Source organism: Microlunatus speluncae (genome assembly GCF_009299835.1).
Classification (GTDB): Bacteria; Actinomycetota; Actinomycetes; order Propionibacteriales; family Propionibacteriaceae; genus Microlunatus; species Microlunatus speluncae.
In genome coordinates, this window is the sequence record NZ_VKCZ01000005.1 from 1 (window position 1) to 112671 (window position 112671).

Genomic DNA, 112671 nt, shown 5'->3' on the forward strand with positions numbered 1-112671 from the left:
AATGAACCGATCCCGCGTCCCCACCGGAAACAACTTCACCATCGCCAACAACTCCGCTCTCGACACGAATGTTGTCTCGACCGTATGAATTTGCCCGACGATCGAGGTCGAAAAGGTCACACTCGATGAACCCGAAGCACCCCAGCGGCCGAAACAGCTCCGGCCGCCCGACCGACACCCGGCCGCGATCCGCCACTGACCGCTAACCCTGCCCGTCCTTGCTGCGTTTTTTCCTGCCGTCAGACCGAAACCCGGGAGAATGGCGCGGTCTGGTCTGCCCTTCGACAGGCTCAGGGAACGAACACGTACAGGATCGGGGAACGATCGGAAAGGTCAGCGGGCTTCGCGGAGGAGTTTCAGTTGGTCCTCGATCTCGGGGGACCGACCCTGGTCGGCGCTCGCGCTGACCACGAACCGGCCGACCTGGCTGAAGCATTCGGAGGGCTCGCGCGGGCGGTAGCCCTCGGCGCAGACGGTACGGTCCGCGGCGGTGCCCGGGCGCTCGACGACCTGGCGGTCATGCCGGTCGGGTTCGGTCAGGATCCGGTCCAGCAGGGCGGTGGCGGCCGCGACGTCACGGAAGGCGGCGACCTCGTCCCGGCCCTCGACGTACACCTGGATCCCGGGGCTCCGCAGCGCTTCGGGCACGACGGCGAGCGCGCGCGGGCCGGCGGTCGGGTCGACCACGACCTGTCGGTCGGACCAGGAGCCGTCGCTGATCACCGGGACCTCGCCGGTGCGGTCGAAGAGGGTGGCTGGGATGGCCTCGTCCTCGATCCCGGCCAGGCCGGCGACCGCCTCCGTCAACCGGGCCGCGGCGGGGTCGATCAGGCCGGCGGCCTGCTCCGCGGTGGCGCAGGACAGGGAGATCGTGATGCTGGACCGGTCGCCGAGGGCGGCGACTCCGTGCAGTGAGGTGGAGCGGCCCCGGCCGGAGGAGCAGGCGCCCTCGCGCTGGATCACCCGGACGGCCGACGCGCCGGCGAGGCTCGGCTCGGCAACCACCTGGGACCGATATTCGGGGTTCTCCGCGACGGCGCGCAGGGCGGCGTCGCGGGCGGCGGTGTCGGCGTACAGCGCGACCCGTGAGTCCGCGCGGATGGAGTTGTCGGTGGGCAGCACGACCTCGCTCTGGTACGCCGACACGGCGGCGATCAGTCCCGGTGGTCGAGGCTTCTCCTGCTCGAACAGGGTCGCGTCGTCGTCGAAGGAGTACGTGCTGTCGAAGGAGGCGTCCTCGACGCTCAACGTGGTAGCCATCCGGTCCCGGATCAGCTCGGCGGTGGCGTAGCTGATCAAGGTCGGGTCGTCGCCGACCGGCACCGGTGCGAACGGCTTGCCGGACTGCCAGGGGGTCGGGTGGATCGCCGGCCACGACCAGCGGGCCAGATCGAGGGCGACCGCGACGATCCCGATCAGGCAGAGCGCGATCACGGCGACGCCGCCGCCGATGATCAGCCGGCGCTTCACCGGCTCGGCTCCGGCGGGTCGGGAGCGAGGGTGCCGTCCGGCGCGATGTGTTCGAAGATCTGCTGCACCATGGTCAGCACGTGCGGGTCGTCGACGGTGTAGATCTGTCGCCGGCCCTGCCGCTGGGCATGGATGATCCCGGCCAGTCGCAGCTTGGTCAGGTGCTGGCTCGCGGTGGCGATCGTCACCCCCACGCGCTCGGACAGGGTGCCGACGTCGTACTCTCCCTCGGCGGCCAGGGCGACCAGATGCAGCCGGACCGGGGCCGACAGCAGGGCGAAGGTCCGGGCCGCGACCTCGAGCTGGGCATGGGTCGGGTCGGGGATCATTGCTGCATTCTGCCCCGCGATGGTCTCGAGCCGTGATGGACCTCACGCCAGTGTCGTCACAATTTGATACTTCCTCATTTGCGTAACTATCAAAGTGTTGCCAGGATGGGTGGGTGCTCAGAACCCTGCGCCCCGTGCTGATCTGCCTGGCCATCGTCGTGCCGGCACTGGTGGTACGGATCGCCGGCCTGCACCTGCCGTCCGCGCTGGGTCTGGTCGTCTTCGGCGCCGGCGTGGTGGCCGCGGCCTTCGTCCTCGCCTGGGCCGCGGAGGCGGCGCAGGTCGACATCGCCGGCGGTCTCGCGATCGCGGTGCTGGCGGTGATCGCCGTGCTGCCCGAGTACGCCGTCGACCTCTACTTCGCTTACACCGCGGGCAGCAGACCCGAGTACGTGCAGTACGCGGCCGCCAACATGACCGGGTCCAACCGACTGCTGCTCGGCCTCGGTTGGAGCGTGGTCGTGCTGGTCTCGGTGATCGTGGCGTCACGGCGCAGCGGGACCTCGGTCAAGGCCGTGCTGCTGGAGTCGCGGTATCGGCTGGAGCTCGGCTTCCTGATGATCGCGTCACTGATCGCGTTGATCATCCCGGGCACCGGACAGATCCACCTGTTCGTCGGCATCGGCCTGCTGGCCTTCTTCAGCTACTACCTGATCCGGGTGTCCCGGACCGGCGATGAGGGCGAGCCCGACCTGGTCGGCCCGGCGGCCCGGATCGGGGCGCTGCCGGCGCGGCTGCGACGGCCGCTGGTGGTGATCATGTTCCTTGGTGCCGCGGTCGCGATCATCACCTGCGCGGAGCCGTTCGCCGAGTCGCTGGTCTCCGGTGGTCGTGCGCTGGGGATGGACGAGTTCCTGCTGGTGCAGTGGCTGGCGCCGCTGTCGTCGGAGGCGCCGGAGTTCATCGTTGCGATCATGTTCGCGCTGCGCGGCAAGGCGTCGATGGCCCTCGGCACCTTGATCAGTGCCAAGGTCAACCAGTGGACGCTGCTGATCGGCAGCCTGCCGATCGCCTATCTGGTCGGCGGCGGGGGAGTGTCGTTGCAGCTGGACCAGCGGCAGGTTGAGGAGTTCCTGCTCACCGTCGCCCAGACCGTGCTCGGCATCGCCATCCTGCTCACGCTGCGCTTCCACCGCTGGGCGGCCCTGGTGCTGCTCGGACTGTTCGCGGTCCAGTTCGCCGTGCCCGGCACCGAGGGGCGGTACGCGATCGCGGCCTGCTATGCGGTGATCGCGCTGGTATTGATGATCATCCATCGCCGGCAGCTGGTGCCGACCCTGACCGCGCCGTTCCGGCGGCTGGAGTCGATCACGGGAGCGGAGCGACCAGCCGGGCCATCAGTTCGGTCAGGGTCCGCTCCGGATCATCGGTGATCCCGGCATGCACCGGTGACGGCTGCACCACGGTGCTGCGCGGCGCGGTGAGGATGCCGAATCGGTAGAGCAGCCCGTCGTTCTCCCGGGCACTGCCGACCGGCTCGACACAACGCCGGCTGATCGACTCCGCGGCCAGCCGGACGGTGTCCAGGTCGAGCTGGTGGTCCAGCGCCCGCAGCCGTACCTCATCGATCGCGACCGCCGCCGCCAGGTAGTCCCGGTCCTGGCAGTAGATGATCACGCCGATGTTGACGAACTCGCCGCGTTCGACCCGTGGCACCGCCCTGATCACGGCATAGCTGAACCCGACGATGCGCGGCCCGCCGCCGGCTTCAGCCTCGTCGGCGCTCACCGCAGCCACCGATCGGCGGCCGCGAGCCGGGCCAGCAGGTAGTCGCGGTAGGCGATCCGGGCCGCCGCCGGGTCCGGCGGTGCCGCGGGATCGGGTCGTTCCGGCTCCGGCAGCAGCCAGGCGTCCGGCACGTCGGCCAGGATCGCGTCGAGGACGGCCTCGTCGAAGCGCGCCGCGAGTTGATCATGAACCCCGCGCGGGTCGGCCCGGCCGGAGAGCACGTGATCGCCGTAGTTGTACGGCGCCTCGGCGAACGACTCGGGCCGGCCCCAGGCGTGATGGAACCGCAGGCAGGCACCATGATCGATCGCCCACAACTCGCGGTGCCAGATCAGCAGATTGGTGTTGCGCAGGCTGCGGTCGACGTTCGCGGTCCAGGCGTCCAGCCAGACCAGGGTGGAAGCGATCGCGCGGTCGACCGGGAAGCCGCGATCGAAGCCGATCGAGCCGGGCAGGAAGTCGACCGCCAGATTGGTGCCGACGCTGGCGGTGATCAACCGCTGCACCTCGTCGTCCGGCTCGGTCCGGGCGATCTCGGCCGCGACGTCGATCAGCGCCAGTTCCGGGGTCCGCAGGCCGGCCCGCCGGGCCAACCCGGCGACGATGATCTCGGCGACCAGGGCCTTGGTGCCCTGGCCGGCACCGGAGAACTTCACCACATAGGTGCCCAGGTCGTCGGCTTCCATGATCGCCGGCAACGACCCGCCCTCCCGGAGCGGAGTCAGGTACGCGGTCGCAGTGATCCGTGGCAACACCCGGCCAGAGTAGTGCCGCCACACCGCGACCGCCGATCATTTACTGAGCCACGGGCTTACCGTCTTCCCTGTGCGGCATTAGCGTGGGTGCGGTGCCTTCACTGACGCTCGGCGACGATGCCTTCCAGGTCATGATCGAGTTCGACGAGGACGGACCGCCGGCGCTGGTCGCGGTCGAACGGGCCGGGCACCGGCTGGAGCTGGCCCGGCCGCAGCGGCTGGTCGAGGTGCTGACTCTCGCCGACGGCCGACACAATCCGTCCCCCCGGCTGGTCCGGTCCACGATCGGCGCCGCCCTGCGCTGCCGCGGCCATGATCGCTCCGCCGACGGATCCGTGTTGCGGCTGGAGCTCGCCGAACCGGACGGGCTGACCGCGGAGGTCGAGCTCCGGGTCCGCCCGGGAATCGCTGCGTTGACCAGCGTGATCACCGTCCGCAACGGCCGCGCCGAGCCGGTCTGGCTGACCTCGGTGCCGTCGCTCTGCGCCGCCCTCACCGGTCGGCTGGACGGCGACGACCTGTCGGCCGACGGGCTGGAGATCCTCGCCGGCGCGTCCGACTGGCTCGGCGAGTTCCGCTGGAGCCGGGTGCCGGTGCGGCGGCTGCTGGTCGGGCTCGACTCGCCGAAGCACCAGGTCTCGGGCAAGGGGTCGTACGTCCGGCGTTCGGTCGGCAGCTGGTCGACCGGAGCCGAGCTGCCGACCGGAGGACTGGTCGACCAGGACGACCGTTGGGCCTGGCTGTGGCAGCTGGAGCACAACGGCGGCTGGCGCTGGGAGCTCGGCGATGATCAAGGCGGCATCTCGCTCGCCGCCGGCGGCCCGACCGAGATCGATCACCAGTGGGGTCAGCGATTGGCGCCGGGCGAGGAGTTCCGGACCATCCCGGTCTCAGTCGCCGTCGGCGCCGGCTTCGACGACGCGGTCGCCCAGCTGACCGGACACCGGCGGGCGGCGCGCCGTGATCATCCGGACAACCGCAACCTGACCTTGATCTTCAACGACTACATGAACACGCTGTCCGGCGATCCGACCACCGAAAAGCTGCTGCCCTTGATCGACAGCGCCGCGGCGGCCGGCGCCGAGGCCTTCTGCATCGATGCCGGTTGGTACGCCGACGACGGCAACTGGTGGGACACGGTCGGGGAGTGGCAACCTTCGACCGGGCGCTTCCCGGGCGGCTTCGCCGAGGTGATCGACCGGATCCGGGTCCGCGGCCTGATCCCCGGCCTGTGGCTCGAACCGGAGGTGATCGGGGTCAACAGCCCGATGGCCGACCGGCTGCCGGAGGCCGCATTCTTCAGCCGCCACGGGGTTCGGGTCCGCGAGGCGGGCCGCTACCACCTCGATCTGCGGCACCCGGCGGCCCGTGATCATCTCGATCGCACGGTGGACCGACTGGTCGACGGGCTCGGCATCGGCATGTTCAAGTTCGACTACAACATCGACCCCGGTCCCGGCACCGATCGCGCCGCGGACAGCGCCGGCGCAGGCCTGCTCGGCCACAACCGGGCCCACCTTTCCTGGCTGGACGGGCTGCTGCACCGACACCCCGACCTGATCATCGAGAACTGCGGCTCGGGCGCGATGCGCTGCGACTTCGCCATGCTCTCCCGGCTGCAACTCCAGTCGACCAGTGATCAACAAGACGTCGCCCGCTACGTGCCGATCGCCGCCTCGGCGCCGCTGCAGGTGCTGCCGGAACAGGCCGGCTCCTGGGCCTACCCGGCCGATTGGATGTCGCTGGAGGAGACCGCGGCCGGCCTACAGGCCGGGTTGCTCGGCCGGCTCTACCTGTCCGGCTACCTGCACCGGCTCGGCGCCGAACAGCAGGCGCTGGTGCACCGGGCCGTGGCCGTGCACAAGGAGCTTCGCGGCATGATCAACACGGCGGCGCCGAGTTGGCCGCTCGGCCTGCCCGGCTGGGACGACCCGCAGGTAGCGCTGCGGCTGACCACCCCGGACGCCTCACTGCTCACCGTCTGGCAGCGCGGCGCAGAGCCGGCCGAGTTGACGCTGCCGCTGGCCGGCCCGGCCGCGACCGCCTGCGAGTTGATCTTCCCGGCCGACCTGGAACCCTGGGCCGCCGACCTGATCGACGACGGCCGCGCCCTGCGCCTGACCACCGGCCCGGGCCCGATCGCTGCCCGCACGTTCCGGCTGACACACTGACAACCGATCCGTACCCTCGGCAGGGCTCGGAGAACCGCGATCACCGAGATCGTCCGCCGGCGTGCGTCGAGTGGACTGGTTGGTCAGCTCCCAAGCACAGATCCGCGCCCAAAGTGACCACTCGCTGAGTGGCTCGGATCCCGGCGCCGGACCGGTGGCCGGCCGCGATTCCGGTCCGACCTTGGTGCGTCTTTCCGGCCGCTAGGCGGAAACCCCAGGTGAGGCGCACCGGCCGGGCTTGCCCCCTTCGACAGGCTCAGGACATGCTTCGACGGGCTCAGGGAACGATCATGGCTGCCGGTTGAGTCTTCGGGGACTTTCTTGGCGCCAAGAGGGGTGGGTTCGGGTGCTGGTCGGCCGGGTCCGCCCGCTCGCGTTCCGCTGCGGGCGTTGAGTCGGCACGGTACGTGGCCGACCTTTGCGTCGAGTGGACTGTTTGGGCAGGTTCAGGCGAGGATCTGCGCCCAAAGTGACCACTCGCGGAGTGCATCCGATCCCAGCGCCGGACCGGTGGCCGGCCGCGATCCCGGACGACCGCTCTAACCCGGCCGTCCTTGGCGCGTCTTTCCGGCCGACAGGCCGAAACCCCCAGGAGAGGCGCACGGTCCTGGCTTGCCCCCTTCGACAGGCTCAGGACATGCTTCGACGGGCTCAGGGAACGATCATGGCTGCCGGTTGAGTCTTCGGGGACTTTCTTGGCGCCAAGAGGGGTGGGTTCGGGTGCTGGTCGGCCGGGTCCGCCCGCTCGCGTTCCGCTGCGGGCGTTGAGTCGGCACGGTACGTGGCCGACCTTTGCGTCGAGTGGACTGTTTGGGCAGGTTCAGGCGAGGATCTGCGCCCAAAGTGACCACTCGCGGAGTGCATCCGATCCCAGCGCCGGACCGGTGGCCGGCCGCGATCCCGGACGACCGCTCTAACCCGGCCGTCCTTGGCGCGTCTTTCCGGCCGACAGGCCGAAACCCCCAGGAGAGGCGCACGGTCCTGGCTTGCCCCTTCGACAGGCTCAGGACATGCTTCGACAGGCTCAGGGAACGAACAAGCGGCAGCTCCGCCCGAACAGAGAGGATCCAACACGACAGTTCCAAGATCATCGATGGATCCGGGCTGAGCCTGTCGAAGCATGTCCTGAGCCTGTCGAAGGGGGCAGACCAGTTGGTACGCCCCCGGCCCAGCCTGGCGGTCGGTGGGCCGATCATTGGTCAGTCCGCGATCGGGCCGAACAGGTCGGCGCGACCGCCGCCGTCCGTGGGGAGTGATCCCAGGGCGTCACGGAGCTGCCGCTCCTCGTAGCCGAAATGGGTCTCCATGATCGCCTCGATGCCGTCCAGGTGCCGGTGCAGCGAGGCGGCGTCGGCGTCTTCGTTCAGTTCGGCGGTCAGTGCCTTGATCAGGTGGCTGAGCATGCTGTGGTCCTGCTTCAGCTTGCTCACCACGTCGGCCAGTTCCGGCCGGTCCTTCAGCAGCAACGGGAACAGCGCCCGGTCCTCGCTGGTGTGGTGCCCGTCCAGCGCCGTACAGAATCCCCAGCAGTAGATCAGCAGGTCGCGCCCGAGCCGCTCGGCCTCGACCCCGCTGTCGATCGCCTCCCGCGCGACCTGTAGCCCGTCCCGCAGTCGCCGGTGCACCGCTTGGAGCTCGTCGTACCAGGCGGTCACTCGTTGATCATTCATGTCGCACTCCTTTGACCGAGGTCCTTGGTGACTGGCCGAAGATGATCAACGAGTCGATCCAGGAAACGAGCGCGGAGCTGATCACGCTGGGCCGACGGAGATAGCGCCGCCAACACGGAAGCAATCGCGTCGGGGAGTGCTGCAGCGAGCTGGCCTACCCGGTGCAGAAAGGGGGCGACCTCGGCCCCGGTGCGCCGCGCGAACCGCTCCCAATGATGCCGGGTGACCTGGCCGTACCTGCGTGCACCACCGATCGCCATCGCGGTCTTGCGCAGGTCCGAATCGTCGTCGATCGGGTCGTAGGGCAGCGAGCTGGCCAGGTCGTACAGCGGCGCCAGCCTGACTTGGCTGCCGGAGAGTAGCACCGCATAGTTCTTGGCGTGTCCGTCCGATGCGCCGAGCAGGTAGTTGAGCGCAACCGCTTCGACGAATCGACGATGGCTGTCGGGATCGGCGCGGCCGAGCAGCAGGTCGCTGATGGCAGAGGCCGATGGTCCACCGTCGGTTTCGTACTTCTTGGCCGCCGGCACGGAGAGCGCCTGGCACAGATCCTCCTGATGGACCCGGATGATCTTGCCGCCGCGGCTGATCCGGTCGTACCGGGTGATGATCACCGCGCCCTGGCCGTCGAATTCGAGGTAGCGGGTTGGCGCGGCAGTCACGCCGAGTGATCGGGCTGCGGACATGCAGACGTGCTCGACCAGACCCTGAGCCGCGAACCCGACGACCCCAGGCTTGATGATGTGCGTCGTCGGTACGCTGCCATGCGCCTCGTACCAGCGTCCATTCTCTTCGACGACCGCGATCTTGGCCTGGGCACCACCGAGGCTCCAACGCTCCCCGGCGACGGTCCACGAGTCGCCGTCGGTGCGAAGAGCCTGGATCCGGCGACCGAGTTGATCTTCGCTCAACGGCATCAGCTCGCCGCGGTCGGCACTGACGTCCTCCAATTCCGACTCGGGGCAGAGTTGGACCGCGCCAGGGCAGTCGCGACCCATGTGGGTCATCAGTGCAACCGGGTTTCTGTCCGAGACGCCGAATTGCTGGGCCCATCGCCGCCGCACCTCGATCCGGTCGGGGAGCAGCCCGTCCAGCCAGGGAAGGGTGCGGTCCCGCAGGTACGGTTCCGCCTGGACCGGCATCGCCAGCGACAGCGGCGTCGGATGACTAAGACTCAAATACTCGTCGTGATAGCGGAACTCGATCCGGTGGGTCTGAGTCAGGGTGCCGATCCGTTGGCCGGACAGCAGGACCGCGAGCCGGGTTGTCATGTCAACTCGTCCAGCACCTGGTCGAGATCGACTTCTCCGGGGACTTGCTCCGGGAGCGGTCGGAACTCGATCGCCACGCCGAGCGCTCGCGCGACATCGAGCACGAGGCCGAGTTCGGCGCTGTGGTGTCCATGTTCGAGCCGGACCAGCCATTGTCGGGTGACGCGGGCCTGCTGGGCCACCTCGTGCTGAGTCAGCCCGAGTCCGCGTCGGCGCGCACGCAGGGAGGTGCCGAGTTCTCGCACTGTCGTGATTGGGCCAGTCATGGATGTCATCGTACGCGGACATTCTCAAAAGTCAACGAACGCTGACTTTTTGGAATGTCAGCGATCGCGGACATGCGCCGTTACCGGTCGGGCCTGACCTCGTAGGCGAGCCGGACGGCGCCGGCCACCGGGGGTTCGCGGACCACGATCAACTCCAGCCCGAGGGCGGCCTGCAGCCGGCGGGCCAGGGCTCGTTCGAAGTCGGGCTGGCGGGCGATCACCCCGCCGCCGGCGACGACCTGATCGATCACTGCTCCCCGGGCGGTGAGCTCGCCGACCTGGCGGACGAGCTGATCGACCGCGGCCTCGATGGCAGTCCGGGCGGCGGTCGAGCCTCGCTCGGCGGCGGTGAACACGACCGGAGCCCAGGTCGCCCACTCCGCCGGCGGCAGTCGCAACAGCAGGTCCTGGACGATCTCGCGCAGTGCCGGCTGGCCGGTGTGCTTGATCAACAACTCGACCAGCACGTCGTCGGGATCGCCGGCGTCCTCGGCCGCTGCGGCCGCCCGGACCGCCTCCCGGACCAGGCCCCAGGCCGAACCATGATCACCGAACAGCCAGCCCCAGCCGCTGGCGTAGAGGGTGCGGCCGGCCCGGTCCCGGGCGAGCAGGATCGAGCCGGTGCCGAGGACCAGGTTGGCGCTGTTCGGCCGGCCTACCGCGTGTTGCAGCAACAGCGCGTCGTTGACCACGACGACCGGGATGTTGATCAAGGTCGCGACGGCGAGCTGCAGCTCGGCGCACTGATCATCGGTGTCGCAGCCGTGGGCCCCGATCCCGACGGCGGCCGGCCGCGGCCAGGCCGAGGCGCCGATCTCTTCGGCGATCAACCGGGCCTTGGCGGCGGTCGGCAGGGCGGTCCAGGTCCGGTGCGACCGGACGACGTCGCCGAGGACGCGGCCCTCCAGATCGGCGGCGCGCAGCTGGAGCTTGCTGCCGCCGGCATCGATCCCGATCAGGACGCGGGGGTCCGTCATCGACCCTCGGCCGCGGCATAGAAGTCCAGGGCGGTGGCCAGCACCGCCCGGGCCGTCCGGGCATCCGCCTCGGGCCGGATCCCGTCGCGCAGCGAACTGATCACCAGCTCCACGGTGTCGGAGCTGTCCTCGGGCAGCCGCCGGTACGACCAGGGCTCGCCGGCACCGGCCGACCCGAGCAGTCCGAGGGTGCTGTCGTAACAGAGGGACCCGTTGCTGCCGACCAGCTGGGCCCGGTTGCTGAACGCGCCCGGCGCGGCCAGCCAGGTGTCCTCGACGGTCACCACGGCACCGCTCTCCAGCGTGATCACGGCGTGGCCGTAATCCTCGACCGCCAGGTCGGGGTGGGCGATCCGGCCGGTGACACCGGTGATCGCCGCCACCGGGGAGCCGAACAGCCAGTGCATCCGGTCCAGCTGATAGACCGCGTGATCAAGCCAGCCGCCGCCGGGCACCCGGCTCGGATCGACCCACCAACCGCCGTCGGCCGGAGCATCGGTCCAGGACTTGGGCAGCGAGGAGTGCATCTCGAACGAGGCGCTGCGCAACTCGCCCAGCCGGCCGGAGCTCACCGCGTCGGACAGCTCCCGGGCCAGCGGGGAGCTGCGCCGGGCTTCGCTCGGCCAGAACAGCACCCCGGCCGCGTCCACCGCGTCGATGATCAGGTCGGCCTCGGCCAGCGTCATCGCCATGGGCTTGACGGACACGATGTGCTTCCCGGCGTCGGCCGCGGCCCGGCACAGCTCGAGGTTGCGGTCGACGCTGGCGAAGATCGCCACCACCTCGACCGCGGGATCGCCCAGCACCCGGTCCGGATCGGTGTCCACGGCGGCGCCGAGCGCGGCCTCGCGAGCATGATCGAGATCGGGATCGACCACCGCCACCAGCCGGGTGGCCGGATCGGTCGCGACCCGCCGGGCGAACGGCAGCGCCGCGTACCAGTGATCAAGTCCGATGATGCCGAAGCCGATGGTCATGGCAACTCCTGCCTGGTCGACGAGCCGTGGTCGAAGGTGGTGCCGAGCTCGACGATCCGGTTGTCCCGGGCCGAGATCTCGACGGCGAGCATGATCTCCAGGGCGTGCCGGGCATGATCGGCACCGAGCTCGTTGCGAGCCCCGCCCAGCACCACGTCGGCCAGGTGCCCGACGATGATCGCGCGGCCGACCGCGGCCCGGGTCGAGTCGGCGGCGATCGGCCGCGGCGGGTCGACCCAGCCGTCCACGCCGGGCACCAGATCGGTCTTGAACACCTCCAGCTCCGGCCCGTCGGGCACGCCGATGTTGATCACGCCGCGGCGGCCGAAGATCTCCACCCGAGGGCTGCGGCTGGCATGCAGGTTGTAGCCGCCGTCGACCACCGCATAGGCCGAGTCGCCGAAGTCCAAGAGAAACAAGGTGTTGTCGTCGGCGGTGACCTCGATCTGCAGCCCGGCGAACGGCCCGTCGCCGCGCACCGTCCGGACCGGATCGGTGATCCCGGAGAACGCGGCCACCCGGCGGGCCGGGCCGAGCACTCCGGTGATCTGGTGGATGCCGTAGACGCCCATGTCCAGCAGTGGCCCGGAGCCGCGCTGATAGAACCAGGTCGGGTCGGACGGCCAGCCGGACGGCCCGCCCCCAGGACCCTGATGCGAGCTGTGCACCCGGGCGAACGCGACCCGGCCGATCTCACCGCCGGCGACCAGCTCCCGCGCCTTGCGGAACGGCTCCCGCAGCAGGTCCGGGGGAGCGCAGACGATCTCGACCCCGTGCTGCTCGGCGAGCATGATCAACTCGTCGGCCTCGGCCAGGGTCGAGGCGATCGGCTTCTCGGTGACCAGGTGCAGGCCGTGCTCCAGCACCACCTTCGAGGTCCGGTGGTGCAGCGGGATCGGGGTCAGATTGGCCACGGCGTCGAGCCCGCCGCCGGCCACCATGTCCTCGATCGAGCGGTGCACCCGCGGGATCCCGTACTCCGCCGCGACGGCAGCCGCGCGCAGATGGTCGACGTCGGCGAGGGCGACGACCTCGACCGTGTCGGAGTAGTGATGCAGGTTCGGCAGCACCCCGTACGAGGCGACGGCGATGCCGCCCGCCCCGAGGATGCCGACCCGCAGTGGTGGACCGGAATGAACCATGGCTGCCTCCCAACAGACTCAGTCATTATTGGTCAGGGATGGCGACAGTTCCAGTCCTTCATCGAAGAATCTTGCCGCAACGCGACTCTTGCTAATAGACAAGAACCTTTGCAATACTGCTGCGAAATCGGAGGGAGAGCGGACATGGCCGTCGGTGGCACCCCCACGTGGCTCGGTGATCAGAACGCCGCGTTGGCGCTGGAGATCTTGCTCGATCACGGGCCGCAGAGCCGGTCCGGTCTGGCCAAGCTGTCCGGGCTGAGCAAGCAGACCGCGGCGCAGTTGATCACCCGGCTGGAGGAGCGCGGACTGGTCGGGCCGGTGGGGGAGAGTTCGGCGAGCCGTGGCCCGACTGCCACCGTGTACGGGGCCCGGACCGACCTCGCCTACGGCGTCGCGGTCAACATCGACCAGGTCAACGTCGAGTCGACCGTGATCGACGTGACCGGTGCCGATCATCCGGTCGCCCGGGAGCCGGCCGACCCGATGGACGGCACCCGGACCGCCGGCCGGGACGTGGCCGCCGCGGTGCTCCGGGCCTGCGAAGCGGCCAAGATCGATCTCGACAAGGTCCGTCAGGTCTGCGTCGGCCTGCCCTGCAGCGTTGACGCCCGGTCGGACGAGCTCAGCTCGGTCGAGGCGCTGCCCGGCTGGTCCCGCCGGCTGGTCCGACAGCAGGTCGGCGCCGCCCTCGGCTGCGACGTGGTGATCGACAACGATGTCAACCTGGCCGCGGTCGCCGAACGCCGGACCGGGCGGTTTGCGCCCGAGGCGATCGTCGCGGTGATCTGGATCGGGCACGGCATCGGCCTGGCGGTCGACGTCGCGGGCACCGTGATGCAGGGCGCCACCGGCGGGGCCGGCGAGATCGGCCACCTGCCCGTGCCGCGGGGCACCGCCGGCGCCACCGCGGACGACACCGACCTGGAGGACCTGATCGGCTCGTCCGCCCTGGAGCGGATGGCCCGCGAGCTCGGCGAACCGGACTACACCTTCGAGCGGGTGCTGGCCGGAGTGCCGTTGCCGTCCCGGCTGGCCGAGGGCCTCGCGCCGCGGATCGCGCTGGCGGTGCTGCCGGTGCTCGGCGTGATCGACCCCGACGAGGTCGTGCTCAGTGGTCCGGTCGCGACCGCCGGCGGCCCGCGGCTGGCCGAGCTGGTCCGCGGCAACATCCGCAATCACACCCGCTGGGATCCCAGCATCGGCATCACCCGGCTGGCCGCCGAGGTGGTGCTGGCCGGCGCCCGCGCGGTCTGCGGCCGGGAGCTCCGCCGCGACGTCCTGGCCGCGGTGCAGTCCACCGCGACCGCGGAGGACAGCTCCCGCGTGATCGCCGGGCGGCTGCGCACGATCAAGTGAATTCCCTTTGGAGGAAGGCAACCGATGAAGCTCCGGATCACCGGCATCATGATCATGATCGCCGCCCTGCTCGCCGTCACCGCCTGCTCTCCGGCGGGCGGGCCGAAACCGGCCGACCAGGCTCCCGGCCAGCTGACCGGAGAGATCTCGCTCTGGCACCACTACACCGACCGTGAGGCCGGCATCTACCAGAAGCTGGTGGACGACTTCGTCGCCGCGAACCCCGGCGTCAAGGTGACGGTCAACTCCGGTCAGGAGGATCCGAAGATCGTCCAGGTGGTCTCCACCGGCAGCGACGCCGACGTGGTGATCGTCAACCTCAACGACACGTTGGGCACCCTGTGCAAGTCGCTGACCGATCTGGATCCGTTCCTGCAACGTGATCAGATCGACCCGGCGACGGCGTACACCCCGATCTTCGGTGCCGCCACCGCGTTCGAGGGCCGGCGCTGCTCATTACCGATGACCTCCGACGTGTACGGCCTCTACTACAACCAGGAGCTCTGGTCCGCCGCCGGGCTGGCCGAGGGTGATCTGCCCAAGACGCTGACGGAGCTGGAGGTGGTCGCGCTGAAGCTGACCACCTACAACGCCGACGGTTCGATCAAGACCCTCGGCTTCAATCCGCTGTTCGGCTTCTACGAGAACGCCAGCGGATCGCTCAGCCAGGCCGCGAAGGCGAGCTGGGTCGGCCCGGACGAGCGCTCCGTGGTCGGCTCGGACCCGCAGTGGCAGAAGATCATCTCCTGGCAGAAGGCGTTCGTGGACAAGATCGGCTACGAGAAGTTGCGCACCTTCACCGCCGCCCTCGGTGACGAGTGGAGCGCCGACAACGCCTTCCACCAGGGCAAGGTGGCGCTGAACCTGGACGGGGAGTGGCGGGTCGCCTTCATCGAAGATCAGGCGCCCAAGCTCAAGTACGGCACCGCACCGTTCCCGGTGCTGGCCGACGGCGGCCCCGAGTACGGCGGCGGCTACACCTCCGGCGCGGTGATCGGGATCAATAGCAAGTCGAAGAACACCGAGGCGGCCTGGGCGCTGGTCAAGTATCTGAGCGCGACCACCGAGCCCGTCGTCGAACTGTGCAACGGTTTCAAGAACGTGCCCACCCTGCGCTCGGCGCTGGAGTCGCCGGACCTGGAGGTGCCGGAGCAATACCGGACCTTCATCGACGCCGCCTCTCATCCGGCCACCCAGACGACCCCGGTGACCACCCTCGGCGCGGCGTTCTCGCAGCCGCTGGACGACTTCTGGGACCGCTATCAACAGGGTGACGGCTCCGGCCTGCAGCCCGGGTTGCAGAAGGTGCAGGAGGACGTGAACAACGCCCTCGACCTCAAGGGTCCGTGAGGATGCTCCGGTTGATCAAGGACCGGGGCGCGATCTGGATCATGCTGCTGCCGGGACTGCTCGGCTTGATCATCTTCTTCGGCTACCCGCTCATCGCCAACGTCTACTACTCCTTCACCAGCTTCGATCTGGCCACCCCGCCGCGCTGGACCGGGCTTCGGAACTACGAGTTCCTGTTCGGCAAGGATCCCCGGATCGGCACCGCGGCGCTGAACACGCTCTGGTTCGTGCTGATCCTGGTCCCCGTCAAGATCGTTTCGGCGCTCGGAATCGGCCTGTTGCTGGTCCGGCGGCGTCGGTTCGCGGGGTTCTGGCGGACCCTGTTCTATGTGCCGTCGCTGATCCCGCCGGTGGCCGCCGTGGTCGCGTTCGTGTTCCTGTTCAATCCCGGCTCAGGGCCGATCAACACCGTGCTCCGGGTCTTCGGGATCGAGGGCCCGCTGTGGTTCTCCGACCCGGCCCTGGCCAAGCCTTCCCTGCTGCTGCTCGGCGTCTGGATGATGGGCGACCTGATGGTGATCTTCCTCGCCGCCCTGCTCGACGTACCGAAGGAGCAGTACGAGGCGGCCGCTCTGGACGGGGCCAACAGCCCGCGCCAGTTCCGGCACGTGACACTGCCGACGATCGCGCCGGTGGTGCTGTTCTCCACCGTGACCGGGATCATCTCGGCGCTGCAGTACTTCACCGAGGCCGCGGTCGCGTCCCAGGTGGCCAGCGGCAAGACCGGCATCGGTGCCACCGCCGGCGCGCTGCTCGGCTACCCGAACAACTCACTGCCCACCTACACCCAGTGGATGTACGTGCAGGGCTTCGGCTCGTTCAATCTCGGCTACGCCGCCGCGATGGCGGTGATCCTGTTCCTGGTCGCCGCACTGGCGATCGCCCTGCTGCTGCGGGGATCCGGCTCGTTCCGGCTGAGCGCGGGTGAGCACCATGCCAGCTAGCCGGATCCTGATCAAGATCGCCGAGAACGCGCTGATCATCGCGCTGGCTGTGCTGTTCGTGGTGCCGATCGGGTTCGTCGTGCTGACCTCGTTCATGGGCTCGCACCAGACCTTGACCGGTGCTCTGTGGCCCGATCCGTGGCAGGCCGAGAACTACCTCCGCGCGTTCACCGCGGCCCCGTTGGCGCAGTGGTTCGGCAACTCGTTCCTGTATGCGTTGGCGGCCACCGCGTTCATGCTGATCTCCTCGGTGCCGATGGCGTACGTGCTGGCCAAGGTGCGGTTCCGGTTCGACAACCTGATCTTCTTCGCGGTGATCATTGCCATGTTGCTGCCGCCGCAGGTGACCCAGGTGCCGATGTACGTCCTCTGGGCCGGCCTCGGCCTGACCGGCACGCTGTGGCCGCTGATCCTGCCCAACCTGTTCGGCAACGCGTTCTCGATCTTCCTGCTCCGGCAGTTCTTCCTGACCGTGCCGAACGACTATCTGGAGGCGTCCAAGATCGACGGCAACGGCGAGTGGGGGACCTTGATCAGGATCCTGGTGCCGATGGCCCGGCCCGGCATCGCCGCCGCAGCGATCTTCAGCTTCCTCTGGGCCTGGAACGACTACTACGGCCCGCTGCTCTACGCCTCGGAAAACACCGACGCCTGGCCGATCGCCTTCGGCCTGGCCACCTTCCGTGGCTCGCACTCCACCGACTGGGGCGTGATCATGGCCGTCACCACGCTGGCCGCGATCCCGGTCGTGCTGGTCTTCTTCTTCGCCCAGAGAGCCTTTGTCGAAGGCATCACGCTGACCGGAGTCAAGGGATGATGATCACCACAACCCACCGCCCTGCAAGGAGAAACCCATGACCCGTCCGTTCGGGGTCGGCCTGATCGGTGCCGGCTTCATCGCCCGCTTCCACGCCAAGTCGTTCCGGCAGGTGCGCGGCGCCGACATCGTCGCGGTCGGCTCGCGATCCCTGGACAGCGCCCGGGCCGTCGCCGACGAGGTGCACCAGCTCGGCGTCGGCAGCGATGTGCAGGCCTATGACGACATCGCGGCGCTGGTCCGCGACCCGCGGGTGGACGCGGTCTGGGTGCTCACCCCGAACGACACCCGGATCGAGGTGATCACCGCGATCTGCGCCGAGGTGACGTCGGGCCGGGCCGAGTTGCGCGGGATCGCGGTGGAGAAGCCGCTCGGCCGCAACCTGGCCGAGGCCCGCGCGGTCGCCGATGCGGTGACCGAGGCCGGGCTGCTGCACGCCTACCTGGAGAACCAGGTCTACGCACCGCGGCTGGTCCGGACCCGGGAACTGGTCTGGGCCCGCGGCGCCAAGGGATCCGGCTCGCCGTATCTGGCCCGCTGCGCGGAGGAGCACTCCGGGCCGCACTCGGCCTGGTTCTGGGATTCGGAGGCGCAGGGCGGCGGCGCGCTGAACGACATGATGTGCCACTCACTGGAGGCCGGCCGGTTTCTGCTCACCCCGCCGGGCACCGACCCGGACGAGTGGCTGACGCCGGTGTCGGTGACCGCGACCATCGCGTCGCTGCGCTGGGGTCGCGATCACTACGCGTCGATCCTGGAGCAGCGCTTCCCGGGGGTGCAGGACTATCGGGTCACTCCGTCGGAGGACTACGCCAGCGCGACGTACACCTTCCGTAACGGCGACGGTGAACCGGTGATCGTCGAGGCGACCACGTCCTGGAGTTACACCGGGGCCGGGATGCGGCTCTCGTACGAGCTGCTCGGCCCGGAGTATTCGATGAACACCCACTCGCTGAACGGCGATGCCGAACTGTTCTTCTCCCGTGACCTGCCGCAGCAGGCGGGGGAGGACCTGCTGGAGAAGCAGCTGGCCGAGCAGGGCGTGATGCCGGTGATCGCCGACGAGCCGCACGCCTACGGGTACGTCGCCGAGAACACCGAGGTGACTGCCGCCTTCGCCGCCGGCCGGCAACCGCTGGAATCGCTGCGCAGCGGGGTCAGCGTGACCGAACTGTTGATGGCCGCCTACTACGCCGCCGAGCACGCTGTGGTGGTCAAGTTCCCGATCGACCTGTCCGACTACGTGCCCGCGGTGGCGCGCCGCGAGTGGCGGCCGCGGGCGGAGGGCAACCGGTGACCTGCTACGGCTTCGACGCCGGTCGGCAAGATCAACTTCTCGCGTTGGCCGCACTGACCGACACACTGCCGGCCCGGCTCGCCGAGTTGGACCCGGGCGGCTGGCGGAGCATCGTGCTGGCCGGGATCGGCGCCAGCCATGCCGCCCTGGCCTCGCCGCTCCATCAGTTGCGAGCTGCCGGTCGGGCCGCCTGGCGGACCGACTGCGCCGACCTGCCGGCGGTCGGCCGGCCGGCGCCGGACGTGCTGATCGCGATCTCGCAGAGCGGCCGCAGCACCGAGACGGTCGACGTGGTCGGCCGTTACGCCGCCGCGGGCGTGCCGACGGTGGCGATCACCAACGCCGACGACAGTCCGCTGGGCCGGGTGGCCGGCCGGGCGGTCACCCTCGGCGACCGGCCGGACAGCCGGGTCTCGACCGTCGGCTTCATGATCACCTGCGCCGCGTTGGGGCAGCTCACGGACCTGATCGCGGTGGGCGAGGTCTCGCCGACTTGGGCCGAGTTGCCCGAACTGATCTCGGCCACGACCCAGACCGCGGGTCCGGTCCTGGACGCCTTCGCCGAGGCATTGGCCGATGGTGCCCTGGATGTGGTGGCGGAGGCGGCCCAGGGGACCACCGCCGAGGCGGTCACGCTGCTGTTCCGGGAGGGTCCGCTGATCCCGGCCAGCGCGTACGGCACTCGGAGCTACTTGCACGGACCGATGGACGTCGCCGGAGACCGTACCGGCTCGGGCACCCGGCACGTGCTGATCGGCGGCGTCCGGGAGGCCGGCCTGGCCGCCGAGCTGGCGGCCGGGCGCAGCGGCGAGGTGCCGGTGCTGCTGCTGGCCGAAGCGGGGATCGAGGCCCCGGCCGGAGTGGCCGTGATCCGGCTGCCGGGCGGACTGACGCCGACCCAGCGAGCACTGGTCGAGGTGGGTGTTCTGCAGGGTCTGGTGGCCCGCGCGGCCACCGTCCGCGGCAACCCCGTTGACGACTCCGTCTTCGTCCGGCAGGACACCAAGCTGTCCCCGGTTTGACCCCCCTTCGGCCAGCCGAGTATCTTTGACCCTCGGTGCGTTCCCGCCATCCGTTGGCTCGCGCACGTTCGGCATCGGCGGACCCGGCGCCATCCCCATCAAGGCTTCAACGAGAGTAGGTCAGGCGTGTACGCGATCGTGCGCAGCGGCGGCCGCCAGCACAAGGTTGCTGTTGGCGACGTCCTCGAAATCGACCGGATCAGCGACGAGGCCGGCGCCAGCGTGCAGCTGCAGCCCGTGCTGCTGGTCGACGGCGAGGCCGTCACGTCGGACAAGTCGGCTCTCGAGTCCGCCTCGGTCACCGCCGAGGTGCTGGCCGAGACCAAGGGCCCGAAGATCCGCATCCTGAAGTTCAAAAACAAGACCGGTTACCGCAAGCGCCAGGGACATCGGCAGCGGTACACCCAGGTCAAGGTCACGGGCATCGAGAGCTGAGGTAGCAGATATGGCACACAAGAAGGGCGCATCCTCGACCCGCAACGGTCGCGACTCCAACGCCCAGCGCCTCGGCGTGAAGCGGTTCGGCGGCCAGCTGGTCGGTGCCGGCGAGATCATCGTCCGGCAGCGCGGCACCCACTTCCACCCGGGCGACGGCGTCGGTCGCGGCAGCGACGACACCCTGTTCGCGCTGGTCCCGGGGACGGTCGAGTTCGGCACCCGCCGCGGCCGTCGCGTGATCAACATCGCTCCGGCCGAGAAGATCTCGGCCTGACACTGGCGCAGCACGCGCCAACCCAGGGTGGCCGGGGACACACTCCCCGCGCCACCCTTTCTTTTTTCGCCGAGACGGCACGAATGCACCGGTTTTTGCGGTGGGTCGGTGCACAAGTGACGTCTCGACCCAACGGCCCGGGCCGGCTCCCGGCGTGATGGAGGAGGCCCGAGATGGCGATTCCGAGCTTCGTCGACCGGGTCACCCTGCACGTGTACGGCGGCAAGGGCGGCAATGGCTGCGCCTCGGTGCACCGGGAGAAGTTCAAGCCGCTCGGCGGGCCGGACGGCGGCAACGGCGGGGGCGGCGGCTCGGTCATCCTGCGCGTCGACACCAACCTGACCACCCTGGTCGACTACTACCGCGAATCCCACCGCAAGGCCGACAACGGCGTGCCCGGGCGCGGTGACCACGCCAACGGCGCCACCGGCGCCGACGTGGTGCTCCCGGTCCCGGCCGGCACCCTGGTCACCGACGCCGACTCCGGTGAGGTGCTGGCCGACCTGACCGGCGAGGGTACCGAGATCGTCGTTGCCACCGGCGGTCGCGGCGGGCTCGGCAACGCCGCCCTGGCCTCGGCCGCCCGCAAGGCCCCCGGCTTCGCCCTGCTCGGCGAGGACGGCGAGACCCGGACGATCACGCTCGAGCTCAAGCTGGTCGCCGACATCGGCCTGGTCGGCTTCCCCAGTGCGGGCAAGTCGTCCCTGATCGCGGCGATCTCCCGGGCCCGGCCCAAGATCGCCGACTACCCGTTCACCACCCTGGTGCCGAATCTCGGCGTCATCGTCGCCGGCGACATCACCTACACCGTGGCCGATGTGCCCGGCCTGATCGAGGGTGCCAGCGAGGGCCGCGGCCTCGGACTGGAGTTCCTGCGGCACATCGAGCGGTGCGCGGCGCTGGTGCACGTGATCGACTGCGCCACCTTCGAGCCCGGCCGGGATCCGCTGACCGACCTGGACGTGATCGAAGGCGAGCTGAGCGCGCACGGCGGTCTGGCCGACCGGCCCCGGATGGTGGCCCTGAACAAGATCGACATCCCCGACGCGGCCGAGCTGGCCGATCTGGTCACGGCCGACCTGGAGGCCCGCGGCTTGCGGGTGTTCCGGGTGTCGACGAAGAGTGGCGCCGGGTTGCGGGAGCTGACGTACGCGATGGCGGAGCTGGCCAAGCAGCGGGCGGCCGCACCGGAACCGGCGCCGGCCCGGCCGGTGCTTCGGCCGAAGCCGGTCGGCGGCGGCGACTTCACCATCAAGCGCGAAAGTGAGCTGTGGCGGGTCCGCGGCGAGAAGCCCGAGCGCTGGATCCGGCAGACCGACTTCGGCAACGCCGAGGCCGTGGGCTATCTGGCCGACCGGCTCAACCGGCTCGGCATCGAGACCAAGCTGCTCGAGCTCGGCGCCGTGCCGGGCGAGGGTGTAGCGATCGGCGGGGACAACGCGGTCGTGTTCGACTTCGCCCCCGGCATCGACGCGGGCGCGGAGATCCTCAGCCGTCGTGGTGAGGATCACCGGCTGGAAGAAGAGCGGCCGGCCGCACGCCGTCGCCGGGCCAAGGATGAGGAATACCACCGGACCAAGTCCGAGGAGGAGGAAGTCCGGTGACCGGCTCGCCGGCCGACCGATCGGAGTCCGCCAGCGCCGCCGAGACGTCAGAAGTGCACCGACACGCCGACGAAACGCGTGCATTGGTGACGGGTCGGCGGGTTGAGGTGGCGGAGGCTCGGCGGGTTGTGGTGAAGGTGGGGTCGTCGTCGCTGACCACGGCGATCGGTGGGATCGATCCGGAGCGGGTCCGGGCGCTGGTCGACCGGCTGGCCGCCGTGCGGCTCGGTGGGCGCGAGGTCGTGCTGGTCTCCTCCGGCGCGATCGCCGCCGGCCTGGCGCCGCTGGCACTGAAGACCCGGCCGCGGGACCTGGCCACTCAGCAGGCGGCGGCCTCGGTCGGCCAGGGGCTGCTGATGGGGCACTACACGACGATGTTCGCCGATCATGATCTTGGGGTCGGGCAGGTGTTGCTCACCGTCGGCGACGTGACCCGGCGCGGCAACTATCACAATGCCTATCGCACTCTGGGGCGGCTGCTCGAGCTCGGCATCGTGCCGATCGTCAACGAGAACGACACCGTCGCCACTCATGAGATCAGATTCGGCGACAACGACCGGCTGGCCGCCCTGGTCGCGCACCTGGTGCATGCCGACGCGCTGATCCTGCTCAGTGACATCGACGCGCTCTACACGTCCAACCCGCACCGGCCGGGGGCGCAGCGGATCGATCAGGTCCGCTCCGACGATGATCTTGCCGGCGTCGACATCTCGGCCCGCGGCAGCCGGATCGGCACCGGCGGCATGATCACCAAGGTCGAGGCGGCCCGGATCGCCACCTCGGCAGGGATTCCGACGGTTTTGACCAGCGCCGACCGGGCCGCCGAGGCGATGGCCGGGGACAGCGTCGGCACCCTGTTCCACGCCACCGGGAAGCGTCGGCCGACCCGGCTGCTCTGGCTGAAGCACGCCAGCGCCGCCCGCGGCGAGTTGATCTTGGACGCCGGCGCGGTGCGGGCCGTCACCGAACGCAAGGCGTCGCTGCTACCGGCCGGGGTGACCGGGATCAACGGCGCCTTCAGCGTCGGCGAACCGGTCGACCTGGTCGCACCGGACGGTTCGGTGATCGGCCGCGGCCTGGTCAACTACGACTCCGAGGAGTTGCCCGCCCTGCTCGGCCGCAACACCGCCGACCTGGCCGCCGAACGCGGTCCCGGCTACGACCGCACCGTCGTCCACCGCGACGCCCTCGTCCTCCTCTGAATCCACCGCTCGCGTTGCCTGAGTCTGTCGAACGGCAGGCGATCCCGAGCCCGTACGTCCGGTTGCGGCCTGACGCCGGGAAAGACGCGGCAAAGTGCGGGCGGGGTCGCGGTCGGACGGTTTCGTGGCCGGGCGCCGGATCCGCCGCTGGGTGTTGCTCCGGGTTCATCGAGTGTGACCCTTCCCGGCCGTCAGGCCGAAACCCCAGGGGAGAGAACCGGGCGCGGTCCGGCCTGCCCTTCGACAGGCTCAGGGAACGAAATCCCCCCGCTCACCTGCGTCCCAAGACGAACCCCACGCCAGCGCTTGCCGACCCAAGAGACCGACGCGGGTGTCAGTCGCTCCAGGTGGGGAGGCGGAGGGTGGCGCGGGTGGCGCCGGCCATGATCAATTTGGTGTTGGACTCGTCCACCCGGGCCACCCATTCGGCCGCCGCCTCTGGGGTCCGGCCATGATCGACATGACGCCGGGTGAGTCGGTCCAGCCGCAGGGTGTCGTCCGGTTCGAGGAACCAGCACTCGTCCAGCTGGCCGGCGACCTCGTGCCAGGCCGGATCGTCCAGTAGCAGGTAGTTGCCCTCGGTGATCACGATCGGGACGCCGGCCCGGACGCAGGCGTTGGCGGCGATCGGCTCTTCCAGCTGGCGGTCGAAGACCGGCACGAAATGATCAACGTCGGTACGGCCGCGGACCCGCTGCAGCAGGGCCAGATAGCCGCCCGCGTCGAACGTGTCCGGGGCTCCCTTCCGGTCGGCCCGGCCGAGTCGCTCCAACTCGCGTTGCCCCAGGTGGAAGCCGTCCATGCCGAGCAGTGCGGCCCGGTCGCCGAGCCGGTTGTTCAGCGCGGCCGACAGGGTCGACTTGCCCGACCCGGGCGGCCCGGCCAGCCCGATCAGCACCCGCTCCCGGCCGGCGGCCAGCCGGTCGATCCGCTGCACCAGCTCGGTCAGCGTCAACGGCTCCATGGCTTCAGGCCTCCTTCGGTCGCGCCGCCGCGCGCAGCCGGGCCACCAGGCTCGGCCCGATCGGCAGCTCGGTCAGCAGGCTCGCCTGCAGTGCGTGGTAGAGATCCGGCTTGCCGTCCCACATGATCGTCGACGGCCGGTTGTCCCGGTCCAGCTCGTGGTGCCAGCTGCCTTGATCATGATCGATCAGGTGCCGTTCCGTGTAGTCGATCACCAGGGTCAGCCGCTCGTCGAAGATCGGCTCCGGGGCGACCGCGCGCCAGGTCGCCGTCGCGGCGATGGCCTCGGCGACGACCCAATGCGGCCGGGTGTGCACCACCGGTTCGCCGTCCCAGTCGATCGTGTAGACGAAGCCGGGAGCGCCGTCGACCTGCCAGCCCCGGTCGAAGGCGGTGTCGTACAACTGCCGGGATGCCTCGGCCAGCCAACCCGGCGGGTCGGGGAAGCTGCTGCCGAGTTCCAACAACAGCCGGCTCCACTCCAACAGGTGCCCGACGGTCACCCCGTACGGCCGGAACTCGTCCGCCGGCCGATCGGCGTGATAGTCGCGGTCCACCCGCCAGTCGGGCCCGTAGTGCTCCGGCAGCAGCCAGCCGGCGGCCCGCGCCTGCCGGTTGACGAACGTGTCGGCGACGGCCAGCGCCCGGTCCCGCCAGAGCGGATCCCCGGTCTGCACCGATGCGGCGATCATGGCCTCGACGCCGTGCATGTTCGCGTTGGCGCCCCAGTACGGCTCGGCCGTGCAAAACGGGCGGTCCCAGCCCTCGATCAAGGCCCGGTCCCGTTCGGACCAGAACCGCCGCTCCATGATCATCAGGGCCTGGTCCAGCAGCGGTCCGGCGCCGGGAATCCCGGCTGCGGCCGCCGTCGCCGCGGCCAGCACCACGAAGCCGTGTTGATAGGCCTCCTTGCGTTCTCCCGGACCCGTCGGCGGCACGGTGCGGAAGAAACCGCCGTACTCGTGATCATGGAACGGCCCGGCCAGCGCGGCCACGCCGTGGGCGGCCGGGCCGGCGCAGTCGGGCCAGTCGAGCAGGGCCCCGACGCTGAAGCAGTACGTCATCCGCGCGGTGATCACCAGATCCGAGCCCGGCTCGGGTCCCAGCCGGCCGGCACGGTCCAGCCGGCCGAAACCGACGTCGGCGAGGGCCGCGCGGCCGAAGTCGATCAGCCGACGTGCCTCCCGCCACCCGTCGAAGGCGTCGACCGCTGATCCGTTCATCGGAGGAAGCCTAAGCGGGTCGGGCCCGGCTCGGCCCCGGGGTCCTACGCTGAGTTCTCGTGACCACTGAGCTACCGACGACGATGACCGGCATCACCCTCCCCGGCGGCAGCCGGATCGACCGGGCCGAGGTGCCAGTGCCGCGACCCGGCCCGGGCCAGGTGCTGATCGAGGTGCACGCCTCGTCGATCTGCGGCAGCGACATCCGGGCCATCTACCGGGAGCATCTCGGCCACGGCGCCGAGGCCTACCAGGGCGTGATCGCCGGCCACGAGCCCGCCGGCCGGGTGGTCGCGGTCGGCGAGGGCGTCACCGAGCGGTCGGTGGGCGATCGGGTGGCCTGCTACCACATCTCCGGCTGCGGCCAGTGCGCCGAGTGCCGGCACGGCTACTACATCGGCTGCACCTCGACCGCCCGTGCCGCGTACGGCTGGCAGCGCGACGGTGGCCACGCGCCGTACCTGCTGGCCGAGGCCGACACCTGCATCCCGCTGCCGGACGAGCTCAGCTATGCCGACGGCGCGCTCGCGTCCTGCGGCTTCGGCACCGCCTACGAGGGGCTGCTCCGGCTCGATCTGTCCGGCCTCGACCGGCTGCTGATCACCGGCCTCGGGCCGGTCGGACTGGCCGCCGGGATGCTGGCCAAGGCGATCGGCGCCGGGCCGGTGGTCGGCGTCGACGTCACCGCCGAGCGCGTCGCACTGGCCCGCGACCTGGGCGTCGTCGACGAGGCGCTGACCGTGGACCAGACCGCCGAGCTCGACGCGCTGACCGGCGCCGGGTTCAGCGCCGCGATCGACTGCTCCGGCAGCCCCGCGGGCCGGCACACCGCGATCGAGCGGCTCGGCACCTGGGGCCGCTGCGCGTTCGTCGGCGAGGGATCGAGCCTGAGCCTGGAGGTCTCGCCGCTGCTGATCCACAAGCAGATCACCCTGTACGGCTCCTGGGTGACTTCGCTGCGGCACCTCCAGGACCTGCTGGAGCACCTGGTCAGGTGGGGAATCCGGCCGGAGAAGACGATCACCCACCGGTTCGGCCTGGCCGACGCCGAGACCGCGTACCAACTGGCCGACCAGGGCCAGGCCGGCAAGATCTGCCTCTTCCCGCACGGCGACAAATAGCCCCCTCTCCCGCCGACTTGTCAGAACTGAGTTGTGTCATAGGGCAACTCAGTTCTGACAAGTCGGCGGAATGCGGGGGTCGAGGTTGCACTCCGGCAACGGACCGTTCGGTATCTCGGCGCCGGTAGCTACTCTCCGGTAATGTTCCGCCCGATCGAGACCCCTCACACCGAAATCGAGGTACTCACTATGCGGTTCACGAGATCGCTCCGGCGCGGAGTTGCGGTCATCGCCGCGCTCGCCCTCGCCGGCTCCCTCGCGGCGTGCGCCCCGAGCCAGCGCGACCCGGGCACCGTCGCACCTTCGCAAGGCGGCGCGGAGACCAAGGACACCTTCGTCTTCGCCGCCTCGTCCGACCCGATCATGCTGGACGTGGCGATGGCCAGTGACGGCGAGACGTTCCGCGTGGCCCGGCAGATGTTCGAGGGGCTCGTCGCGACCAAGCCCGGCACGGTCGAGCTGCAGCCGTCGCTGGCCGACAGCTGGGAGCCGTCGGCCGACGGCAAGACCTACACCTTCAAACTGCGCACCGGGGTCAAGTTCCACGACGGGACCGACTTCAACGCCGAGGCGGTCTGCGCCAACTTCGATCGTTGGTACAACTGGACCGGGCTGAATCAGAACGAGAACATCACGTACTACTACAACAAGCTGTTCAAGGGCTTCAAGACCGGCAAGACCGGCAGCATCTACGAGAGCTGCGAGGCGCCCGACCCGGCGACCGCGACGATCAAGCTGAACGCCCCGTTCGCCGGCTTCGTCCAGGCGATGACGCTGTCCGCCTTCGCGATGCAGAGCCCGACCGCGATGAAAGACCACGACGCGGACAACACCACCGGCACCGCGGACGACCCGCGCTTCTCCGAGTACGCCACGGCGCACCCGGTCGGCACCGGCCCGTTCGTGTTCGACACCTGGGAGCGCGGCCAGCAGGTCACGTTCAAGCGGTTCGACGACTACTGGGGCGAGAAGGCCAAGGTCTCCCGGGTCGTGATCCGGACGATCAGTGACCCGAAGGCCCGGTCGCAGGAGCTGGAGGCCGGCAGCATCGACGGCTACGACCTCGTATCGCCGGCGGACCTGAAGCCGCTGGAGGAGAAGGGCATGCAGCTGCTCAAGCGGCCGCCGTTCAACATCCTCTACCTGGCGTTCAACCAGAAGAACGAGGCGCTACAGGATCCCAAGGTGCGGCAGGCGCTGACGCACGCGATCGACCGGCAGGCCGTGGTGAACAACTCGCTGCCCGAGGGCTCGAAGCCGGCCAAGGAATTCATTCCGGACATGGTCAACGGCTACAACGACAGCGTCACGGAGTATCCGTACGACCCGGAGAAGGCCAAGGCGCTGCTGAAGGAGGCCGGGCAGGAGAACCTGACGCTCAAGTTCGCCTACCCGACCGGGGTCTCGCGGCCGTACATGCCGACGCCGGAGGACACCTATCAGGTGATCAAGACCCAGCTCGAGGCCGTCGGGATCAAGATCACGCCGGTGGCGGCCAAGTGGACCCCGGACTACCTCGACATGGCCCAGGGGGAGAGCGGCACCGACAAGCGCGACATCCATCTGCTCGGCTGGAACGGCGACTACGACGACCCGGACAACTTCCTCGGCGTCTTCTTCGCGGCCAAGTCCAACGAGTGGGGCTTCGACAACCCGGAGCTGTTCGCGGCGCTGAAGGCGGCGCGCGAGCTGCCGACGGTGGAGGAGCAGAAGCCGGCCTACGAGAAGATCAACGCGATGATCGCCGACTACGCACCGGGCGTGCCGATCGCCCACCCGGCTCCCACGCTGGCGTTCGGACCGGGGGTCGAGGGCTACGTGCCCAGCCCGGTGCAGGACGAGGTCTGGAACACGGTCACGGTCAAGCCCTGACCGCGGGCTGACCCATGGTGAGGTTCGCGGTTCGCCGGCTGATGTTGCTGGTGCCGGTGTTGTTCGGGCTGAGCGTGCTGCTGTTCATCTGGCTGCGCGCTCTGCCCGGCGACCCGGCCCGGGCACTGCTCGGCGACAAGGCGACGCCGGAGTCGATCGCCCGGCTGAACGAGGTGTACGGCTTCAACAAGCCGCCGCTGGAGCAGTACGTGACGTACGTCGGCCGGCTGCTGCAGGGCGACTTCGGGTCGTCGTCCCGGACCGGTCAGCCGGTGCTGGCCACGTTCCTGGAACGGTTCCCGGCGACGATCGAGCTGGCCGTGATGGCGTTGATCTTCGCGCTGGTGATCGGGATCCCGCTCGGCTACTTCGCGGCCAAGCGGGCCGGCGGCTTCCTCGATCTGATCACCGTCGGCGGCTCGCTGCTGGGCGTGGTGATCCCGGTGTTCGTGCTGGCCTATCTGCTCAAGATCGTCTTCGCGGTCGGGCTGCCCGGCCCGCTGGGCGAGCTGGCGTTCCTGCCGGCATCGGGGCGGCAGGATGCGCGGATCGACGCCACCCACGTCACCAACTTCTATGTGCTGGACGGCTTGCTGACGCGGGAGTTCGACGCCTCGCTGGACGCGCTGGTGCACCTGATCCTGCCCGGCCTGGCGCTGAGCTCGATCCCGCTCGCGATCATCGTCCGGATGACCCGGGCGTCGGTGCTGGAGGTGCTCGGCGAGGACTACGTCCGGACCGCGACCGCCAAGGGCCTGGCCGCCGCGATGATCACCCGGCGGCACGTGTTGCGCAACGCGATGCTGCCCGTGGTGACCACGATCGGGTTGCAGACCGGAGCCTTGCTCGCCGGGGCGGTGCTGACCGAGTCGGTGTTCGCGTTCAACGGCATCGGGTCCTATCTGTTCGATGCGATCAGCGGGCTGGACTATGCCGTGTTGCAGGGGTTCATCCTGTTCATCGCGATCACGTACGCCCTGGTCAATCTGGTCGTCGATCTGCTCTACGGCGTCATCGATCCCCGGCTGCGCACCTCATGATCACCGATGCCACGAGCCCCCGTGCGAAGGGAGGAGTGAGATGACGACCGTCGACCCGCTGGCCGATCGGCCGACCGCTCTGACCGACCTGATCGGGGTGGACGACAGCGACCGCGGCACCAGCCTGTGGCGCGGGGCGTTCCAGCGGATGATCCGCAATCCGGGCGCCATCGTCGGGACGATCATCGTCGCCGCGTTCGTGCTGGTGGCGATCCTGGCGCCGGTGATCGCGCCGTACCGGGTGTCGTCCAGCGAATGGATCTCGCAGGTCACTCCGTCGGACGTGCCGGGGCCGTCGCCGGGCCATCTGCTCGGCCTCGACCCGTTCGGCTCCGACCTGCTCACCCAGCTGTTGTACGGCGCCCGGCAGTCGTTGATCATCGGCGTCGTGTCGACCACGCTCGGCCTGATCGGCGGCGTGCTGCTCGGCGGCGTCGCCGGCGCCTTCGGCGGCTGGGTCGACACGGTGCTGATGCGGGTGGTCGACATCCTGCTCTCGGTCCCGTCGCTGCTGCTGGCGGTCAGCGTCGCCGCGGCGATCGGCCAGTCACCGACCGCGATCATGATCGCCATCGGGGCGGCGCAGGTGCCGATCTTCGCCCGGCTGCTGCGCGGCTCGATGCTGACCCAGCGGCACTCCGACTATGTGCTGGCCTCGGAGTCGCTCGGCCTGCGCCGGAGCACGATCGTCGTCGGGCACGTGCTGCCGAACTCGATCGGGCCGGTGATCGTGCAGGCCACCCTGACGCTGGCCACCGCGATCATCGAGGTCGCCGGCCTGTCCTATCTCGGGCTCGGCTCACCCGACCCGGCCATCGCCGAGTGGGGCCGGATGCTGGTCAAGGCACAGGACCGGTTGCAGAGCGATCCGCACCTGACCCTGCTGCCCGGCGCCTGCATCGCGGTCACCGCCCTGGGCTTCACGCTGTTCGGTGAGGCCATGCGCGAAGCCCTCGATCCGAAGTCGCGGAGGTGATCATGACCGGCGAACTCGATCAACCCCTGCTGCTGGTGGACGCGGACCGACCGCTGCCCGCCGACGAGAACCCTTCGGCGGGCTCAGGAGACACCCTGCTCGAGGTGGACAACCTGAGTGTCCGGTTCAAGCGCCGCGGCCGGGACCCGTTCGTGGCGGTGGACGGAGTCTCGTTCGCGGTCCGGCCGGGCGAGATCGTCGGCATCGTGGGGGAGTCCGGCAGCGGCAAGTCGGTCACCTCGATGGCGATCATGGGCCTGCTGCCGCGCCGCTCCGCACTGATCACCGGCGCGGCCCGCTATCGCGGTCGGGACCTGATCGGCCGGTCCGACGGTGAGCTGTCGTCGTTGCGGGGCCGCGAGCTGGCGATGGTCTTCCAGGATCCGATGAGCTCGCTCAACCCGGTGCTGCCGATCGGCCTGCAGGTGACAGAGGTGCTGCGCCGGCACCAGGACATCACCAAGGCCGCGGCCCGGGACGAGGCCGAGGACCTGCTCCGCCGCTGCGGCATCCCCGACCCCGGCCGCCGGCTGCGGGAATATCCGCACCAGCTGTCCGGCGGGATGCGGCAACGCGCCCTGATCGCGATCGCCCTGGCCTGCAAGCCGAAACTGCTGATCTGCGACGAGCCGACCACGGCGCTGGACGTGACGATCCAGGCCCAGGTGCTGGAGCTACTGGGCGAGCTGGTGCACGATCTCGGCACCGCGATGATCATGATCACCCACGACCTCGGGGTGGTCGCCGGGCTGTGCGACTCGGTCAACGTGATGTATTCCGGCAAGGTGGTGGAGACCGCCGGCCGGCGGGAGCTGTTCGCTCATCCCCAGCACCGCTACACCGAGGGGCTGCTGTCCTCGATTCCCCGGCTGGACGCGCCGCGTGGGGAACCGCTGCGTCCGATCCCGGGGACACCGCGGGACGTCGTCGCCTGGTCGAAGGCCTGCGCCTTCGCTCCGCGCTGCCGCTACGCCGACGAGGAGTGCGTCCGGCCCGACCTGCAGCTGATCGACTCGGTGCGTCCCGATCATCCGGTGCGCTGCGTCCATCCGGTCGACAGCGCCGACCCGGGACGCGAGGGGGATGATCATGACTGACCAACAGCCGTTGTTGCAGGTCAACGATCTCAAGGTGCACTTCCCGATCAAGCAGGGCATCGTGCTGGACCGCACCGTCGGCCACGTCCGCGCGGTCGACGGCGTCGACCTGACGTTGCAACGCGGCGAGACCTACGGTCTGGTGGGGGAGTCCGGCTGCGGCAAGTCCACCCTGGGCCGGGCCCTGCTCCGGCTGGAACGGGCCACCGCGGGCCAGGTGATCTTCGACGGGATCGACCTCGGCTCGCTCAAGGCCGAGCAGCTGCGCCGGACCCGGCGGCGGATGCAGATGGTGTTCCAGGATCCGTTGGGCAGCCTCGATCCGCGGCAGTCGGTGCGCAGCCTGCTGCTGGAGCCGTTGCGGACCCACGGCCTGGCCGAGGGCGACCGGGCGGAGTTCGGGCCGGACCGGCCGGCCGGTCACTTGGCCAAGGCCGAGTCGATGCTGGAAGTCGTGGGCCTGCCCGGCTCGGCGCTGGCCAAGTATCCGTACGAGTTCTCGGGTGGGCAGCGGCAGCGGATCGGCATCGCCCGGGCGATGATCTTGAACCCCGACCTGGTGATCGCCGACGAGCCGGTCAGTGCCCTGGACGTGTCGGTCCAGGCGCAGGTGATCAACCTGCTGGAGCGGCTGCAGGATCTGCTCGGGCTCAGCTACGTCGTGGTCGCTCATGATCTTGCCGTGGTGCGGCACATCGCCGACGTGATCGGCGTGATGTACCTCGGCCGGCTGGTCGAGGAGGCCGACAGCGACGATCTCTACGCGACTCCGTTGCATCCGTACACGATCGCGTTGATGTCGGCGATCCCGATCCCGGACCCGGAGGTCGAGGACCGCCGGGAACGGATCCTGCTCCGCGGCGACCTGCCCAGCCCGGCCAACCCGCCGGCCGGCTGCCGGTTCCACACCCGCTGCCCGTTCCGACAGCCGGAGCGCTGCGACACCGAGGTGCCCGAACTGCGCCGCCTCGACTCCCATCCCGGCCGCCGCGTCGCCTGCCACTACGCCGAAGAGATCCTCTCCGGCCAGGTCACCGTCTCCGACCCCGGCCTCCTCGTCTAACCCGCCGACCCGTCACTCATGCACGCGTTTCTGCGGCGTGTCGGTGCAGAAGTGACGTCTCGATGCGCGGCGACACGGTCCTGCCCGTTCCGGCTCCAGCCGTACCTCTGCGCGGGCGCGCCCGACGACCTGGTTGACGATCCACCTTGTTCCGAACTCTTGCCGACCCGTCACTTCTGCACCGACACGCCGCAAAAGTGCGTGCACAAGTGACGGGTCGGCGGAATTGGGGAGGGTTTTTAGGTTAGGCTTAGCAAAGGTGGGTTGGAGGGGGTTGGGGTGGCCGGACAGGATGCCGAACCGTTTTCGATCATGCTCCGGCGGGCGACCGCGGAGCAGCACGATCGGGCCGAGGGGGCGCCGTTTGTCGCGGCACTGCTCGGTGGCCGGCTCACGGTGGACGCGCTGACTGCGCTGGCCGGCCAGAATCTGTTCATCTACACCGCGCTGGAGCGCGCCGCGGACCGGTGGCGGGACGACCCGGTTGCCGGGGCCTTCGTGATCGACGGCCTGGAGCGGTTGCCCGCGCTGCGGGCGGACCTCGACCTGCTGATCGGGCCGGGTTGGCCCGACGCGGTCCGGGCGCTCCCGCCTACGCTGGCGTACGCCGAACGGATCGGCAGCGCCGATTCGGCGGCGCGGTTCGTGGCGCACCACTACACCCGCTATCTGGGTGACGTCTCAGGCGGTCAGGTGATCGCCTCGGTGATGCGCCGGCTGCACGGCGATCGGGCCGGGCTCGCCTTCTACGACTTCGGCGGCCTCTATGCCGGGCCGCTGCGCAACCCGGCCGAATTCCGCCGGCACTACCGGTCGCTGCTCGATCAAGCGGCCTGGGACGCGGCCGATCGGGCGATCATGATCGACGAGGCCCGGGCCGCCTTCGGCTTCAATCGGTTGATCTTCGAGGAGTTGGCCGTCGACTTCGGTCTGTACGCCGCCTGACCCAACCTTCACCTGAGGCCAGAGTGACCAGTGGGGTCAGGCGAGGAGGGCGGTGAGGGTGGCGATGGTGGTGGGTACGCAGCAGGAGATGGCGCCGGAGATGCCGCTGCCCTTGGGGCGGCTCAGGGCCAGCCGGTCGGCGATGAAGAGGACGATGCCGCAGCCGAGCATGAACAGGCAGCTGTAGATCACCAGGGTGCGGCCTTCCGGTTCCCGGCCGGCGGCCCACAAGATCACGCCGAGGATGGCGCCGAGGCCGATGAACAGGTTGTAGAAGCCGACGCAGAACGACCACAGCCGGACCGGTTCGACGTCGCCGGCCGGCACGGCGAAGACACCTTGGTGCACGCCGGGTCGGCGGAACAGGATGGTCTCCCAGACGAACGCGACCAGGTAGATCGCGGCGCTGATCAACGCGAAGACCCAGGCGATGATGGTCAGCACGGTGATCCGCCTCCGCCGGACTCCGGGGTCGGAGCCAGCCGGACCCGGTGCCGGGCCAGGACCGCGGCGAGCTCCGGCCCGAGGTCGGTGACCGGTACGTCGCCCGGCACCGCGGCGGCGAGGTCGGTGTGGAAGCGGCTCATCGCAGCGGTCTGGCTGATCACCAGGAAGCCGGCCGACGGGCTGAGCACGGTGAACGTGTGCCAGGCGTCCGGCGGGATGGTGATCGCGGAACCGGGCGCCAGGTCGACCGCCTGATCGTCGACCTGGACGATCATCCGGCCGTGCAGCAGGTAGTAGGCCTTGGCCCAGCCGGTCTGGTGCGGCGGGGTGGCCGGGCCGCGTGGGGCGTCCACCTCGAACACCTCGTAGCCGCCGTCCGTGTCGGCGGAGTCGATCTTGATCGTGAGCACCGCGTCCGGGGCCTTCAGCTCCGTGCCCTCGCCGGCGCCGCGGTGTCGTACTCGATGGGTCATGGCAGCGACGTTAGGCCGCCGGGAATCGGCCGGGAATCCCAGAAATCGGGGGGTTCGGAACGTCTCCGCCGCGCGCATACTGAAGGCGTGTGGGAGGACCGGGCCGACCGAGCTCGGCGAGAGATCACGGCGCTGGCCGTCGACGGGGCCGGGGTCGGGGAACTTCACGCCGCCGCGATCGCGCTGGTCGAGCGGTCCGTTCCGACCGAGTTGAGTTGCTGGGCCACCCTCGATCCGGAGTCGTTGATGATCACCGCGATGATCAGCGGGGCGGCGCGGATCGATCCGGCCTACGAGCCGCGGCTGGCCGAAGCGGAGTATGCGCCGGCCGAGCCGCACGCGTTCGCCGCGCTGGCCCGGCGGAGCCAGTCGATCGCCCGGCTGTCCGACCTGCCGGAGCGAGAGCTCGCCCGCAGCCGCCGGCTGCACGACATCTGGCGCCCGCTCGGTCTGGATCGGGAGCTCCGGGTGCTGTTCCCCGACGCCGGCGCCTGGTGGGGCGCCGCCGGGCTGGTCCGGGCCGGGCCGGACTTCGGCCTCCGCGAGACCGAGTTCCTGGCCGCGGTCGCGCCCGCCGTCGGCGCCGCGACCCGGCTGGCGGTGCGCGCGGAGGCGGCCCGGTCCGGCACCGGACGGCCCGCCATCGTGGTGATCGACGACGGCGGCGAGCTCCGCGGCATGACCGCGGCGGCGCGCGACTGGCGGGACGGGGTCGAGGAGTTCACCCCGGGCCGGTTCCTGGTGATGATGCGGGTCCTCGCCGCCGGCGCCCGCTCCTCGGCCTCGGGCAGCTGCCGCGGCCGGCTGCGGGATGCGCGTGGCCGCTGGGCGCAGCTCGAGGCGAGCCCGTTGATCGGTGGCACCGGGGGACAGATCGCGATCACCATCGAGCCCACCGCCGGCGACCGGCTCGTCGTCCTGCTGTTGGCCGCGTACGGACTCTCGGCGCGCGAGCGCCAGATCTGCCGGGAGGTGCTGGCCGGCCACTCGACCGCCGAGATCGCCGACCGGCTCTTCATCTCCACCCACACGGTCCAAGATCATCTCAAGTCCGTCTTCGGCAAGACCGGAGTCCGCAGCCGGGGCGAACTGATCGCCCGACTCCGCCCCGTCGACGCCTGATCCCGCGCCACCTCAACCCTGGAATTCGACCACCAGCGACCGGCCGGCGGCTCAGCTGCCGGCGTGTCGCCGCCCCGCGGGCGACTGCTGGTCGAATTTCAGGGCGGCCCCCCGCAGCCATCGCGGCCAAGTTGATCACCACGGCAAACCTGGTCGAGGTCAAGGTGTTGTCCAGGGGCCCGCAGGGTTCCTTGACCCTGGCGGCCCGGCGACCTAGGTTTCGGCGGAACCGGACAACGGAGGCAGCGGCATCATGGTCGATCCCGTCAGCACGAATCCACCTCGAATCCCACGCCGACAGGCGCTCGGTGCGCTCTCCGCGGCGGCCGTGGCGGCCTCGGCGGTCGGCGCCCAGTGGCCCGTCCCGGCGGCGGCCGAGTCGCCGAGATCCCCGTACCCGAAGGGAATCCGGCCGACCGAACTGTTCGTCGTCGACCGGGCCGGGCTCAGCGACGACGAGGCGATCATGATCGCCACCCTGCAGGGGCTGTTGGCCCGCCCGGACGGCGGCCGGCGGCAGGGGCCGGCGATCTATCTCGACCTGCCGAACGGCTACCGGTTCTGGCTGGACGACCTGACCGAGCGCTACGACCTGCCGGCGACCCGGGCCGACGATCCGTGGGCTCTGGTCGACCGGTTCGCCGATCGGATCGCCGGCTACGTCCTCTACCGCGCGGCCGATCCGACGATCAACGTCGCGACGACCGTGGCCGGCGTGCTCGGCGGGATCGCGGTGGCCGAGGCCGCCGAGGAGACCGCCGTTGACCATGGGCTGCGCCGGCTGGCCGACGTCCGCGACCGGGACGACGCGTGGGCCTGGCGGACGTACCGGACGAAACTCCGGAACGATCTGGTGATCGAACAGAAGGCCGATCCCGAGGTCGGGATGTTCACCCATCAGCTCCGCGACTACGCGACGATGGCGGGCGCGTTCACGTTCTACGACGGCAATTCCGACTTCCGCCGGTCGGTGGTCGAGGACCTCGATCCGGACGCGGCGGTGCTCGGCTGGGGTGATGCGCGGGAGGGGGAGGACGCCTTCGTTGGCGTCTCGTCCGCCGCCGGGGTCGCCTCCATCCCGGGTGACTGGGCCGCGAACCTGGCCTGTCTCTCCGGCCTGCCCGCGCCCCGGTTGCGGCAGCGGGCCCCGATCCGGCCGCGACCGCCGGGCCGGGCCCAGCACCAGGTCGCGTTCGTCGTCACCGACGGCGACAACGTGCAGTGGATGCTGAACGACCTGCCGACCGGGCCGAACTGGTTCGCCAGCCCGCGCCGCGGCACCTTCGACGTCGGCTGGGGCGTGCCGCCGTCGGCGATCGACCTCGCACCGTCCGTGCTCGACTGGTACTACCGCAACGCCTCCGCCGGGCCGCATCACGACCGGTTCGTCGTGGGTCCGTCCGGCGGCGGCTATCTGTATCCGAGCCGCTATCCGCGCGACGAGCTGGACCGGCACACCGCCCGGCTGGCGCGAGCGATGAAGCGCGCCGATCTCGGGGTGGTCCAGATCCTCGACTTCGAGTCGTTCGACGACCCCGACCTGTGGTCGGCCTACCTGCGCCATGATCAGATCACCGGCTTGATCTATCTGGAGTACAGCCGGTACGACGGCCTGCGCGGCCGGGTCCGCTGGGTCGAGGACAAGCCGGTGATCTCGGCCCGGACCATGCTCTGGGACGGGCTCAGCTCACCGGACCAGGTGATCGAGACCCTCAACGCCGCGGCCGCCGATCCGTCCTCCGCCGACGGCTACTCCGTGGTGATGCTGCACTGCTGGAGCATGTCGCTGGACGACCTCGGCCACGTCGTCGACAACCTGGCGCCGCACGTCTCCGTGGTCACCCCGGACGCTCTGATCCGGATGATGACCCGCTACGTCGACCGCTGACTCACGACCCTAGGGTGCGGGCGAAGAGGTCCTGGAGTTCGCGGAAGTGGCGCTCGGCGCCCGCCTCGTCGTAGCTTGACGTGTCGGCCATGGTGTAGCCGTGCTGGGCGCCGGGGTAGACGGCAGTGGTGAAGGTGATCCCGGCCGACCTCATCGCCTCGTCGAGGGCGGCGATCGCCTCCGGCGGGTTGGACCGGTCGTTGTCGGCGTGGCCGGCCAGCACCTCGGCGGTCGCGGTGGTGATCACCCGGTGCACGCTGTCCGGCTCGTCGGTGACCAGGTTGCCGGCGTGGAAGGCGCCGGCGGCCCGGATCCGGTCCGGGTGCGCGGCCGCGGCCCGCAGCGCCAGCATCCCGCCCATGCAGTAGCCGGTGGCCCCGATCCGGGCGCCGTCGACGCCGGGCTGGGCGGCGAGCTGGTCCAGGCAACCGGCCAGGTCGCGGAGCAGATTCGGGGTCTCCATCCCGGTGCGCCGGCTGCCCATGGTGCCGAAGAACGCCTCCCGGGCGCCGGGTTCGCGCAGGTCGGCCTGCGGGGCCAGCTCGGCGGCGGTGCCGGCCCGGTAGAACACGTTCGGGGCGAACACGGTGTAGCCCCAGGCAGCGATCCGGTCGGCCATCAGCTCGATCTGCGGCCGGAGCCCGATGGCGTCGATCAGCAGCAGCACCCCGGCATGCGGCCCGTCGGGCCCGGGCACCAGATAGGCCTCGGCCGTTCCGTCGGGTGCTTCGAAGTTGATCGTCTGCCCTGCCATCGCAGATGTTCCTTCCGCTCGTCCTGATCGTCCAGGATCGAGGGTACGGCGACGCCGCCGCGAGCCAGCGTGGGGTCGGCGCTAACCTCGCAGTCATGAGCGATCGCGACGACGAGGGCACGGCGGGCACGTATGTCGAGGCCGGCGAGTTCAAGCGGGACACGAACTACATCACCACCCGGATCACGGCCGACGGCCGCGACGGCTATCCGGTGGAAGCCGGCCGCTACCGGCTGATCGCGGCTCGGGCCTGCCCCTGGGCCAACCGGACCTTGATCGTCCGGCGGCTGCTCGGGCTGGAGGACGCGATCTCGCTCGGGCTCTGCGGGCCGACCCATGATCAACGCAGCTGGACGTTTGATCTTGATCCCGGCGGGGTCGATCCGGTGCTCGGCTACGAGCGGCTGCAGCAGGCCTACTTCGCCCGGGTCCCGGACTATCCCCGCGGCATCACGGTGCCGGCGATCGTCGACGTGCCGACCAAGGCCGTGGTGACCAACGACTACCGGCAGATCACGATCGACTTCGAGACCGAGTGGACCGCCTACCATCGCGACGGCGCCCCCGACCTCTATCCCGATGATCACCGCGACGAGATCGACGAGGTGTCGGAGTTGATCTTCAAGGACGTCAACAACGGCGTCTACCGGTGCGGGTTCGCCGGCTCCCAGCAGGCGTACGAGGATGCCTACGACCGGCTGTTCTCCCGGCTGGACTGGCTGACCGAGCGGCTCCGCGGGCAGCGCTATCTGGTCGGCGACACGATCACCGAGGCCGACGTACGGCTGTTCACCACCCTGGCCCGCTTCGACCCGGTGTATCACGGTCACTTCAAGTGCAACCGGCACAAGCTGTCCGAGCTGGACGTGCTGTGGGCCTACGCCCGGGACCTGTTCAGCACCCCCGGATTCGGTGACACGACCGACTTCGTCCAGATCAAGCAGCACTACTACATCGTGCACACCGACATCAATCCGACCAAGATCGTTCCGGCCGGCCCCGACCTGGCCAACTGGCGTGAGCCGCATCACCGGGAGCAGCTCGGCGGCCGCCCGTTCGGTGACGGCACTCCGCCGGCGCCGCCGCGGCCGGGCGAGCTGGTGCCGGTCGAGGCCGGAGTCCCGACAGCCTGATCCGGGAATGCGGCCGGCGCCGGGCCGGTTGTCGTGATCATGGTGACAACGAAGAACGGCGTAGGCGTCTGGCAGCGATCCGATCTGGTCGAGCCCGAACTGGCCCGATCCCTGGAGGAGCTCGGCTATCGGTCGATCTGGCTCGGGCTGTCTCCCGGAGATCTGATCAAGGTCGAGGAGCTACTGGCCGCGACCGAACGGATCGTCGTCGGCACCGGGATCGTGAACATGTGGGCCGACGAGGCGGAGCCGGTCGCCGCGGCCTATCACCGGGTCGTCGGTCGCTACCCGGGACGGTTCGTGCTCGGGGTGGGGATCGGTCATCCGGAGGCGACCAAGGAGTACCGGAGCCCGTACGCGACGATCGTCGACTATCTGGACCGGCTGGACGCCGCCGGGGTGCCGCGCGAGGACGTCGTCCTGGCGGCGCTCGGCCCCAAGGTGTTGCGACTGGCCGCGGAGCGGACCGCCGGCCCGCACCCGTATCTGGTGACGCCGGAACACACCCGCCGGTCCCGGGAGCTGATCGGCGCCGGCCCGTTCATCGCCACCGAACAGAAGGTCGTGCTGGATCCCGATCCGGTCACCGCCCGGCAGCTCGGCCGGGACCGGGTGGGGTTCTACCTGGAGCTGCGCAACTACCTCAGCAACCTGCGCACGCTCGGCTTCACCGACGACGACTTCGCCGCCGGCGGCAGCGACCGGCTGATCGACGCCCTGGCGCCGCACGGCGACGCGGCGACCGTCGCGGCGGCGCTGACGGCCCACCTGGACGCGGGGGCGGACCAGGTGGTGCTGCAGTTGCTCAGCCGCGACGGTGACGATCCGGTCCCCGGCTACAAGGCGATCGCGGTGGCGCTCGGCCTCGACGGCTGAGCCGGTCGGGTCACTCGCAGCTGACGCCGGACGACACCGCTCCGGTACGCCAGCCGGCGACCACCCGGCCGTCCTGGCGCACGGTGACCGTGGTGATCGTGGTCGAGCCGGAGGTGCTGACCTTGGCCTCGATCTCGAGGCCGCGCTCGGCCGCGGCGGCCCTCGCCGCGTCCAGATCCCAGCCGTCGCCGGCGGCGTCGTAGACCTGCTCGACCTGCTCGCAGACGTCGTCGGCGGCGATCCAGCTGTGCACGTGGAACGCGAACACGGCCAACAGGACCGCGACGCCGAGATAGATCACCCGGACCAGGCCGGACGGCAGGTCGCCGAGGCGGACCCGGCGGTCGTCGGAGGATCGGCGATCGCCGTCGGACAGCCGCATGGTCCAGCTCCGGAACAGGTCGGGCTTCGCGACGATCACCAGGCAGAACAACGCCAGCGCACCGAGCAGCCACGGCAGCAGTTGCAGCACGCTTCGACCCTACCGGCGGCATCGCCCCGGGAATGCGGAACGCCACCCCTGCCGAGTCGGCGGAGGTGGCGTTCCGAACGGATTCAGTGCGTGGTCGACTCGGTCTTCTTGGCCTCGTCGCCGGCCTCGAGCTCCGGGTGATCCGCGCCCTCGACCTCGTGATCACCGTGGCCGTTGCCGTGCCCGTTGCCATGGCCGTTGCCGTGCGCCTGATGCTCGGCGGCGGCCTCGAGCTCGGCCCGGGTCGGCTTGCGCAGGGCGTCGCGGTAGAAGAACCGGGTGGCCAGCCGGCGCAGGTTCTCCGCCTTGACCTCGGCATCACGCATCCCGTCGCCCTCGCCGTCCTTGATCGGCTCCAGCGGCAGATACTCCCGATGCTGGGTGAGGGTGTAGGCCTCGTCCCGGCTGACCGGGACATGGACCTCGGCGTACTCACCGGACGGCGAGCGGACGATGACCCCGGTCTCCGCGCCGTGCAGCAGCCGGGCTTCGTCCCGCCGCTGCAGGCCGATGCAGACCCGCTTGGTGATCAGGAAGGCCAGCACCGGGCCGACGAACACGGCAACCCGGAGGACGTCGGTCACCGAGTTCAGCGACACGTCGAACAGCACGGCCAGCAGGTCGTTGCCACCACCGGCCCAGAAGAGGCCGTAGCAGGTGATCCCGGCGACACCGAACGCGGTCCGGGTCGGGTTGTTCCGCGGCCGCTCCAGGATGTGGTGCTCGGAGTTGTCGCCGGTCACCCATCGTTCCAGGAACGGGTAGGCCACCAGGATCCCCGGGAACAGCATCATCAGCCCGACGCCGGGGATGAAGACGTTCCAGGACCAGGTGGTGCCGCCAATGTGCGACTCCAGGCCCGGCATGATCCGGACCGCGCCCTCGACGAAGCCCAGATACCAGTCCGGCTGCGAGCCGGCGGTCACCTCGGCCGGGTTGTACGGTCCGTACTCCCACACCGGGTTGATCTGCATCAGCGCACCCATCAGGGCGATCACGCCGAACACGATGAAGAAGAAGCCGCCGGCCTTGGCCATGTAGACCGGGAACAGGGGATAGCCGACGACGTTCTTCTCGGTCCGGCCCGGGCCCGGGTACTGGGTGTGCTTCTGGAAGAACACCAGCCCGACGTGGGCCGCGATCATGCCGAGCAGGATCGCCGGCACCAGCAGGATGTGGGCCATGTAGAACCGGGAGATGATCAGATCGCCCGGGAACTCGCCGCCGAAGATGAAGAACTCGGCCCAGGTGCCGATCAGCGGCACCGACCGGGTCAGGCCGTCGACGAAGCGCACGCCGGTGCCGGAGAGCAGGTCGTCCGGCAGCGAGTAGCCGGTCAGACCGGCGATGATCGTGGTCATCAGCAGCCCGACGCCGAGCAGCCAGTTCAGCTCCCGCGGCTTGCGGAAGGCGCCGGTGAAGAACACCCGCATCATGTGCGCGTACATCGCGACCACGAACAGCAGCGCCGCCCAGTGGTGCATCTGCCGGATCAGCAGGCCGCCGCGGATGTCGAAGGAGATGTTCAGGGTGGAGGCGAAGGCCTCCGACATGTGCAGGCCCTTGAGCAGCTGGTACGAGCCGTCGTACTCGATCTCCGCCATCGACGGCTTGAACCACAGGGTCAGGAAGACACCGGTGATCAACAAGACGATGAACGAATACATCGCGATCTCGCCGAGCAGGAACGACCAGTGATCCGGGAAGATCTTGCGCAGGTTCGCCCGGCCCATCTTGGCCACGCTGAACCGCTCATCGGCCCAGCCCGCCGGACCGGCGGCAGCCTTGAGCACAGGTCCGGGCTGCTTGGCCGGGGTCTGGGCCTCGGTCGCCGAACTCTCGGTGACCTGTTTGGCCGGCTTCGCCATCAGTTATCACCCTTTTGGTAGTCGCCGTGGGAGTCGCGCTCGAAGAAGCTCGGCCCCACCGGCACGGTGAAATCGCTCCGCGCAATCAAGTATCCATCCGAATCCGTCGTAATCGGAAGCTGCGGCAAAGAACGCGCCGCCGGTCCGAACACGACGACCCCGGAATCGCCCAGGTCGAAGGTCGACTGGTGGCAGGGGCAGAGCAGGTGGTGGGTCTGGTCCTCCCACAGGCTGATCGGGCAGCCGACGTGGGTGCAGATCTTGGAGTAGCAGAGGATCCCGCCGACCTGCCAGTCGCGGCGCGAGTCGGGGATCTTGATCCGGTTCGGATCCATCCGCACGATGACGATCGACGACTTCGCCTTGGCCTGCTGATAGGCGGCCCCGTGCAGCTCTTCCAGGTTGGCCGGCTGGCCGTTGATCAGCTGGCCGATCCGCAGGTCGGACGCCTTGATCGGGGTGTAGCTGACGTCCTGCACCAGCTTGATGCCCTCGGCCCAGATCGTCTTCATGATGGTCTCTTTGCGGGTCGCCGCGACCGGCCACGGGCCGAGGTCGGCCAGGGCGACGATCGCCGGCAGCCCGAGCGCGCCGAGCGCACCGGCGAGGCTGCGGCCGAGCACCTTGCGCCGGGTGATCCCCGACTCGTCGATGCCGGCGTTGACGTCGGCGATGACCGCGGTGCGGTCCTCGTCGCTGGACTTCAGCTCGTGCCGGTCGTCGGCGATCTCGTGGTTGGCCATCACCTGGCGGGACCACTGGATCGCGCCGGCCCCGATCAGCAGGATCGCGAACCCGATGGTCAGGCCGAGCCCGACGTGCTGGGCGTTGGAGTGCAGCGGGCCGAAGTCGATGTACATGTCCTTCGGCACGGCGAAGTAGATCACCACGAACGCGATCGCCAGCACCGGAACCAGGCCGAACATGGTGGCGACCTGGCGGGTGGCCCGGTCGGCGGCCTTCGGGTCGACGTCGGTCAGCCGCGGCTGATGCTCCTCCATGCCCGGATCCGGGACGGGGTAGCGGGGCCAGTCGTGACCTTGGTCCACCCCGCCGAGGTTGGCCGTGGCCAGTTCCTTGCCCTGGGGGTCGGTTTCGCCCCGGGGATTGTCACTCATTTCGCGCGAGCTCCCTTTGCGGTGATCCAAACAGTGAAGATGATCAGCACCCCGAGGCCGGCGACCCAGGCCCAGAAACCCTCGCTGACCGGCCCGAGCGAACCGAGGGTCAGTCCGCCCTGGTTCGGCTGCTCGTGCAGTTCGTTCAGGTACGCGATGATCTGCCGCTTCTCCTTGGGGGAGAGGGCGCGATCGGGGAACGCCGGCATCTGCTGCGGGCCGGTCTCCATCGCCTCGTACAGGTGCCGGTTCTCGACCCCGACCAGGGTCGGGGCATGCTTGCCGTTCGGCAGCGCGCCGCCGGAGCCGGCGAAGTTGTGGCAGGCCGAGCAGTTGGTCCGGAACAGCTCACCGCCGCGGGCGATGTCCTCCTCCGACAGACCCTCGCCGCTGTACTCCTCCGGCTTGGGGATGTCGGGGCCCGGGCCGAGCGAGGCGACATAGGCGGCCAGCGCGGCGATCTCCTCGTCGGAGTAGACGTTCGGCTTACGTGGCGCCTGCTGGCCCGGCTGGGCCATCGGCATCCGGCCGGTGGCGACCTGGAAGTCGACCGCCGCGGCGCCGACGCCGATCAGCGGCGGGCCCTGGATCGTGCCGCTGACCTGACCCTCACCGTTCAGGCCGTGACAGGAGGCGCAGCCGACCGCGAACAGGGCCTTCCCTTCGGCGATCTGCTGGCTCTTGCCGGTGTCGGCCGAGACCTGCTCCGTCGGCGAGACCAGCGAATACACTCCGCCGATCACGACGAGTGCGAACAACAGCATCAAGACCTTTACGGCCGGATGGCGTCGTTTGGCGGACAGGAATCGCACGGCGGGGGTCCCTCTCGGTGTGGGGGCTGACTTTGCAGTCGTACTGCTATTCGGTTGTCACGCTGACGATGGATTCAGCGAAGGATGTAGATCACGAAGAACAGCGCGATCCACACCACGTCGACGAAGTGCCAGTAGTACGAGACCACGACGGCGCTGACGGCCTGCTCGTGGGTGAAGGTGCGGGCCAGGAAGGTCCGGCCGAGCAGCAGCAGGAAGGCGATCAGACCGCCGAGCACGTGCAGACCGTGGAACCCGGTGGCGAGGAAGAACACCGACCCGTAGCCGTTGGTGGAGAGGGTCAGGCCTTCGTGGAACAGCTCCGCGTACTCGTACACCTGGCCGCCGATGAAGAAGGCGCCCATCACGAAGGTGAGCACGTACCACTCGCGCAGGCCCCACTTGTTCACCTGCAGCAGCGAACCGGAGCGGCCGACCTGACCGCGCTCGGCGGCGAAGACGCCCATCTGGCAGGTGATCGAGCTGGCCACCAGCACGCTGGTGTTCAAGATCGCGAACTCGATGTTGAGCAGCGCGGTCTCCGACGCCCACAGGGATTCGACGCCTGCGGCGGCGGCCTGGCCGTTCGTCACGTTGCGGATCGTGAAGTAGCCGGCGAACAGCGCGGCGAAGAACATCAGCTCGGAGGCGAGCCACACGATGGTGCCCACCGCCACCATGTCGGGGCGGCCGGGATGCCCGCGCAGCCGTGACTGGGGGATGTTGTGCAAGGCCCCGGCCGGCTTGACGGCGGCAGCGGTCGTGGAGTGCGTGTGTAGAGCCACGGGGTCATTATGTCTGGGCGGACCGGCCCGGTCACGTCGGGGCAGCCAATGTCGGGTGTGTGTCTGGCCACGCCGAGAGCGACCGGGGGAAAGACCCCGCTGCGGCCGGCTCTGACGGGGTCGCGGCGGGAGTGATGGGGGCATCACCAGAGCGATTGACCGACGGCGTGCCGCACCGTTTTCGGCCCCGACCCGACACGGTACGATCGCTGCGACTCGAGCGCGACCGGTGAGGATGATGACGATCATGGCAACTGAGCAGCAGGCAGGGCACCACGACGAAGCGGCGGAGAAGCCGCTGATCGTCCTGCTCTACGCCTCCGATCGGGATCGCCGCGATCAGGTCCGGCTCGCCCTCGGCCGGCGGCTCGCCGCCGACCTGCCGGAGATCCGGGTCCTCGAGGTCGCCACCCAGCCGGCCGTGCTGACCGAGCTGGACGCCGGCGGCGTCGACGTCGTGATCCTGGACGGCGAGGCCGTGCCGGGCGGGATGGGGCTGTGCCGGCAGATCAAGGCCGAGGTGCTGAACGGTCCGCCGGTGCTGCTGCTCGCGGCCCGGCCGGACGACGCCTGGCTCGCCACCTGGGCGCTGGCCGACGCGATCGTCCCGTATCCGGTCGATCCGATCCGGCTGCCGACCGCCCTGGCCGACCTGATCCGCCGATCGACCGGCGCGATCACCTCATCTGCCCAGCCCTGAGGGAGAACCACCGATGACGGACGACACCGGAGTCGCGGAGCTGACCTGGCCGGACCTGCTGTCGGCCGTGATCCGCGGTGAGGACCAGCCGAGCCGGGCCACCGCCTGGGCGATGGATCAGATCCTCGAGGGTGTTGCCACGCCGGCCCAGATGGCCGGCTTCCTGGTCGCCCTGCGGGCCAAGGGCGAGACGGTCGACGAGCTGACCGGCCTCGCCGAGACCATGATCAAGTTCGCCACCCGGATCGAGCTGCCCGGGCCGGCCCTGGACATCGTCGGCTCCGGCGGCGACCGCGCGGGCACGGTCAACATCTCCACCATGGCGGCGATCGTGGCTGCCGCGGCGGGCACCCGGGTGGTCAAGCACGGCAACCGGGCGGCCTCGTCGGCCTGCGGTTCGGCCGATCTGCTGCAGGAGCTCGGGCTGGTGCTCGATCTGGATCCGGAGTTGCAACAGCAGGTGATCGCCAAGGCCGGGATCGGGTTCCTGTTCGCCGCGCACTACCACCCGGCGTTCCGGCACGCGGGCCCCGTCCGGCGTGAGCTCGGGGTGCCGACCGTGTTCAACTTTCTCGGCCCGCTGACCAATCCGGCGCAGCCGTCGGCGATCGCGGCCGGCGTCGCCGACCCGCGAATGGCCGGGCTGTTGGCCGGCGTCTTCGCTGCCCGCGGCCAGCAGGGACTCGTCTTCCACGGCAGCGACGGCCTGGACGAGCTGACCACGACCACCACGTCCAAGCTGTGGCTGTTCGGGCCGGGGACTCCGCTGACGACGGTCGAGTTCGACCCGGCCTCGCTCGGTCTGCCCCGGTCCCGGCCGGAGGACCTGCTGGGTGGCACGCCGGCGGTCAACGCCCGGATCGCCCGGGACGTGCTGGCCGGTGCGCCCGGCCCGGTGCGTGACATCGTGCTGCTGAACGCCGCGGCCGGCCTGACCGCGTGGGACGGGCCGCACCCGGACCGCCTGGTCGAGCAGCTCGGCGGCAACCTGCAGCGGGTGACGACCGCCATCGACACCGGGGCCGCCGCGGCCCAGCTGGAACAGTGGGTCAGCCTGAGCCGGACCGTCGCCGGCCCCTGAGCCTCATTCCTTGATCCGCAGGGATTCCAGGGATTCCAGCGCCAGCTCGGCCAGCTCCGGATCGGCGTCGTTCGGCACCGAGCTGGTCGCGGCGATGAACGAGCCGTCGTCCAGCCGGACCAGGATCACCGACACCTTGTCGTACTTACTGGCCAGCTGCTCGACCTCGTAGCTGACCCGGAAGTTGATCATCACGCCCGGATGCCCGTCGACCGCCCAGTCCGAGACGGACAGCCGGCCGAGCCGGGTTTCGTGGCCGCCGAAGAATCGTTGTGCGTAGCGTTCAGCGGCCTTCGCCGCGGTCTTCTCCAGATCCGGCGAGTTGATCAATTCGGGACTGATCTGCGCCAGCGCCACGGTGGCCGACCAGGTCTTGGTGCCGTTGTAGCGCTCGTGCACCCCGGCGTTGGCGAGGAAACAGGTCTGGAACAGGTACGGCACCGAGATCGGATCGGCATACAGCCGGTACGGGGATCCGGGCAGCGTGATCGTCGCCGGGCCGAGGGTCGCGGTCCGGTTCTTCGGGTCGAGCTGACCGGTCGGTCCGGCCCCCGGGCTGGGCTCGGCCGTCGGCACCCGGCTGTGCGGCGGCCGCTCCGCCGACGACGGCGGCCCCGGATCACTCCAGATCACCAGGCCGGCGCCGAGCCCGGCGGTGACCACCAGGGTGATGCTCAGCGCGATCGCCAGCACCATCCGGGTCCGCGAGGCGCGTCGCGGCTCCAGGTCGAGCTCGTCCGGATCGTCCAACTCCGTAGGCAACCCCGGATCCGCGGCGTCGTCGACGAACTCACCCCGGGCGAGCCGCGCTGCCAGCGCGTCCGGTGGCGGCGCCTTCGCCGACTCGCCGATCGCCTGGGTCCACTGGGCACCGTCCCACCACCGGTAGCGGCCAGGGACCCCCGCCGGATCGGGGTACCAGCCGGGCCTGGGGACGGTCACGGCGACGAGCCTAATCGAGGAGGCAACCCGGTGCCGGGGCCGCCCGGATTCCTTGGCCGACCGGTGGACCCGTGTCGTCGACCGGTCCGTACCGGCGGGCGGACCGCGGGGCGCGGTGCCCGGGTCCGCCGGGGCATACTGGCAGATCATGATCTCCCGCGAGTTGGCCGGCCGACTGAGCACGCGACTGGAGTGGAAGCCCGCCAACGGCGACCTGTTCTTCATTCCGCGGCCGGAGATCTCCGATTCGGTGTTCCTGGTCAGCGACATGGTGGTCGAACTCGTGGTCCGCGACGCGCGGCCCCGGTTCCACTTCAACGGCACCGTCGAGTGGGCACTCGACTCGGTCGAGGTCGGCGAGGTCGTCTGGCTGCCGCGCGAAGATCAACTTCGGGAGCTGATCGGGGACCACTTCCTCTCCCTGGACCGGACCGGCGGCGACTACGTCGTGTCGCTCAGCGGCCCGGAACACGCCCATCACACGGCCCCGCAGCCGTCCGCGGCCGATGCGTACGGCGCCGCGCTGCTCTACGTCCTCGAGCACACCGTGCCGGTCGCCGGCTCGGCCGAGTCGCCTCACTGACTCAGGGCACCAGGGTCCCGGTCAGCCGAACGGCGCCAGCCGAGTCAGCAGCACCGCGAGGTAGACCCCGATCAGCATCGACGGGGCGTACGGGAAGCCGCCCCGGCGCCCGGTCAGGATCCGGGCCAGGCCGAACGCCCCGCCGAGCAGCGCGCCGCTGAGCAGGCCCCAGAGCAACAGCGTCCAGGAGTCGGCGGCCGCCGCGGCCCCGAGCAGCGGCGCGAACCGTACGTCGCCGAACCCGAAGCCGCCACGGCTGAAGGCCCAGATGGCCAGATAGACGGCACCGGCGATCGCCGCTCCGGCGACGGTGCGAAGCAGCCAGCCGCCGTCGGCGATGGCAAACGCCGTTGCCACCGTCGCGATGGCCATCGCCAGCCAGCCCGCGTAGCTGAGCCGCATCGGCAACCAGGTGGTGGCACCGTCGATCGCGGCCAGCGACACCCCGAACACGGCCAGCACGAGCCAGACCGCGGACAGCTCTCGCGGCAGCCAGAACAGGCCGATCGCGGCGGCACCGGCGGCGGCCACCACGCAGCCGGCGATGAAGCCCGGCCGGACCAGGTCGGCGTAGCGGATCTTGGCCGGCTCGTCCCGGGCCGCGCTCCAGGCGGGATGATCGTCGGCATCCCGTTCCGGGCCGCTGGCGGCGTCGGCTTCGACCGCCGGTTCGGGCAGTGGCTCGGGCAACAGGCGTAGCACGATCGGCAGCCCGGCTCCGACCGTCGCCGCCGCGAGCATGATCAGCAGCGCTGTCACCAGGGGGTCAGGCATCGCCGCCAGCCGAAGGTTCGACCACGATGCCTGAGAGTACTGCCGCGACGGGCTCGGTCACGTCAGGCCACCGAACGGAGCGCCGGGCGATCCGCGGCTCGCACCGCGGCGGCGACCCGCAGCTCGGTCAGCCGGGTGCAGGAGAAGGTCCGCTCGGTGAGCAGCAACTCCAGTGCCGACCGGCGCATCCGGAGATAGTCGGTCAGCCGGGCTTGGCTCCACCCGGCGTCGAGCAGTCGGCGCAGCCCGGCCCGGACCGGGCCGGCGGGCACCAGCTGGTAGCGGGTCGCCCGCACGGTCGCCGACGTGATCGACAACAGCTTCCGACCGACCTCCACCGGGACCTGATCGGCACCGCCGCGGCCGGACGGCATCAGCAGCGACTGGAGTTGATCATGGGGCAGGTCGACGAGTTCGGCGATCACGTCGGGCGAGACCGATCCCGAGTTGATCAAGAATCTCAACTGGGCCCGGAACGGCCCGGCGGCCACCGGCGGGTCGGCCTCGGCGGGGGCGGTGATCATGGCGGCTCCTGGAGTTCGAGGTGAGCGGTCGTCGTGGTTCCAGGACGCCACGGATCCACCGGCTGCGGGGGTCGTTGCTGTCGTCCGCTCCGGTGGCCTGTTGACCGTTGCCGGCAGACGTTGGCCGGTGCCGGGCCGGTGTTGTCCGAACCAACCACGGTGTTGACCGGTCGGCGGGGAATTCACGCCCCGGCCCCGGACGTCACCGGCGCATATTAGGGTCGGCGACATGACTGCCGGATACCTGCGCTTCCCCGATGTCAACGATGATCAACTCGTCTTCTGCGCCGGGGACGAGGTCTGGCTCGCACCGCTCGGCGGCGGCCGTGCCTGGCGCCTGACCGCCGATGGCGCGCCGGTCCGGCACCCGCGGTTCTCCCCGGACGGACGCCGGGTCGCCTGGGCGTCGACCCGCGACGGCAGCTGGGAGATCTACCAGCAGGAGCTCGACAGCGGAGCGATCGAACGGCTCACCTACTGGGGGTCGGACCAGACCACCGTGATCGGCTGGCGGGACGCCGACACCGTGCTCGCGGTGTCGGCGGCCGGGGAGATCAACCTGCGGCACACGACGGTCCGGGCGGTCGGATTGGACGGTCGGACCGAGCGGCTCGGCTACGGCCCGACCTCGATGGTCGCCTTCCATCCGGCCGGGGCGATCGCCCTGGCCAGCCGGTTCAGCCGGCCACCCGAGCACTGGAAGCGGTATCGCGGCGGCACCGCCGCGCGACTGTGGCTGGATCCGGCCGGAGGCGGGGAATGGCGGCGGCTGCTGCCCGACATCGAGGCCAGCCTGGTCGGCCCGTTCTGGTACGGCGACCGGCTGGTCTTCGGCTCGGATCTCGAGGCCGACCTGCCCGGCAACCCGACCGGCCAGGCCAACCTGTATTCGGTGTCGGCCGAGGGCGATGATCTGACCCGGCACACCCAGCACACCGAATCCGACGGCTATCTGCGAGACCCGGTCAGCGACGGCCGGACCATCGTCTACCACGCCCGCGGCGTGCTCTACCGGTTGCCCGATCTGAACACCGATCCGGAGCCGATCGGGCTCAGCCTCGGCGCGCCGCTGCCCGGCCGGCAGCCGCGACGGCTGGAGCCGACCGAGCAGCTGACCCAGGTCCGGCCGGACCGGGTCGGCAACGGCAGCGTGGTCGAGTGGCGCGGCAACGCCTTCTACCTGACCCATCGGGAGGGGCCGGCGCGGGCGCTGGCCGCCGATTCGGGGATCCGGATCCGGGAGCCGCGGCTGCTCGGCGACACCGGCACGGCCGCGTACGTCACGGACGCCGACGGCGAGGACGCGATCGAGGTGCGCGCCACCGACGCCCTGAGCCCGGCGCGCCGGATCGCCGGCGGGCAGCTCGGCCGGGTGCTCAGCCTGGAGTCCGACCCGGCCGGCGCCCGGCTGGCGGCGATCAGCCACGACGGCCGGATCAGCCTGGTCGACGTCGAGTCCGGCGCGATCCGGGAGCTCGCCCGCAGCGTCGACGGCGAGGCCACCGATCCGGCGTTCTCGCCCGACGGCCGCTACCTGGCCTGGAGCCAGCCGACGCCCAGCCACCGCTATCTGATGCTGGCCGACCTGTCCGCTCCGGACGCGGAACCGGTCCGGCTGACCAGCGGCCGCTTCTCCGATTTCTCGCCGAGCTTCACCGCCGACGGGAAATACCTGGTGTTCCTGTCGGCGCGGACCTTCGACCCGCACTACGACAGCCACACCTTCGACCTGGGCTTCGGCGGCGCGATCCGACCGCACCTGGTGCCGCTGGCGGCGACCACCCCGGCACCGTTCGGTCCGAGCGTCGACGGCTGGCCGGTCGCCGCGGCCGACGACCACGATGACCAGGCCGACGCCAAGAGCGGCGAGGCCGACCGGCCGGCGGGGTCGGAGCCGAAGATCGTCAGCGACGAGGTGGCGACCGACGGGTTCGAGCAGCGGCTGATCCCGTTCCCGGTGCCGTCCGGCAGCTACCGGCAGTTGCGCGCGACCAAGACCGGCGTGGCCTGGATCCGGGAGGCCGATCGCGGCGTGCTCGGGTCGAGCCTGGCCGACGTGCCCGGCGAGGGGCCGGGCGACGCGCTCGAGGTGTTCGGTTTCGCCGACCGCAAGCTCGAGGTGCTCGCCGATCGGGTCGACGGGTACGAGGTCAGCGGTGACGGGACCCGGCTCGTGCTGCGCGACGGCGACGACGTCCGGGTGTTGCCGGCCGACCGGCCGGTCAAGGAGGACGACGATCCGGCCCGGGTCGCCGTCGACCTGTCCCGATTGCGGTTCGAGCTCGACCCGGTCGCCGAATGGCGGCAGATGTTCGACGAGCAGGGCCGGTTGATGCGTGATCACTTCTGGCGTGAGGATCTGGACGGCGTCGACTGGTCGGGGGTGCTGGATCGCTACCGACCGATCGTGGATCGGCTCGGCAGCCATGACGACCTGATCGATCTGCTTTGGGAGACCGTTGCCGAGCTGAACACCTCGCACGCTTACGTGATGCCGGCCGCCCGGCCGGAGTTGAAGGCGAAGCGGGTCGGGCTGCTCGGAGCCGACCTGGCCCCGGCCGACGACGGCTGGGAGATCGTCTCGATCCTGCCGGGGGAGAGCTCCGATCCGGACGCCCGTTCGCCGTTGCGGGCGGCCGGGGTCGGGGCCGAGCCCGGCGACCGGATCGTCGCCGTCGACGGGCGCCCGGTCGACCCGCGGTTCGGTCCGACGGCCTCACTCACCGGCACGGCCAAGGCGCCGGTCGAGCTGACGCTCCGACGGCCCGGTGGCAGCGCCGACCGCCGGGTCGTGGTGCGGCCGCTCGAGTCGGAGGAACAGCTCCGCTACCAGGCCTGGGTGGCCGGCCGCGCGAACTATCTCCGCGAGGCGACCGACGGCCGGCTGGGCTATCTGCACATCCCGGACATGGCCTCGCCCGGCTGGGCGCAGCTGCACCGCGACATCGAGTTGGCGACCCGGGCCGAGGGTCTGATCGTCGATGTGCGCTACAACCGTGGCGGCCACACCAGTCAGTTGGTGATCGAGCGGGTGGCCCGCCGGGTGATCGGCTGGGACCTGGCCCGGCAGGTCGGCGCGGCCGAGGAGTATCCGGGCCAGGCGGTCCGTGGCCCGGTGATCTTCGTGACCAACGAGTTCGCCGGCTCCGACGGCGACATCGTCTGTGCCGCCGCCCAGGCGCTGCGGCTCGGGCCCGTGGTGGGCATCCGGTCCTGGGGCGGCGTGGTCGGCATCGACGGCCGGTTCGGGTTGGTCGACGGCACCGGCGTGACCCAGCCGCGGTATGCGTTCTGGCTCGAGGGCTACGGCTGGGGTGTGGAGAATCACGGCGTCGATCCCGACATCGAGGTGCCGATCACGCCCGCCGACTGGGACGGCCCGGCGGATCCGCAGTTGGACCGCGCGATCGCCGAGGCGCAACGGTTGCTGGCCGAACGGCCGGCGGCGACACCGCCGGCCCCGGAGCCGCCGCGGGCCCGTCGATGAGCCGGGAGTCGTTGCCGATGTCCGCCACCGAAAGTCCCGACGGGTCCTACGTTCCGCTGCACCTCGACTGGCCGGGCTGCCTCAACGCGCGGGATCTGGGCGGGATGCCGACCACGGACGGCCGCCGGATCCGCGATCGCTCCTTGATCCGGACCGATGGTCATCACAAGCTCACGCCCGAGGGGGTCGCGGCGGTCCGCGACTACGGCGTCAGCCGGATCGTCGACCTGCGCCGGCAGCGGGAGCTGGACATCGAGCCGAGTCCGTTCTTCGGTGACCCGGTCTACCTGCACCTGCCGGTGCAGAACCCGGCCGATCCCGATCACGAGTGGATGACGCTGGCCGACATCTACATCGCGATGCTCGACCTGCGCCCGGCGCTGTTCACCTCGGCGGTGATCGCCATTGCCGACGCGCCACCGGGCGGAGTGGTGGTGCACTGTGCCGGCGGCAAGGACCGGACCGGGATCACCGTCGCGCTGGCCCTGGTGGTGGCGGGGGTCGCCCCGGAGCTGATCTCCGCCGACTACGCGTTGACCGAGCAGCGACTGGCCGAGGAGGCGGCAGCGCATCTCGAGACCCTCACCGACTCCCGGGAACGCGAGATCGTGCGCGGCCTACAGCCGACCCCGCCGACCAACATCACCCGGGTCCTGGACCATCTCACCGAGCGGTACGGCAGCGTCGAGGGATTCCTCGAGGCCGGCGGGATGACGGCGACCCAGCGGTCGGCCCTGCGGGTCCGGCTGGTCGGCGAGTAGGGCACCGGTGCCGAATCACCTGATCGCGATCTTGATCTTCGGGGTGCCCTCGTTGATCTTGATCGGCATCGTGATCGTCCTGATCCGGCGGATCGTCCGGCTGCGCCGCACGGGTCAGCGGGTCACCGGCCAATGTGTCAACGTGTACTGGGAGCCGCACCCGACGGATCGGAGCGTCATCCATCCCCGGCGGCTGTGGTTCTCCACGGTCGCCTTCGACGCGCCCAAGGGTGGCGGCCGCTACCGGCTGAAGGTGCAGACCAGCAGACACAGCCTCGGCCAGTGGGTCCCGGTGCTGGTGCCGCCGGGCGATCCGGAACGGGCCCGGGTCGACGAGTTCTGGCAGCTGTGGTGGGCGCCGATGCTGATCGGCCTGATCGCTGCCGTGTTCGTCCTGGCGACGGCGGGGATGATCAGTGGCGCCGTGGCCGCGGCCGGCTGAGCTAATGGCGAGGAGTTCACACGGCGGCCGCGCACCGCTGGGCCAGTAGCTCGATCTCCTTGATCAACTCGGCCGACCCGTCGACCACGGTGAACCCGCAGCCGACCGAGGTGATCATCCAGCTCAGCGCCCAGGGGGAGTCGGCGCCGACGTGCATCAGGCAGCTGTGCTCGTCCACCGCTTCCAGAACGCCCATTCCCGGCCACACCCGCTCGGCCAGGTCTGCCGCGGAGGCATGCAGTCGCACCACGGCGCGGTGCGGCCAGCCGCGACTGGCCAACTGCCGCGACAGGTAGCTGCCGACGTCGCCGTCCGGCGCCGGCCGCGGCGCGAACCGGGGTCCGGTCGGGGGGCGCGGCCGGAGCCGGTCCATCCGGAAGCTGCGCCAGTCGTCCCGCTCGGCGTCCCAGGCGACGAGATACCAGCGGCGCTGGAAACTGACCAGGCTGTGCGGCTCGACGTCGCGCCGGGTCGCGGTCCCGTCGTGCCGGTTGTAGTCGAAGCGGAGCCGCTCCTGGCGCCGGCAGGCCTCGGCCACCGCCATCAGGATGCCCGGGTCGACGGTCTCGCCGAGGTCGTCGCCGCTGACCCGGACGGTCGCCCGGTGCAGGGTGTCGACCCGGTAGCGGAGCCGGGACGGCAGCACCTGTTCGATCTTGAGCAGCGCTCGCAGCGATGCCTCCTCGATGCCGGCGAGCGAACCCGTGCCGGTGCGCAGGCCGATCACCACGGCGGCGGCCTCCTCGTCGTCGAGCAGCAGCGGCGGCAGCTCGGTGCCGGCTCCGAGCCGATAGCCGGCGGTGCCCTGGACGGCATCGACCGGATAGCCGAGGTCGCGCAACCGGCCGATGTCACGACGGACCGTGCGGGTGGTGACGGCCAGCCGCTCGGCCAGCTCGGACCCGGACCAGTCCTTCCGGGTCTGCAACAACGACAACAACCGGAGCAGTCGTGCTGAGGTTTCCATGATCACCAACTTCCCAGAGCATTAGGACCGATCCTGTCCTAAGCGAATTCTAGGGTGGTGATCATGACGAACTCGACACGGATCCGACCCTTTCGGATCGACATCCCGCAGGCCGACCTCGACGAGCTCAACGCCCGGCTGGCCAACACCCGCTGGCCGGAGGAGTTGTCCGGCGTCGGGTGGAAGTACGGCACGCCGAGCTCGTACCTGAAACAGCTGACCGACCACTGGCGCAGCCGCTACGACTGGCGTGCGGAGGAGGCCCGGCTGAACCGGCACCCGCAGTTCCTCTTCGAGCACGAGGGCCGACGGCTGCATTTCTGGCACATCCGGTCCGAGGAGGCGGAGGCGACACCGCTGCTGCTGATCCACGGCTGGCCGTTCGGAGACTTCTCGGCGATGATCGAACCGCTGATCGACCCGCGGTCCCACGGCGGCGGCCCGGCCTTCCACCTGGTGATCCCGACCCTGCCCGGCTTCGGCTTCTCCGGGCTGACCCGGCAGCCGGGCGAGGGCGCCACCGACCGGTCCGCGGAGTTGATCGCGGCGCTGATGGCCGAGCTCGGCTATGACCGGTATCTGGCCCAGGGTGGTGACGCCGGCTCCTTCATCGCGCCGCAACTCGGCCGGATCGACACCGAGCACGTGATCGGGGTGCACGTGAACGACCCGATCACCATTCCCTCCTGGGACGACGACGGCTCCGGTTACGACGAGGCCGACCGGGCCAACCTGGCCAAGCTGCAGCAGTGGGGCAGCGACAGCACCTCGGCCTACGCGGGAGCCCACGGCCGGTCGCAGACGCTGGCCAACGGGCTCAACGACTCACCGGCCGGGCTGCTCTCCTGGGTGATCGACGTCGTGCACACCTACATCGATCCGGCCCTGGAGCTGCCCGAGGAGGCGATGGATCGCGACCGGCTGCTGACCTGCGTCAGCATCCTCTGGTTCACCGGCACGATCGGCTCGTCGATGCTGCTCTATTCCGAATCCGAGCAGTGGGGGGCCGAGTTGCCGAACTCCGGCGTGCCGACCGGGGTCGCCGTGTTCGCCGGCGGCAGCAGCATCCGGGCGATCGCCGAGCAGCAGAACACGGTCGTGCACTGGGCCCGCTACGACCGCGGCGGCCACTTCGCCTCGATGGAGGCGCCCGACTTGTTGATCAAGGACCTGCGGATCTTCGTGACCGGACTGAGCTGATCGGCGAGCTTGATCAACAACGAAACGACGGTGCCGGCGAGGAAGACTCCTCGCCGGCACCGTCGCTCGTGATCAGTGCTTCGTGATCAAGATCACCGCTGGGCGCGAACGAATCCCGCCGCCTGAGCGGCCTCCTCGCTGTTGAACCACACCTCGGCGATGGTCCGGTTGTAACCGGCCGCCTCCGGCAGGTGGTACTTCATCGAGCGCTCGTTGCCCTTGATGATGTAGCCGGTGGGCGGTTCGGAGCCGACGTAGACGCCCTCGCCGTTGTACTTCGCGCGGAGCGCGGCGTCGGCCGGTGACTCCTCGGCGGCCGGGGCCGCCGGCTCGTCCGCAACCGAGGTGCCGTTCACCGCCGCGCCGTTCGGGTCCTCGGTCAGATCGGCAGCGACGGCTTCACCCTCGACGGCAGCCACAGGGGTGGTGCTGTCCGTAACGGGCACCTCGGCCGACGGCTCGTCGGTGACCGCGGTCAACTCCTCGGTCGGTGCCTCGTCCGCGATCCCCGCCGCCGGGTCGGTCGAGTCGGCCGGCTCGGTCGCGGCTGCCGGCGTCGCCACGCCGTTGGCGTGATGATGGTCGGCGCGTTCGGACCACGGTGAGCTCGGGGTCGGCGGCGTCGGCGCGTACGGAGCCGACGGTCGCGCGGCCTGCCAGCCCTGGTCCGAGCTGCCGAGCAGCTTCTTCACCACGACCGCGGCGACACCCGCCACCACCGCGACGATCGCGATCCGCTTGATCCAGCGGCCCTTCTTCTTCTGCTTCTTCGGCTCCAGCTCGCCCTTGGCGGCCTCGATCACGGCCCGGCCGCGCTTCTCGGCCTCGATCGCGACGGGACTGCCGGCGGCGGCGTTGAGGGCCTCGGTCAGCTTGGGCAACAGGTCGTCGTGCATCCGCACCCGGGCCGCCTCGACGGCCGGGGATACTCGCTCCAGGGCGTCGTCGAGTCGCGGGCCGAGCCGCTCCACGGCGTCATGAGCGGCCTTGGCGCCACGCTTCTTGGCCTCCGTGGCGTACGGCCCGACACGCTCGACCGCCTGCTCCACGTACGGACCGACTCGGTCGAACGCCGTCTGAGCAAGCGGAGTCACCCGGTCGGCGGCAGACTGGGCCAGCGGCCCGACTCTGTCTGCGGCTGACTGCGCGAGCGGCCCTACTCGATCGGCTGCATCATGGACCAACGGTCCAAGACGGTCAGCGGCCGCATGGATCGCGTCCTCGGCGGCTGGTGCAACCAGTTTTCGGGCGGCGTCCACGCGGTCGGAACTCTTGCGCTTCACGTTTCCTCCGTTGGGTCACCTACAGCTCCTGTCCGGAGCATCTCATTACCGTACCGTTCCCACCGGGGCGTCCGGCTAAGCATGGATCGGTGCGGTGCCGGTTGTTGCGCGGCGGGTTGGCGGGGCATGACAGGATGGGCGATCAGCGCCGGTCGTCGCCCTCGAACGCGGCGGCGCCGGCGAGTTCTTCTCGCAGTCGATTCTCAAGACGAAGGGGCCTATCAGTGCCGCAGCAGACCGCCACCCTGCACACCAACCACGGCGACATCGTGCTGAACCTGTTCGGTGATCAAGCACCGAAGACGGTCGCCAATTTCGTCGGCCTGGCGAACGGAACTCAGGAGTACGTCGATTCGGAGTCGGGCCAGAAGACCACCGGCCGCTACTACGACGGCCTGGTCTTCCACCGCATCATCGACGGCTTCATGATCCAGGGCGGTTGCCCGCTCGGCACCGGCACCGGCGGGCCGGGCTACGAGTTCGGTGACGAGATCCACCCCGACCTGCAGTTCGACCGGCCGTACCTGCTGGCCATGGCCAACCGTGGCCCGGGCACCAACGGCTCCCAGTTCTTCATCACCACCGGGCGGCAGCCGCACCTGAACCGCAAGCACACCATTTTCGGCGAGGTGGCCGACCAGGCCAGCCGGGACGTGGTCGACGCCATCGGCAAGGTGCCGACCGGTCGGCAGGACCGGCCCGTTGACGCCGTCGTGGTCGACTCGGTCGAGATCAGCGGCTAGGACCGAATCAGGTGGCCGGACCCGATTTCACCGCGCCGGCCGATCCGGTCTGCTATCGGCATGACGATCGGCCGACCGGCATCCGCTGCCAGCGGTGCCAGAAGCCGATCTGTGGCGAGTGCATGAACCCGGCCTCGGTCGGTTTCCAGTGTCCTCGTTGTGTTGGGGCGGGGCGGCAGAGCCAGCGGGCGCCGCGCAGCCTCTTCGGGGCACAGTTGCGCTCCGGCCGCGGCATCGTCACCAAGGTGCTGATGGGCATCCTGGTCGCCACGTTCCTGTTGGACATGCCGACCGGCGGGATGGTGTCGGACTGGCTGGCGATGGCCAGCCTGTACGTGGAGCTGGGCGAGTTCTGGCGACTGCTCACCTACGGCCTGATCAACGTCGGGTCGGGCTCGTTCTTCTCCATCCTCGGCCTGGCGATGAATCTGCTGGTGCTCTGGTTCGTCGGGCGGACGCTCGAGTCCGAACTGGGTCCGGTGCGGTTCGCCGCGCTGTATCTCTTGGCCGGGATGGGCGGGGCGACCCTGCTGTTCCTCTTGGCCCCCGTGAACTACGCCTTCGCCGGGTCGTCGGCGGCCCTGGTCGGCTTGCTCGCCGCGAACGCGATCTTCAAGCGCCGGACCGGCGAGGACATCCGGGGCGACATCACCCTGTTGATCTTGCTGCTCGCATTGAACCTGCTGGTCGCGTTCACGACGTTCGGCTGGCTCGGCATGATCGGCGGCATCGTCGTCGGGGCGATCTCCGGCGCCACGATCGCGTACGCACCGCGGGATCGGCGCGGCACCTGGCAGGCGGTCGGGCTGGGTGGGGTCGCGGCCGGCTGCGTCGTCGCGGTCGCGGCCAAGCTCGTCCTGTTCGCCTGATCGGCTCGGTCGAACCCGGCCGGGGCGGTTCGGACTCGCCGCACTCGGACTCGCCGCACCCGGCTGCGACGCGGCCGATCAGGCACGGCGACAGTCGGCAGGCCTTCCCTGGGCCGTAGATCAAGACCCGGGAACCAGGCGCGAGCTCGCGCCCCGCGATCTGGACGGCACTGGTCAGGCTGGGTTGATCAGGCCGCAGGCACGGTCGGGACGTCCATCGGCTGCAGCGGCGGCGTGATCCACAGCAACAGGCAGACGATGACGGTGACGATCAGCGCGATCACGGCGATGGCGGTGATCATCATCAACACCTTGGTCGGCACCCACGGCGCGGGATCGGGGACCGCGTCGTCGTTGGCCGGCGCCGTGAGTTGATCTTGGCCGGTTGCGGGTTCGGCGACGGCCGTGGCGGCGGGCGGCCGCTGCTCCGCCGGCACCGCGAAGCTCTCGGGGGCCGCCCGACGGGGCGCCGGCGATGCCTGGTCCGGCGTGCGGAAACCTTGATCACGCGCCGCCATCGCCCGGTCCGGCGGCGCTTGATCATGCTGCTGGGCTTGATCGGGCGGCCGTGCCTGGTTGTGCGGCGGTACTTGGTTGTGGGCCGCCGGCGTTTCGGCGGGTGCCTGGTCCGGCGTCGGATGCCAGCTCCAGGGGTCCTCCGGCGGGCGTGGCTGCGAAGGGTTGGACATTGATCAGTCGGTGCCCAGCGCGAAGGCGGACTCCAGGTCGTGCTTGGAGTAGCTGCGGAAGGCGATGTGGGTCTCGGTGCTCTGCACCCCGATCACCTTGTTCAGCCGGTCGGCGACCACCTGGGCGACCTGTTCCTGCTCTCGGACCCGGACGATCGCGATCAGGTCGATCTGGCCGGTCACCGAGTAGACCTCGCTGACTCCGTCGAGCGCGGCGATCTCTTCGGCCACCTCGGGGATCCGGGCGACGTCGGCGTTGATGAAGACGATGGCGGTCACCATGCGGGTCAGCCTAGCGGCACCCGGTTCTTCCCCGACCCCAGGCGCACCCCACCCCAGCCGACTTGTCAGAACTGAGTTGTGCCATAGGGCTTCTGGTTTCTGACAAGTCGGCGTTGGTAGACTCAGTCGGGGTTGAGCGGTCGCTCAATTGGGGTTGGGAGGTGCGGGATGGCGGAATCCCGGACCGGGGTGACCCGGGACCGGCTGCTGACCGGGGCGTTGGCCTGCCTGCTGGACCAAGGGATCGCCAAGACCTCGGCCCGGACCATCGCGGCCGCGGCCGGGGTGAACCAGGCCCTGATCTTCTACCACTTCGGCAGTGTGGACGCGCTGCTCGCCGCGGCTTGCCGGCGAGCGGCCGAACAACGAGTGGCGCGCTACCGGGAGCGGCTGGCCGGCGTGACCTCGCTCGCCGGCCTGCTCGATGTCGGCCGCGAGATCCATGCCGCGGAACACGCCGACGGCAACGTCGCGGTGCTGGCTCAGTTGCTCGCCGGCGCCCAGGCCAACCCGCAACTCGGCCCGGCCACGGCCGCTGGACTGCACCTGTGGATCGCCGAGATCGAGGTCGTCCTCGAGCGGGTGGTCACCGGTACGCCGCTCGCCGGCCTGGTCGACCCGCCCGGCCTCGCCCGCGCGGTCGCGGCCTCCTTCATCGGACTCGAGCTCTATGACGGGGTCGACCCGGCCGGCAGCACCCGAGCCTTCACCGCCCTCGACCAACTCGCGGCCCTCGCCGCCCTGATCGACGACCGGAATCCCGTCGTCCGGCGCGCCGTCAGCGCCGCCCTGCGGCATGGAGTGAAGAAAAGCGCCGGTTCGCGTCGGGAAGGCGGGGCGGAGGAGACCTCGAAGCGCCGCCGGCCTTCGCCGGGCGGGGATCCGGCGAAGCGAGCCGCCTCGACTGGACCGTCGGACGTGGACCCGTGATCGAGCCCGATTGCGGTCTGGCCCCAAGTGCCGGTGTCGGCTGCGACCGCTCCGGTCGGTCGTCGGTGGTGGGCCCATGACCCAGCCCGCGGTTGCGGTTTGGCCTTCGGGCGGTGCCGGCTACGAGCGCTCGGAGGTGTCGGCGATCATCGGCTCGGGGGACGACCTGTGGGCGCGAGCCACCCGCGATCTCCTTGACTGGCGGGTCAAGACGGCGAGCGGCTTCACCGTGGACGCCGACGGCCCGGTGGCGCCAGGCGCCCGGATCAAGATCACGGCCCGGGTGCTCGGCATCACGGTCGTCGAGCCGGTCGAGGTCGTGGCGGTGGTCGACGAACCGGATCGGGTCGGGTTCGCCTATCGGACTCTGCCGGGCCATCCGGTCAGCGGCGAGGAGGCGTTCATCCTGCGGCGGGACGACGGTTTGGTCCGGCTCACCATCCGTTCGTTGACCCGGCCGGCGCCACAGCAGCCGTGGCGCTCGCTGTTCCCGCTGCTGCGATTTGCGCAACGCGTCGTTCGTCGGCGCTATCTGCGGGCACTGCGCTGAGATCGCCCGAGTGTCGCGAAACCTCTGCGTACTGGTGAGTAACCGCCGTTCAAGCGCTTAACCCGCTGGAGCGCAGTGATCTCGCGACAGCCGCGATCGAGGCACCCGACCCGCACCGACCGCGTGACCCAGAACCCCACCCCTGCCCACCTGTCAGAACTGAGTTGCCCTATAGCGCAACTCAGTTCTGACAAGTCGGCAGGGGTGGGGGATCCCGACGGCGTAGGGCGGGGCGAGACCGCGGCCGCCACGGCAATCGGCCTGACGCGGGTCAGTTTGCGTCGGTCGCCGGGGCGGATTCCGTGCCGAGGTCGAGGAGGGTGGGCAGGCGCTCGTCGGTGATCACGCCGTGCAGGGGCCAGAACCAGTCGCCGTCGATCTCGATCAGCCGCACGCCGGGCTGCTCCAGCCAGTCGGCGATCCGTTCGGTTTCCTCGATTCCGGCGGCCGGCAGCGGGCCGACCGGCGGCCGGACGGAATCGGCGGTCGTGACGCAGGCCCGGGCCACCGCCTGGGGGACGTCGTACGGCCGGGCCAGGGCGGCGCCGGCCAAGCGGCCGTACCGGATGACGTGGATCTCCCAGTCGGCCTCGACCCGTCGGGCGGCCACGATCTGGGGGCAGTTGGCAATGCTGCCGACGCGGTGATAGCGGCGGCCGGTCCGGATCAGCGTCGCCAACCGGTGCCGGACCGTCGCCGCCTCCTCGTACCGCTGCTGGCTGACCAGCCGGCGCAGCCGATGCTGCAGCGCGGCCACCGCGGGCCGTACGTCATCGGACAGGGCCAGCCGCACGTCGTCGACGATCCGGCCGTAGTCGACGCGGGAGATCGCGCCGTTGCAGGGCGAGCTGCAGCGGCCCAGCTCGGCCAGCGCGCAGGTCGGGGTGGTTTGCGCCAGCGCGATCCGGGTGGCGCACTGCCGGATCGGGAAGCCGTCGTAGAGGGCCAGCATCGCGTCGGTCGCGGCCTGCCGCTGCCGGAACGGCCCGAAGTAGCTGGCCTGGTCGTCACGCACCGTCCGCACCAGCGACAGCCGGGGGAACGGCTCGGTGGTGATCTTGATCCAGTGCTGTCGCTCCGGGAACTTGGACCGCCGGTTGTAGCGCGGCGCGTGGGTAGCGATCAGCCGGAGCTCGCACACCTCGGCCTGCAGGGTGGTGGTGCACTCGACCGCCTCGACCCCGGTGGAGACTCGGACCATCTCGTCCATCCGGCGCCGGGACTCGGCGGCCGTGAAATAGGTGCGGACCCGGCGGCGGATGTTGACCGACTTCCCGACGTAGAGCACCTCGCGGTGATCGTCGTGCTCGGCCACGAACAGGTAGACCCCCGGCGACTCGGGCAGGTCGCTGGCCCAGGACCGCTTCGCCCGGCGGCCGGGCGACACCTTCCGGGTGAACTCGCGCAGGTCCTCGATCGTGTGCACGCCGAGGTTGCCGACCCGCTCGATCAGTGCGTGCAGCACGTCGACCGTGGCCTGGGCGTCGGTCAGTGCCCGGTGGTTGGGCGTGGTCGGGGAGTGGAAGTGCCGGGCCAGCGTGGCCAGCCGGCAGTTCGGCACCTCGTCGGCGAGCAGGATCTGCCGGGCCATCGCGGCCGTGTCCAGCACCGGCCAGCGCGGCAGCGGATATTCCAGCTCGGCGCAGGCCCGGCGCAGGAAGCCGTGATCGAAGCGGGCGTTGTGCGCGACCAGCACGCAACCGTCGGCGAAGGCCAGGAAGGACGGCAGCACCTGGGCCAGCCGTGGGGCGTCGGCGACCATCCGGTTGGTGATCCCGGTCAGCACCGCGATCAGGGCCGGGATCGCCGACCGTGGGTTGACCAGGGTCTGGAACTCGCCCAGCACCTCTCCGCCGCGGACCTTGACCGCGCCGAACTCGGTGATGGAATCCGTGTCCGAGCTGCCCGTCGTCTCCAGGTCGACGATGCAGAACGTGACCGCGGCCAGCGGCGTGCCCAGCTCGTCGAAGGCGGGCTGCACCACCGCCTGAGCCGCCGCCGTCCGAGCCATGGCACCGACGCTAAATCACAGCAGTGACATTCCGCCGCCCAGAAGCGCCGAGCGAGCCCGGGCCGGTCGCGCTCGGACCCGCTGACGGCTGATCACCGCTCGTCAGGCGACTCTCACACGAGCGACCACCGTACGTCCGCGGCCCGCTCGACGGCCCCTTCGTCGGTGATCACGTGCACCGGGTCCGGGCCGACGTTGCGCGCCGTGGCACCGGTCAGGACGACGCCGCTGCGCTCCGGCAGGGCGAGGACCGGGCGACCCGTCCGTCGATGATGATCTTGGGCGGCGCCGAGTTGATCATCGGTGTAGTGGGGGAGGACGTCCATCCCGTGCAGCAGGTCGAGGGCGGTCGTGTCCACCAGCCCGACGTCGTTCGGGTCCGCGGCGAGGGCGATGCCGATGTCGGCCCCGACCAGGATCGCCCCGGCGCTGCCGCCGTACAGGCTGCCGCCGCGACCGAGATGATCACGAAGCGCGGGCAACAGCCGGGCCTCGCGGAGGGTGTGCAGCAGGCTGAAGGTGTTGCCGCCGGGGATCGCCACGATGTCGACCTCCCGCAGGGACGGGTCGTGGTCGTCCGGGGTCAGCCAGACGTCGACGGTGTACGGGCCGAGCGCGGCCAGGGCACCGGTGAGCCACTCGCCGGAGTAGCGCCGCTCCCCGGATCGGACTGGGCGAACGGCCAGACGGCGACCCGGGCACCGGGCGGGAACGCCTCGGCCCAGAGCCGCGCCTCGTCCCGCTCCGAACCGCCGCCGCCGAGATGGATGGGTCCTTGCATCCGACGATCCTGCCCGGATCCGCCGGACGAGGAAAGCACGGGGTCAGGGATCGACGGCGAGCCGGCCGGATCCGCGGCTCACCCCGCCGAGGTAGCTGCCGCCACTGATCCACCAGGGCAAGGCCTCCAGCAGCGGTACGGCCTCCGCCGGAGTCAGCGTCGCGGCCTGCTCGGCGGTGATCCGGCCGCGATACCAGCGGCCCGAGGCCGTGAAGCCCTCGTACTCGACGTGGTAGTCCAGCCAGCTGGCACCGCAGGCCCGGCAGGTGTCCACGGTCACCTCGCCGAAGCGGCCGTTCGTCGGGTCCAGACCGACCGCGGTCGTGGCGAAGCGTCGTGGGTACGCGTCGCAGCAGTCATCGTCGACCGAACCGTCCGCGACCATGATCAACCGCACTCGATGAACGCCGGGCTGCGGCCTCGGATCTTGATCTTCCGTGGCGAGGCGGAATCCACCGGCACGGAGACGACCGTCTCGTCGAGAACGGGATCGATGTCGACGTCGTACGGCACGCAGGCCGCGAGATCGATCATGATCTCGCCGTTGATCGTGGAGGCGACGACCGACAGCGGCTCGGTCAACGCGAGGTCGATGCTGCCGTTCCGGGTGCTGGCGTTCACCCGGGTCGAGGTCGAGTTCTCGACCTGCACCCGTCCGTTGGTGGCGTCGGCCTGGATCGGGCCGGCGGCGCCGGTGATCTCGACGTCACCGTTGCGGGCGGTCAGATCGAGTGCGCCGGAGATCCCGTCGACGGAGATCCGGCCGGCGCGGTTGTTGGCCGTCAGGGCTGTCCCCGAGGGCACTTCGATCTCGATCTCGATGCCGCAGTCGAAGGACTCCCCGCTCGGGCAGTCGGCGTCGATCCGGCTGCCGTCGGCGGCGACGATCACCTGCGGCTGCTGACCGCTGTAGCCGCCGGAGGCGAAGACCCGGAGCCGGTCGGACGGCCCGGACCGGAACTCGAGCTCGATGCCGCTCCGGCCCGTCTCGACCGTCAGCAGCGGCGCCCCCGGTGCCTCGGTGCTGAAGGCGAAATCACGGCTTCCCGGCAGCAGATCCTGGGCGATGATCATCCCCGCGAACACCACCGACAGCACCAGCAACGGCCCGGTGATCAGCAGCATCCGCCGCCGGGCCGGAGTGATCATCGACGGTGGGTTCGGCGGCGGCTCGGTGGCCGTGCTGGTCATCGGCTGACCCCGAGATAGCGCAGCACGGCCAGCACCCGGCGATGCTCACCGCCGGCGGGATTCAGGCCGAGCTTGGTGAAGATGCTCGAGATGTGTTTCTCCACCGCGGCCGGGCCGATCACCAGCAGCTCGGCGATCCCGCCGTTCGACCGGCCTTCGGCCATCGCGGCGATCACCTCCCGTTCCCGCGGTGACAGGGTGGCGATCGGGTCGGCACGCAGGCTCCGCGCCAGCAGTTGCTTGATCACCTCGGGGTCGATCGCGGTGCCGCCGGCGGCGACCCGGTGCACCGACTCGATGAACTCCTCGACCTCGGCCACCCGGTCCTTCAGCAGATAGCCGACGCCCTCGGTCCGGTCGCCGATCAGCTCGGTGGCGTAGCGTTCCTCGACGTACTGCGACAGCACCAGGACCCCGATCTCCGGCCACCGCTGCCTGATCACCAGGGCTGCCCGGAGACCCTCGTCGAGGAAGGTCGGCGGCATCCGTACGTCGACGACGCAGACATCGGGTTGATCTTCGTCCACCACTCGGAGCAGTTGCTCGGCGTCCTCGACCGCCGCCATCACCTCCGCCCCGGAATCGGTCAGCAGGTGCCGCAGCCCCTCCCGGAGGAGGACCGAGTCCTCCGCGATCACGACGCGCATGGCAACTCCGCTCTGATCATGGTCGGCCCGCCCGGTGGGCTGTCGACCTCGAACCGGCCGTCGATTCCCTGCACCCGGCCGGCGAGCCCGGCCAGCCCGCCGCCGGTCGACAGCCGGGCTCCGCCGCGGCCGTTGTCGATCACCTCGACCAGCATCCGGCTGGGGCTGATCCGCGAGATCCGGATCGTGATCTTGGTCGCCGCCGAGTGCTTGGCGGCGTTGGTCAGCGATTCGCTGACCACGAAATAGGCCGCGGACTCGATCGCCGCCGGTGGTCGCCGGTCGCCGAGCAGGTCCGGCGCGACCGAGATCTGCACCGGCATCGGCATCCGGCCGGCCAGCGCCGACAGGGCCGCATCGAGACCGCGATCGGTCAGCACCGGCGGGTGCAGGCCCCGGGTCAGATCACGCAACTCGGTGATCGCGGTCTTGGCGTCGGCGTGGGCCTGGTTCAGCAACCGCATCAGCTCCGGATCGCTCTCCGTGCCGGCGGCCCGCAGTCGCACCTTGGCCCGGCCGATCGCCACCGCGACGGCGATCAGCCGCTGTTGGGCACCGTCGTGCAGATCCCGCTCGATCCGTTGCCGTTCCACCTCGGCCGCGTCGACCACTCGGGCCCGGCTGACCGTCAGTTCCTCGACCCGCTGGGTCAGCGAGGTGCCGCCGAGCAGCCGGCGGGCGACCGCGAGATCGACCTCGATCAGCAGCTTGATGATCAACGGGGTGATCACCAGTCCGAACAGGACCGCGCAGGCGCTGACCACGGCGGCCTTGACGAAGGAGTCCACGACGATCGGGCCGACCGCCGCGGTCCCGGTCGGGAACTGGAACCAGTACGTCGGCAGCAGCGCCAGGGCGATCGGCAGCGCGAACGCGAGCACGACGCCGCCGCCGGTGACGGAGCTCAGCGGCATCCGGGCCAGCCAGTAGCCGAGCTGCCGCCAGGTGTGCCGGTTGCGCAGGTAACCCCAGGCGCCGCGGATGATCGAGGTCCGGGCCGGCGGATCCGGCCGGGCGATCACCGCTCCCGTACCGTCGGCGAGGAATCGGCGCTGGCGATCACCGAGCCGCCACAGCAGCCGGCAGGTGATCACGAACAGCGGGATGCCGATCAGCCCCGGGACGGTGACCAGCGAGACCAGGGTGAGCAGCAGTACGCCGAACCCGAGCAGCCCGGTGAGCCCGTCCAGCCACAGCGTCACCCCGGCGAGCCAGAACGCCGGCGACGCCCAGGCGCGCACCGGGTTGGCGGGGATGACGAGGCGGTCCACCCGGGCAGCGTAGTGAGAGCGGTCCGGGCCGGGACAGCGGGCGGGCCGACGAATCGGGGTCGGGTTTACCCGAGGTTTCGCCGCAGCCCAGGGATCTCGTACACATTTATGATACGTTACGGACCGTAACGAAAAACGCAGGGAGGAGTGCAGCATGAACGCGTCGACGGCCGATCCGGGTCCGGCGAGCCCGGCCCGCGCAGGAGCCCGGGAATGGGCCGGGCTCGCGCTGCTCGTGCTCCCGGTGGTGATGACCGCGATCGACCTGTCGGTGTTGTTCCTGGCCATCCCGCGGATCGTCGCCGACCTGGCCGCGACCGGCACGCAACAGCTGTGGATCCTGCACGGCGGCGAGCTGATCGGTGCCGGGTTGGTGCTGACGATGGGCCGGGTGGTGGACCGGTTCGGGGCGCGGCGACTGCTGGCCATCGGCCTGATCGGGTACGGCCTCGCCTCGCTGCTCGCGTCCCTGGCGCCGACGGTCGAGCTGCTGATCCTGGCCCGGATGCTGATCGGGGCCTCGGCGGTCACCCTGGCGCCGGCGGCGATGGCGTTGGCCCGGCGGATCTTTCCCGACGGCAAGCAGTTCGCGACCGCGGTGGCCGTCCTGATGGCCGCGTTCTCGGCCGGGATGGCGCTCGGTCCGTTGGTTGGCGGCGCGCTGCTCGAGAACTTCTGGTGGGGGGCGGTGTTCCTGGTCAACGTGCCGGTGGCCGCGCTGGTCCTGCTCGGCACCCGCTGGCTGCCGCGGCTGTCCGGCACCGGACTGGGCCGGATCGATGCGGTCAGCGTGCTGTTGTCCCTGCTCGGTCTGGCCGGTGTCGTGTACGGGGGCCAGGAGTTGGCCGCCAGCGGGCTGTCGGTGCCGAATCTGGCCAGCCTCGTCGCCGGCCTGATCCTGTTGGTGCTGTTCGTCCGCCGGCAGCGCCGGATCGACGACCCGCTGCTCGACCTCCGGCTGTTCGCCGCGGCCCCGTTCACCCTCTCCCTGCTGGCGATCCTGATCGTGATCGTGGCCGACGCCGGGGCCGAGCTGCAGTTGGCCCAGCATCTGCAGGTGGTCACCGGGCTGTCCCCGCTGCAGGCCGGGCTGGCCCTCGCCGTGCCCGCCGTGGTCTCGATCGCCGCGACCGCCGGGGCGCCGGCCCTGCTGCGCTGGTGGCGGGCGCCGACCGTGATCACCGTCGGTGCCGCGGTCGCCGTCGGCGGCGCGCTGCTGCTGAGCCGGCTGGCCGGCGGGCCCGACGCCGGGCTGGGGTGGCTGATGCTGGCCGCGTCGCTGGTGGCGCTGGGGATGGCCCCGGTCTTCGGCCTGGCCACCGCGCTGGTGCTGGATCATGCGCCGGCCGACCAGACCGGCAGCGCCCAGGCGACCCAGGACGTCAGCGGCAGCCTCGGTAACACGCTCGGCCTCGCGCTCGGCGGCTCGCTCGCCTTCGCCGTCTATTCGGCCGGTGTGGCCGAGCTCGCGCCGGCCGGGCTGGGCGGCGAGGCGTTGGCTCAGAGCGGCCAGGGCGTCGGGCGCGCCCTGGATGTCGCCGCCGGGCTGCCCGGCCGGGTCGGTGACGGCCTGGCCGAGGCGGCTGTCGCCGCCTTCGCCGCAGCCACCGCCGCGGCCTATCTGCTGGCGGCGGTCGGCTTCGCGATCACCGTGGTGGTCGGGGTGCTGCTGCGCCGGTCGATGCGCGCGGCCACGTCGAGTGAATCGGCGGCCGAGGCCGTGGACTCCGAATCCCGCGCCTAGGCCGGCCGGGTCAGGGTCGCGCCGTCCCGGATGCCGCAGTCCAGCCGGGTCCGCTGGGGCGCCGACTCCGGATCGGCGATCAGCCGGAGCAGCAGCTTGACGGCCTCGGCGCCCATCTCGTACCGGGGAATGCTCATCTCGGTCAGATCCGCGTCCTCGGGCCGGAACTGGGCCCCGCTCAGTCCGATCAGCGACAGGTCCCCGGGGATCGTCACTCCGCGGCGGGCCGCGGCCGCCCGGATTCCGACGGCGGCGATGCTGTTCTCCAGCACCAGGGCGGTGCAGCCGCGTTCGATCGCCGCGGCGACGAAGCCGTCCGGGGTGACGGCGTCGGTCGGTGCGTTGTCGCCGTCGGCCGCCAGCGGCAGGATCGGCGTGTCGGTCTCGCTCAGGCCGTACCGCTGCCGGGCCAGGGCGAATCCGGCTCGGCGGGCCGGGATCGACTCGAGGTGCCGGCCGGCAGCCATCGCGATCCGGCGGTGGCCCAGGGCCACCGCGCGGCCGACCAGTTCGGCGGTGCCCTCGACGTAGTCGGCAGCGACATAGGACAGCTCGACGCCGGGAAATTCCCGCTCCCCGACGAACACGAACGGATAGCCCTCGCCGGCCAGCCGGGTGATCTCCTCGGAGCTCTCGTTGGTGCCGAGCAGCAGCCCGCCGTCGGCGAGCCGGAGATGATTGACGCCGCCGGCGTAGATCGATCGGCGCTGCTCGGCGTTCTTGGCGCCGGTGACCAGCAACAGGTGGTATTCGGCCTGGTCAGCCGCCTCTTCGATGCCGACCAGAAACTCGTGGTAGAAGTTCTGCGACCCCATCGGAAACATGGCCTCGTAGGTGAACACACCGATCAGCCGGTTGCTGCCGCGGGCCAGGTTGCGGGCCGCGATGTCGGGGATGTAGCCGAGCTCGCGGACCGAGGCCAGCACCCGTTCCCGGGTGGCGTCGCTGACCCGGATCGAGCCGTAGTCGCGCGCGTTGATCACCGACGAGACGATCCCCGACGACACGCCGGCATGGCGGGCGACATCGGCCTGCGACACCCGCCGCGGCCCGGTTCGCGCCTTTCGCGCCACCTTCGGTCCTCTCTCCCGCCCGATTCCCACGTCGAGTCGTGATTCTCGCCTGGCTCCGTCGATCCGCGTCGCCGGGGCGGTCGTGAACACCCTCTTGACGCTCATCGAACTCGCGCCTAGCGTATTGCGTAATGCGCTTTATCACCAGTGTCGGGGTCGGGCCCCACGAAGGAGTGGTCAAGGATGACGGAGCAGGCGACCGAGGTATTGATCATCGGCGGCGGGCTGGGTGGGGTCGGTGCGGCGCTGGCGGCGTTGACCCTGGGCCGCCGGGTGATCCTGACCGAGGAGTCGCCCTGGCTCGGTGGCCAGCTCACCGCCCAGGCCGTACCGCCGGACGAGCATCCGTGGATCGAGCGGGAGTCGCCGACCCGGCACTACCGCCGGCTGCGCAACGGGATCCGGTCCTACTACCGCCGCGACTATCCGCTGACCGAGGACGCGCGCACCAACGTGCTGCTGAATCCGGGCGGCGGGGGAGTGAGCCCGATCTGTCACGAGCCGCGGGTGGCGGTGGCGGTGATCGACGAGTTGCTCGCGCCCTACCGTTCGGACCGGCAGCTGGTCGTACTTCTTGATCATGAACCGGTTGCGGCCGAGACCGACGGCGACCGGGTGACCTCGGTCCGGGTCCGGTCCGGTCGGACCGGCACCGAGACCACGCTGACCGCCGCGTACGTGATCGACGCGACCGAGACCGGCGACCTGCTGGAGCTGGCCGGGATCGAGCACGTCAACGGCGCCGAGAGCCGGGACGACACCGGCGAACTGCATGCGGTCGACGGGCCGGCCCAGCCCCTTGATCAACAATCCTTCAGCTGGTGTTTCGCGGTCGACTACGACCCGGACCATGATCACACCATCGACCGGCCGGCGGACTACGACTACTGGCGGGCCTACCAGCCGGACTTCTGGCCCGGGCCGATTTTCGGCTGGACCGATCTGGAGCCGCAGACGCTGGCACCCCGGAAGCGGGCGATCTTCGAGGATCCGGACTCCTGGCGCGGTGCGGTCGGCCGCGATTTCTGGCACTACCGCCGGATCTTCACCCAGCGCCATCACGTCGACGGCCGGTACGCGAGCGACGTGACCCTGGTCAACTGGCCGCAACTCGACTACATGGACGGGCCGATCCTCGGTGTTGATCAAGGGACGGCGGCGAAGCACCTGGCCGGCTCGCGGGCGCTGAGCCTGTCCTTCCTGCACTGGATGCAGACCGAGGCGCCGCGGCTGGACGGCGGCACCGGCTATCCGGGGCTGCGGCCGCGAGGCGATCTGCTCGGCTCCGAAGATCAGCTGGCGTTGCGGCCCTACATTCGGGAGTCCCGCCGGATCCGGGCCGAATTCACTGTGCTGGAACAACATCTGGGCGTCGAGGCCCGGGAACAGGCCGGCCTGCCGGACGGGTCGGAGCTGTTCGACGACACGGTCGGTGTCGGCTCGTACCGGATCGATCTGCACATGAGTTCCGGCTCCGGCGACGGCCCGCGCAACTACATCGACGTCTCCAACTATCCGTTCCAGATCCCGCTCGGCGCACTGATCCCGCAGCGGGTCGACAATCTGCTGCCCGCCAACAAGAACATCGGCAGCACCCACATCACCAACGGCTGTTACCGGTTGCATCCGGTCGAGTGGTCGATCGGTGAGGCGGCCGGTGCGCTGGCGGCGCACTGTCTGGACACCGGGCAGTCGCCGCGCGCGGTGCGCAACACCCCGGCCCGGCTGGCCGATTTCCAACACCTGCTGACCACGGCGCTCGACGTCCGGCTGGCCTGGTCGGACCAGGTCCGCAGCACCAGACGCTGACGCGCGACGAGGTCATCCATAACCCACATCGGAGTGAAACATGGACAACCCCAGAATCTCCCGGCGCTCGTTGATCACCGCCGGCGCCCTGGCCTCCGGCGGTCTGGTCGTCGGTACGGCAGCCGGCTGCACGCCCGACAAGACGGTCGAGTCCAACACCGGCCATGCCAACGTCAACGCCAGGCTGCCGTCGTACGCGTCGGTCGAGTTGATCAAGCCCGACCTGCCCGGCGATCAGGTCCTGATGCCCGGCTACTACGCGTATCCGCGCGATCCGAAGCCGGCCTTCGACACACCGCCGGGGGAGGGTCTGGGCAAGATCACGATCCAGTATCCGACCTTCATCGCGACGCCGCCCGGAGCGGACCGCAACACGTTCTATGCCCAACTGCAGACCGACATCGGTGCCGAGCTGGACATCACGGCGGTCCCCAACGCCGACTATGCGACCAAGTTCCAGACCACGATCGCCGGCGGCTCGTTGCCGGAACTGATGATGTTTCCGCTGCCGACGCCGGACCAGCCGCGGGTGATGGAGCGGCTGTTCGCCGATCTCGGACCGTTCCTGGCCGGCGGCGGGGCCAAGGATTTCCCTTACCTGGCTAACATTCCGACCGATTCATGGCGGCCGGCGATCTCCAACGGAACGATCTTCGCCGTGCCGCAGCCGCGCTCGGTGGCCGGTGGTGCGATGTATTTCCGGCGGGATCTGTTCGGGCAACTCGGGGTCGATCCGGAGCCGGCCGACTACGCCGCGTTCGTCGAGCTGTGCAAGGCGGTGACCGATGCCCGGCAGAGTCGGTGGTCGATGGCCAACGCCCCCAACGCCCGGCTCCAGATCGCCGAGATGCTGGGCGCGCCGAACGGTTGGAGTGAGTCCGGAGGTGTCTTCACCAACGCCTGGGCCGACGAACGGACGAAGGAGTCGGTGGCCCGGACGGCGGAGTTGATCAAGCTCGGCGTGTTCCATCCCGACGCCGCGTCGGCCAGCTACACCCAGTTCCGCGACTACTTCTTCGCCGGCCGGACCGTGCTCCTCAGTGACGGCTACGCCGGCTGGGAACTGTTCGTCCGCCAGCTCGGCGGCCTGGCCGAAGGCACCCCGAAACTCGGGCTGATGATGTTGCCCAAGTTCGACGGCGGCGGCGACGCGCCGCACTACGCCGGCACCGGCTTCCAGGCGCTCACGGTGATCAAGAAGGGACTGGGCGACGAGAAGACCCGCCAACTGCTGAACGTCCTGAACTTCCTGGCCGCCCCGATCGGCTCCCGGGAGCACCTGCGCCGCAAGTACGGCGTCGAGGGCCAGGACTTCACCTGGCAGGACGGGCTGCCGGCGCTGACCCAGCAGGGCACCACGAACTTCATGGACCTGCAGTACATCGTCGACTCGCCGACCATCCTCGGGCCGGGCCCGCGGGAGGGAGTTGATCTTCAGCACGCCTGGCACCAGCGGGCGACCGCCGACCTGGTCAAGGACCCGACGATCGGCCTCTACTCCGACACCAACAGCCGGAAGGGCAACACCCTCGGCAAGGTGATGGGCGACGTGGTGACCGGCATCTTCTTCGGCCGCAACACCCTGGACGACTACGACCAGGCCTACTCCCGCTGGAAATCCGAAGGCGGCGACAAGATCGCCGCCGAGTTCGCCGACGCCAAACAGGCCTCCGGCGGCTGATCACCCGTCCGTCTCGACGCGACCGCTTTCGGCCGCCGCGACCGTTGCAGTGGTCGCGGGCGCCGATAGCGGTCGCGTGGCGCTGTCGCGCGGGGACTGGACGCGGTGCTCGCGTGCGGCCTCCGTCGCGGCGCGACTGTTGTCGGCTGGCGCGACCGTTGCAGTGGTCGCGGGCGCCTATAGCAGTCGCGTGGCGCTCCTACCTGGGATTCGCGCCTGACCGTGCCGGAAATCTGATCACGCTCCGGGCCTCCCGCAACGGCAATCGATCGACGCGACCGCTATCGGTCGACGCGACCGCCACACCAGTCGCGGGCGCCGATAGCGGTCGCGTGGTGCTGCTGGCTGAGGCTGGGTAGCCGGCTGCGTGCGCTTGCGCGAGGCTGGGCCGGTCACACTCTCGGAGGCGCCGTCGTCCTCTCCGTGGTACCGGCGCGACTGCTGTCGGTGGACGCGACGGCTGCAGTGGTCGCGGGTGCCGGTAGCGGTCGCGTGGTGCTGGTGGTTGAGGTCGGGTAGCCGGCCGCGTGCGCTTGCTTGAGGCCGCGCCGGTCACTCTCGATGGCGCCGGTCGTCCTCTCCGGGGCCGGCGCGACTGCTGTCGGTGGACGCGACGGCTGCAGTGGTCGCGGGTGCCGGTAGCGGTCACGTGGTGCTGGTGGTTGAGGTCGGGTAGCCGGCCGTGTGCGCTTGCTTGAGGCTGCGCCGATAGCAGTCGCGTGGTGCGTCGGCAACAGTCGCGTGGTGCGTCGACAACGCGCGTGGTGCGTCGACAACGCGCGGGTGGGCTCAGCGGGAGCCGGCCGGCTCGACGGTCGTCGCGGGGGATTGCCGGTTGGGCGGTTTCGCTGTGCATCGAGCTGATCATTGACTGAGCTGATCAGCTTCTGCTGATCAGGTCGGCGGGACGATGCCGCGGGCGGCGGCGGCGACCATGATCAACTCTTCGACGGCGTCCCAGGACATGGCGCCGGTGTTGATCACCAGGTGGTAGTGCTCGGCGGCGTTCGGGTCGACCCGGTAGGCCTGCTTGACGTAGCGGGTCCGGGCCTCGTCGTTGATCTTGCGGTTCTGCTTGGCCTCTTCGGCCGAGATGCCGTGCTGTCGCATCGCGGAGGCGATCCGGGCTTCGACCGGCCCGTCCAACCGGACGTGCAGCGCGTTCTCGACGTCGGCCAGCACGATCGCCGCGGCGCGGCCGAGGATGACTCCGCCGGAGCCCTCGGCGATCTCGCGCAGCCGCTGCTCCGAGCGTTCCCGGACCAGCTGCTCCGGCGGATGGATCGCGGCCAAGCTCGGGTCGGCGTAGAACGACATGGCCGACACGTTGGCCAGCCGGGCCCACCAGCCGCCCGGGCTCTCGCCCTTGGCCTCCGGCGCGTCCGGCGAGATGCCGAGCTCGGCGGCGATGGCGACTGAGATCGCTCGGTCGAGGAAGGGCAGCCCGAGGCGGGTCGCGACCCGCGGCGCGAGCACGCTCCCGCCGGCGCCGTACGAAGCAGAGATGGTCACGGTTCCCACGGGGCAAGTGTGCCGTCAATCCCAGGCGGCCGACAGTGCCGCCTCCGGCGTGTCGGTGTGGCACAGATCCCAGAAGTCGGCTCCGGGCGCCGCTTCGATCCGGATCCGCCGCCCCTGGGCCCACTCGGCGTCGATCGCCAGCCGCCAGGAATGCAGGCCGGTCCGCGGTGCCGGGTCGTCCCCGGCCCGGAACAGCGGGTCGCCGGCGATGGCGTGGCCGATCCAGGCCAGGTGCACCCGGATCTGGTGCCGGCGGCCGGAAACCGGGGCGACGGAGAGCAGATCCTGGCCGGGCTCGGCCGCGAGCCGCCGGAACAGGGTGGTCGAGGGATAGCTGCGGACCCGGTCGTTGACCGCCGAATCGGGCACCGACCAGGTCGGCGGATCACCGGCGGCGGCGATCGCGGACCGGTCGGCGGCGATCCGGATCCGGCCCTTGCGGCCGGTGCTCAGCGGCAGGTCGATGGTGCCTTCCGGTGGCAGCCCGCCCGGCCGGACCACGGCCAGATAGCGCTTGGCCGCCGTGCGCCGGGCGAACTGGCGGGTCAACCCGCCGTGCAGCTCGAGATCCTTGGCGAACAGGATCAGCCCGGAGGTGACCTTGTCGATCCGGTGCACGGGATACAGCGTCTCGCCGGCCTCGGCGGCGATCCGGACCAGGTCGGTTTCGTGCCGCTCGCCCATCACGGAGATCCCGGCCGGCTTGTTCAGCGCCAGGACGGCGGCGTCCTCGTAGCAACAGGCCGCGCGCAGCGTCGCCCAGTCGTGGCCGGAGTTCACCGCAGCAGCGTACGGCCGCTCCCGGGACGGCTGTCGGAGCGGACTGTCAGTGGCGCCGGGCAGAGTCGGTCCCGGAAGCAGAAACAGTGGCCCGAGGAGGACCGATGGAGGAAAGTCTGCACGTCGACTGCGGCACCTGTGCCGCCCGCGGTCCGGCCTGTGACGACTGCGTGATCAGCGTCCTGCTGGGGGCGCCGGCGGAGGGGGTCGATCTCGACGCCGACGAGCGAGCCGCGCTCGAAGCACTGGCCGAGTCGGGGATGGTGCCGCCGCTGCGGCTGATTCCGGGCGCCTCCCGCGCCAATTCGGTGCAGACCCCGCTGACCTGGCAGGATTACGCCTAGAGCCGGGTCAGGAGCGGCTCAGCATCACCTCAACGAAAGCTCTCGGCCGGTGACCTTCTCCCGGCGGGCGTTCCACTCTTCGAAACGGACCCCGAAAATCCGGCGTGTCGGGTGTTTGCACGTAACCATTCCGTGACCTAATGTGTCTCCTGCGCGACAGACATCGCGCACGCTGAATCTCTCACTCGCGAGGCCGCCCACGAAGCGCGGAGCGACGAGGGAGCCGGGGAACCAATCTTGTGGGGTGAATCGGCGGGCGCGTCCGGGTTCGTTACCGGAGGCGCAGTCGTAGGGCGAACTTCCCAGCCCGAATCCGTCAGCTCACCTGGTAAGCGTCGAGAGAAGGGAAAGGTTCGCGTGACCGCACGCTCCGTTGGGGCTCGGATGTCATCGCTGTTTCGCATCGTGACCCGGAAGGCCCTCTACGGGTTGCCGGTTGTCGCACTCGGAGCCACCGTGCTGGTCGGCGCCCAGGGCCAGGTGGCTCTGGCGGAGCCGCCGCTCACCGTCGAGGATGCGAAAGCCCAGATCGAACAGCACGAGGCCGAAGCGGCCGGGCTGGATCAGGAATACAACGACGTCAAGCTGGAGATCAAGGACGCCGAGAAGACGCTCGCGCAGAAGCAGAAGAATCTCAAGGCGCAGCGGTCCATGATCGAGAAGCTGAAGAAGATCGTCGGCCAGGTCGCTTTGGCCAACCTGCAGAACCAGAGCCTCGGCACCACGGCTCAGCTGTTCCTGCACGCCGACACCGACCGGTTCCTCAGCCAGTTGTCGACGGTCGAGAAGATCACTCAGAACCAGAACAGCGCGCTGCAGAACTACCAGGAGCAGCAGGCCGCCCTGGTCAGCCTGGAGCAGTCCGCCACGGATGATCTCAAGGCGCTGGAGTCTCAGCGGGACGATCTGAAGAAGATCCGCAAGGAGGCCCAGAAGCGGGTCGACGACGCGGAGGCGATCCTGACCCGGCTGACCGCGCAGCAGCGCGAGCAGATCGAGAACGAGGAGGCCCAGGAGTCGGAGGATTCCGAGCGGGCCGCGAGCCAGGCCTCGGACGACGACTCCGACGACAGCGACTCCGGTGACGACTCCGACGACAGCAAGTCCGAGGACGACTCCGCGTCGAGCGGCTCGGGCAAGGGCGCGCAGGTGCTCGCCTGGGCGCTCACCCAGAAGGGCAAGCCGTACGTGTTCGGCGCCGACGGCCCGAGCTCCTACGACTGCTCCGGCCTGACGCTCAAGGCCTGGGGCAAGGTCGGGGTCAGCCTGCCGCACTCCTCGTCCAAGCAGTTCAAGATGGGCACCCCGGTCTCGAAGGACAATCTGAAGCCCGGCGATCTGGTGTTCTACTACAGCTCGTCCCGGCCCAGCCACGTCGGCATCTACGCCGGCAACGGCCAGGTCTTCCACGCTCCGAACTCGCGCAAGCCGCTCGGCTACTCCTCCCTCGACGACATGCCGTACGTCGGGGCCCGCCGTTACGGCTGATCCGCTGAACCTGCGCCCGACTCGGGCCCGAATCGCCCACGTGACCGTTGTTCTGGTCACGTGGGCGTTTCTCGTGACCGGCTGTGCCGCGCCGGCGCCGCCGGCGACCCCGCCGCCGTCCCGGCCGGCGGAAGTGCCGACCCGGGCGGCGGCGCAGCAGACCCTGCAGCGGCTCGCCGCCGCGATCCTGGACCGGCGACAGGCCGACTTCCAAGCCGAGTTCGCCGCCGCCGATGCGGTGCTCCGGACCACCACCGACCTGTGGTGGGCCAACCTGACCGCGCTGCGGCCGACCCGGTTCGCCCTGGTCGCCGGTGCCCTGGACGACGCCGGCACCGGCGAGGTCACCATCGACTGGGCGATCCCCGGTGACTCCGGGACGGCCACCCACCGGGCCCGGTTCACCTTCGCCGGCGCCGCGGCTCGGCTGACCGCCCTGCGGCCCGCCGACCCACCCGGAGCGCGGCCGGTCTGGTGGTCGGACCCGATCGAGGTCGTACGCCAGGGGCGGGCCACGGCGGTGATCGTGGGCGCCGGGACCACCGGCCGGGCCTGGGCCGACCGGGCCGATCGGGCCGCCGGCCGGGTGCTCGCGGCCGTGCCGGAATCGCTGCGCCGTGGCTGGTCCGGCGCGGTGGTGATCGAGGTGCCGGCGACCGCGGAAGGCTATGACCGGCTGCTCGGCGGGGAGCCGGGCCGGCAGTCCGGCTATGCCGCCGTCGCCTGGGCCGAGGGCGTCGCCGATCCGCGGGATCCGGCGACGGAGCGGATCGCCGTCCGGGTGGTGGTCAATCCCGACGCGGCCGGCCTCGACCCGCGGGCCGCCGACCTGTTGCTGACCCATGAGGTGACCCACCTCGCCCGCTACGACGCCGGGTCGGCGGCGCCGCTGTGGCTGGTCGAGGGCTTCGCCGATCTGGTCGCCTACCCGTCCGAGCCCGACCTGCTGGCCACGGCGGAGCAGAACCTGCGCGCCACCGTCCGGCAGGTCGGCGCGCCCACGGCGTTGCCCGCCGACGACGACTTCCGGGCCGGCAGCGATCGCGACCTGGACCGGGCCTATCTGCTCGCCTGGTCGGCCTGCCTGCTGATCTCCGAGCGCTACGGGGCGGCGGCGCTGCACCACTTCGTCGCGGCGGCCGGCGCCGGAACGGGGGTCGACCGGGCGTTGCGCTCCGCTGCCGGGGTCGACCTGACCCGGTTCACCGCCGACTGGCGGCAGAGTTTGATCAAGGACGCCGGCTCGTGACGGCGCCGACCGGCTCCCGGCCGACAACCCTGGTGATCAGCAACGACTTCGGGCCGCGGATCGGTGGCATCGAGTCCTTCGTCACCGACGTCTGCCGGTTCCTTGATCATGAGGTCGTGGTCCTCACCTGTCGGGTGCAGGGCAGTGAGCCGTACGATCGGGCGGCCGGCTTCCCGATCTTCCGCCGCGACCCGGTGTTGTTGCCGAGCCGTTCCGTCACCGCCGAGGCGGTACGGCTGCTGCACCGCTTCGACGCCCGGCGGGTGATCTTCGGCGCGGCCGCGCCGTTGAGTCTGATGGCGCCGGCGCTGCGGGCGGCCGGCGCGACCAAGATCATCGGCATCAGCCACGGTCACGAGATCTGGTGGGGCCGGCTGCCGCCGAGCCGAGCCCTGCTGCGCCGGATGGTGGCCGGGCTGGATCGGCTGACCGTGATCTCTGAGTTCACCGCCGGCGAGCTGCGCGCGGCCCTGCCGGCCGCCGACAGCGAGAAGTTGATCATGATGCCGCCGCCGGTCGATCCCGACCTCTTCCACCCTGACCCGGCCCGGCGCGAGGGTGCCGGCGCAGACGGCCGGGACGGCACCGTGCGCTGTGTCGCCGCTGCCCGATTCGTGGCCCGGAAGGGGATCGACGTCCTGCTCCGGGCGTGGCAGACGGTCCGCCGGCGGGTCGGTGCCGGTGGCGAGTTGATCATCGTCGGCGATGGCCCGCAACGACGCCGGCTGCAGGCCTCGGCCCGGCAGTTGGGGATCGCCGACTCGGTCCGCTGGACCGGACCGCTGACCCGGAGCCAGGTGGCGGCGGAGCTGCGCCGGGCCGACCTGTTCGCGCTGCCGGTCCGGACCAGGCTGGGCGGACTGGAGCCCGAGGGGCTCGGACTGATCTTCGCCGAGGCCGCCGCGACCGGGCTGCCCATCCTGGTCGGCGACTCCGGTGGCGCGCCGGAGACCGTCCGCGACGGCGTCTCCGGCTATGTCCTCGACCCTCATGATCACGAACACTGGGCCGGCCGGATCGTCGAACTGATCCGCGACCCGGGCCTGCGCCGGCGGATGGGTGCCGCCGGTCGCGATCATGCCGTGTCCCGATTCGGTGCCGACCGGGTGCGGGCGACCCTGCGAGAGTTGATCACATGACCACCGGGATGACTGTCGTCGAAGCCGAGTTGTTCATCCGGTCCGAGCCGGCCCGGATCGCGGCCGTGCTCGCCGATCCGGACTGGCAGGCCGGCTGGGCCCACGGACTGATCATCCAGCCGTACGCCGACCGCGGCGCCGAGGGCCTCCGGGCGGTGCTGACCGGTGCACTGACGGGAAGCTGCGAGTGGTGGATCGAGGCGGTGCCACCGACGGCCGGGGCCGACGGGGCCCGGGGCGCGGTGGTGCATTTCTGGCTCCGCCCGGTCGAGCCCGAGGGAGGCTGGTGGCGGCTCGGGCCGGGGTGGCGCCGCCGGGCCGAGTTGCACCGGCGGCACCTCGCCCGGCGCTGGCGGGCGGCCCTGTTCCGGCTCAAGGACGCGTTGGAGCGCCCGGATGGAACATCGTCCCCTGCACGTATTCCAGCCGCTCGGTGAACTCGGGGTCGGTCAGCCGCCGCCCGACCTCGGCCTCGTCGACCTCCTCGATCCGCTCCATCAGCCAGTAGAGGTTGCCGTACGGATCGCTGACCCGGGCTACCAGGTCGCCCCAGAAGACGTGGGTCGGCTTGGTCACCGAGGTGCCGCCGGCGGCGACGGCGCGATCGTGCACCTGCTGGATGTCGGTCACGTACAAGCGCAGGAAGCCGGGCGTCGGCGGCCAGTCGGGCATGTCGAACATCAGCACCACCGAGTCACCGATCCGCACCTCGGCGTGGCCGATGCCGCCCTTGCCGTCCTCCATCCGGCCCAGGTCGGTGCCGTCGAACACGTTCACCAGGAAGTCGATCACTCCCGCGGTGTTCCGGCCGATGATCCAGGGCGACACCGTGTGGTAGCCGTCGGGGACGGGGCTCGGTCGGGTCATCGCGTTCTCCTTCGTCGTGGTCATGCTCCGACCGTAAGGAAGGTTGTGGACAGTTTCTGACCACAACTGTCAGGATTCTGGAGATCTTGACGGGAGGACGCGATGCCTTCGACGCGGCTGCTGACCCTGCTCTCGCTGCTGCAACCCGGCCGGCTCTGGCCGGCGGCCGAGCTGGCCGACCGGCTCGGCGTCAGCCCGCGCACCCTGCGGCGGGACCTGGACCGGCTGCGCGAGGCCGGGTACGCGATCAGGTCCTCGACCGGCCCGGACGGCGGCTATCGGCTGACCTCCGGCCGGGACGTGCCGCCGCTGCTGTTCGATGACGACCAGGTGTTGGCAGTGGCGCTGGCGTTGCGGACCGTGCCGGGCTCGGTCGCCGGCCTGGCCGACGCCGCCGACCGGGCCCTGACCAGCATCCGGCAGGTGCTGCCGGACCGGCTCCGGCCGCGCCTCGATCTGCTGCAGGTGAGCCAGGCCCAGCCGGCCACCGCGCCGGTCGACCCGGCGGAGCTGCTGGCCGTGGCCCAGGCCATCCGCCGCCGCGAGGCGCTGCGCTTCGACTATCCGGTCGAGGCCGACCGGCCGGCCGTCCGCCGGGTCGAGCCGCATCATCTGGTGGCCCGGGGCGGCCGCTGGTATCTGATCGGCTGGGACTCCGAACGCGACGACTGGCGGACCTTCCGGCTGGATCGGCTACGGACACGGACCCCGACGGGTCCGAGGTTCACCCCGCGCTCCCTGCCGGCGGCCGACCCCGCCGCGTATCTGGCCGGCCGGATCGGCGGTGGCCCGCTGCTGTGCCGGGGCACGGCCGTGCTGCGACTGCCGGCGGAGCAGGTCGCTCCCTGGGCCGGCCCCGAGGCCGTGGTCGAACCGGCCGGCCCCGACCGGTGCCGGGTGACCGCGAGCTCCTGGACCTGGGTCGGGCTCGCGGCCTGGTTCGCCTTCTTCGACGTCGAGCTCGAGCTCAGCGAGCCCGAGGAACTGATCCGGGCCGGCGCCCAGCTGGCGGAGCGGCTGACCCGAGCCGCGCCGGAGGCCGACGGCTGACAACACCGGCGATCCTGGTGACACCGACCCCGGCCCTGACAACAGCTCGGCCAACACCCACCCGGCACGCTTGGATCCATCGCCACGGACGGGGGAGAGATGGTCAAGATCAGCCCAGCGGGTGCACCGGTGAGATCGATCCGAGGCGGATGATCATGAAAGCGGGGCGAGGCGAGTTCGGCCCGGAGGGGCCGATCATGGTCGAGGTCGATCCGGCGCTGCTGCAGCGCGCGAAGGCGGTGCTCGGCGTCCTGACCGCGAGGCGGGCCGTCGAGCTGGCCCTCCGCGAGGTGATCCGCCGGCGGCAGCCCGACGGAAACGACCGGCCGCGGTCGTAGCGGCGATTCAACGGGGTGGGTGGGGGAGGGGGGCCCAGGATGATGAGGGCGGGTCGGGCCGGGCGCGGAGGGCCGGACACTAAGGTTGTGCCGGTGAGCGAGCAAACGAGCGCCAGCATCCGGATCGACGCCGCGCCGGAGTCGATCATGGAAGTGATCGCCGATTTCGGGCACTACCCGGAATGGGTCGACTCGATGAAGAGTGCCGAGGTGCTCACCGCCGGCGACGACGGTCGGGCCGAGACGGTGCGGATGACGCTGCAGCATCCGCTGGTGTCGGACACGTACGTGCTCCGCTACACCTGGCAGTCGGGGCGGGTCGAGTGGCACCTGGTCGAGGGGTCGCTGCTGAAGGCGATGGACGGCAGTTATCAGTTGGAGCCGGCCGGATCGGGCTGCCTGGTGACGTATCGGCTCACGGTCGACGTCAACCTGCCGATGATCGGCATGTTCAAGCGCAAGGCGGAGAAGACGATCATCGATGGTGCCCTGAAGGGGCTGAAGAACCGCGTCGAAGGATGAACACCCCCGGGACGAGCGTCACCATCGGGGTCGACATCGGCGGCACCAAGGTCGCGGCCGGCGTGGTCGACGGCAAGGGGGCGGTGTCCGATCGGCTGGTGGTGCCGACGCCGACGCACAGTCCGCAGGCGGTCGAGGACGCGATCGTCGGCCTGGTCGAGGAGTTGCGTGGCCGGCACCCGGTGGACGCGGTCGGGATCGGTGCCGCGGGGTGGGTGGACAGCGATCAGGCGACGATCAGGTTCTCGCCGCACCTGGCCTGGCGGTCCGAGCCGCTGAAGCAGCGGCTGGAAGCCCGGATCGACGTCCCGTTGATCGTCGACAACGACGCCAACGCGGCGGCCTGGGCCGAATATCGGTTCGGGTCCGGCCGGGGGTCGTCGGTGATGATCTGCATCACCCTCGGCACCGGCATCGGCGGCGGCCTGGTGATCAACGGGCAGCTGTTCCGTGGCACGTACGGGATGGCCGGCGAGTGGGGCCACATGATCAGCGTGCCGGGCGGGCATCGCTGCGAGTGCGGCAACCGGGGCTGTTGGGAGCAGTACGCCTCCGGCAACGCGCTGGTCCGCGAGGCCCGGGAGCTGGCCCGGACCAAGTCGCCGCTGGCGTACCGGCTGCTGGAATCCGTCGACGGCGACATCGATCAGATCACCGGGCCGGGTGTCACCGCGCTGGCGCTGGAGGGCGAGCCGACCGCGATCGAGTTGCTGGCCGATGTCGGGCAGTGGCTGGGGCAGGGGATCGCGAATCTGGCGGCGGCCCTCGATCCGGACCTGTTCGTGGTCGGCGGCGGGGTCAGCGCGGCCGGTGACCTGTTGCTGCAACCGGCCCGGCAGGCGTTCGAGCGGACCCTGACCGGCCGCGGCTACCGGCCCACCGCGACCGTCGCCCTGGCGTCGTTCCGCAATGACGCCGGGCTGATCGGCGCCGCGGACCTGGCCCGGGTCGCCATGATCGAACCGCCCGAATCGGGCAGTTCCGGCTTCTGGCCGCGGCGCCGGAAGCGGAAGGCGCGCGGGATCCTGCGGGGTCGCGGCCAGGGCTGACCGGGCCTCAGAGGTCCGGCCCGGGAGTCAGAGGATGGCGCCGTCGTCGGATCCCGGCGGCCGGTTGCGTGGCAACCGGAAGGCGAGGATGGCGCAGCCGACGACGAAGCCGATGATCGCCAGCACCCCGGCCCAGACCGGCAGCGGCGCGCCGAGGATCAGCGCGATCATGGCCAGCGTCGCGTACGCCAGCGAGATGGTCGCCAGCAGCGTCGGCCAGGACGGCCGCGGCAGCGGGGGCGGCGGCTCCGGCACGTAGCGTTCCTCATCCGGATCCGGTTCGCGCCGCGGCGGCGGGGCGTCGAAGACGAACAGCGGATGATCATCGGCCCAGGCCGTCGGCGGGGTGGGTTCGTCGACGGGATCGTCGTCATCGTCCGGAGTGATCAACGGCTCCGGATCGCCGGGCAGCTCGGTGGTGGTGTGGAAGCGGGAGATGATCTCGGCGAACTCGCGGTCGATCTCGGATTGGTCCTCGGGGGCCAGGTCGCCCGGGTCGGGTGGGCTGTCCGGCCGGTCGGGCTCGGGATCGGGCGCGTTCGTCACGTCTGGCCCTCCGATCTGCGCGACGGGGTCACGCCTGCCTCGGCCGCGATCGCCGAGCAGAACGCCGCCGAACGATCGAAGATCTCCCGGGCGTCGACGTCCATGGTGGCTACATGGTAACTACGGCGGAGCACGATCTCCTCCGCCGTGGACGAATTCACAGTTTCCAGAATCAGTCGGGCCGATGACGGGTCCACCACATGATCGGTCGCGGAGCGGAACAACAGCAGTGGCGCGGTCACTCGGTCCAGCCGGCCGCGGACGTCTCGCCACAGCCGGGTCAACGAATGTAGGGCCCGCAACGGCAGCCGGTCGTAGCCGCCTTCGTCGACCCCGGGACGGGCGATGTCGTTGGTGATCCCGGCCAGCGACGGGGTCAGGCGCTTGAGCACCGGCAGCAGCAGCAGCCGTGGGTCGGGGTTGCGGACCGACGGGTTGACCAAGATCACGCCGGCCACCCGGTCGGCGTGCTCGGCGGCCAGCCGCAGCGCCAGCGAACCGCCCATCGACAGCCCGACGACGAAGACGACCGGGTGCTCCCGGGCCAGCCGGACGAACGCGCTGTCGACGCAGTCGTACCAGTCGGTCCATTCGGTGACGTTCAGGTCGCGCCAGTCGGTGCCGTGGCCCGGCAGCCGGGGCAGATCGACCGTGAAGCCGCGGCGGACCAGGTCTTCGGCCCAGGCGCGCAGTGACTTCGGTGATCCGGTGAAGCCGTGGCAGAGCAACACCGCGGCCTCGCCGGTGCCGCCGCGGAAGGGCTCCGCGCCCTCGTTCAGTTGGCCGGTTCCAGAGCCAGCAGCAGGACTCATGAGCCGACGATATCCGTCGACCATAGAGTTGACCCTGCGAAGGAGGCAGTGGCTTGTTGTATTTGGTGCTCAAGTGGGCGATCGTGGCGCCGTTGGTGCGGGTGTTGTTCCGGCCCTGGATGGAGGGGGAGCAGAACATCCCGGCCAAGGGCCCGGTGCTGATCGCCAGCAACCACCTGTCGATCGGGGAGACGTATCTGATCCCCGCCATGATCAGACGGTCGATGAGTTTCCCGGCCAAGATCGAGTTGTTCCAGGGAAAGGCGTTGCACAAGCGGCTGCTCGGCTGGTTCCTCCGCAACATCAACGTCCGGCCGATCGACCGCTCCGGCGGCCGGGTCAGTGCCTCCGACATGGACGCGGTGTCCGCGATCCTGCGCGAGGGTGGGGTGCTGGGCATCTTCCCGGAGGGCACCAGATCCCCGGACGGACGGCTCTACAAAGGTAAGACCGGCGTGGCCCGGCTGGTGCTGCAGACCGGCGCCGCGATCGTCCCGGCGGCCATGATCAACACCAAGGGGGTGCCGCTGCGTGGGCTCCGGATCCCGTGGATGCACCGGCCCGGCCTGCGCTTCGGCAAGCCGATGTATTTCACCCAGTACGAGGGCGCCGGCAATGATCGAGAGGTGCTGCGGTGGATCACCGACGAGGTGATGAACGCGATCATGGAGCTGTCCGGCCAGACCTATGTCGACGCCTACGCGGGCTCGGTCAAGGCGGCCGCCGCCGAGGGCCGGGAGCTGACGGCGCTGGTCAAGTCCCGGCCGGGCGAGGGCAACCGGGTGCCACCGGTGCCGGCCGACGATTCGCAACGACCGGATGCCGATCCGCCGCCGCGGGACGTCGATCCGCACCAGCAGGGCGCCGATCGGGCACGATGACTCCATGAACGACGAGCTGGTCACCGTCGACCCGCAGCCGGCGCGGCGCCGCGATGTCGGCGGCGGCATCTACTGGGCGCTGAAGAACGTCGTCCTCGGCCCGGGTGTCCGGCGGCTGTTCCGGCCGATCGAGGTCGGGGTGGAGAACGTACCGGCCACCGGCGCGGCGATCGTGGCCAGCAACCATCTGTCGTACGCCGACTGGCTCTTCCTGCCGCTGGCCCTGGACCGCCGGATCACCTTCGTGGCCAAGGCCGACTACTTCACCGGCGCCGGGCTGAAGGGCTGGGCCCAGAAACGCTTCTTCGCCGGCACCGGGCAGGTGCCGATCGACCGCAGCGGCGGCCGCGCCTCCGAGGGTGCGCTTCGGGCGGGCCTGAGGGTCCTGGAGCGCGGCGAGCTCTTCGGCATCTATCCCGAGGGCACCCGCAGCCACGACGGCCGGCTGTACAAGGGCCGCACCGGCGTGGCCCGAATGGCCCTGCTGGCCGAGGTGCCCGTCATCCCGTCGGCGATCATCGGCACCGACCTGATCGCGCCGCCGGGCAAGATCGTGCACAAGGTGATCAGCCCCACCGTCAAGTTCGGCAAGCCGCTCGATTTCTCCCGCTACGCCGGGATGAGCGACGACCGTTTCATTCTCCGCTCGATCACCGACGAGATCATGTACGCGATCATGGAACTCTCCGACCAGGAGTACGTCGACCTCTACGCCCCGACCGCGAAGGAGAAGGCCGCGAAGGAGCAGGCCGCCGACGACGAGGCCGAAACCTCCCCTCAGGCCTGACCCCGCTCCGAGTTGTCAGAAGTGAGTTGTGCCAGAGGGCTACTCAGTTCTGACAAGTGGGTGAGGTTCAGGAGGCCTTGACCGGTTCCGAGGAGGTTGTGGCGTAGTCGATCACGGGGAACCGGGCGAGACCTCGGATCAGGCTTCCCGGCCGGCGCACGGGCGGCTTGGTCATGGCGAGCCGGCCGAACCGCTGGGTGATCTCGCGGATGGCGATGGTCGCCTCCATCTTGGCCAGCGGCGCGCCGACGCAGTAGTGGATGCCGCTGGAGAAGCCGAGGTGGTCACCGGAGTTGGGGCGGTCCAGCTCGAAGCGTTGCGGCTGGTCGAAGCGGGCCGGATCCCGGTTGGCGCCGCCGAGCAGGGTGATCACGAAGTCGTCCTTCTTGATCGGGATGCCGTCCAGGTCCAGGTCGGTCAACGCCTGACGGCCGGTCCGCTGGACCGGCGCGTCCCAGCGCAGGGTCTCCTCGATCGCGGCGCCGGCCAACTCGGGATCACGGGCGACCCGGTGCCAGGCGTCGGGGTGGTGCAGCAGGGCCAGGACCGTGTTCCCGATCAGGTTCACGGTGGTCTCGAAGCCGGCGATCAGCAGCAGGGTGCACAGCGGCACCATCTCCCGCGGTTCGATCTTGTCGCCCTCGGCGGCCACCAGTCGGCTGATCACGTCGTCGCCGGGCTGCTTGCGCTTCAGCTCGAACACGCCGGTGAAGATCCGCTCCAGCTGCTGCTTCGCGTCGTACAACATCGCGGCGTGCCGCAGCGACTGCAGCCCGCCGAGCGCGCTGCCGAACGCGGCACCGTAGCGGGCGAACTCCTCGGCGTCGGCATCCGGCACGCCGAGCAGTTCGGTGATCACGGCGATCGGCATCGGCGAGGCGAAATCGCGGACCAGGTCGAACGGGGCGCCGGCCGGGAGCCGGTCCAGCAGCCGGCGTACGGTCTTGGTGATCATGCCGTCGAAGCCGGCGATGGCCCGCGGGGTGAAGACCGGCGCAACGAACCGGCGCAGCCGGGTGTGGTCGGGCGGGTTCATGTCCAGCAGCGACAGCTCGGCGGTGTCCTGGTCGGTCATCCGGCCGCCGACGCCGAATCGCCGGTCCCGCAGGATCTGATCGCACAGGGCGTGGTCGGCGGTCACGTACGCGCCGACCGGGGAGCGGGAGATCCGGCCGGCCGCGCGGATCCGCTGATAGATCGGGTACGGATCGATCCGGCCCTCCTCGAGATGCAGCTGGGAGAGGGGGTCGCGGCGCAGCCGGCCGTTGATCACGAACGTCATCCGTTCTCGGATGAACTCCCGCACGAAGGCTGCCTGTCCTGCCATGGTCGCGTCCCTTCCGCCGTGCCGGGCCGTCCGTGGTGTGTCTCCCGGAGCTGCACCACTAAAGTAGCCCCGTGTCCGTAACCCTTCCGTCGCTCGAGGAACTGCACGCTCTCAAGCCGCTGCAACAGCCCAGCTATCCCGATCCGGCCCAGGTGGCCGACGTCGTCGCGCGGCTGCGTGCCCTGCCGCCGTTGGTGTTCGCCGGCGAGTGCGACGAGCTCCGCGGCAAGCTGGCCAGCGTGGCCGCCGGCGAGGCCTTCCTGCTCCAGGGCGGCGACTGCGCCGAGACGTTCGCCGGGGTGACCGCGGCCAACATCCAGGGCAAGCTGCGGACCCTGCTGTCGATGGCCGTCGTGCTGACGTACGCGGCCCAGGTGCCGATCGTCAAGGTCGGCCGGATGGCCGGCCAGTACACCAAGCCGCGCAGCTCCGACGTGGAGACCCGGGACGGGGTGACGCTGCCGGCCTACCGCGGCGACTCCGTCAACGGATTCGCCTTCACCGAGGAGTCCCGGGTGCACGACCCGCGGCGGCTGCTCGACACCTACAACGCCTCGGCGGCGACGCTGAACCTGACCCGAGCCTTCGTCACCGGCGGCTTCGCCCATCTGCGCAGCGTGCACAGCTGGAACGCCAACTTCGTCAAGAACTCCGCGGCCGGCGTGCGTTACCAGAATCTGGCCGACGAGATCGACCGGGCGCTGGCCTTCATGGTCGCCTGCGGCATCGACGACGAGGAGTTCCGGACGGTTGACTTCTACTCCAGCCACGAGGCCCTGAGCCTGGAGTACGAGCACGCGCTGACCCGGATCGACTCCCGCACCCAGGATCCGTACGGCGTCTCCGGGCACTTCCTCTGGATCGGTGAGCGGACCCGCCAGCTGGACGGCGCCCACGTCGAGTTGCTGCGGCACGTCCGCAACCCGCTCGGCGTGAAGCTCGGCCCGACCACCACCGCCGACGTCGCGCTGCAGCTGGCCGACAAGCTCGATCCGGAGCAGCAGCCGGGCCGGATCACGTTCATCACCCGGATGGGCGCGAGCAAGATCAGGGACCTGCTGCCCGACGTGGTGGAGAAGGTGACCGCCAGCGGCCGGCAGGTGGCCTGGGTCTGCGACCCGATGCACGGCAACACCTTCGAGGCGGCCAACGGCTACAAGACCCGCGCCTTCGCCGACGTGATCGACGAGCTGAACGGCTTCTTCGACGTGCACGAGGAGCTCGGCACCTGGCCGGGCGGGGTGCACGTCGAGCTGACCGGCGACGACGTCACCGAGTGCGTCGGCGGCGGCGATGACCTGGTCGAGGCCGATCTGGTCAACCGGTACGAGACGCTGTGCGATCCGCGGCTGAACCGCAACCAGTCCCTCGAGCTGGCCTTCCTGGTCGCCGAACGACTGACCACCGGCCGGATCCAGCGGCCGAACCCGGTCCAGGCGTTCCAGCCGGTCGGCGACTGACGATGCCGGGTCCCGCCTGTGGCTAGGAACACCGTGTCGATCGATCTGCGCTCGGACACGGTCACCCGGCCGACCGAGCCGCTGCGGCGGGCGATGCTCGACGCCGAGGTCGGCGACGACGTGTACGCCGAGGACCCCACCATCGACGCGCTGGAACGCCGGGTCGCGGAGCTGCTCGGGCACGAGGCGGGACTGTTCTGCGCCACCGGCTCGCTGGCCAACCTGCTCGGCGTCCGGCAGCTGGTCGAGCCGGGGCAGGAAGTGATCTGCGATGTCGAGGCGCACATCGCCCGGGCCGAGATGGGCGCCCACGCGGCGCTCGGCGGGATCACGATGCGCACCTTCCCGTCGGTCCGGGGCCGGGTCGACGTGGCCGAGGTGGCCAAGATCATCGCGCCGTCGGCCGGGCCGTATCTGGTCTCCACCGCCGCGGTCGCGGTGGAGAACACGCACAACTTCGGCGGCGGCACGATCCAGCCGTTCGATCAGCTGCGGGCGGTCTCGGAGCTGTGTCGTGATCATGGTCTTGGCTTTCACCTGGACGGCGCCCGGCTGTGGAACGCGCACGTCGCGACCGGAGTCCCATTGATCGACTACGGTCGGCTGTTCGACACGGTCAGCGTCTGTTTCTCCAAGGGATTGGGCGCTCCGGTGGGGTCGGTCCTGGTCGCCGACGCCGACCGGATCGCCCGGGCCCGGATCCTACGGAAGCGCCTCGGCGCCGGCTGGCGGCAGGCCGGGATCCTGGCCGCGGGCGCCCATTACGCTCTTGACCATCAGCTGAGCCGGCTCGCCGATGATCATGCCGCCGCGCGGGCCTTCGCCGCGGCCGTGGCCGAGGCCGCGCCGACGGCGGTCGATCCGGCGTCGATCGAGACCAACATCGTGATCATCAATACCGGTGATCATCCGGCCGGGCCGATCGCGACGGCCGCGGCGGAGCAGGGGATCCGGGTCTCCGCCCTGGGCGCCCGGATGATCCGGGCCGTGACCCACCTGGACGTGACCGTCGAGTCCTGCACCGTGGCCGGCAAGATCATCGGATCCCTGTTGACGCGTTGATCAGAAGCCGGCGGAGGTGTGCCCGCCGCTCTGTCGACCCGTCACAAACGCTCCGACACGCCGCCGAGATCGGCGCAGCTCTGACGGGTCGGCGGGTTAGAGGGTGGTGAGGTAGCCGAAGAGGCCGGCGACCGAGGCCAGGGGCCAGGAGAGCAGGCCGATGATGAGTCCCGCGATCCCGGGAGCTCGGCCGCGGCGGGTGGCGATCGCGACGATGGCGAGCACCAGGCCGATGATCACCAGCACGATCCCGCCGACCATCACGCCGACGCCGATCGGCGGCACCGGCTTCGGCCCGCTGGCCGCCGTGCCGATGGTGACCACGGCCAGCCAGAATGCCAGGATCGAGGTCAGGACCGTCATCGCGATGGTGATGATCAGGCTGGTCACCCCGAGCGCGGACGACCGGCGCGGTGGAGCGGGCGGACCCGGCGGGACGTCCGGACCCTGCTGAGGCTGTGGTGGATAGGGATACGGCCCAGCCTGCGGATACGGCCCCGGCTGCTGATACCCCGGCTGATGCGGCGGGCCCGGCGGAGGACCGTACGGCGGCGGTGGCGGCGGAGTCGTCATCCGCCCATCGAATCGACTGGACCCCGATCCGTCCAGTCCGGGCGCGGTCAGCGCGTCGCGCAGCCGCGGTGACGGGTCCGGCGGACGGTTCCGAGGCACCGCGTCGCGGCACGCTGGTTCAACGGGTGACGTCCAGCCAACCGTCCAAGGCTGCTCCGAGATCGCGTCCACGGTGGTAACCGCGTCGGGTGATCACGGCGATGAGACGACGGGAGTCCTCCAGCTCCGCGGCGTCGGCCCGCTCGATCAGCGTCCGCAGGTCGCGGTCGCGCTTGTCGCTGCGGCGCCAGCAGAGCTTGACCGCGATCAGGTGGCCGATCCGGGCGACGGGGATCGTCAGGCCCGGCAGGACCTCCACGGGCTCCGCTGCTCCGACGATCTCCGGCTCGACCCCGGAACTCGCGAAGAACAGGTCGACGGCCACGTCCTCGCCGACCGGGGAGGTCTGCAGGCGGACCGTCGCCAGCCGACCGGTCTCGTCGTGCACGATCGATTCCCGCCAGCGGTAGCCGACCGCGAGCATGTGCGCGATCCGTTCCTTCGCCGTGGCGTCGTCGGGCGCGACGACGGCGATGTCGATATCTGCAGTGGGTCGCGGCTCCGCCCGGGCGCACACGGCGAGACCGCCGACCAGCGCCCAGGGCGCGCCCAGGTCGTGAAGATCGCCAACGACGTGCGGCAGGGCCTCTTCGATCATGGTCCTGGCCGACGCGCGAGAACGGCTGTCCATCATTGGGTCGTAAGGTATCCCAGGAGGCCGGCCGTGGCGAAGAGCGGGTAGGAGAGCAAACCGACGACAAGGCCGATGATGCCGGTGACTCTGCCGCGGCGGGTGGCGATCGCAACGACGGCGAGCACCATTCCGATGATCACCAGCACGAACCCGGCGGCCAGCAGGGCGTATTCCGGCGGCAGCGCCTGGTCCGTCACGCTGGCGCTGGTGGTGAGCACACCGAGCCAGAAGCCCAGGAGCGACAGCATGATCGTGATGGTGATGGTGATCACCAGGCTGGTCACACCGAGGGCGTCGGACCGCCGCGGAGGGTGCGCAGTCGAGCCGGCCGGCGGGAACAGGCCATGATCCGGAGCAGGTCCGGATGGCGGCGGAGTCGGGTTCGTCACGGACCCATGGAATCGGCCCAGGCCCGATTCGTCCAGCCGGAGGATGGTGACGTTTTCAGTCCATCATCGATATTCCGCACAATGTCCAATGATTGTGGGAAACCATTGCGGTGAGAACGTTTCCATCGTACGGTGCGGAGATACCTTCTCGAGGATCAGGGTGGATCGATGATGCGACGACTCGGAGCACTTGTCGCGGCCGGCGCTTTGGCGCTGACCGCGGCGTTGGCAGGGTGTGGCGGCGAGGCCGCCGACGGCCCGGTGACGCTGACCTTCCGGCAGTTCGACCCTCCTGCCGAGACGGCGGGGTTGCAGGCGGCGGTGGCCTCCTGGAACGAGTCGCACCCGGACGTCCAGGTGAAGCTGGAGACGCTGTCCGGGCCGGACAGTGCGCAGCAGTTCGCCCGGGAGGCCAACTCCGGTTCGGGGCCCGACGTGGTGCAGATCGCCAACGTCAACGTCAAGGATCTGGCCAAGCCGAAGATCCTGCTGGCGCTGGATGATCTTGCCGCCAAGACTCCGCCGGAGACGCCGGTCGAGGACTACCTGGCGCTCGATCTTGCCCGGTTCGGTGACAAGACCTGGGCCCTGCCGTGGACCGTGGACACGTTCGCGCTGGCGTACCGCCCGGAACTGCTCGAGGAGGCCGGCCTGAAGCCGCCGACGACCTGGGAGGATCTGGCCGAGCAGGCGGCGACGCTGTCCGACCCGAAGGCCAAGCGGTCGGGCTTCTGTCTGCCCGGGGCGAGCGGGCCCGACTCGGGCCAGTGGTTCGCGATCAACTACTACCTCTGGTCCCACGGCGCGACGCTGGTGAAGGACGAGGGCGGCAGCTGGCAGGTCGGCGCGACAGCCGAGCAGTTGCAGCAGGCGATCGATTGGTTCAACGGGCTCTTCACCTCCGGCGCCACAGCGAAGTCCATGATCGCGGTGGCCTCGTTGACCGACCCGCAGATCGTCGACGGACTGGCCCGGGGCACCTGCGCGATGACGATCATGGCGCCGCAGACGTTCCGCAAGGCGCACGAGGCTGACCCCACGCTACGGACGGCCCCGGTGCCGGACGGCCTGACCGACGGCTCGACCCACCTGGGCGGCCGGATGCTCGGGATCAACGCCTCGACCGACCATCCGGAGCAGGCCTGGGAATTCATCCGCTACCTCAACAGCGCCGACGCGTTCACCAAGATCGACCAGTATCCGGCTGCGACCAGCGTGCTGAACGAAATGACGGTGCCCGAGGGTGAGGAGGGCTATCAGCAACAGCTGCCGCACTCGGTCACCTTCGGCCGCTACATCGCCGGCCCGGTCCCGGTGACGACCCTGACCAAGATCACCAACGCCCAGTTCGGCGGCGTCTATTCCGGCCAGAGCGACAGCCGGGGCGCGGCCGAGGCGATCATCAGTCAGCTCCGGGCCGAGCTGGCCGCCGGGCAGTGACCACCGCGATCACGCTGCGCCGCCGGCCCTGGTCGACCCGGCTGACCCCGTACGGCCTGGTCGCCCCCGGCATGATCATGTTGCTGCTGCTGTTCGGCGTGCCGGCCGGTTACAACGTCTGGCTCTCGCTGCACGAGGTGACGCCGTACGACGCGCTGGGGGACGGCCCGTTCGTCGGGTTGCGCAACTTCGCCGCCGTGCTCGCCGATCCGCAGACGCCGCTCAGTCTCGGCAACACGGTGCTCTGGCTGACCCTGCTGACGGTCGCGCTCCGGCTCGTCTTCGGGCTCGGCATCGCCCTGCTGCTGAACGCCGCGGTGCTGCGCCGGCTGCGCCTGCTCGGGGTCTGCCGGACCCTGGTGCTGATTCCGTGGATGATCCCGCCGACCGTCGCGGTCGCGGCCTGGCGCTGGCTGCTCGACGGTCAGTCCGGCCTGCTCAACCAGCTACTGCTGCGGTTCGGGCTGATCGAGCAGGGGATCCCGTTCCTGGGCCAGACCAGCACGGTCTGGTGGTGCCTGACCGCGATCATCACCTGGCGGGAGCTGCCGTTCGTGATCATCGTGCTGATGGCCGGGCTGCAGGCGATCCCGGGTGAGCAGTACGAGGCGGCCGCGCTCGACGGGGCGGGCCGCGCCCGGTCCCTGGCCCATGTCACCCTGCCCAATCTGCGGCCGGTGCTCGGCGTGGTCGGTCTGATGATCACCATTGGCTCGTTCAACAACTTCGTCTACGTCTGGCTGACCACCGGCGGTGGCCCGGGCACCTTCACCCAGGTGCTGGCGACCCAGCTCTACTCCTACGCCTTCGTCGACAACGATCTCGGCCGCGGCGCGGCGATCGGCTTGATCATGTCGTCCTGCATGGTGGTCTTCGCCCTGATCTATCTCGGGCTGCTGCAGCGCCGGGAGCGATCATGAGCGGCGCGGTGGCGGTGCGCCGCCGGAGCCGCCGGATCCGGCCGTACGAGATCGTGGTCCTGCTGGCGGTGGCGATCGTCCTACTGCTGATGATCTTCCCGTTCGCCTGGATGCTGCTGACCTCGCTCCGGCCGGCGGCCGAGATGTTCGACCTGCGGGAGATCCTGCCGTCGCGGCTCACCCTGGACGGCTACGGCCGGCTGTTCGCCACCTCCTCGTTCGGTCGGTTCCTGCTCAACAGCCTGGTCGTCGCGCTGATCGCCATGGTCGCCGCGGTGGTGCTCTCCTGCCTGACCGGCTACGCCTTCTCCCGGTTCGAGTTTCGCGGCAAACGGGTGCTGATGGTGCTGGTGATCGCGGTGCACCTGTTTCCGTTCGTCATCCTGATCACCCCGATGTATCTGTTCTTCTCCGAGCTGCGGCTGCTGAACACGTACCAGGGCTTGATCATCGCCTACGTGGCGATCACGCTGCCGTTCGCGACGTACCTGATGATGGGCTACTTCGAGACGGTGCCCAAGGGCCTGGACGAGGCGGCGCGGATCGACGGCTGTTCCACCCTGTCCGTGCTGTTCCGGGTGGTCTTCCCGGTCGCCTGGCCCGGCGTCGCCACGGTGGCGATCAACACCTTCATCGTCGCCTGGGAGGAGTACCTGTTCGCCAAGGTGCTGATGACCGACGAGAATCTGAAGACCGTCCAGGTCGGGTTGTCGAACTTCTTCGGTGAGTTCACGACCCAGTGGGATCTGGTGATGTGCGCGTCCGTCGTCGCCTCGGTGCCGACGATCGTGCTGTTCGCGATCGCCCAGCGGCGGCTGGTGTCGGGGCTGGCGGTCGGCAGCGTGAAGGAGTGAGCTTGATCAGCGGGCGAGGAAGACGACCGCCGACGATCCGCGATGTCGCGGCCCGGGCCGGCGTCAGCATGGCGACCGTGTCGCGGGTGATCAACGATTCCGGCCCGGCCTCGCCGGACGCCCGGGAGCGGGTGTTGCGGGCGGTCGGCGAACTCGACTTCGTCACCAGCGCCTCGGCCCGAACGGTCCGGCCGGACGTCCGCTCGATGACCTGGGGGCTGCTGGTCGACGACGTCGACTCGCACTACTTCGCCCGGATCGTGGTCGAGCTCGACCGGGCCGCGCAGGAGCACGGCAGCACGCTGCTGGTCGCGGTCACCCAGAAGGCCTGGGCGCGGGAGAAGCATCTGGTCAAGGAGATGGCCAGCCGCCGGGTCGACGGCCTGATCGTGGTCCCGGCCAACGGCGACCTGTCCGGCGAGCGGCAGCGGCAGACCGGGGTGCCCCGGGTCTACCTTGATCGTTTTCCCGGTGGCGGCATCGCGGCCGACGTGGTCACCTTCGACTATTACCGCGCGGTAGCCGATCAGGTCGAGGGCCTGTGGCGGCGCGGGCACCGGCGGATCGCCTTCGTCGGCGGTGAGATCGAGACCGACCCGGGCACCCGGCGCTACGCCGCCTGGAGCGACAAATTGTACGAGCACGGGCTGCCGGTCGAGTCCCGGTTGGTCAGCGTCGGCCACGGCGCCGCGGCGACGGCCCGCCAGGCCGCGCGGGACCTGTTGGCCACCGAGGATCCGCCGACGGCGATCGTCACCACCACCGGCCTGCTGCTGCTCGGCGTGCTGGCCGCCGTCTCGGAGCTCGGTGCGGACGTCGAGGTGGCCGCTTCGGAGGACATCAGCGCGGCGTTCCTGTCGCCGGTCCCGCTCAGCCTGGTCGAGGCCGACATCGGCCAACTCGCTCGCGAGGCCGTCATGCTGCTGGCCGCCCGGATCGACGGCTGGGACGAGGCGCCGCAGACCCGGATCCTGCCGGTCGGCCACGTCCGGCACGGCTATCCGGAGAAGATCAAGCCCGAAACGATCAAGCCAGCGACGACCAAGCCAGCGACGACCAAGGAGGAACGCTCGTGACCGGGCCGAACGTGGTGATCATCTACACCGACGATCTCGGCTGGGGCGATCTCGGCTGCTTCGGCAGCACGGAGGTCGAGACGCCGCACCTGGACGCGCTGGCCGCGCGCGGCGTCCGGCTGACCAACTGGTATTCCAACTCACCCGTCTGCTCGCCGTCCCGGGCGGCGTTGCTGACCGGCCGGCATCCGGCCCACGCCGGCGTGGAGTCGATCTTGGGTGCGGCGCGGACGGTGTCCGGGCTGCCGGCGCAGCCGACGCTGGCGTCGCGGCTCGCCGATGCCGGCTGGACGACCGCGATCTTCGGCAAGTGGCATCTCGGTGTCGCCCCGGAGTCGGCCCCGCTGCGCCACGGCTTCGGCCATCACCTCGGCTTCCGGGCCGGCTGCGTCGACTACTACTCCCACATCATGTACTGGGGCGGGCAGCATCCGTTGCACGACCTGTGGGACGACGACACCGAGATCTGGCGCAACGGTGAGTACCTGACCGACGTGATCACCGACGCGGCGGTGGAGTTCATCGACGCGACGCCGGACCCGTTCTTCTGTTACGTGCCGTACAACGCGCCGCACTATCCGATGCACGCGCCGGCCGAGGCGATGGCGAAGTTCGCCCACCTGCCCTGGGAGCGGCAGGTGATGGCGGCCATGATCGCCAAGGTCGACGACGGCGTCGGCCGGATCGTCGAGGCGCTGCGGCGGACCGGCCGGCTGGACGACACGATCATCGTCTTCTCCTCCGACAACGGGCCGTCGGCCGAGGAACGGAACTGGCTCGGCGGCGAGGAGATCGCCTATCCGGGTGGGTCGACCGGCGGGCTGCGTGGGCACAAGGGATCGCTGTTCGAGGGCGGGATCCGGGTGCCGGGGATCTGGTCCTGGCCGGCCCGACTGCCGCGGGGCGTGGTCAGCGACGAACCGGCGATGATGATGGACGTGCTGCCGACCGTGCTGGCGGCAGCCGGTCTGTCGGTGGCCGTCGAGGACGAGGTGGACGGGGTCGATCTGATGCCGCTGCTGGCCGACGGGCGCGCGCCGGGAGAGCGGATGCTGACCTGGGAGTACGAGGGCCAGCTGGCGGTCCGGCGGGGTCGCTGGAAACTGGTGATCGACCCGTCGGACCGGCTCGGCCGGCCCCGGCAGCCTGGCCGGCTCCTTTTCGATCTTGAAACGGATCCCGCCGAGACGACCGACCGGTCCGCCGCGCGGCCGGAGCTGATGGCCGAGCTCGCCGCGGCCGCGGCGGCCTGGGCGGATGATCTTGAACGCTGGCGCTCCGCCGCGATCCCGGCCGGCTGAGGATCCTCCGGCCGGTCCGGGCCGGGGCCGAGTCCGGTGGCGTACGGTGAACAACATGAAGATCAGCCATCTCGGACATGCCGCCGTCCTGGTCGAGACCGACCGGACCCGGATCCTGATCGACCCGGGCAACCTCGAGCCGGCCTGGCACGGCCTGACCGATCTCGACGCGATCCTGGTCAGCCATGTGCACCCCGATCATCTCGACCCGGCCGCGGCGGCCGAGCTGCTGGCGGCCAACGAGCGGGCCGCCGTCTACGTCGAGCCGTCGATCACCGAGGCCGACCTCCCGTTCGCGGACCGGCTGACACCGCTGCCGGTCGGCGGCAGCATCACCGTCGGCGAGTTCGGCATCGAGGGGGTCGGCGGGCAGCACGCCGAGATCCACCGCGACATCCCGCGGATCGGCAATGTCGGGCTGGTGCTCCGCGCCGAGGGCGAGCCGACGCTGTTCCACCCCGGCGATTCCTATGCCACCACCCCCGAGGGGGTCGACATCCTGGCCGTGCCGTCCTACGGGCCGTGGGCGGCGATGAAGGAGACGATCGACTTCGTCCGGGCCGTCGGCGCCGCACACGGCTTCGCGATCCACGACGAACTGCTGCACGATCGCGGCCGCGGTTTGATCGCCGGCCGGATCGGGGACATGACCGACACGGTGCTGGCCGATCTGCGTGATCACCGGCCGCACACGTTCTGATCATCGAGAACCGAAGGAGGGAAGCGATGCGAGTCGTCATCGCCGGCGGGCACGGTGCCATCGCCCAACACGTGATCAAGGGTCTGGCCGCCGCCGGCCACGAGGCCGTCGGCCTCATCCGCAATCCTGATCATGCCGCCGACCTGGTGGCGATCGGCGGCATCCCGGTCGTGCTCGACCTGGAGCAGCTCGACGCCGCCACACTGGCCACCGACATCGCCGGCGCCGACGCGGTCCTGTTCGCCGCCGGCGCCGGACCGGGCAGCGGCCCGGAACGCAAGCTCACCGTCGACCGGGACGGCGCCATCCTGCTCGCCGACGCCGCCGAACGCGCCGGGATCCGCCGGTACGTGATGATCTCGGCCATCGCGACCGACGACTTCGACCCGGACTCCGACGAGGTGTACCAGATCTATCTCCGGGCCAAGAGCGAGGCCGACGCGGACCTCCGCCGGCGCGATCTGGACTGGACGATCGTCCGGCCGGGCGGCCTGACGAACGATCCCGGGACCGGAACCGTCACCGTGGCGGAAAGCACCGGCCGCGGTCAGATCCCGCGGGCCGACGTGGCCGCGGTGATCACCGAGTTGTTGATCAACGGCGGGGGAGTGCGGCACCAGTTCGAGTTGATCACCGGCACCACCCCGATCACCGAGGCCCTCGCCACCCTCGACTCCTGAGCGAGCAGCGTGACATTGGCGGCGTACGGCGTCGTCTACCGGGACCTTGACGGGCCGAACCTCGGCGCCGCGCGGCCAGCCCCGCCGCGCTGTGATCTTTCCCGCTGGTTGCTTGGTCGGAGCCTGGAGGCTCTCGCCATCGGTGGCTGATCCGCTCGGGGCAATCGTGATGCGCGGATCTTGCGCTGGATCTCCTTGGCCGCGCGTCGGGTTGGGACCTCGGAGACTTTTCTTGGCGCCAAAGGGGGCAGGTTGAGCCACTGGTTGGCGTTGGTCCGCCCGATCACGTCCCTGCCGGCGCCGAATGATACCTACGCTCTCGTTCGCGCGCCGAGTGTGACGTTAACGACGCGAAATCGGACCGCGGGCGTCGCTACCGTCACACTCGACGAGCGCCGTGTTCGTTCCCTGAGCCTGTCGAAGGGGCAGGCACGATGATCATCTCCCTGAACCTCCGAGGTCGCCGGATCACTGGATCTTGCCCTCGGGGATGCTTCGGGTCTTGCCCTTCGACAGGCTCAGGGAACGGAACACCCAGACGCTCCCATCGACCAGGCTCAAAGGACGAAGTTCAGGAGATGTGCTTCATGCACTTGTAGGCCGAGTCGGACAGCAGGGCTGCGTCGCTCTTGTCGAGCTTGGTCGGATCGCCGTCGCGCATGGCGCGGAGGCTTGCCGGCTTGGCCTTGTCGTACATCTCGTCGACCATGCAGACCGCGAAGTTCTTGGCCTTGTCGGCCGGCTGGTTGTGCTTCTCCTGGTAGAACTTCGTCAGGCCGGTGACGATCTCTTCCTTGGTCGGCTTGCCGCCGGCGTCGCGCTCGGAGTCGTCGCTCGGCCCGCTCTCGCTCGGCCCGGTCCCGCTCGGCGTGCTGGCGTCGCCGGCCGGGGTGCTCGGTGCGGCGGCGGGGCTGGAGGGCTGACCGGCCGGCTGGCCGGTGCCCGTCTGGCCCTGTGCGGCCGCGCAACCGGCGAGCAGCAGCACGGCGGCGGTCGTCGCGCCGGCCACAGTGATCGTCAACGTCCGGATCATCAAGTCTCCACTTCCTCAATCCTGCTTGGGGTTCCGGCCGAGGAGACTATCGGCGGCGAGGTTCAGCTGGATGGTTCCGGCACCGGTGGGGTGACGCCGAGATCGTTCCAGACGAAGCCGGGGATCCGGCTCAGGAAGGCGGACAGCAGGTCGGCCAGCCGGGTGATCTCCAGCGTGTCATGCACCGCCGGGTAGGTGATCAACATCCCGCGGGCCATGATCAACTGCGGCGGCCGCGCCCGCAGCAGAAATTCCATCATCCGCGGATGGACGACGTCGTGGGCGAACTTCGGATGGCTGCTGGTCACGTCGAAGACCTGATTGAACTGGCTGCTCTCGAAGTCGATCGTGCCGCCGCCGAACAGCCGGCCGAGCATCGAGTCGGCCCCGATGGTCAACGACGGCGTCGGCGAGGGAAGGGTCAGCGCCAGGATCGGTTGCTGGTGGTTCTGGGTGTAGGTCTCGGTCCGGCTGCCGCCCTTGCCGTCGGGCACGGTCCGGGTGTGGGTGGTCTGCCAGTGGTAAAGGAACGCGGTCAGCGGCACGGTGCCGCGGGCGGTGCCGGTGATCACCTTGTCGGTCCGCCGGCCGTGTCCCTGACCGAACGGTTTGAATCCGTCGAACCGGGAGATCAGCGAGTCGTCGACTCCGACCAGGGTCCAGTCCTGACCGTGGAAGCCGAGCCGTGGCACCTTCGGTTCGATCCGGTACGGGCTCAGGGCGGCCGGGTCGAAGGCGGCGGCGACCGCGTCGAGCCGGTCCAGGTAGCCGCGGAGCTGGTCCGGGTCCTTCGGCGCGTCGGACGCCACCAGATTGTCGCCGTCGACGCTCAGGTCGATCGCCCGAGGATCATCGTCGCCGCCCGGCTGGGCCAGCGCGGACACGGCACCGGCGACGCCGGAGTTCACCGCGACCCGGGCGTAGGCCGGATCGGCGGCCAGCACCTGGAACGGGAGCCCGGCGCCGGTGTCGACCGGCGGTGCCGTGACGCCGCCGCGCGGACCGACCGCGGTCAGGTACAGCTGCGGCAGGGGCAGTGGCAGCTTGATCAGGGCCATCCGGCGGTCGCTGCCGCCGGCGCCCTCGTAGCGGTAGTCGAAGACCGCGAACGGCCGGCCGGTCGACGTGGTGCCGGTGATCAGGTCGTCGGTCTTGCGCTCGAAGCCGCAGTCGAACGGCGGATTGGCCAACGGCAGCACCGGTGCCAGGCTCGGTGACGACTCGAAGGCCCAGCCCAACTCGCGGATCCGCTTCTTCCACAGTTGTCGGCGGACGATCAGGATGGTGCCGATCGCGATCCCGACCGCGGCGATGATCAGGATGACGACGAGTGCTTCGTTCATCGAACCTCTCGTTCGACGGGGTCGCGGCGGCGCAGCCGCGGCGCGAGTTCGGTCAGATACATCGCTGCGACGATAGCGAATCCGCCGGTCACCATCCGCCAGGTCACCGACTCGCCGCCGAGCGCGACGGCGAAGGCGGCCGCCCAGATCGGCTCACCGGCCATGATCACCGCGGCCCGGGTCGGCTCGATCCGGGCCTGCGCCCAGGTCTGCAACAGCATGGTCAGGGTCCCGGCGATCACCGCCAGATAGACGACGATCATCCAGTCCCCGGTGGTCGCCGGCAGTTGGATCCCGCCGGGCGTTGCCGCGACCGCGCAGAGCCCGCTGATCACCACCAACTGGACCACGGTGAGGCCGAGCGCCGATCCGGGCCGGCTGATCCGACTGAGCGCGATGATGTGACCGGCATAGACGACGGCCGAGGCGAGGGTGAGCAGCTCGCCGTACCCGATCGAGAAGCCGTTCAGGGACAGGATGCCCAGCCCGACCGTGGCCAGGCCGACGGCGACCCAGGTCAGCGGCGCGATCCTGGTCCGCAGGATCAGCGCGCCGAGCAGCGGCGTCGCGACCACATAGAGGCCGGTGACGAACCCGGACACGCTGGCCGCCGTGTGCGCGAGTCCGAAGGTCTGCAGCAGTTGCGCGCCACCGTAGAGCAGCCCGAGCAGGGCACCGTCACGGACGATGCGCCGATCGAGCCGCAGCCCCGGCCGGTTGCCGATCCGCGGCACCGCGACGATGATCATCACCACCGCGGCGATCGCGAACCGCACCGCCAGCAGGTCGGGCACCGGGATCCGGGTCACGATGTCGGCGATCATGAAGAACGTCGAGCCCCAGGCGGCGGTCATCGCCAGCAGAGCGACGACCGCGAGTTTCGACGATCCGGACTCGCTGCTCACCACGGCGGCAGCCTACGGCTCTGCCCGTGGCAGAACCGTGCCGGGACTGTCACCGGCAGCTGCCAGCCTGGGTTCCGTGACCGACATCGACGACACCCGGGCCGCCGTGCAAGAGCTCCTCGGCCGGATCGGCGCCGGCGACCCCGACCGGATCGCCGAGTTGTACGCCGACGACTGCGACTGGCGCCTGGACTGGCCGGACGACGAGCACGACAGCCCGGTGACGCCCTGGATCCGGAAGCGGAGCACCCGGGACGACGCGGCCGACCACTTCCGGACCCTGGGGGAGCAGCACCGGCCCGAGGAGGTCGCGACCGTGGTCGAGCGGATCCTGGTCGACGGTGCCGACGCGGTGGTGCTGGGCGAGATCCGGCAGACCGCCCGGCCGACCGGCCGGGCCTACCGGTCCCGGTTCGCGCTGCACCTCACGTTCGCCGACGGCCTGGTGGTGCGACACCACGTGTACGAGGACAGCCTGGCGGTCTACCGGGCGTTCCGGGAGTGATCGCCTGATCAGACCAGATAGAGGATGACGGTCGAGCCCTTCGGTGCCTTGGCCCGCTCGCCCGGATCGGAGTAGGCGACGAAGCCGAGGTTGAGGAAGTTGACCGGGGCCGGCCTGGTCTCGACCTTGAAGCCGGCGTCCTTCACCAGCTGGATCGCCTGGTCCTTCGGCATCGACCGGACGTTGGGCACGGTGACCAGCACCGGGCCGAGCGACTTGATCAGCTCGATGTCGTCGCCCTTGTGGCCGCTGCCCGAGTCGGGGGTCTGCTTGATCACCTGTCCGGCCGCGACGGTGTCGGAGTGCTCGGAGTTGATCTTGACCTTGAAGCCGTCGTCGGACAGCTCCCGCTCCGCCTTGGCCGCCGATTCGCCGGTGAAGTCCTTGATCTTGATCGGTTTCGGTCCCTTGGACAGCACCAGGTCGATCGGGGTCTGGCTCTTCAGCGAGGTGCCGGGCTTCTCGGAGGCCTCGAGCACGACGCCGACGTCGATCTTCTCGTGCCACTTGCCGCTCACCTCGCCGACCGCGAGATTGGCCTCGGTCAGCGCGATCCGGGCCTGCTCCTCGGTCTGCCCGACCAGCTTCGGCATCTCGTACCGCTCCGGACCGAGGGAGAGGATCGCGGTCAGCTCGGAGCCGCCGAGGACCCGGCTACCGACGGCCGGCTCGGTGGAGACCACCGTGCCCTTCTTCACCGTCTCGCTGAAACCGTCGTCGAACTTCACGGTCAGCCCGGCGTCGGCGGCCGCCTGGGTCGCCTGCTCCTTCGTCATCCGGGTCAGGTCGGGGGCGCTGACGTAGCGGCCCTCGACCAGATACCACCCGGTCACCGCGACGGCCGTGGTCAGCAGCAGCACCAGCACCATGATCACGATGCCGCGGCGGCGCCGGTGCTGGGCCCGCAGCTGCTGCGCGGCCAGCCGTTCCGATGGGACACCGGCGGCGGCCGGCCGCTCGTCGGTCCGGACCGCGGGCTGCGGCAGGGTCGGCGGGCCAGCGTCGAAGACGGACGGGGTCCGCGGCGTCCGGGCCCGGCGCAGGGTCGGGCTCGCCGGCGACCGGGCCGGCCGGACCGGCTGCCCGGTGGGCAGCACGGTCGGCGGGTCCTCGCCGGTCGGCGTGACCGCCACCGAGGCCACGGTGAGCGCCGTCGGTGAGGACGGCGCCGACGAGGTCGAGGTCGGGAACGGTGAGCTCGCGAACGGGGAGTCCGGAGACTGCGGCGACGGGTACGGCGGCGCGGGGGCCATGGCCCCCGGCTCGGGCAGCGCCGCCGCGAACAGCGGCATCGGCTGGGTGACCTCGGTGCCCGGGTCGTAGCCGGTGGGCCCGCGTAGCGCCAGGTCCTCGGTCAGCCGCGGATCGTCCGCCAGCCCCTCCCGCAGCGCCCCCTGGACCCGGTGGATGTGGTTCAGCAGCACCCGGGCGTCGTGCGGCCGCAGCTCCGGCTGCCGGGCGGTCATCCGGGCGACCAGCGCGTCCAGGTACGGCGGCATCGGGGCGACCGTCTGGTACGTCGACGGGGCCGGCACGTCGTTGTGGACGTGGGCGTACGCGACCTGGATCGGGGTCTCGCCGGTGTGCGGCTTCCGTCCGGTGAGCAACTCGAAGAGCACCACGCCGAGGCTGTACACGTCGGACCGGGCGTCGGCCTTGCCGGTCACCACCAGCTCCGGCGGCAGGTAGGAGACGGTGCCGATCAGCACGCCCTGAGTCGCGGTCGAGGTCTGTGAGCTGACCGCCTTGGCCAGGCCGAAGTCGGCCACCTTGAGCTGGCCGCGGTCGGAGATCAGGACGTTCTCCGGCTTGATGTCGCGATGCACCAGGCCGGCATCGTGGGCGGCGGCGACCGCGCGCACCACCGGCTCGATCAGGTCCAGGGCCCGGTGCGGCGGCATCGCGCCGTCCCGCCCGATCACGTCGCGCAGGGTCTGGCCCTCGACGTACTCCATCACGATGTACGGGCGGCGGCCCTGGCCACCGATGTCGTCGGCGCCCTGATCGAAGACCGCGACGACCTGGGGGTGGGACAGCCGGGCGGCGGCACGGGCCTCGCGGTCGAACTTCCGGGCGAACTCGACATCGTCGCCCAGGCCGACATGCATCACCTTCACGGCGACGGTTCGAGCGAGCCTCGCGTCGACCGCTTGGTAGACCGTGGCCATGCCGCCACGGGCCAATCGACGGGTGATCCGGTAGCGCCCGTCGAGCACGCGACCCACCAAGGGGTCGCCAACGCTCGTCATCGTCACGCCTGCTCCAAACACGGTGGGGAAGTGGCCGTGTTGGCCTGCATCGGAGTCTAGGAGGGGACGGGTCGAATGCAGTTCCGGCGCGCCGCGCCCACCTCGAATCGGCCCCTGCGGACCTCGTTCCCCCGACACGAAAGATCGTCTCCCGAACTGCTCGCCTGCCCACCGGACGGTCCGGTGGACCCCTCGATTCTGCCTGGTGCCCGAAGCGCGGGCGACCCGCCGGGGACTGTCGGCGCCGACGGCTACCGTCGACCGGGTGACGACGACAAGCGGCCTGGACAGTGGTAGCGCCCTCGGACCGGAGCGGCTGGAGCGGGTCAACCGGCGCCTGGCGACCAACCTGATCGCCTGGCTGACCACGGTCGACCGGGCCGGCCAGCCACACAGCGTCCCGGTCTGGTTCCTGCACTCCTTCGACCAGACCTTCCTGGTCTACACCCGGCCGGACAAGCGCAAGCTGGCCAACATCGAGCACAACCCGCGGGTCAGCCTGGCGCTCGACGTCACCGACATCGGCCGGGACGTGATCCGGGTCGAGGGTCGGGCGCGGGTCGATCCGACCCAGCCGCCGGCCGACCAGCAGCCCGCCTTCACGGCGAAGTACGCGGAGCGGATCGGTGCCCTGTTCGACTCGGCGGCCGACTACGCGCGGCTGTTCTCGGTCCCGATCGTGATCGAGCCGACCAGACTGCTGGCCTGAGCCTCGGTGTTGCATTGCGTAACTCTTACCTCAAAGCTACCTTTAAGGTATGGCTGACATGCAGGAAGTGACGTTCACCGAGCTGATTCAGCGACCGGTCGACACGGTCGCCAAGCTGAAGCAGTCCCCCCGTCAGGCGCTACGCCTCCATCGCCGTGGTGTCGAGGAGGATCTCGTTCTTGTCGGTGCCACCCGAGCGGCTCAGGAGGAGCAGATTGTCGGTGTCGCGGTGCGCCTCCTGCGAGCAGTCATGAACGATCCGGCGACCCGATCCCACTATCTGCTCGATCTACTTCCTGCGGTCTTCGCCTGGGTGCGGTTCCTACCCGGCAGTGATCGGATCGCGTTCACCCAGGAACTTGTCGACGTGATGGAGGCCGGAGTCGAGATCGACAACTACGCCGCGGTGCTCGCGGTGATCGAGCAGTGGCGGCACTCCGCTGAGGTGTATGCCGACCCGGAGCTTCTTCAGTCCCTTCGGGGGGCGGCCCTCACCGATGCGGGCCCGGTGCCTGCACCGATGGCGTGACCTGCGGCTGTGGCGCCCAAACGTAAGGAACGAGTGGCCCCGCCGCCGGGCCCAGAAGAATGGGACGTTCGGTACGGGAACAGCGAGGCGGTACGCGGCTGGGATGAGTTGTGCTCACAGGCAGCCACGAACACGCGACGTGCCTCGGAACAGCTCCGGACCCAGCCTCGAGTCGTGCCGTCGACTCCGCGGCAACATCGGCTCAAGGGCGAGTTGGGCACGAACCATGGCTACGAGCAATGGCAGATCGAAGTCACCGCGGCCGGTCGGATCTGGTATTGGATCGACGATGGAAATCGCGTCGTCTGGATCGCTCATGCGGGTACAGGTCATCCGAAAGCAACCGAATAGCGGACGCAGGTCGTGCCGCCCCTGCATCGTGCGGGCGCTGCGATGGGTCGTCAGTCCTGGTAGTGCGGCATGTCGCGAGGAGTTTGGCACCGCAGGTCGAGGACAAGCAGCACTAGGCTGACCGGCGTGACCGCACTGCTGGGGCTCGGCGCCCGACTGCGACTGGCCAGGCTCTATCTGGTCACCGACGCCCGCACCGACTCCGGTGACCTGGCCGAGTTCCTGGCGGCCGCGTTCCGAGGCGGGGTCGGCATCGTGCAGCTGGCGTCGGCCGGACTGAAGGACCGACAGCTCGACCAGGCCGTGCAGCTCGCCCGGGCCGCGGCTGAGCCGTACCAGGGGCTGGTCGTGGTGCACGCCTCGGCCGAGTCCGGACCGGCGGAGGCCGACCTGCTGCACCTGAGCCAGCAGGACGGGCCGGCCGCGGCGGCGCGCCGGAAGGTGCACCGGTACGCGCTGATCGGGCGGACCTGTCACTCCCGGGCCGACGTCGACGCGGCGATCACCGACCCGGACACGGACTACTTCAGTGTCGGCCCGATCCACCCGACGCCCGGGGCGCCGGGCCGGCGAGCGGTCGGCCTCGACCTGGTGCGTTACGCGGCGCGGGTGGCCCCGGTCGCGGACCCGAAGTCCAAGCCCTGGTTCCCGATCGGCGGGATCGACGCGGAGACGATCGACGAGGTGATCGAGGCGGGCGCCCGGCGGGTCGCGGTGGTCCGGGCGATCACCCGGGCCGACGATCCCGAGGCCGCGGCGCGCGGGCTGAGCCGGCGGCTGCGTCAGGCCTGGCGGGCCGACCCGGTGATGGAGGCCTACACCCTGGCCGCGGCCGCCTGGACCGGACCGAACCGCTGATCCGCCGATGATCACTCCCACGGCCCGGTGGCTGGCCGGCCTGCTCGCGGCGCTCGCTTTGTTGATCACCGGCTGTGCCGTGGGCGTCGTCGCGCCGCCCGTCACCGAACGCGATGCCGAGTCCGGACTGGAGCTGGTCGACCTCGATCAACTTCCGGCCGAGGCCCGGCGGACGGCCGACCTGATCAGAGCCGGCGGGCCCTTCCCGTACCGCAAGGACGGCGCGGCGTTCGGCAACCGCGAGGGGTTGCTGCCCGATCGTCCGTCCGGCTACTACCGGGAGTTCACGGTGCCGACGCCGGGGGAGGACGATCGCGGCGCGCGCCGGATCGTGACCGGCGACGACGACCGCATCCTCTACTACACGGATGACCACTACCAGTCGTTCCGGAGGATCCGATCATGACCGAAGATCTTGACGCCCTGCTCGATGGGTCGCGCCGATCCGGGGTGTACCGGATCGGTCCGGGCGAGTCGAGCCTGGCCGGGCGGCTCAGCGCCGCCGGCTGGCGAACGGTGGTCGTGGTCGAGCCGTTCGATGACCTGAACGGGTTCTATGACCGGATCGCCGGTGACCTCGGCTTCCCCGGCTACTTCGGCCGCAACCTCGACGCGCTGTGGGACTCGCTGACCGACCTGATCGATCCGACGGCGGTGATCATCAAGGACTGGAGCCGGTTCGCGGTGCCGCAGCCGGCGGACTGGCAGCGGCTGCTCTCCGTGCTGGAGGACCGGACCCGGCAGGGCGCCCCGTTCGCGGTGCTGCTGACCGGCCCGGAGTGATCTTCGCCGGTTCGGTGCGATCACGGGGTTGAACGTGCCGTTACGTCATGTTCTAGCGTGCGGGCTATGGATACTTCAACGGTGGCGGGACTGTCCCTGATCATGGCGACCAACGACGACGTGGCGCGGGCCGCCGCATTCCTCGGTGCGCTGGGCCTCGAGGTCGCCGGTGACGACGGCTTCGTCGAGGTGAAGGGGCCGTCGATCAACCTGACGATCATGCGCGGCGCGATGGTCGACGTGCCGCCGCTCGGCGGGCTGCTGTTCCAGGTGGCCGTCGCCGATGTGGACGCGGCGGCCAAGCTCGCCGCCGACAACGGGGGAGAGGTCGTGCTCGGGCCGATGACGACGGACTGGGGCAGCTACTCCGCCTACGTCCGCGGGCCGGCCGGGCTCACGGTCGAGTTGATCACCCCGACCGCCGGCTGAGCGGTGCCGGACCCGGACCCGAGTCCGCACTGGCGGGTCGGCGCGCTGAGCACCGCCACCGGGCTGACCGTACGGACGCTGCACCACTACAACCAGATCGGGCTGCTGACGCCGGCCGGGCGGAGCGGCGGCGGTCACCGGCTCTATTCGGCCGACGACGTGCGCCGGCTGATGATCATCGTCATCCTGCGCCGGGCCGGTTTGGGGCTGGCCGAGATCAAGCGCGTCCTGGACCGGGACGAGGTCGACGTGGCCGCGCTGATCGAGCGGCAGACGAAGGATCTCGAATCGGCGCTGATCGACACCGTGGCCTTCGGCCGGCGGCTGCGGGAGGCACCGATCGAGGAGCTGAGCCGGGACCCGACCCGAGTCCGCGAGTTGATCAACTGGGTGCAACCGAACCCGATCACGGCGCAGCCGGTCGTCTTCCTGGTCTACGCCGACGTCGAGCTGGCCCACCGGACCTTGATCGAGATGTTCGGCTTCGGTCCCGGCGTGATCGCCCGCGGCGACGACGGCAGCGTCGGCTACGCGGAGCTGTCCGGACCGATAGGCAACATCCGGCTGCACGGGCCCCGGCCGGGGCTGAGCGCGCCCGACCCGGCGGCCGAGCCGTCGGCGATGACCGTCGTCGGGGTAGCGGACGTGGCGGCCCACTTCGACCGCGCGGTGCGCGCCGGCGCCACGATCGAGCGGCCGTTGCGGACCCTGTTCGGCGCCCGGGAATATCTCGCTTTCGATCATGAACACCACCTGTGGTGCTTCCAGCAGGAGTTGCCGGCCGGTCCGTGATCCGGCTACTCCAGCTCGAGTCGCTTGGCCGCCTTCTTGGCCTGCTTGAGCGGCAGGCCGCGGGTCTCGACCGGCAGCCGCCAGACCTCGGAGCCGCCCATCAGGGTGTAGGCGTTGACCTTGATCACCGGAGCCCCGGGCGGAGCGGCCCGGGCACTGCCGCGCTGCGAATTGCCGCCCATCAGGGCGAAGCCGCCGAGCTGGACCTCGACCGAGTCGGGCAGGTAGATCGTGGTGCCGCCCATCATCGCGTAGATCGTGATCACGATCTCTTCGGCGTCGAACACCGCGTTGCGCAGATCGATGTCGCTGCCGCCCATGAACGCGATCGCCCGGAACCGGTCGCCGACCCAGAAGCGACCCTCCCGGTCGTTGCCGCCCATGACCGCGATGTCCCAGGCGAGCGGGTGGCCGCGGCGCGGCGGGAGCACGGCGACCTCGGCCTCGGTCGGCAGATCGGCGGTCAGCGGCACCAGCTCGGCGTGGGTCTTGGCGCCCGCCGCCTGCTCGATCCGATCCGACAACTCGTCCAAGGTGAGCCGCCCTTCGCCGGCATGGCGATTGAGCTCCTCGATCACCTGGTCCCGTTCGGCGTCGGAGGCCCGGAGCCGGTCGGGCGGCGCGGGTTCTGGCCGGTGGTCGTCCATGTCGGGCTCCTCAACACCTCGTCGGCGGCGGGCGCGACGCTCAGGAAGTACGGCCATCCTACTAAGCGGCCGCCGACGGTTCGGTCGTCCGACCGGCTCAGCCCGGATCCACCGATGATCTTGGTCGTGGTGTCGCGCCAACCAGGTGCACCCATCGAGGGGACCCGAGCCGACAGGCTTCGGTCGCTCGAGGTCGGCCGGGCAGGTCCGCTCGGTGCCCGCCGGGGAATGAAAGACGCGCCAAGGACGGGCGGGTTGCGGCGTTTCCTGGGAATGTCCGGCCGGGTACCGGTTGGGCTGTGGTCGGGTTCATCGACTGTGACGTTTCCCGGCTCGATCGGCACGGAACGGGCGGGAAACGTCACAGTGGATGGCCAGCCGGCGGTTTCGCCGCTCGACACCGGCGCCCGGCCGCGTGACGTGGCGGACCGCCTTGACCCGCCCGTCCTTGGTGCGTCTTTCCGGCCGTCGGGCCGAAACCGAAGGGGCACTCATCCGGCCTGCCCTTCGACAGGCTCAGGGAACGAACACCCTCGTTCCCGCCCAGCCCGAACAGAAATCGCGACACCACAGATCCAAGATCATCGGTGGATCCAGGCTCTCAGGCGGGGACGAGCCGGCGGCCGCGGCGCGTGCCGCCCCAGACACCGTCGGTGATCACGACCCGACCGGCCTGCAGCACACAGTCGATGCCCACCGGCGGCACCGCCGGATCGGTGAAGCTGCCGTCATGATCAACAGTGTCCGGGTCGAAGCAGACCAGGTCGGCGACCGCCCCGGCGGCGATGGTGCCGCGGTCCGGGACGCCGAAGATCGAGGCCGGCAGCGAGGTCATCCGGCGGACCGCCTCGGCCAGCCCGATGATCTTCCGCCGGCGCACGTACTCGCCGAGGACCCGGGGGAAGGTGCCGTACAACCGCGGATGCGGAGTGCCGCCGAGCCCGGGCGGCAGCCCGTCCGAGCCGATCGCGCTGTGCGGTGACCGGAGCACGGTCACCACGTCCTCCTCACACATCGTGAACAGCACCGTGGTGACGTGTAACTCCTCCTCCAGCAGGATCCGGACGACGGTCTCGAACGGGTCCAGGCCGAGCTCGGTCGCCAGCTCGGGCACCCGCCGGCCCTCGTAGGCGTGGCTACGGGTGGAGGAGATCATGATCCGCTCGTAGTGCGGATCCGCCTCGGCCCGGAGCCGGTCCAGGACGGCCGGGTCACGCAGCCGGCGCAGCGCCTCGGCCGGCCCGGCGTCGAGCAGCCAGCCGGCCAGGGTCGAGGTGAGCCCGGTCGACGATGCGACGTACGGATAGACGTCCTGGGTGACCGGCAGGCCCTCCGCCCGGGCCGCGTCCAACCGCTCCAGCGCTGGCCCGACGGCACCCCAGTTGGCCCGGCCGGACGCCTTGAGATGGGAGACCTGGACCCGGCAGCCGGCCTCGCGGCCGATCCGCAGCGCCTCGTCGATCGCGTCCAGCAGCCCGGCGCTCTCGTTGCGGATGTGGCTGGCATAGACCCGGCCGGCCGGCA

At 70.2% G+C, this 112671-nt stretch carries 115 protein-coding genes, 1 pseudogene and 1 riboswitch (1 of these 117 only partly in view); of the genes and pseudogenes, 65 read left to right on the plus strand and 51 right to left on the minus strand.

Going from position 1 to position 112671, the window contains the following annotated elements:
* Positions 1-333 precede the first annotated feature (333 nt).
* The gene (locus FNH24_RS07720) at positions 334-1470 is read right to left on the minus strand and encodes a hypothetical protein (RefSeq protein ID WP_152361594.1); all 1137 of its coding nucleotides are present in this window, start codon (positions 1468-1470) and stop codon (positions 334-336) included.
* Entirely contained in the window at positions 1467-1799 is a 333-nt protein-coding gene (locus FNH24_RS07725) for an ArsR/SmtB family transcription factor (RefSeq protein ID WP_152361595.1), read from the minus strand. The genes FNH24_RS07720 and FNH24_RS07725 overlap by 4 nt, the downstream gene beginning before the upstream one ends.
* 113 nt (positions 1800-1912) lie before the next feature.
* Between FNH24_RS07725 and FNH24_RS07730 the strand changes: the two genes are divergently transcribed.
* Positions 1913-3172, plus strand: coding sequence for a sodium:proton exchanger (locus tag FNH24_RS07730; RefSeq protein WP_246186800.1), 1260 nt, complete (start codon positions 1913-1915; stop codon positions 3170-3172).
* On the opposite strand, the gene FNH24_RS07735 is transcribed toward FNH24_RS07730, so the two are convergent.
* On the minus strand, positions 3108-3527 hold the full coding sequence (locus tag FNH24_RS07735; protein WP_170304486.1) for a DUF3037 domain-containing protein: 420 nt from the start codon (positions 3525-3527) through the stop codon (positions 3108-3110). The genes FNH24_RS07730 and FNH24_RS07735 overlap by 65 nt on opposite strands.
* Positions 3524-4282, minus strand: coding sequence for a HipA family kinase (locus FNH24_RS07740; RefSeq protein ID WP_152361596.1), 759 nt, complete (start codon positions 4280-4282; stop codon positions 3524-3526). The genes FNH24_RS07735 and FNH24_RS07740 overlap by 4 nt, the downstream gene beginning before the upstream one ends.
* Positions 4283-4374: 92 nt before the next feature.
* Here FNH24_RS07740 and FNH24_RS07745 point away from each other — a divergent pair, with 92 nt between their 5' ends.
* Positions 4375-6453 (plus strand): glycoside hydrolase family 36 protein, encoded by a 2079-nt coding sequence (locus FNH24_RS07745; RefSeq protein WP_217428094.1) that lies wholly within the window; start codon positions 4375-4377, stop codon positions 6451-6453.
* Positions 6454-7652: 1199 nt separating this feature from the next.
* Here the strand turns inward: FNH24_RS07745 and FNH24_RS07750 are convergent.
* From FNH24_RS07750 to FNH24_RS07775, 6 genes are all read right to left on the minus strand, one after another.
* A complete protein-coding gene (locus FNH24_RS07750) occupies positions 7653-8123 on the minus strand; it encodes a hemerythrin domain-containing protein (RefSeq protein ID WP_152361597.1) in 471 nt (156 codons plus the stop codon).
* Positions 8120-9394 (minus strand): type II toxin-antitoxin system HipA family toxin, encoded by a 1275-nt coding sequence (locus FNH24_RS07755; protein WP_161606041.1) that lies wholly within the window; start codon positions 9392-9394, stop codon positions 8120-8122. The genes FNH24_RS07750 and FNH24_RS07755 overlap by 4 nt, the downstream gene beginning before the upstream one ends.
* A complete protein-coding gene (locus FNH24_RS07760) occupies positions 9391-9669 on the minus strand; it encodes a helix-turn-helix transcriptional regulator (protein WP_343031716.1) in 279 nt (92 codons plus the stop codon). Before FNH24_RS07760 ends, FNH24_RS07755 begins: the two co-directional genes overlap by 4 nt.
* 71 nt (positions 9670-9740) lie before the next feature.
* Entirely contained in the window at positions 9741-10637 is an 897-nt protein-coding gene (locus FNH24_RS07765; RefSeq protein WP_152361599.1) for an N-acetylglucosamine kinase, read from the minus strand.
* The gene (locus FNH24_RS07770; RefSeq protein WP_152361600.1) at positions 10634-11614 is read right to left on the minus strand and encodes a Gfo/Idh/MocA family protein; all 981 of its coding nucleotides are present in this window, start codon (positions 11612-11614) and stop codon (positions 10634-10636) included. The genes FNH24_RS07765 and FNH24_RS07770 overlap by 4 nt, the downstream gene beginning before the upstream one ends.
* The gene (locus tag FNH24_RS07775; protein WP_152361601.1) at positions 11611-12756 is read right to left on the minus strand and encodes a Gfo/Idh/MocA family protein; all 1146 of its coding nucleotides are present in this window, start codon (positions 12754-12756) and stop codon (positions 11611-11613) included. Before FNH24_RS07775 ends, FNH24_RS07770 begins: the two co-directional genes overlap by 4 nt.
* A gap of 144 nt (positions 12757-12900) precedes the next feature.
* Between FNH24_RS07775 and FNH24_RS07780 the strand changes: the two genes are divergently transcribed.
* The 10 genes from FNH24_RS07780 to proB all read left to right on the plus strand — a co-directional run bounded on the left by FNH24_RS07780 (position 12901) and on the right by proB (position 23063).
* On the plus strand, positions 12901-14115 hold the full coding sequence (locus tag FNH24_RS07780; RefSeq protein ID WP_152361602.1) for an ROK family transcriptional regulator: 1215 nt from the start codon (positions 12901-12903) through the stop codon (positions 14113-14115).
* 24 nt (positions 14116-14139) lie between these two features.
* Complete coding sequence (locus FNH24_RS07785) at positions 14140-15465, plus strand: extracellular solute-binding protein (RefSeq protein WP_217428096.1); 1326 nt, start codon at positions 14140-14142, stop codon at positions 15463-15465.
* 11 nt (positions 15466-15476) lie between these two features.
* Positions 15477-16409 (plus strand): carbohydrate ABC transporter permease, encoded by a 933-nt coding sequence (locus FNH24_RS07790; RefSeq protein ID WP_217428097.1) that lies wholly within the window; start codon positions 15477-15479, stop codon positions 16407-16409.
* Complete coding sequence (locus tag FNH24_RS07795; protein ID WP_152361603.1) at positions 16399-17226, plus strand: carbohydrate ABC transporter permease; 828 nt, start codon at positions 16399-16401, stop codon at positions 17224-17226. Before FNH24_RS07790 ends, FNH24_RS07795 begins: the two co-directional genes overlap by 11 nt.
* A 37-nt stretch (positions 17227-17263) precedes the next feature.
* A complete protein-coding gene (locus tag FNH24_RS07800; RefSeq protein WP_152361604.1) occupies positions 17264-18523 on the plus strand; it encodes a Gfo/Idh/MocA family protein in 1260 nt (419 codons plus the stop codon).
* Positions 18520-19545, plus strand: coding sequence for an SIS domain-containing protein (locus FNH24_RS07805; protein ID WP_217428098.1), 1026 nt, complete (start codon positions 18520-18522; stop codon positions 19543-19545). Before FNH24_RS07800 ends, FNH24_RS07805 begins: the two co-directional genes overlap by 4 nt.
* A 126-nt stretch (positions 19546-19671) precedes the next feature.
* Complete coding sequence (gene rplU, locus FNH24_RS07810) at positions 19672-19980, plus strand: 50S ribosomal protein L21 (protein WP_152361606.1); 309 nt, start codon at positions 19672-19674, stop codon at positions 19978-19980.
* Between the two features lie 10 nt (positions 19981-19990).
* Positions 19991-20257 (plus strand): 50S ribosomal protein L27, encoded by a 267-nt coding sequence (gene rpmA, locus FNH24_RS07815; protein ID WP_152361607.1) that lies wholly within the window; start codon positions 19991-19993, stop codon positions 20255-20257.
* A 173-nt stretch (positions 20258-20430) separates the two neighbouring features.
* Positions 20431-21861 carry a GTPase ObgE gene (gene obgE, locus FNH24_RS07820; RefSeq protein ID WP_152361608.1) on the plus strand — a complete coding sequence of 477 codons (1431 nt, stop codon included), beginning with the start codon at positions 20431-20433 and terminating at the stop codon, positions 21859-21861.
* Positions 21862-21989: 128 nt separating this feature from the next.
* The gene (gene proB, locus FNH24_RS07825; RefSeq protein ID WP_246186802.1) at positions 21990-23063 is read left to right on the plus strand and encodes a glutamate 5-kinase; all 1074 of its coding nucleotides are present in this window, start codon (positions 21990-21992) and stop codon (positions 23061-23063) included.
* Positions 23064-23397: 334 nt separating this feature from the next.
* Here the strand turns inward: proB and FNH24_RS07830 are convergent, their stop codons facing one another.
* Positions 23398-24027: a nucleoside/nucleotide kinase family protein gene (locus FNH24_RS07830; RefSeq protein WP_152361609.1), complete on the minus strand. Its 630-nt coding sequence runs from the start codon at positions 24025-24027 to the stop codon at positions 23398-23400.
* 4 nt (positions 24028-24031) lie between these two features.
* Complete coding sequence (locus FNH24_RS07835; RefSeq protein ID WP_152361610.1) at positions 24032-25249, minus strand: AGE family epimerase/isomerase; 1218 nt, start codon at positions 25247-25249, stop codon at positions 24032-24034.
* 59 nt (positions 25250-25308) lie between these two features.
* Between FNH24_RS07835 and FNH24_RS07840 the strand changes: the two genes are divergently transcribed.
* The 7 genes from FNH24_RS07840 to FNH24_RS07870 all read left to right on the plus strand — a co-directional run bounded on the left by FNH24_RS07840 (position 25309) and on the right by FNH24_RS07870 (position 33363).
* Positions 25309-26370, plus strand: coding sequence for a zinc-dependent alcohol dehydrogenase family protein (locus tag FNH24_RS07840; protein ID WP_246186803.1), 1062 nt, complete (start codon positions 25309-25311; stop codon positions 26368-26370).
* A gap of 189 nt (positions 26371-26559) precedes the next feature.
* Positions 26560-28242 carry an ABC transporter substrate-binding protein gene (locus FNH24_RS07845; RefSeq protein WP_152361611.1) on the plus strand — a complete coding sequence of 561 codons (1683 nt, stop codon included), beginning with the start codon at positions 26560-26562 and terminating at the stop codon, positions 28240-28242.
* Positions 28243-28256: 14 nt separating this feature from the next.
* The gene (locus FNH24_RS07850; protein WP_152361612.1) at positions 28257-29282 is read left to right on the plus strand and encodes an ABC transporter permease; all 1026 of its coding nucleotides are present in this window, start codon (positions 28257-28259) and stop codon (positions 29280-29282) included.
* 40 nt (positions 29283-29322) lie between these two features.
* Positions 29323-30258: an ABC transporter permease gene (locus tag FNH24_RS07855; protein WP_152361613.1), complete on the plus strand. Its 936-nt coding sequence runs from the start codon at positions 29323-29325 to the stop codon at positions 30256-30258.
* A gap of 2 nt (positions 30259-30260) precedes the next feature.
* Entirely contained in the window at positions 30261-31355 is a 1095-nt protein-coding gene (locus tag FNH24_RS07860; RefSeq protein WP_152361614.1) for an ABC transporter ATP-binding protein, read from the plus strand.
* Entirely contained in the window at positions 31348-32418 is a 1071-nt protein-coding gene (locus tag FNH24_RS07865) for an ABC transporter ATP-binding protein (protein WP_152361615.1), read from the plus strand. The genes FNH24_RS07860 and FNH24_RS07865 overlap by 8 nt, the downstream gene beginning before the upstream one ends.
* A 279-nt stretch (positions 32419-32697) precedes the next feature.
* Positions 32698-33363 carry a biliverdin-producing heme oxygenase gene (locus FNH24_RS07870; protein WP_152361616.1) on the plus strand — a complete coding sequence of 222 codons (666 nt, stop codon included), beginning with the start codon at positions 32698-32700 and terminating at the stop codon, positions 33361-33363.
* Between the two features lie 36 nt (positions 33364-33399).
* Here the strand turns inward: FNH24_RS07870 and FNH24_RS07875 are convergent, their stop codons facing one another.
* Both FNH24_RS07875 and FNH24_RS07880 read right to left on the minus strand, forming a co-directional pair.
* Entirely contained in the window at positions 33400-33807 is a 408-nt protein-coding gene (locus FNH24_RS07875; protein ID WP_217428100.1) for a DUF1304 family protein, read from the minus strand.
* The gene (locus FNH24_RS07880; RefSeq protein WP_152361617.1) at positions 33801-34283 is read right to left on the minus strand and encodes a cupin domain-containing protein; all 483 of its coding nucleotides are present in this window, start codon (positions 34281-34283) and stop codon (positions 33801-33803) included. Before FNH24_RS07880 ends, FNH24_RS07875 begins: the two co-directional genes overlap by 7 nt.
* Before the next feature lie 87 nt (positions 34284-34370).
* Between FNH24_RS07880 and FNH24_RS07885 the strand changes: the two genes are divergently transcribed.
* Both FNH24_RS07885 and FNH24_RS07890 read left to right on the plus strand, forming a co-directional pair.
* Positions 34371-35405 (plus strand): helix-turn-helix transcriptional regulator, encoded by a 1035-nt coding sequence (locus tag FNH24_RS07885; protein WP_152361618.1) that lies wholly within the window; start codon positions 34371-34373, stop codon positions 35403-35405.
* A gap of 253 nt (positions 35406-35658) precedes the next feature.
* Positions 35659-37293: a GxGYxYP domain-containing protein gene (locus FNH24_RS07890; protein WP_152361619.1), complete on the plus strand. Its 1635-nt coding sequence runs from the start codon at positions 35659-35661 to the stop codon at positions 37291-37293.
* A 1-nt stretch (position 37294) separates the two neighbouring features.
* Here the strand turns inward: FNH24_RS07890 and FNH24_RS07895 are convergent, their stop codons facing one another.
* A complete protein-coding gene (locus FNH24_RS07895) occupies positions 37295-38047 on the minus strand; it encodes a dienelactone hydrolase family protein (protein ID WP_152361620.1) in 753 nt (250 codons plus the stop codon).
* Between the two features lie 95 nt (positions 38048-38142).
* Between FNH24_RS07895 and FNH24_RS07900 the strand changes: the two genes are divergently transcribed.
* Positions 38143-39180, plus strand: coding sequence for a glutathione S-transferase family protein (locus FNH24_RS07900; protein WP_152361621.1), 1038 nt, complete (start codon positions 38143-38145; stop codon positions 39178-39180).
* Positions 39181-39219: 39 nt separating this feature from the next.
* Positions 39220-40056, plus strand: coding sequence for an LLM class F420-dependent oxidoreductase (locus FNH24_RS07905; protein ID WP_152361622.1), 837 nt, complete (start codon positions 39220-39222; stop codon positions 40054-40056).
* A gap of 10 nt (positions 40057-40066) precedes the next feature.
* On the opposite strand, the gene FNH24_RS07910 is transcribed toward FNH24_RS07905, so the two are convergent.
* The 5 genes from FNH24_RS07910 to ctaE form a co-directional block, all read right to left on the minus strand.
* Positions 40067-40528, minus strand: coding sequence for a hypothetical protein (locus tag FNH24_RS07910; protein ID WP_152361623.1), 462 nt, complete (start codon positions 40526-40528; stop codon positions 40067-40069).
* A gap of 83 nt (positions 40529-40611) precedes the next feature.
* Positions 40612-42396, minus strand: coding sequence for a cytochrome bc1 complex cytochrome b subunit (gene qcrB, locus FNH24_RS07915; protein ID WP_152361624.1), 1785 nt, complete (start codon positions 42394-42396; stop codon positions 40612-40614).
* On the minus strand, positions 42396-43397 hold the full coding sequence (gene qcrA / locus FNH24_RS07920) for a cytochrome bc1 complex Rieske iron-sulfur subunit (protein WP_246186813.1): 1002 nt from the start codon (positions 43395-43397) through the stop codon (positions 42396-42398). Before qcrA ends, qcrB begins: the two co-directional genes overlap by 1 nt.
* Before the next feature lie 113 nt (positions 43398-43510).
* Positions 43511-44326 (minus strand): cytochrome bc1 complex diheme cytochrome c subunit, encoded by an 816-nt coding sequence (gene qcrC / locus FNH24_RS07925; protein WP_152361626.1) that lies wholly within the window; start codon positions 44324-44326, stop codon positions 43511-43513.
* 74 nt (positions 44327-44400) lie between these two features.
* Entirely contained in the window at positions 44401-45111 is a 711-nt protein-coding gene (ctaE, locus tag FNH24_RS07930) for an aa3-type cytochrome oxidase subunit III (RefSeq protein WP_484502517.1), read from the minus strand.
* 247 nt (positions 45112-45358) lie between these two features.
* Between ctaE and FNH24_RS07935 the strand changes: the two genes are divergently transcribed.
* Together FNH24_RS07935 and trpD are read left to right on the plus strand one after the other, a co-directional pair.
* The gene (locus FNH24_RS07935; protein ID WP_152361627.1) at positions 45359-45811 is read left to right on the plus strand and encodes a response regulator transcription factor; all 453 of its coding nucleotides are present in this window, start codon (positions 45359-45361) and stop codon (positions 45809-45811) included.
* 13 nt (positions 45812-45824) lie between these two features.
* On the plus strand, positions 45825-46892 hold the full coding sequence (gene trpD / locus FNH24_RS07940) for an anthranilate phosphoribosyltransferase (protein WP_152361628.1): 1068 nt from the start codon (positions 45825-45827) through the stop codon (positions 46890-46892).
* 3 nt (positions 46893-46895) lie between these two features.
* Here the strand turns inward: trpD and FNH24_RS07945 are convergent, their stop codons facing one another.
* Positions 46896-47834: a DUF2510 domain-containing protein gene (locus FNH24_RS07945; RefSeq protein WP_161606042.1), complete on the minus strand. Its 939-nt coding sequence runs from the start codon at positions 47832-47834 to the stop codon at positions 46896-46898.
* 148 nt (positions 47835-47982) lie between these two features.
* Between FNH24_RS07945 and FNH24_RS07950 the strand changes: the two genes are divergently transcribed.
* Complete coding sequence (locus FNH24_RS07950; protein ID WP_161606043.1) at positions 47983-48417, plus strand: pilus assembly protein CpaE; 435 nt, start codon at positions 47983-47985, stop codon at positions 48415-48417.
* A gap of 21 nt (positions 48418-48438) precedes the next feature.
* On the opposite strand, the gene FNH24_RS07955 is transcribed toward FNH24_RS07950, so the two are convergent.
* Both FNH24_RS07955 and FNH24_RS07960 read right to left on the minus strand, forming a co-directional pair.
* On the minus strand, positions 48439-49191 hold the full coding sequence (locus FNH24_RS07955) for a prepilin peptidase (RefSeq protein WP_152361631.1): 753 nt from the start codon (positions 49189-49191) through the stop codon (positions 48439-48441).
* 62 nt (positions 49192-49253) lie between these two features.
* A complete protein-coding gene (locus FNH24_RS07960; protein WP_152361632.1) occupies positions 49254-49715 on the minus strand; it encodes a hypothetical protein in 462 nt (153 codons plus the stop codon).
* A gap of 229 nt (positions 49716-49944) precedes the next feature.
* On the opposite strand from FNH24_RS07960, the gene FNH24_RS07965 reads away from it, so the two are divergent.
* The 3 genes from FNH24_RS07965 to FNH24_RS07975 are packed head-to-tail and all read left to right on the plus strand — an operon-like array spanning position 49945 to position 54405.
* The gene (locus FNH24_RS07965) at positions 49945-53202 is read left to right on the plus strand and encodes a S41 family peptidase (protein ID WP_152361633.1); all 3258 of its coding nucleotides are present in this window, start codon (positions 49945-49947) and stop codon (positions 53200-53202) included.
* Between the two features lie 17 nt (positions 53203-53219).
* A complete protein-coding gene (locus FNH24_RS07970) occupies positions 53220-53963 on the plus strand; it encodes a tyrosine-protein phosphatase (protein WP_152361634.1) in 744 nt (247 codons plus the stop codon).
* Between the two features lie 7 nt (positions 53964-53970).
* Positions 53971-54405, plus strand: coding sequence for a DUF3592 domain-containing protein (locus FNH24_RS07975; protein ID WP_152361635.1), 435 nt, complete (start codon positions 53971-53973; stop codon positions 54403-54405).
* Positions 54406-54421: 16 nt separating this feature from the next.
* Here FNH24_RS07975 and FNH24_RS07980 read toward each other — a convergent pair whose 3' ends face one another.
* Positions 54422-55375: a WYL domain-containing protein gene (locus FNH24_RS07980; protein ID WP_152361792.1), complete on the minus strand. Its 954-nt coding sequence runs from the start codon at positions 55373-55375 to the stop codon at positions 54422-54424.
* A 60-nt stretch (positions 55376-55435) separates the two neighbouring features.
* Here FNH24_RS07980 and FNH24_RS07985 point away from each other — a divergent pair, with 60 nt between their 5' ends.
* Positions 55436-56572, plus strand: a complete 1137-nt coding sequence (locus tag FNH24_RS07985) for an epoxide hydrolase family protein (protein ID WP_152361636.1) — start codon at positions 55436-55438, stop codon at positions 56570-56572.
* 92 nt (positions 56573-56664) lie between these two features.
* On the opposite strand, the gene FNH24_RS07990 is transcribed toward FNH24_RS07985, so the two are convergent.
* Complete coding sequence (locus FNH24_RS07990) at positions 56665-57666, minus strand: sunset domain-containing protein (protein ID WP_152361637.1); 1002 nt, start codon at positions 57664-57666, stop codon at positions 56665-56667.
* Positions 57667-58079: 413 nt separating this feature from the next.
* Between FNH24_RS07990 and FNH24_RS07995 the strand changes: the two genes are divergently transcribed.
* Together FNH24_RS07995 and FNH24_RS08000 are read left to right on the plus strand one after the other, a co-directional pair.
* Complete coding sequence (locus FNH24_RS07995) at positions 58080-58598, plus strand: peptidylprolyl isomerase (protein WP_246186805.1); 519 nt, start codon at positions 58080-58082, stop codon at positions 58596-58598.
* Positions 58599-58609: 11 nt separating this feature from the next.
* Positions 58610-59467, plus strand: coding sequence for a rhomboid family intramembrane serine protease (locus tag FNH24_RS08000; RefSeq protein WP_152361639.1), 858 nt, complete (start codon positions 58610-58612; stop codon positions 59465-59467).
* A gap of 188 nt (positions 59468-59655) precedes the next feature.
* Here FNH24_RS08000 and FNH24_RS08005 read toward each other — a convergent pair whose 3' ends face one another.
* Positions 59656-60156 (minus strand): hypothetical protein, encoded by a 501-nt coding sequence (locus FNH24_RS08005; protein WP_152361640.1) that lies wholly within the window; start codon positions 60154-60156, stop codon positions 59656-59658.
* A 3-nt stretch (positions 60157-60159) separates the two neighbouring features.
* Positions 60160-60438 carry an Lrp/AsnC family transcriptional regulator gene (locus FNH24_RS08010; protein ID WP_152361641.1) on the minus strand — a complete coding sequence of 93 codons (279 nt, stop codon included), beginning with the start codon at positions 60436-60438 and terminating at the stop codon, positions 60160-60162.
* Positions 60439-60606: 168 nt separating this feature from the next.
* Here FNH24_RS08010 and FNH24_RS08015 point away from each other — a divergent pair, with 168 nt between their 5' ends.
* Entirely contained in the window at positions 60607-61368 is a 762-nt protein-coding gene (locus FNH24_RS08015) for a TetR/AcrR family transcriptional regulator (protein WP_152361642.1), read from the plus strand.
* Between the two features lie 76 nt (positions 61369-61444).
* Positions 61445-61918, plus strand: a complete 474-nt coding sequence (locus FNH24_RS08020) for a DUF1990 domain-containing protein (protein ID WP_152361643.1) — start codon at positions 61445-61447, stop codon at positions 61916-61918.
* 271 nt (positions 61919-62189) lie between these two features.
* On the opposite strand, the gene FNH24_RS08025 is transcribed toward FNH24_RS08020, so the two are convergent.
* The 7 genes from FNH24_RS08025 to FNH24_RS31925 form a co-directional block, all read right to left on the minus strand.
* Positions 62190-63929 carry a DEDD exonuclease domain-containing protein gene (locus tag FNH24_RS08025; RefSeq protein WP_152361644.1) on the minus strand — a complete coding sequence of 580 codons (1740 nt, stop codon included), beginning with the start codon at positions 63927-63929 and terminating at the stop codon, positions 62190-62192.
* 113 nt (positions 63930-64042) lie between these two features.
* Complete coding sequence (locus FNH24_RS31380; protein WP_343031727.1) at positions 64043-64552, minus strand: Type 1 glutamine amidotransferase-like domain-containing protein; 510 nt, start codon at positions 64550-64552, stop codon at positions 64043-64045.
* Positions 64513-64710: a hypothetical protein gene (locus FNH24_RS31385; RefSeq protein WP_161606045.1), complete on the minus strand. Its 198-nt coding sequence runs from the start codon at positions 64708-64710 to the stop codon at positions 64513-64515. The genes FNH24_RS31380 and FNH24_RS31385 overlap by 40 nt, the downstream gene beginning before the upstream one ends.
* Before the next feature lie 43 nt (positions 64711-64753).
* A complete protein-coding gene (locus FNH24_RS08035; RefSeq protein ID WP_152361646.1) occupies positions 64754-65101 on the minus strand; it encodes a hypothetical protein in 348 nt (115 codons plus the stop codon).
* Positions 65098-65901: a DUF4097 family beta strand repeat-containing protein gene (locus FNH24_RS08040; protein ID WP_152361647.1), complete on the minus strand. Its 804-nt coding sequence runs from the start codon at positions 65899-65901 to the stop codon at positions 65098-65100. The genes FNH24_RS08035 and FNH24_RS08040 overlap by 4 nt, the downstream gene beginning before the upstream one ends.
* Entirely contained in the window at positions 65898-66548 is a 651-nt protein-coding gene (locus FNH24_RS08045) for a response regulator transcription factor (RefSeq protein ID WP_152361648.1), read from the minus strand. The genes FNH24_RS08040 and FNH24_RS08045 overlap by 4 nt, the downstream gene beginning before the upstream one ends.
* Complete coding sequence (locus tag FNH24_RS31925; protein WP_217428101.1) at positions 66536-67819, minus strand: sensor histidine kinase; 1284 nt, start codon at positions 67817-67819, stop codon at positions 66536-66538. Before FNH24_RS31925 ends, FNH24_RS08045 begins: the two co-directional genes overlap by 13 nt.
* A gap of 154 nt (positions 67820-67973) precedes the next feature.
* Here FNH24_RS31925 and FNH24_RS08055 point away from each other — a divergent pair, with 154 nt between their 5' ends.
* On the plus strand, positions 67974-69563 hold the full coding sequence (locus tag FNH24_RS08055) for an MFS transporter (protein WP_152361649.1): 1590 nt from the start codon (positions 67974-67976) through the stop codon (positions 69561-69563).
* Here the strand turns inward: FNH24_RS08055 and FNH24_RS08060 are convergent.
* Positions 69560-70636 (minus strand): LacI family DNA-binding transcriptional regulator, encoded by a 1077-nt coding sequence (locus tag FNH24_RS08060; RefSeq protein ID WP_161606046.1) that lies wholly within the window; start codon positions 70634-70636, stop codon positions 69560-69562. The two genes, FNH24_RS08055 and FNH24_RS08060, sit on opposite strands and share 4 nt — an antisense overlap.
* Before the next feature lie 183 nt (positions 70637-70819).
* Here FNH24_RS08060 and FNH24_RS08065 point away from each other — a divergent pair, with 183 nt between their 5' ends.
* Positions 70820-72445, plus strand: a complete 1626-nt coding sequence (locus FNH24_RS08065) for an FAD-dependent oxidoreductase (RefSeq protein ID WP_152361651.1) — start codon at positions 70820-70822, stop codon at positions 72443-72445.
* 40 nt (positions 72446-72485) lie between these two features.
* Positions 72486-74126 (plus strand): extracellular solute-binding protein, encoded by a 1641-nt coding sequence (locus tag FNH24_RS08070; protein ID WP_152361652.1) that lies wholly within the window; start codon positions 72486-72488, stop codon positions 74124-74126.
* Between the two features lie 894 nt (positions 74127-75020).
* Here FNH24_RS08070 and FNH24_RS08075 read toward each other — a convergent pair.
* Together FNH24_RS08075 and FNH24_RS08080 are read right to left on the minus strand one after the other, a co-directional pair.
* On the minus strand, positions 75021-75647 hold the full coding sequence (locus FNH24_RS08075; RefSeq protein WP_152361653.1) for a cytidylate kinase-like family protein: 627 nt from the start codon (positions 75645-75647) through the stop codon (positions 75021-75023).
* 15 nt (positions 75648-75662) lie between these two features.
* Entirely contained in the window at positions 75663-76427 is a 765-nt protein-coding gene (locus tag FNH24_RS08080; protein ID WP_217428102.1) for an RluA family pseudouridine synthase, read from the minus strand.
* A gap of 104 nt (positions 76428-76531) precedes the next feature.
* Here FNH24_RS08080 and FNH24_RS08085 point away from each other — a divergent pair, with 104 nt between their 5' ends.
* From FNH24_RS08085 to FNH24_RS08100, 5 genes are all read left to right on the plus strand, one after another.
* Positions 76532-76771, plus strand: a complete 240-nt coding sequence (locus FNH24_RS08085) for a hypothetical protein (RefSeq protein WP_152361654.1) — start codon at positions 76532-76534, stop codon at positions 76769-76771.
* Between the two features lie 160 nt (positions 76772-76931).
* Positions 76932-77122, plus strand: a riboswitch (cyclic di-AMP (ydaO/yuaA leader).
* Positions 77123-77155: 33 nt separating this feature from the next.
* Entirely contained in the window at positions 77156-78259 is a 1104-nt protein-coding gene (locus FNH24_RS08090; RefSeq protein WP_152361655.1) for a C40 family peptidase, read from the plus strand.
* A gap of 40 nt (positions 78260-78299) precedes the next feature.
* Positions 78300-79508 carry a hypothetical protein gene (locus FNH24_RS31390; RefSeq protein WP_161606047.1) on the plus strand — a complete coding sequence of 403 codons (1209 nt, stop codon included), beginning with the start codon at positions 78300-78302 and terminating at the stop codon, positions 79506-79508.
* Positions 79505-80647, plus strand: a complete 1143-nt coding sequence (locus FNH24_RS08095; RefSeq protein WP_161606048.1) for a glycosyltransferase family 4 protein — start codon at positions 79505-79507, stop codon at positions 80645-80647. The genes FNH24_RS31390 and FNH24_RS08095 overlap by 4 nt, the downstream gene beginning before the upstream one ends.
* Complete coding sequence (locus FNH24_RS08100) at positions 80644-81084, plus strand: polyketide cyclase / dehydrase and lipid transport (protein WP_152361657.1); 441 nt, start codon at positions 80644-80646, stop codon at positions 81082-81084. The genes FNH24_RS08095 and FNH24_RS08100 overlap by 4 nt, the downstream gene beginning before the upstream one ends.
* Here FNH24_RS08100 and FNH24_RS08105 read toward each other — a convergent pair.
* Positions 81020-81538: a VOC family protein gene (locus FNH24_RS08105; protein ID WP_246186806.1), complete on the minus strand. Its 519-nt coding sequence runs from the start codon at positions 81536-81538 to the stop codon at positions 81020-81022. The two genes, FNH24_RS08100 and FNH24_RS08105, sit on opposite strands and share 65 nt — an antisense overlap.
* Before the next feature lie 78 nt (positions 81539-81616).
* Here FNH24_RS08105 and FNH24_RS08110 point away from each other — a divergent pair, with 78 nt between their 5' ends.
* From FNH24_RS08110 to FNH24_RS08125, 4 genes are all read left to right on the plus strand, one after another.
* Positions 81617-82564: a helix-turn-helix transcriptional regulator gene (locus FNH24_RS08110; RefSeq protein ID WP_152361658.1), complete on the plus strand. Its 948-nt coding sequence runs from the start codon at positions 81617-81619 to the stop codon at positions 82562-82564.
* Between the two features lie 155 nt (positions 82565-82719).
* A complete protein-coding gene (locus FNH24_RS08115; protein ID WP_161606049.1) occupies positions 82720-82902 on the plus strand; it encodes a type II toxin-antitoxin system VapB family antitoxin in 183 nt (60 codons plus the stop codon).
* 93 nt (positions 82903-82995) lie between these two features.
* Positions 82996-83424 (plus strand): SRPBCC family protein, encoded by a 429-nt coding sequence (locus FNH24_RS08120; protein WP_152361660.1) that lies wholly within the window; start codon positions 82996-82998, stop codon positions 83422-83424.
* On the plus strand, positions 83421-84473 hold the full coding sequence (locus tag FNH24_RS08125) for an ROK family glucokinase (protein WP_152361661.1): 1053 nt from the start codon (positions 83421-83423) through the stop codon (positions 84471-84473). Before FNH24_RS08120 ends, FNH24_RS08125 begins: the two co-directional genes overlap by 4 nt.
* 27 nt (positions 84474-84500) lie before the next feature.
* Here FNH24_RS08125 and FNH24_RS08130 read toward each other — a convergent pair whose 3' ends face one another.
* Together FNH24_RS08130 and FNH24_RS08135 are read right to left on the minus strand one after the other, a co-directional pair.
* The gene (locus tag FNH24_RS08130) at positions 84501-85019 is read right to left on the minus strand and encodes a hypothetical protein (RefSeq protein WP_152361662.1); all 519 of its coding nucleotides are present in this window, start codon (positions 85017-85019) and stop codon (positions 84501-84503) included.
* On the minus strand, positions 85016-85831 hold the full coding sequence (locus tag FNH24_RS08135; protein ID WP_152361663.1) for an alpha/beta hydrolase: 816 nt from the start codon (positions 85829-85831) through the stop codon (positions 85016-85018). The genes FNH24_RS08130 and FNH24_RS08135 overlap by 4 nt, the downstream gene beginning before the upstream one ends.
* Positions 85832-85884: 53 nt before the next feature.
* Here FNH24_RS08135 and FNH24_RS08140 point away from each other — a divergent pair, with 53 nt between their 5' ends.
* Together FNH24_RS08140 and FNH24_RS08145 are read left to right on the plus strand one after the other, a co-directional pair.
* Complete coding sequence (locus FNH24_RS08140; protein ID WP_152361664.1) at positions 85885-86712, plus strand: lysophospholipid acyltransferase family protein; 828 nt, start codon at positions 85885-85887, stop codon at positions 86710-86712.
* 4 nt (positions 86713-86716) lie between these two features.
* Positions 86717-87499, plus strand: a complete 783-nt coding sequence (locus FNH24_RS08145) for a lysophospholipid acyltransferase family protein (protein ID WP_152361665.1) — start codon at positions 86717-86719, stop codon at positions 87497-87499.
* 67 nt (positions 87500-87566) lie between these two features.
* On the opposite strand, the gene FNH24_RS08150 is transcribed toward FNH24_RS08145, so the two are convergent.
* Positions 87567-88826, minus strand: coding sequence for a cytochrome P450 (locus FNH24_RS08150; RefSeq protein ID WP_152361666.1), 1260 nt, complete (start codon positions 88824-88826; stop codon positions 87567-87569).
* A gap of 71 nt (positions 88827-88897) precedes the next feature.
* On the opposite strand from FNH24_RS08150, the gene FNH24_RS08155 reads away from it, so the two are divergent.
* Positions 88898-90286, plus strand: a complete 1389-nt coding sequence (locus FNH24_RS08155; protein WP_152361667.1) for a class II 3-deoxy-7-phosphoheptulonate synthase — start codon at positions 88898-88900, stop codon at positions 90284-90286.
* A gap of 33 nt (positions 90287-90319) precedes the next feature.
* A complete protein-coding gene (locus FNH24_RS08160; protein WP_152361668.1) occupies positions 90320-91348 on the plus strand; it encodes a threonine aldolase family protein in 1029 nt (342 codons plus the stop codon).
* A gap of 96 nt (positions 91349-91444) precedes the next feature.
* Here FNH24_RS08160 and FNH24_RS08165 read toward each other — a convergent pair whose 3' ends face one another.
* From FNH24_RS08165 to FNH24_RS08175, 3 genes are all read right to left on the minus strand, one after another.
* Positions 91445-91921, minus strand: a complete 477-nt coding sequence (locus FNH24_RS08165) for a hypothetical protein (protein ID WP_152361669.1) — start codon at positions 91919-91921, stop codon at positions 91445-91447.
* 118 nt (positions 91922-92039) lie between these two features.
* Complete coding sequence (locus FNH24_RS08170; RefSeq protein WP_152361670.1) at positions 92040-92618, minus strand: nucleotidyl transferase AbiEii/AbiGii toxin family protein; 579 nt, start codon at positions 92616-92618, stop codon at positions 92040-92042.
* A 32-nt stretch (positions 92619-92650) separates the two neighbouring features.
* Positions 92651-92926, minus strand: a complete 276-nt coding sequence (locus FNH24_RS08175) for a hypothetical protein (protein WP_152361671.1) — start codon at positions 92924-92926, stop codon at positions 92651-92653.
* Positions 92927-93211: 285 nt separating this feature from the next.
* Between FNH24_RS08175 and FNH24_RS08180 the strand changes: the two genes are divergently transcribed.
* From FNH24_RS08180 to FNH24_RS08210, 7 genes are read left to right on the plus strand one after another with little or no spacing between them, the layout of a single operon-like run.
* Positions 93212-94483 (plus strand): ABC transporter substrate-binding protein, encoded by a 1272-nt coding sequence (locus FNH24_RS08180; protein ID WP_152361672.1) that lies wholly within the window; start codon positions 93212-93214, stop codon positions 94481-94483.
* The gene (locus FNH24_RS08185) at positions 94480-95403 is read left to right on the plus strand and encodes a carbohydrate ABC transporter permease (RefSeq protein WP_152361673.1); all 924 of its coding nucleotides are present in this window, start codon (positions 94480-94482) and stop codon (positions 95401-95403) included. Before FNH24_RS08180 ends, FNH24_RS08185 begins: the two co-directional genes overlap by 4 nt.
* Positions 95400-96257, plus strand: a complete 858-nt coding sequence (locus FNH24_RS08190) for a carbohydrate ABC transporter permease (protein WP_152361674.1) — start codon at positions 95400-95402, stop codon at positions 96255-96257. Before FNH24_RS08185 ends, FNH24_RS08190 begins: the two co-directional genes overlap by 4 nt.
* A gap of 2 nt (positions 96258-96259) precedes the next feature.
* Positions 96260-97333: a LacI family DNA-binding transcriptional regulator gene (locus FNH24_RS08195; protein ID WP_152361675.1), complete on the plus strand. Its 1074-nt coding sequence runs from the start codon at positions 96260-96262 to the stop codon at positions 97331-97333.
* The gene (locus FNH24_RS08200; RefSeq protein WP_152361676.1) at positions 97330-98634 is read left to right on the plus strand and encodes a sulfatase-like hydrolase/transferase; all 1305 of its coding nucleotides are present in this window, start codon (positions 97330-97332) and stop codon (positions 98632-98634) included. The genes FNH24_RS08195 and FNH24_RS08200 overlap by 4 nt, the downstream gene beginning before the upstream one ends.
* Positions 98635-98689: 55 nt before the next feature.
* Positions 98690-99334: an MBL fold metallo-hydrolase gene (locus tag FNH24_RS08205; protein WP_152361677.1), complete on the plus strand. Its 645-nt coding sequence runs from the start codon at positions 98690-98692 to the stop codon at positions 99332-99334.
* Positions 99335-99360: 26 nt separating this feature from the next.
* Positions 99361-100014: an SDR family oxidoreductase gene (locus FNH24_RS08210; RefSeq protein WP_152361678.1), complete on the plus strand. Its 654-nt coding sequence runs from the start codon at positions 99361-99363 to the stop codon at positions 100012-100014.
* A 571-nt stretch (positions 100015-100585) separates the two neighbouring features.
* On the opposite strand, the gene FNH24_RS08215 is transcribed toward FNH24_RS08210, so the two are convergent.
* The 3 genes from FNH24_RS08215 to FNH24_RS08225 all read right to left on the minus strand — a co-directional run bounded on the left by FNH24_RS08215 (position 100586) and on the right by FNH24_RS08225 (position 103298).
* Positions 100586-101035, minus strand: a complete 450-nt coding sequence (locus FNH24_RS08215; RefSeq protein WP_152361679.1) for a hypothetical protein — start codon at positions 101033-101035, stop codon at positions 100586-100588.
* A 74-nt stretch (positions 101036-101109) separates the two neighbouring features.
* Positions 101110-102390, minus strand: a complete 1281-nt coding sequence (locus FNH24_RS08220; RefSeq protein WP_152361680.1) for a hypothetical protein — start codon at positions 102388-102390, stop codon at positions 101110-101112.
* On the minus strand, positions 102387-103298 hold the full coding sequence (locus FNH24_RS08225) for a DMT family transporter (protein ID WP_152361681.1): 912 nt from the start codon (positions 103296-103298) through the stop codon (positions 102387-102389). The genes FNH24_RS08220 and FNH24_RS08225 overlap by 4 nt, the downstream gene beginning before the upstream one ends.
* Positions 103299-103371: 73 nt before the next feature.
* Between FNH24_RS08225 and FNH24_RS08230 the strand changes: the two genes are divergently transcribed.
* Complete coding sequence (locus FNH24_RS08230) at positions 103372-103800, plus strand: nuclear transport factor 2 family protein (RefSeq protein ID WP_217428103.1); 429 nt, start codon at positions 103372-103374, stop codon at positions 103798-103800.
* Between the two features lie 8 nt (positions 103801-103808).
* Here the strand turns inward: FNH24_RS08230 and FNH24_RS32560 are convergent, their stop codons facing one another.
* Positions 103809-105092 (minus strand): PASTA domain-containing protein, encoded by a 1284-nt coding sequence (locus FNH24_RS32560; RefSeq protein ID WP_343031728.1) that lies wholly within the window; start codon positions 105090-105092, stop codon positions 103809-103811.
* An 18-nt stretch (positions 105093-105110) separates the two neighbouring features.
* Positions 105111-106049 (minus strand): annotated as a pseudogene (locus tag FNH24_RS32565) (protein kinase domain-containing protein); the annotation flags it as partial.
* Positions 106050-106314: 265 nt separating this feature from the next.
* Here FNH24_RS32565 and FNH24_RS31395 point away from each other — a divergent pair.
* The 7 genes from FNH24_RS31395 (at position 106315) to FNH24_RS08275 (ending at position 110500) form a co-directional block, all read left to right on the plus strand.
* Positions 106315-106758, plus strand: coding sequence for a TIGR03667 family PPOX class F420-dependent oxidoreductase (locus FNH24_RS31395; protein ID WP_161606050.1), 444 nt, complete (start codon positions 106315-106317; stop codon positions 106756-106758).
* A gap of 49 nt (positions 106759-106807) precedes the next feature.
* Positions 106808-107287 (plus strand): hypothetical protein, encoded by a 480-nt coding sequence (locus tag FNH24_RS08245; RefSeq protein WP_152361685.1) that lies wholly within the window; start codon positions 106808-106810, stop codon positions 107285-107287.
* A gap of 477 nt (positions 107288-107764) precedes the next feature.
* Positions 107765-108496 carry a thiamine phosphate synthase gene (locus FNH24_RS08255; protein WP_246186807.1) on the plus strand — a complete coding sequence of 244 codons (732 nt, stop codon included), beginning with the start codon at positions 107765-107767 and terminating at the stop codon, positions 108494-108496.
* A 7-nt stretch (positions 108497-108503) separates the two neighbouring features.
* Positions 108504-108902 (plus strand): guanyl-specific ribonuclease, encoded by a 399-nt coding sequence (locus tag FNH24_RS08260; protein WP_152361687.1) that lies wholly within the window; start codon positions 108504-108506, stop codon positions 108900-108902.
* A complete protein-coding gene (locus tag FNH24_RS08265; RefSeq protein ID WP_152361688.1) occupies positions 108899-109279 on the plus strand; it encodes a barstar family protein in 381 nt (126 codons plus the stop codon). The genes FNH24_RS08260 and FNH24_RS08265 overlap by 4 nt, the downstream gene beginning before the upstream one ends.
* A 66-nt stretch (positions 109280-109345) precedes the next feature.
* On the plus strand, positions 109346-109708 hold the full coding sequence (locus FNH24_RS08270; protein WP_152361689.1) for a VOC family protein: 363 nt from the start codon (positions 109346-109348) through the stop codon (positions 109706-109708).
* A gap of 3 nt (positions 109709-109711) precedes the next feature.
* Positions 109712-110500 (plus strand): MerR family transcriptional regulator, encoded by a 789-nt coding sequence (locus FNH24_RS08275; RefSeq protein WP_152361690.1) that lies wholly within the window; start codon positions 109712-109714, stop codon positions 110498-110500.
* Positions 110501-110505: 5 nt separating this feature from the next.
* Here FNH24_RS08275 and FNH24_RS08280 read toward each other — a convergent pair whose 3' ends face one another.
* Entirely contained in the window at positions 110506-111147 is a 642-nt protein-coding gene (locus FNH24_RS08280; protein WP_161606051.1) for a DUF1707 SHOCT-like domain-containing protein, read from the minus strand.
* A 601-nt stretch (positions 111148-111748) separates the two neighbouring features.
* Positions 111749-112671, minus strand: the 3' portion of a protein-coding gene (locus tag FNH24_RS08285; protein WP_152361692.1) for an N-acyl-D-amino-acid deacylase family protein. 634 nt of this gene lie beyond the right edge of the window; 923 of the gene's 1557 nt are visible here — the last part of the coding sequence; its start codon lies beyond the right edge, outside the window; its stop codon occupies positions 111749-111751.

Coding starts and splice junctions, on each gene's coding strand:
- FNH24_RS07725 (WP_152361595.1), bottom strand. CDS start 1,799: ATGATCCCCGACCCGACCCATGCCCAGCTCGAGGTCGCGGCCCGGACC.
- FNH24_RS07750 (WP_152361597.1), bottom strand. CDS start 8,123: ATGAATGATCAACGAGTGACCGCCTGGTACGACGAGCTCCAAGCGGTG.
- FNH24_RS07755 (WP_161606041.1), bottom strand. CDS start 9,394: ATGACAACCCGGCTCGCGGTCCTGCTGTCCGGCCAACGGATCGGCACC.
- FNH24_RS07760 (WP_343031716.1), bottom strand. CDS start 9,669: ATGACATCCATGACTGGCCCAATCACGACAGTGCGAGAACTCGGCACC.
- FNH24_RS07765 (WP_152361599.1), bottom strand. CDS start 10,637: ATGACGGACCCCCGCGTCCTGATCGGGATCGATGCCGGCGGCAGCAAG.
- FNH24_RS07770 (WP_152361600.1), bottom strand. CDS start 11,614: ATGACCATCGGCTTCGGCATCATCGGACTTGATCACTGGTACGCGGCG.
- FNH24_RS07775 (WP_152361601.1), bottom strand. CDS start 12,756: ATGGTTCATTCCGGTCCACCACTGCGGGTCGGCATCCTCGGGGCGGGC.
- FNH24_RS07780 (WP_152361602.1), top strand. CDS start 12,901: ATGGCCGTCGGTGGCACCCCCACGTGGCTCGGTGATCAGAACGCCGCG.
- FNH24_RS07785 (WP_217428096.1), top strand. CDS start 14,140: ATGAAGCTCCGGATCACCGGCATCATGATCATGATCGCCGCCCTGCTC.
- FNH24_RS07795 (WP_152361603.1), top strand. CDS start 16,399: ATGCCAGCTAGCCGGATCCTGATCAAGATCGCCGAGAACGCGCTGATC.
- FNH24_RS07800 (WP_152361604.1), top strand. CDS start 17,264: ATGACCCGTCCGTTCGGGGTCGGCCTGATCGGTGCCGGCTTCATCGCC.
- rpmA (WP_152361607.1), top strand. CDS start 19,991: ATGGCACACAAGAAGGGCGCATCCTCGACCCGCAACGGTCGCGACTCC.
- obgE (WP_152361608.1), top strand. CDS start 20,431: ATGGCGATTCCGAGCTTCGTCGACCGGGTCACCCTGCACGTGTACGGC.
- FNH24_RS07830 (WP_152361609.1), bottom strand. CDS start 24,027: ATGGAGCCGTTGACGCTGACCGAGCTGGTGCAGCGGATCGACCGGCTG.
- FNH24_RS07835 (WP_152361610.1), bottom strand. CDS start 25,249: ATGAACGGATCAGCGGTCGACGCCTTCGACGGGTGGCGGGAGGCACGT.
- FNH24_RS07845 (WP_152361611.1), top strand. CDS start 26,560: ATGCGGTTCACGAGATCGCTCCGGCGCGGAGTTGCGGTCATCGCCGCG.
- FNH24_RS07850 (WP_152361612.1), top strand. CDS start 28,257: ATGGTGAGGTTCGCGGTTCGCCGGCTGATGTTGCTGGTGCCGGTGTTG.
- FNH24_RS07855 (WP_152361613.1), top strand. CDS start 29,323: ATGACGACCGTCGACCCGCTGGCCGATCGGCCGACCGCTCTGACCGAC.
- FNH24_RS07860 (WP_152361614.1), top strand. CDS start 30,261: ATGACCGGCGAACTCGATCAACCCCTGCTGCTGGTGGACGCGGACCGA.
- FNH24_RS07865 (WP_152361615.1), top strand. CDS start 31,348: ATGACTGACCAACAGCCGTTGTTGCAGGTCAACGATCTCAAGGTGCAC.
- FNH24_RS07880 (WP_152361617.1), bottom strand. CDS start 34,283: ATGACCCATCGAGTACGACACCGCGGCGCCGGCGAGGGCACGGAGCTG.
- FNH24_RS07890 (WP_152361619.1), top strand. CDS start 35,659: ATGGTCGATCCCGTCAGCACGAATCCACCTCGAATCCCACGCCGACAG.
- FNH24_RS07895 (WP_152361620.1), bottom strand. CDS start 38,047: ATGGCAGGGCAGACGATCAACTTCGAAGCACCCGACGGAACGGCCGAG.
- FNH24_RS07900 (WP_152361621.1), top strand. CDS start 38,143: ATGAGCGATCGCGACGACGAGGGCACGGCGGGCACGTATGTCGAGGCC.
- FNH24_RS07905 (WP_152361622.1), top strand. CDS start 39,220: ATGGTGACAACGAAGAACGGCGTAGGCGTCTGGCAGCGATCCGATCTG.
- qcrB (WP_152361624.1), bottom strand. CDS start 42,396: ATGGCGAAGCCGGCCAAACAGGTCACCGAGAGTTCGGCGACCGAGGCC.
- qcrA (WP_246186813.1), bottom strand. CDS start 43,397: ATGGAGGAGCATCAGCCGCGGCTGACCGACGTCGACCCGAAGGCCGCC.
- FNH24_RS07935 (WP_152361627.1), top strand. CDS start 45,359: ATGGCAACTGAGCAGCAGGCAGGGCACCACGACGAAGCGGCGGAGAAG.
- trpD (WP_152361628.1), top strand. CDS start 45,825: ATGACGGACGACACCGGAGTCGCGGAGCTGACCTGGCCGGACCTGCTG.
- FNH24_RS07950 (WP_161606043.1), top strand. CDS start 47,983: ATGATCTCCCGCGAGTTGGCCGGCCGACTGAGCACGCGACTGGAGTGG.
- FNH24_RS07955 (WP_152361631.1), bottom strand. CDS start 49,191: ATGCCTGACCCCCTGGTGACAGCGCTGCTGATCATGCTCGCGGCGGCG.
- FNH24_RS07960 (WP_152361632.1), bottom strand. CDS start 49,715: ATGATCACCGCCCCCGCCGAGGCCGACCCGCCGGTGGCCGCCGGGCCG.
- FNH24_RS07965 (WP_152361633.1), top strand. CDS start 49,945: ATGACTGCCGGATACCTGCGCTTCCCCGATGTCAACGATGATCAACTC.
- FNH24_RS07970 (WP_152361634.1), top strand. CDS start 53,220: ATGTCCGCCACCGAAAGTCCCGACGGGTCCTACGTTCCGCTGCACCTC.
- FNH24_RS07985 (WP_152361636.1), top strand. CDS start 55,436: ATGACGAACTCGACACGGATCCGACCCTTTCGGATCGACATCCCGCAG.
- FNH24_RS08005 (WP_152361640.1), bottom strand. CDS start 60,156: ATGTCCAACCCTTCGCAGCCACGCCCGCCGGAGGACCCCTGGAGCTGG.
- FNH24_RS08010 (WP_152361641.1), bottom strand. CDS start 60,438: ATGGTGACCGCCATCGTCTTCATCAACGCCGACGTCGCCCGGATCCCC.
- FNH24_RS08015 (WP_152361642.1), top strand. CDS start 60,607: ATGGCGGAATCCCGGACCGGGGTGACCCGGGACCGGCTGCTGACCGGG.
- FNH24_RS08020 (WP_152361643.1), top strand. CDS start 61,445: ATGACCCAGCCCGCGGTTGCGGTTTGGCCTTCGGGCGGTGCCGGCTAC.
- FNH24_RS08025 (WP_152361644.1), bottom strand. CDS start 63,929: ATGGCTCGGACGGCGGCGGCTCAGGCGGTGGTGCAGCCCGCCTTCGAC.
- FNH24_RS31385 (WP_161606045.1), bottom strand. CDS start 64,710: ATGCAAGGACCCATCCATCTCGGCGGCGGCGGTTCGGAGCGGGACGAG.
- FNH24_RS08040 (WP_152361647.1), bottom strand. CDS start 65,901: ATGACCAGCACGGCCACCGAGCCGCCGCCGAACCCACCGTCGATGATC.
- FNH24_RS08045 (WP_152361648.1), bottom strand. CDS start 66,548: ATGCGCGTCGTGATCGCGGAGGACTCGGTCCTCCTCCGGGAGGGGCTG.
- FNH24_RS08055 (WP_152361649.1), top strand. CDS start 67,974: ATGAACGCGTCGACGGCCGATCCGGGTCCGGCGAGCCCGGCCCGCGCA.
- FNH24_RS08065 (WP_152361651.1), top strand. CDS start 70,820: ATGACGGAGCAGGCGACCGAGGTATTGATCATCGGCGGCGGGCTGGGT.
- FNH24_RS08070 (WP_152361652.1), top strand. CDS start 72,486: ATGGACAACCCCAGAATCTCCCGGCGCTCGTTGATCACCGCCGGCGCC.
- FNH24_RS08085 (WP_152361654.1), top strand. CDS start 76,532: ATGGAGGAAAGTCTGCACGTCGACTGCGGCACCTGTGCCGCCCGCGGT.
- FNH24_RS08090 (WP_152361655.1), top strand. CDS start 77,156: ATGTCATCGCTGTTTCGCATCGTGACCCGGAAGGCCCTCTACGGGTTG.
- FNH24_RS08100 (WP_152361657.1), top strand. CDS start 80,644: ATGACCACCGGGATGACTGTCGTCGAAGCCGAGTTGTTCATCCGGTCC.
- FNH24_RS08105 (WP_246186806.1), bottom strand. CDS start 81,538: ATGACCACGACGAAGGAGAACGCGATGACCCGACCGAGCCCCGTCCCC.
- FNH24_RS08110 (WP_152361658.1), top strand. CDS start 81,617: ATGCCTTCGACGCGGCTGCTGACCCTGCTCTCGCTGCTGCAACCCGGC.
- FNH24_RS08115 (WP_161606049.1), top strand. CDS start 82,720: ATGAAAGCGGGGCGAGGCGAGTTCGGCCCGGAGGGGCCGATCATGGTC.
- FNH24_RS08125 (WP_152361661.1), top strand. CDS start 83,421: ATGAACACCCCCGGGACGAGCGTCACCATCGGGGTCGACATCGGCGGC.
- FNH24_RS08135 (WP_152361663.1), bottom strand. CDS start 85,831: ATGAGTCCTGCTGCTGGCTCTGGAACCGGCCAACTGAACGAGGGCGCG.
- FNH24_RS08145 (WP_152361665.1), top strand. CDS start 86,717: ATGAACGACGAGCTGGTCACCGTCGACCCGCAGCCGGCGCGGCGCCGC.
- FNH24_RS08150 (WP_152361666.1), bottom strand. CDS start 88,826: ATGGCAGGACAGGCAGCCTTCGTGCGGGAGTTCATCCGAGAACGGATG.
- FNH24_RS08165 (WP_152361669.1), bottom strand. CDS start 91,921: ATGACGACTCCGCCGCCACCGCCGCCGTACGGTCCTCCGCCGGGCCCG.
- FNH24_RS08170 (WP_152361670.1), bottom strand. CDS start 92,618: ATGATCGAAGAGGCCCTGCCGCACGTCGTTGGCGATCTTCACGACCTG.
- FNH24_RS08180 (WP_152361672.1), top strand. CDS start 93,212: ATGATGCGACGACTCGGAGCACTTGTCGCGGCCGGCGCTTTGGCGCTG.
- FNH24_RS08190 (WP_152361674.1), top strand. CDS start 95,400: ATGAGCGGCGCGGTGGCGGTGCGCCGCCGGAGCCGCCGGATCCGGCCG.
- FNH24_RS08205 (WP_152361677.1), top strand. CDS start 98,690: ATGAAGATCAGCCATCTCGGACATGCCGCCGTCCTGGTCGAGACCGAC.
- FNH24_RS08210 (WP_152361678.1), top strand. CDS start 99,361: ATGCGAGTCGTCATCGCCGGCGGGCACGGTGCCATCGCCCAACACGTG.
- FNH24_RS08220 (WP_152361680.1), bottom strand. CDS start 102,390: ATGAACGAAGCACTCGTCGTCATCCTGATCATCGCCGCGGTCGGGATC.
- FNH24_RS32560 (WP_343031728.1), bottom strand. CDS start 105,092: ATGCCGCTGTTCGCGGCGGCGCTGCCCGAGCCGGGGGCCATGGCCCCC.
- FNH24_RS08245 (WP_152361685.1), top strand. CDS start 106,808: ATGGCTGACATGCAGGAAGTGACGTTCACCGAGCTGATTCAGCGACCG.
- FNH24_RS08260 (WP_152361687.1), top strand. CDS start 108,504: ATGATCACTCCCACGGCCCGGTGGCTGGCCGGCCTGCTCGCGGCGCTC.
- FNH24_RS08265 (WP_152361688.1), top strand. CDS start 108,899: ATGACCGAAGATCTTGACGCCCTGCTCGATGGGTCGCGCCGATCCGGG.
- FNH24_RS08270 (WP_152361689.1), top strand. CDS start 109,346: ATGGATACTTCAACGGTGGCGGGACTGTCCCTGATCATGGCGACCAAC.
- FNH24_RS08280 (WP_161606051.1), bottom strand. CDS start 111,147: ATGGACGACCACCGGCCAGAACCCGCGCCGCCCGACCGGCTCCGGGCC.